Annotated in this window: 95 protein-coding genes (1 of these 95 only partly in view); 35 read left to right on the top strand and 60 right to left on the bottom strand. The window is 54.6% G+C overall.

The annotated features are described in order from the left end of the window. Together IAE30_RS19670 and IAE30_RS19665 are read right to left on the bottom strand one after the other, a co-directional pair. Positions 1-551, bottom strand: the 5' portion of a protein-coding gene (locus tag IAE30_RS19670) for a carbohydrate ABC transporter permease (RefSeq protein WP_038643559.1). It extends 322 nt beyond the left edge of the window; only the first 551 of its 873 coding nucleotides appear in the window; its start codon is at positions 549-551; its stop codon lies off the left edge, out of view. Between the two features lie 58 nt (positions 552-609). Beyond that, entirely contained in the window at positions 610-1953 is a 1344-nt protein-coding gene (locus IAE30_RS19665) for an extracellular solute-binding protein (protein WP_156102769.1), read from the bottom strand. A gap of 528 nt (positions 1954-2481) precedes the next feature. Here IAE30_RS19665 and IAE30_RS19660 point away from each other — a divergent pair. Next, positions 2482-3081 carry a GNAT family N-acetyltransferase gene (locus IAE30_RS19660; RefSeq protein WP_200680776.1) on the top strand — a complete coding sequence of 200 codons (600 nt, stop codon included), beginning with the start codon at positions 2482-2484 and terminating at the stop codon, positions 3079-3081. A gap of 13 nt (positions 3082-3094) precedes the next feature. Beyond that, complete coding sequence (locus IAE30_RS19655) at positions 3095-4186, top strand: ABC transporter ATP-binding protein (RefSeq protein ID WP_200680775.1); 1092 nt, start codon at positions 3095-3097, stop codon at positions 4184-4186. Positions 4187-4284: 98 nt separating this feature from the next. On the opposite strand, the gene IAE30_RS19650 is transcribed toward IAE30_RS19655, so the two are convergent. Both IAE30_RS19650 and IAE30_RS19645 read right to left on the bottom strand, forming a co-directional pair. Further along, a complete protein-coding gene (locus IAE30_RS19650) occupies positions 4285-5406 on the bottom strand; it encodes an ROK family transcriptional regulator (protein WP_038643563.1) in 1122 nt (373 codons plus the stop codon). Between the two features lie 26 nt (positions 5407-5432). Next, entirely contained in the window at positions 5433-6308 is an 876-nt protein-coding gene (locus IAE30_RS19645; RefSeq protein WP_200680773.1) for a BadF/BadG/BcrA/BcrD ATPase family protein, read from the bottom strand. Between the two features lie 267 nt (positions 6309-6575). Here IAE30_RS19645 and IAE30_RS19640 point away from each other — a divergent pair, with 267 nt between their 5' ends. Continuing rightward, positions 6576-7736 carry a Gfo/Idh/MocA family protein gene (locus IAE30_RS19640; RefSeq protein WP_200680771.1) on the top strand — a complete coding sequence of 387 codons (1161 nt, stop codon included), beginning with the start codon at positions 6576-6578 and terminating at the stop codon, positions 7734-7736. 101 nt (positions 7737-7837) lie between these two features. Here IAE30_RS19640 and IAE30_RS19635 read toward each other — a convergent pair whose 3' ends face one another. After that, entirely contained in the window at positions 7838-9076 is a 1239-nt protein-coding gene (locus IAE30_RS19635) for an MFS transporter (RefSeq protein ID WP_200680769.1), read from the bottom strand. A gap of 417 nt (positions 9077-9493) precedes the next feature. On the opposite strand from IAE30_RS19635, the gene IAE30_RS19630 reads away from it, so the two are divergent. Further along, positions 9494-10093, top strand: a complete 600-nt coding sequence (locus IAE30_RS19630; protein WP_038643567.1) for a hypothetical protein — start codon at positions 9494-9496, stop codon at positions 10091-10093. Positions 10094-10376: 283 nt separating this feature from the next. Then, the gene (locus IAE30_RS19625) at positions 10377-12767 is read left to right on the top strand and encodes a glucose/quinate/shikimate family membrane-bound PQQ-dependent dehydrogenase (protein ID WP_038649714.1); all 2391 of its coding nucleotides are present in this window, start codon (positions 10377-10379) and stop codon (positions 12765-12767) included. A gap of 138 nt (positions 12768-12905) precedes the next feature. Here IAE30_RS19625 and IAE30_RS19620 read toward each other — a convergent pair whose 3' ends face one another. The 3 genes from IAE30_RS19620 to IAE30_RS19610 form a co-directional block, all read right to left on the bottom strand. Next, entirely contained in the window at positions 12906-14117 is a 1212-nt protein-coding gene (locus IAE30_RS19620) for an MFS transporter (RefSeq protein ID WP_200538028.1), read from the bottom strand. Positions 14118-14228: 111 nt separating this feature from the next. Further along, positions 14229-15119, bottom strand: a complete 891-nt coding sequence (locus tag IAE30_RS19615; protein WP_200680767.1) for a LysR family transcriptional regulator — start codon at positions 15117-15119, stop codon at positions 14229-14231. Positions 15120-15298: 179 nt separating this feature from the next. Continuing rightward, a complete protein-coding gene (locus tag IAE30_RS19610) occupies positions 15299-15667 on the bottom strand; it encodes a helix-turn-helix domain-containing protein (protein ID WP_034826803.1) in 369 nt (122 codons plus the stop codon). Positions 15668-15957: 290 nt separating this feature from the next. Here IAE30_RS19610 and IAE30_RS19605 point away from each other — a divergent pair, with 290 nt between their 5' ends. The 3 genes from IAE30_RS19605 to IAE30_RS19595 all read left to right on the top strand — a co-directional run bounded on the left by IAE30_RS19605 (position 15958) and on the right by IAE30_RS19595 (position 19404). Next, a complete protein-coding gene (locus IAE30_RS19605; RefSeq protein ID WP_045815982.1) occupies positions 15958-16617 on the top strand; it encodes a response regulator in 660 nt (219 codons plus the stop codon). Continuing rightward, on the top strand, positions 16614-17972 hold the full coding sequence (locus tag IAE30_RS19600; protein WP_045815981.1) for a HAMP domain-containing sensor histidine kinase: 1359 nt from the start codon (positions 16614-16616) through the stop codon (positions 17970-17972). The genes IAE30_RS19605 and IAE30_RS19600 overlap by 4 nt, the downstream gene beginning before the upstream one ends. 565 nt (positions 17973-18537) lie before the next feature. Further along, positions 18538-19404 (top strand): nucleoside-specific channel-forming protein Tsx, encoded by an 867-nt coding sequence (locus IAE30_RS19595; protein WP_034826809.1) that lies wholly within the window; start codon positions 18538-18540, stop codon positions 19402-19404. A gap of 114 nt (positions 19405-19518) precedes the next feature. Here the strand turns inward: IAE30_RS19595 and yjdN are convergent, their stop codons facing one another. Both yjdN and IAE30_RS19585 read right to left on the bottom strand, forming a co-directional pair. Beyond that, positions 19519-19950 (bottom strand): VOC family metalloprotein YjdN, encoded by a 432-nt coding sequence (gene yjdN, locus IAE30_RS19590; RefSeq protein WP_200538027.1) that lies wholly within the window; start codon positions 19948-19950, stop codon positions 19519-19521. A gap of 78 nt (positions 19951-20028) precedes the next feature. Next, complete coding sequence (locus tag IAE30_RS19585; protein WP_200538026.1) at positions 20029-20931, bottom strand: LysR family transcriptional regulator; 903 nt, start codon at positions 20929-20931, stop codon at positions 20029-20031. A 114-nt stretch (positions 20932-21045) separates the two neighbouring features. On the opposite strand from IAE30_RS19585, the gene IAE30_RS19580 reads away from it, so the two are divergent. The 4 genes from IAE30_RS19580 (at position 21046) to IAE30_RS19565 (ending at position 27120) form a co-directional block, all read left to right on the top strand. After that, positions 21046-22359, top strand: a complete 1314-nt coding sequence (locus IAE30_RS19580; RefSeq protein ID WP_200538025.1) for an amidohydrolase — start codon at positions 21046-21048, stop codon at positions 22357-22359. Continuing rightward, positions 22356-23801, top strand: coding sequence for a M20 family metallopeptidase (locus IAE30_RS19575; protein WP_038643579.1), 1446 nt, complete (start codon positions 22356-22358; stop codon positions 23799-23801). The genes IAE30_RS19580 and IAE30_RS19575 overlap by 4 nt, the downstream gene beginning before the upstream one ends. A gap of 200 nt (positions 23802-24001) precedes the next feature. Further along, complete coding sequence (gene abgT / locus IAE30_RS19570) at positions 24002-25522, top strand: p-aminobenzoyl-glutamate transporter (protein ID WP_038643580.1); 1521 nt, start codon at positions 24002-24004, stop codon at positions 25520-25522. Between the two features lie 188 nt (positions 25523-25710). Further along, positions 25711-27120 (top strand): MFS transporter, encoded by a 1410-nt coding sequence (locus IAE30_RS19565; protein WP_038643581.1) that lies wholly within the window; start codon positions 25711-25713, stop codon positions 27118-27120. A 198-nt stretch (positions 27121-27318) separates the two neighbouring features. Here the strand turns inward: IAE30_RS19565 and IAE30_RS19560 are convergent, their stop codons facing one another. From IAE30_RS19560 to IAE30_RS19550, 3 genes are read right to left on the bottom strand one after another with little or no spacing between them, the layout of a single operon-like run. Next, positions 27319-28638, bottom strand: coding sequence for a cytochrome c (locus tag IAE30_RS19560; protein WP_038643583.1), 1320 nt, complete (start codon positions 28636-28638; stop codon positions 27319-27321). 11 nt (positions 28639-28649) lie between these two features. Then, on the bottom strand, positions 28650-30434 hold the full coding sequence (locus IAE30_RS19555) for a GMC family oxidoreductase (protein WP_038643584.1): 1785 nt from the start codon (positions 30432-30434) through the stop codon (positions 28650-28652). A gap of 2 nt (positions 30435-30436) precedes the next feature. Beyond that, the gene (locus tag IAE30_RS19550) at positions 30437-31171 is read right to left on the bottom strand and encodes a gluconate 2-dehydrogenase subunit 3 family protein (protein ID WP_038643585.1); all 735 of its coding nucleotides are present in this window, start codon (positions 31169-31171) and stop codon (positions 30437-30439) included. 295 nt (positions 31172-31466) lie between these two features. Between IAE30_RS19550 and sbmA the strand changes: the two genes are divergently transcribed. Beyond that, a complete protein-coding gene (sbmA, locus tag IAE30_RS19545; RefSeq protein ID WP_045815970.1) occupies positions 31467-32702 on the top strand; it encodes a peptide antibiotic transporter SbmA in 1236 nt (411 codons plus the stop codon). Positions 32703-32910: 208 nt separating this feature from the next. On the opposite strand, the gene IAE30_RS19540 is transcribed toward sbmA, so the two are convergent. The 4 genes from IAE30_RS19540 to IAE30_RS19525 all read right to left on the bottom strand — a co-directional run bounded on the left by IAE30_RS19540 (position 32911) and on the right by IAE30_RS19525 (position 37625). Continuing rightward, positions 32911-34551 (bottom strand): dihydroxyacetone kinase subunit DhaK, encoded by a 1641-nt coding sequence (locus tag IAE30_RS19540; protein ID WP_200538023.1) that lies wholly within the window; start codon positions 34549-34551, stop codon positions 32911-32913. A 120-nt stretch (positions 34552-34671) separates the two neighbouring features. Next, positions 34672-35721: a YncE family protein gene (locus IAE30_RS19535; protein ID WP_038643589.1), complete on the bottom strand. Its 1050-nt coding sequence runs from the start codon at positions 35719-35721 to the stop codon at positions 34672-34674. Positions 35722-35936: 215 nt separating this feature from the next. After that, positions 35937-36146, bottom strand: a complete 210-nt coding sequence (locus IAE30_RS19530; RefSeq protein WP_200680765.1) for a DUF1471 domain-containing protein — start codon at positions 36144-36146, stop codon at positions 35937-35939. Between the two features lie 291 nt (positions 36147-36437). Next, positions 36438-37625, bottom strand: a complete 1188-nt coding sequence (locus IAE30_RS19525; RefSeq protein ID WP_200680763.1) for an MFS transporter — start codon at positions 37623-37625, stop codon at positions 36438-36440. A 103-nt stretch (positions 37626-37728) separates the two neighbouring features. Between IAE30_RS19525 and IAE30_RS19520 the strand changes: the two genes are divergently transcribed. Then, complete coding sequence (locus IAE30_RS19520) at positions 37729-38679, top strand: AraC family transcriptional regulator (RefSeq protein WP_038643594.1); 951 nt, start codon at positions 37729-37731, stop codon at positions 38677-38679. A 74-nt stretch (positions 38680-38753) separates the two neighbouring features. On the opposite strand, the gene IAE30_RS19515 is transcribed toward IAE30_RS19520, so the two are convergent. The 5 genes from IAE30_RS19515 to gltP form a co-directional block, all read right to left on the bottom strand. Continuing rightward, a complete protein-coding gene (locus IAE30_RS19515; RefSeq protein WP_200680761.1) occupies positions 38754-40298 on the bottom strand; it encodes a PAS domain-containing methyl-accepting chemotaxis protein in 1545 nt (514 codons plus the stop codon). A 371-nt stretch (positions 40299-40669) separates the two neighbouring features. After that, entirely contained in the window at positions 40670-46753 is a 6084-nt protein-coding gene (locus IAE30_RS19510; protein ID WP_200680759.1) for an autotransporter outer membrane beta-barrel domain-containing protein, read from the bottom strand. Positions 46754-47322: 569 nt separating this feature from the next. Then, a complete protein-coding gene (gene murP, locus IAE30_RS19505; RefSeq protein ID WP_200680757.1) occupies positions 47323-48762 on the bottom strand; it encodes a PTS N-acetylmuramic acid transporter subunit IIBC in 1440 nt (479 codons plus the stop codon). Further along, positions 48762-49673 carry an N-acetylmuramic acid 6-phosphate etherase gene (murQ, locus tag IAE30_RS19500; RefSeq protein ID WP_038643599.1) on the bottom strand — a complete coding sequence of 304 codons (912 nt, stop codon included), beginning with the start codon at positions 49671-49673 and terminating at the stop codon, positions 48762-48764. Before murQ ends, murP begins: the two co-directional genes overlap by 1 nt. A 188-nt stretch (positions 49674-49861) precedes the next feature. Continuing rightward, positions 49862-51163, bottom strand: a complete 1302-nt coding sequence (gene gltP / locus IAE30_RS19495; RefSeq protein WP_045815806.1) for a glutamate/aspartate:proton symporter GltP — start codon at positions 51161-51163, stop codon at positions 49862-49864. A 581-nt stretch (positions 51164-51744) separates the two neighbouring features. On the opposite strand from gltP, the gene acs reads away from it, so the two are divergent. From acs to IAE30_RS19480, 3 genes are all read left to right on the top strand, one after another. Further along, a complete protein-coding gene (gene acs, locus IAE30_RS19490) occupies positions 51745-53700 on the top strand; it encodes an acetate--CoA ligase (protein ID WP_200680755.1) in 1956 nt (651 codons plus the stop codon). Positions 53701-53997: 297 nt separating this feature from the next. Continuing rightward, positions 53998-54327, top strand: a complete 330-nt coding sequence (locus IAE30_RS19485) for a DUF485 domain-containing protein (protein WP_045815804.1) — start codon at positions 53998-54000, stop codon at positions 54325-54327. Continuing rightward, positions 54324-55976 (top strand): cation acetate symporter, encoded by a 1653-nt coding sequence (locus tag IAE30_RS19480; RefSeq protein ID WP_200680753.1) that lies wholly within the window; start codon positions 54324-54326, stop codon positions 55974-55976. Before IAE30_RS19485 ends, IAE30_RS19480 begins: the two co-directional genes overlap by 4 nt. A gap of 83 nt (positions 55977-56059) precedes the next feature. Here IAE30_RS19480 and IAE30_RS19475 read toward each other — a convergent pair whose 3' ends face one another. The 3 genes from IAE30_RS19475 to IAE30_RS19465 form a co-directional block, all read right to left on the bottom strand. After that, positions 56060-56605 (bottom strand): YfaZ family outer membrane protein, encoded by a 546-nt coding sequence (locus IAE30_RS19475; RefSeq protein WP_034826879.1) that lies wholly within the window; start codon positions 56603-56605, stop codon positions 56060-56062. A gap of 120 nt (positions 56606-56725) precedes the next feature. Then, positions 56726-57421, bottom strand: a complete 696-nt coding sequence (locus IAE30_RS19470; RefSeq protein WP_034826881.1) for an LrgB family protein — start codon at positions 57419-57421, stop codon at positions 56726-56728. After that, complete coding sequence (locus tag IAE30_RS19465) at positions 57414-57839, bottom strand: CidA/LrgA family protein (protein ID WP_034826883.1); 426 nt, start codon at positions 57837-57839, stop codon at positions 57414-57416. The genes IAE30_RS19470 and IAE30_RS19465 overlap by 8 nt, the downstream gene beginning before the upstream one ends. A 104-nt stretch (positions 57840-57943) precedes the next feature. On the opposite strand from IAE30_RS19465, the gene IAE30_RS19460 reads away from it, so the two are divergent. Next, positions 57944-58846, top strand: a complete 903-nt coding sequence (locus tag IAE30_RS19460; protein ID WP_200680751.1) for a LysR family transcriptional regulator — start codon at positions 57944-57946, stop codon at positions 58844-58846. 362 nt (positions 58847-59208) lie between these two features. On the opposite strand, the gene IAE30_RS19455 is transcribed toward IAE30_RS19460, so the two are convergent. The 4 genes from IAE30_RS19455 to soxR form a co-directional block, all read right to left on the bottom strand. Beyond that, positions 59209-60858: a Na+/H+ antiporter gene (locus IAE30_RS19455; RefSeq protein WP_038643606.1), complete on the bottom strand. Its 1650-nt coding sequence runs from the start codon at positions 60856-60858 to the stop codon at positions 59209-59211. Between the two features lie 139 nt (positions 60859-60997). Beyond that, positions 60998-62347, bottom strand: coding sequence for an NCS2 family permease (locus IAE30_RS19450; protein WP_200538019.1), 1350 nt, complete (start codon positions 62345-62347; stop codon positions 60998-61000). A 657-nt stretch (positions 62348-63004) separates the two neighbouring features. After that, entirely contained in the window at positions 63005-63667 is a 663-nt protein-coding gene (locus IAE30_RS19445; protein WP_038643611.1) for a glutathione S-transferase family protein, read from the bottom strand. 44 nt (positions 63668-63711) lie between these two features. Next, positions 63712-64188, bottom strand: coding sequence for a redox-sensitive transcriptional activator SoxR (soxR, locus tag IAE30_RS19440; RefSeq protein ID WP_038643612.1), 477 nt, complete (start codon positions 64186-64188; stop codon positions 63712-63714). A gap of 97 nt (positions 64189-64285) precedes the next feature. On the opposite strand from soxR, the gene soxS reads away from it, so the two are divergent. Next, a complete protein-coding gene (gene soxS, locus IAE30_RS19435) occupies positions 64286-64714 on the top strand; it encodes a superoxide response transcriptional regulator SoxS (RefSeq protein ID WP_034826899.1) in 429 nt (142 codons plus the stop codon). Between the two features lie 252 nt (positions 64715-64966). After that, a complete protein-coding gene (locus IAE30_RS19430) occupies positions 64967-65248 on the top strand; it encodes a YjcB family protein (protein ID WP_034826901.1) in 282 nt (93 codons plus the stop codon). Positions 65249-65303: 55 nt separating this feature from the next. Here IAE30_RS19430 and IAE30_RS19425 read toward each other — a convergent pair whose 3' ends face one another. Beyond that, positions 65304-66254 (bottom strand): ATP-grasp fold amidoligase family protein, encoded by a 951-nt coding sequence (locus tag IAE30_RS19425; RefSeq protein ID WP_200538017.1) that lies wholly within the window; start codon positions 66252-66254, stop codon positions 65304-65306. Positions 66255-66262: 8 nt separating this feature from the next. After that, positions 66263-67519: a polysaccharide biosynthesis C-terminal domain-containing protein gene (locus IAE30_RS19420; RefSeq protein ID WP_045815798.1), complete on the bottom strand. Its 1257-nt coding sequence runs from the start codon at positions 67517-67519 to the stop codon at positions 66263-66265. Positions 67520-68046: 527 nt separating this feature from the next. Between IAE30_RS19420 and IAE30_RS19415 the strand changes: the two genes are divergently transcribed. Next, on the top strand, positions 68047-68442 hold the full coding sequence (locus IAE30_RS19415; protein ID WP_038643615.1) for a transposase: 396 nt from the start codon (positions 68047-68049) through the stop codon (positions 68440-68442). Positions 68443-69344: 902 nt separating this feature from the next. Here the strand turns inward: IAE30_RS19415 and IAE30_RS19410 are convergent. Next, positions 69345-70298: a DMT family transporter gene (locus tag IAE30_RS19410; RefSeq protein ID WP_200680750.1), complete on the bottom strand. Its 954-nt coding sequence runs from the start codon at positions 70296-70298 to the stop codon at positions 69345-69347. Positions 70299-70370: 72 nt separating this feature from the next. Then, positions 70371-71201, bottom strand: a complete 831-nt coding sequence (locus tag IAE30_RS19405; protein ID WP_200680749.1) for an AraC family transcriptional regulator — start codon at positions 71199-71201, stop codon at positions 70371-70373. A gap of 124 nt (positions 71202-71325) precedes the next feature. On the opposite strand from IAE30_RS19405, the gene IAE30_RS19400 reads away from it, so the two are divergent. After that, positions 71326-71853, top strand: a complete 528-nt coding sequence (locus IAE30_RS19400; protein ID WP_045832377.1) for an isochorismatase family protein — start codon at positions 71326-71328, stop codon at positions 71851-71853. A gap of 54 nt (positions 71854-71907) precedes the next feature. On the opposite strand, the gene IAE30_RS19395 is transcribed toward IAE30_RS19400, so the two are convergent. The 3 genes from IAE30_RS19395 to ssb1 all read right to left on the bottom strand — a co-directional run bounded on the left by IAE30_RS19395 (position 71908) and on the right by ssb1 (position 75899). Further along, complete coding sequence (locus IAE30_RS19395) at positions 71908-73137, bottom strand: DNA-processing protein DprA (RefSeq protein WP_200680748.1); 1230 nt, start codon at positions 73135-73137, stop codon at positions 71908-71910. Further along, positions 73134-75233: a RecQ family ATP-dependent DNA helicase gene (locus IAE30_RS19390; protein WP_200680747.1), complete on the bottom strand. Its 2100-nt coding sequence runs from the start codon at positions 75231-75233 to the stop codon at positions 73134-73136. The genes IAE30_RS19395 and IAE30_RS19390 overlap by 4 nt, the downstream gene beginning before the upstream one ends. 114 nt (positions 75234-75347) lie before the next feature. Further along, positions 75348-75899: a single-stranded DNA-binding protein SSB1 gene (gene ssb1, locus IAE30_RS19385; protein ID WP_034826920.1), complete on the bottom strand. Its 552-nt coding sequence runs from the start codon at positions 75897-75899 to the stop codon at positions 75348-75350. A 222-nt stretch (positions 75900-76121) separates the two neighbouring features. On the opposite strand from ssb1, the gene uvrA reads away from it, so the two are divergent. Then, a complete protein-coding gene (gene uvrA, locus IAE30_RS19380) occupies positions 76122-78953 on the top strand; it encodes an excinuclease ABC subunit UvrA (protein WP_045815793.1) in 2832 nt (943 codons plus the stop codon). Between the two features lie 290 nt (positions 78954-79243). Then, positions 79244-80308: an NAD(P)-dependent alcohol dehydrogenase gene (locus tag IAE30_RS19375; protein WP_038643626.1), complete on the top strand. Its 1065-nt coding sequence runs from the start codon at positions 79244-79246 to the stop codon at positions 80306-80308. Here IAE30_RS19375 and IAE30_RS19370 read toward each other — a convergent pair whose 3' ends face one another. The 5 genes from IAE30_RS19370 to dnaB all read right to left on the bottom strand — a co-directional run bounded on the left by IAE30_RS19370 (position 80309) and on the right by dnaB (position 84967). Next, positions 80309-80665: an MmcQ/YjbR family DNA-binding protein gene (locus IAE30_RS19370; RefSeq protein WP_200680746.1), complete on the bottom strand. Its 357-nt coding sequence runs from the start codon at positions 80663-80665 to the stop codon at positions 80309-80311. Between the two features lie 188 nt (positions 80666-80853). Then, positions 80854-82047: an amino acid aminotransferase gene (locus IAE30_RS19365; protein WP_155288004.1), complete on the bottom strand. Its 1194-nt coding sequence runs from the start codon at positions 82045-82047 to the stop codon at positions 80854-80856. 48 nt (positions 82048-82095) lie between these two features. Further along, complete coding sequence (locus IAE30_RS19360) at positions 82096-82710, bottom strand: YitT family protein (protein WP_038643629.1); 615 nt, start codon at positions 82708-82710, stop codon at positions 82096-82098. A 230-nt stretch (positions 82711-82940) separates the two neighbouring features. Further along, the gene (locus tag IAE30_RS19355) at positions 82941-83432 is read right to left on the bottom strand and encodes an Lrp/AsnC family transcriptional regulator (protein ID WP_034826932.1); all 492 of its coding nucleotides are present in this window, start codon (positions 83430-83432) and stop codon (positions 82941-82943) included. Between the two features lie 128 nt (positions 83433-83560). Next, positions 83561-84967 carry a replicative DNA helicase gene (gene dnaB, locus IAE30_RS19350; protein WP_034826934.1) on the bottom strand — a complete coding sequence of 469 codons (1407 nt, stop codon included), beginning with the start codon at positions 84965-84967 and terminating at the stop codon, positions 83561-83563. A 73-nt stretch (positions 84968-85040) separates the two neighbouring features. Here dnaB and IAE30_RS19345 point away from each other — a divergent pair, with 73 nt between their 5' ends. Continuing rightward, entirely contained in the window at positions 85041-86024 is a 984-nt protein-coding gene (locus tag IAE30_RS19345) for a quinone oxidoreductase (RefSeq protein ID WP_038643631.1), read from the top strand. 185 nt (positions 86025-86209) lie between these two features. Here IAE30_RS19345 and pspG read toward each other — a convergent pair whose 3' ends face one another. From pspG to IAE30_RS19315, 6 genes are all read right to left on the bottom strand, one after another. Next, positions 86210-86476: an envelope stress response protein PspG gene (gene pspG / locus IAE30_RS19340; RefSeq protein ID WP_034826939.1), complete on the bottom strand. Its 267-nt coding sequence runs from the start codon at positions 86474-86476 to the stop codon at positions 86210-86212. A 375-nt stretch (positions 86477-86851) separates the two neighbouring features. After that, positions 86852-87847, bottom strand: a complete 996-nt coding sequence (gene dusA / locus IAE30_RS19335) for a tRNA dihydrouridine(20/20a) synthase DusA (RefSeq protein WP_038643632.1) — start codon at positions 87845-87847, stop codon at positions 86852-86854. Between the two features lie 92 nt (positions 87848-87939). Then, a complete protein-coding gene (locus IAE30_RS19330; protein ID WP_200680745.1) occupies positions 87940-89265 on the bottom strand; it encodes an MFS transporter in 1326 nt (441 codons plus the stop codon). A 48-nt stretch (positions 89266-89313) separates the two neighbouring features. Beyond that, positions 89314-90171, bottom strand: a complete 858-nt coding sequence (locus IAE30_RS19325) for an NAD(P)-dependent oxidoreductase (RefSeq protein WP_200680744.1) — start codon at positions 90169-90171, stop codon at positions 89314-89316. A 20-nt stretch (positions 90172-90191) separates the two neighbouring features. Beyond that, positions 90192-91196 (bottom strand): transketolase family protein, encoded by a 1005-nt coding sequence (locus IAE30_RS19320; RefSeq protein ID WP_200680742.1) that lies wholly within the window; start codon positions 91194-91196, stop codon positions 90192-90194. After that, the gene (locus IAE30_RS19315) at positions 91193-92053 is read right to left on the bottom strand and encodes a transketolase (RefSeq protein ID WP_045815786.1); all 861 of its coding nucleotides are present in this window, start codon (positions 92051-92053) and stop codon (positions 91193-91195) included. Before IAE30_RS19315 ends, IAE30_RS19320 begins: the two co-directional genes overlap by 4 nt. A 183-nt stretch (positions 92054-92236) precedes the next feature. Here IAE30_RS19315 and IAE30_RS19310 point away from each other — a divergent pair, with 183 nt between their 5' ends. Next, the gene (locus IAE30_RS19310) at positions 92237-93130 is read left to right on the top strand and encodes a LysR substrate-binding domain-containing protein (protein ID WP_038643637.1); all 894 of its coding nucleotides are present in this window, start codon (positions 92237-92239) and stop codon (positions 93128-93130) included. A 119-nt stretch (positions 93131-93249) separates the two neighbouring features. On the opposite strand, the gene traF is transcribed toward IAE30_RS19310, so the two are convergent. After that, positions 93250-94500: a conjugal transfer protein TraF gene (gene traF, locus IAE30_RS19305; protein WP_038643638.1), complete on the bottom strand. Its 1251-nt coding sequence runs from the start codon at positions 94498-94500 to the stop codon at positions 93250-93252. A 452-nt stretch (positions 94501-94952) separates the two neighbouring features. Here traF and zur point away from each other — a divergent pair, with 452 nt between their 5' ends. Further along, entirely contained in the window at positions 94953-95474 is a 522-nt protein-coding gene (gene zur / locus IAE30_RS19300) for a zinc uptake transcriptional repressor Zur (RefSeq protein ID WP_034826958.1), read from the top strand. A 65-nt stretch (positions 95475-95539) separates the two neighbouring features. Here the strand turns inward: zur and IAE30_RS19295 are convergent, their stop codons facing one another. The 4 genes from IAE30_RS19295 to IAE30_RS19280 all read right to left on the bottom strand — a co-directional run bounded on the left by IAE30_RS19295 (position 95540) and on the right by IAE30_RS19280 (position 98453). Further along, complete coding sequence (locus IAE30_RS19295; RefSeq protein WP_034826959.1) at positions 95540-95752, bottom strand: CsbD family protein; 213 nt, start codon at positions 95750-95752, stop codon at positions 95540-95542. A gap of 163 nt (positions 95753-95915) precedes the next feature. After that, positions 95916-97238 carry an MATE family efflux transporter DinF gene (gene dinF, locus IAE30_RS19290; RefSeq protein WP_200680740.1) on the bottom strand — a complete coding sequence of 441 codons (1323 nt, stop codon included), beginning with the start codon at positions 97236-97238 and terminating at the stop codon, positions 95916-95918. A 126-nt stretch (positions 97239-97364) separates the two neighbouring features. Then, positions 97365-97979, bottom strand: coding sequence for a transcriptional repressor LexA (lexA, locus tag IAE30_RS19285; RefSeq protein WP_034826962.1), 615 nt, complete (start codon positions 97977-97979; stop codon positions 97365-97367). Between the two features lie 105 nt (positions 97980-98084). Further along, complete coding sequence (locus IAE30_RS19280; RefSeq protein WP_200680738.1) at positions 98085-98453, bottom strand: diacylglycerol kinase; 369 nt, start codon at positions 98451-98453, stop codon at positions 98085-98087. 127 nt (positions 98454-98580) lie between these two features. Between IAE30_RS19280 and plsB the strand changes: the two genes are divergently transcribed. Then, the gene (gene plsB / locus IAE30_RS19275; RefSeq protein WP_200538006.1) at positions 98581-101004 is read left to right on the top strand and encodes a glycerol-3-phosphate 1-O-acyltransferase PlsB; all 2424 of its coding nucleotides are present in this window, start codon (positions 98581-98583) and stop codon (positions 101002-101004) included. A gap of 63 nt (positions 101005-101067) precedes the next feature. On the opposite strand, the gene ubiA is transcribed toward plsB, so the two are convergent. From ubiA to IAE30_RS19255, 4 genes are all read right to left on the bottom strand, one after another. Continuing rightward, on the bottom strand, positions 101068-101934 hold the full coding sequence (gene ubiA / locus IAE30_RS19270) for a 4-hydroxybenzoate octaprenyltransferase (protein WP_200538060.1): 867 nt from the start codon (positions 101932-101934) through the stop codon (positions 101068-101070). A gap of 24 nt (positions 101935-101958) precedes the next feature. Beyond that, positions 101959-102477 (bottom strand): chorismate lyase, encoded by a 519-nt coding sequence (gene ubiC, locus IAE30_RS19265; RefSeq protein ID WP_038643645.1) that lies wholly within the window; start codon positions 102475-102477, stop codon positions 101959-101961. 90 nt (positions 102478-102567) lie between these two features. Beyond that, complete coding sequence (gene psiE, locus IAE30_RS19260; protein WP_034826969.1) at positions 102568-102978, bottom strand: phosphate-starvation-inducible protein PsiE; 411 nt, start codon at positions 102976-102978, stop codon at positions 102568-102570. A 70-nt stretch (positions 102979-103048) separates the two neighbouring features. Next, entirely contained in the window at positions 103049-103747 is a 699-nt protein-coding gene (locus IAE30_RS19255; protein WP_038643648.1) for a UTRA domain-containing protein, read from the bottom strand. 223 nt (positions 103748-103970) lie between these two features. Here IAE30_RS19255 and IAE30_RS19250 point away from each other — a divergent pair, with 223 nt between their 5' ends. The 6 genes from IAE30_RS19250 to IAE30_RS19225 all read left to right on the top strand — a co-directional run bounded on the left by IAE30_RS19250 (position 103971) and on the right by IAE30_RS19225 (position 110404). Then, positions 103971-105032, top strand: a complete 1062-nt coding sequence (locus tag IAE30_RS19250; RefSeq protein WP_045832392.1) for an ABC transporter substrate-binding protein — start codon at positions 103971-103973, stop codon at positions 105030-105032. Between the two features lie 124 nt (positions 105033-105156). Continuing rightward, positions 105157-105966 (top strand): alkaline phosphatase family protein, encoded by an 810-nt coding sequence (locus IAE30_RS19245; protein WP_200538002.1) that lies wholly within the window; start codon positions 105157-105159, stop codon positions 105964-105966. Continuing rightward, the gene (locus IAE30_RS19240) at positions 105966-106814 is read left to right on the top strand and encodes an ABC transporter permease subunit (protein WP_038643654.1); all 849 of its coding nucleotides are present in this window, start codon (positions 105966-105968) and stop codon (positions 106812-106814) included. Before IAE30_RS19245 ends, IAE30_RS19240 begins: the two co-directional genes overlap by 1 nt. Before the next feature lie 3 nt (positions 106815-106817). After that, on the top strand, positions 106818-107603 hold the full coding sequence (locus IAE30_RS19235) for an ABC transporter permease (protein ID WP_038643656.1): 786 nt from the start codon (positions 106818-106820) through the stop codon (positions 107601-107603). 2 nt (positions 107604-107605) lie between these two features. Further along, positions 107606-108598 (top strand): ABC transporter ATP-binding protein, encoded by a 993-nt coding sequence (locus IAE30_RS19230; protein ID WP_034826982.1) that lies wholly within the window; start codon positions 107606-107608, stop codon positions 108596-108598. Positions 108599-108778: 180 nt separating this feature from the next. Then, on the top strand, positions 108779-110404 hold the full coding sequence (locus IAE30_RS19225) for a Na/Pi cotransporter family protein (RefSeq protein ID WP_038643660.1): 1626 nt from the start codon (positions 108779-108781) through the stop codon (positions 110402-110404). 168 nt (positions 110405-110572) lie between these two features. Here the strand turns inward: IAE30_RS19225 and gntU are convergent, their stop codons facing one another. The 4 genes from gntU to IAE30_RS19205 all read right to left on the bottom strand — a co-directional run bounded on the left by gntU (position 110573) and on the right by IAE30_RS19205 (position 114464). Beyond that, complete coding sequence (gntU, locus tag IAE30_RS19220; protein WP_200680737.1) at positions 110573-111913, bottom strand: gluconate transporter; 1341 nt, start codon at positions 111911-111913, stop codon at positions 110573-110575. A 2-nt stretch (positions 111914-111915) separates the two neighbouring features. Next, entirely contained in the window at positions 111916-112452 is a 537-nt protein-coding gene (gene gntK / locus IAE30_RS19215) for a gluconokinase (protein ID WP_038649722.1), read from the bottom strand. A gap of 140 nt (positions 112453-112592) precedes the next feature. Then, positions 112593-113588, bottom strand: coding sequence for a gluconate operon transcriptional repressor GntR (gntR, locus tag IAE30_RS19210; protein ID WP_038643664.1), 996 nt, complete (start codon positions 113586-113588; stop codon positions 112593-112595). Positions 113589-113768: 180 nt separating this feature from the next. Next, positions 113769-114464, bottom strand: a complete 696-nt coding sequence (locus tag IAE30_RS19205; RefSeq protein ID WP_038643666.1) for a pirin family protein — start codon at positions 114462-114464, stop codon at positions 113769-113771. A gap of 364 nt (positions 114465-114828) precedes the next feature. Between IAE30_RS19205 and IAE30_RS19200 the strand changes: the two genes are divergently transcribed. Further along, entirely contained in the window at positions 114829-115320 is a 492-nt protein-coding gene (locus IAE30_RS19200; RefSeq protein ID WP_200680736.1) for a GNAT family N-acetyltransferase, read from the top strand. Positions 115321-115343: the final 23 nt, after the last annotated feature.

The raw sequence follows: 115343 nt of genomic DNA, 5'->3' as shown, positions 1-115343 counted from the left end.
TCCATGCGCTGCAAACCGGCCATAAACAGCACCAGACAGAATCCGAAGAAATACCAGGTGGCAACAAAACCCACAGCCGGTAACGCCCAGGTGAAATCCCCCAGCCACGACAACGCCAACTGCGGTAAACCGATGGCGCGCAGGAACTGATCGATAGGACCAAACGCCGGGTTATACAACCAACGCCACACTACGCCCAAAACCGCCATCGGCATGATATACGGCAGGAAAAACAGAATACGCAGCACGCTGCGCTCTTTGCCGTTACGCGTTTCATACAGGAAGCTGCACAGCAGCAAACCGACACCAATCGGCAGCAAGGTATAAAACAACATCAGCAGCGCATTGTTGCCGAGCGCCACCCAGAACACCGGATCCTGGAACATACGCACGTAGTTGCTGATACCGGTGAAAATCGGCAGGGAAGTACCATCCCACTCGGTGAAGCTGATGCCGAGTGAGGCCAGCAGCGGCAGGAGTAGAAACACCGCATAGACCAGTACGGCGGGCAGAAGATAGAGCGCGTTGCGCCAGGCAGATTTGTTCAGCATAACCTTACTCGCTTGCAGGCTAATTCACGGCCCGGCATCGTCGCCGGGCCGGACGTCATCAGTGCTTCAGGGTTTTCAGGTAGCGTTGATAGTTGTTGTCGAAATTAGTGACCATCTGCTCCGGCGTCTGTCGTCCTGCCAGTAACAGCTGCACGTTCTGATTCAGCTCAGCATTCATGGTCGGCGTGGCCCAATCCAGATAATGGCCGAGGCCATCATGCTCGTTGAGGGTCACCCATACCTGATACGCCTCCGCCAGCAACGGGTTATCCGCTGGGATTTGTGCATTCTTGCTGGTGCCCGCCGGCAGGAAGCCGACTTTCAACCAGCGGTTCGCCATCTCGTCGGAAACGATGTAGTCGATAAATTTAGCCGCCGCATCCTGCTGCTCTTTGGTTTTTGCCGTGTTGGTGATCGAGAACGCCAGATCGGTGCCACCCACCATCAAAGCATGCTGCACGCCCTCACCCATCGGCATCGCTGTAAAGTGCACATCTTTATTATCTTTGAACTGGCCGAGATACCAGGTGCCACTCACCAGGAACGCGGCCTGCCCATTCTGGAACAGGGTGGCCGCATCATCATGACCAATGCCTTCAAAGCCGGGGAAGAAGTAGCCTTTGTCTTTCCAGCTCTTCATCATGCTCGCCGCTTTCACCAGCTTGTCGTCTTTGAAGGTGCCACCCACGTCGTAAATCAGATCATCGAGGGCTTTGCGATCTTTGCTCTCAATCTGTGCTTCCCATACGGTACTCAGCAGCTGTTGGCCCATATTTCCGTCAAGCAGGCCGAGCATCATGGGTGGCGTCCCCGCCGCTTTCAGCTTCTCCATTGCCGCTTCGAGTTCAGGCAGGGTTTTCGGTACGGCAACACCCGCCTTGTCCAGCAAAGCCTTGTTGTAATACAGCCCCACCATTTCACCGAGGCTGGCGACACCGTAAAGCTGACCGCTGCCAAAGTCCTGCTTATCTGACCAGCGGTTACGCTTGAGGATCGAGTCCGGGAAGCGCGTGGTCCAGCCATAGGTTTTGGCGTAGTCGTCCAGCGGCCACAGCAGTTTGTCTTTCACCAGCGAACCCATATCGCCACCGCCCTGATTGACCTGAGCGATTTGCGGGCCATCACCGGCGGTCAGCGCCAGCTTCAGTGGAATACGCGTATCTTCAAAAGAGTGCACCGAGCGCTGAATGGTAATGCCCGGATTCTTTTGCTGGAACGCTTTCACCGCTTCATCCACCGCCTCGGTCTGCTGTGGATAGTTATAAATATCCCATTCGTTCAGCGTCACCGCTTGCGCCGTCGCCAGGGTTGCACCGAGCAAGATCCCGGCTGAAACCAGACGCGATACCACGCGCAGTGAGCTTTTCATACGGGACGGACGTTTGGTTGAATCACACATCATGCTCGGTTTCTCCAACAGATGACTGGCATCCCTTCATTGCGACACCTGCAAGTCCTGGCAGGTTGATTCAGCAGCAATAACGACGTTAATTCATACTTACTTTATGAACAAAAGAAAGTCAAACACCCTCACTGCGGAATTTTTGCTCTGTGATACAGTGCAAATTGTGAGAAGAAAAGCGGACTACACAGCAGAGAATCCTGTCTGCCAGACACAAAAGCGTACACCTGAAGATGCCTGACGGCTGCTGCCAGCACAATTCACTCACGCTAATCACCAGCATTAACCTACTGACAGACCATATGAAAATTCTATAGTTAATGTGATGTTCGACAGGCTGCGACGGTAAATCAGCGCTAAATGCAGGCGGCATAGGCTCTGCGTCGCTATAGGCAGACATTTGCGTGATAGCTCACTACCAGTGATTTACCTCCGTGTTGTACGGTCGCGCAATTATTACACCTTGAAAACTAAGTCAGCTTTATTTACCGTAAAATCTGTTCATCTCATGACCACAGAGGCTCCACCATGACGGCTAAAGGTGTTATTCGCCGAACCCGCGAGAGCGATTTTCCAGCCCTGTCGCGCATCTGCTTAGAAACGGCCAATGCGGGAACTGACGCCACCGCGCTCTATTCTGACCCGGCGCTGCCAGGCCTGCGTTTTGTCATTCCTTACGCACGCTTTGCACCCGAATTTTCCTATGCACTTGAAATAAATGGGGAAGTGATGGGCTATGCGGTGGCGGTGGCAGATACACGCGCCTTCGAAGCAGAACTGAATGCGCAGTGGTGGCCGCCACTGCAACAGCAATATCGCGATTACACGCCGCGCGCGCCACTCGACAGTAAAGTCCTGGATGCCATCCTTCAGCCGGATGCCGCTGCAGAGCAACTGGTGGCGCAATGGCCCGCGCATCTGCATATCAATCTGCTGCCGCCAGCGCAACAGGGCGGCTGGGGAAGAAAACTGATTGAGCAGCTGTTACAAGATCTGCGCGCCGCTGGCGTGCCTGGTGTTTATCTGGGCGTGAGTCTGCAAAACGAGAAGGTGTGCGGCTTTTATCAACGTCTCGGTTTCACGCCGATTATGCGCAGCAACGCCATCTACATGGGTCAACTACTCTGATTGAGGCCTCACCATGACCAGCCTGCACCTGCAAAGCGTTAAAAAGTCCTACGACCATGTGAATGTGATCCACGGTATCGATCTCACTATTAACAGCGGCGAATTTGTGGTGTTTGTCGGCCCTTCCGGCTGCGGTAAATCGACGCTGCTGCGCATGATTGCCGGGCTGGAGGAGATCAGTGACGGCAAGTTACTGATCGAGGGCGCAGACATGACTCATCAGCCCGCCACCGAGCGCGGCATTGCCATGGTATTCCAGTCTTATGCGCTCTATCCGAATATGACGGTGCGCGGCAATCTGGCTTACCCGCTGGAAGTGATGAAGAAATCCAAAGCAGAAATCGAGAAAGCGATTAACCAGACGGCCGCGCGCCTGCATCTGACAGAACTGCTGGATCGCCTGCCACGTGCGCTCTCCGGCGGCCAGCGTCAGCGTGTGGCCATCGGCCGCGCCATTATCCGCCATCCACGCATTTTCCTGTTTGATGAACCGCTCTCCAATCTGGATGCTGAGCTGCGGCTACAGATGCGCATTGAGATCGCTCGCCTGCATGCCTCTCTGGGCAACACCATGATTTATGTCACGCACGACCAGCTGGAGGCGATGACGCTGGCCGACCGCATCGTGGTACTTCGTCAGGGCAAAATTGAGCAGGTGGGTGCACCGATGGCGCTGTATCATGATCCCGACAATCTGTTTGTCGCTGGGTTTATCGGTTCACCGAAGATGAACTTCCTGCAGGCGGAAATTGCCACGGTCGCGCCAGGTGCCGTGCAGCTGCGCGTGCCTGCCTTAGGCATTCACACGCTGACCATGAAGATAGAGGCAGCCTGCCATGAAGGACAAAAAGTCACGCTGGGGATTCGCCCCGAACATTTCTCTCCGGCGCAGCAGGAAAGCGATACGCTGAGCTTCAGCGCCGATTTGTCATTCAGTGAGATGCTGGGGCACACCAACTATCTTTATCTGGATATCGGTGAGGAGAAGTTGCTGGTGATTGAGGAACGCAACGCGGCAGAGCATGAGATTGGCGACCGCGTCAGTTATCAGATCAATGCCGAACGCGGGATGTTGTTTGATGAGCAGGGATTGCGTCTGCGTTAAGCGCCTCAACTAAGCAAGCGCCGTGGTTTTGCTACGGCGCCCTCTCTGAACAAATGGTTAGCTTCGATTCAGTGCGCGCCACAGCTCAAATTGCCGTTTTAAGGCACCGTCTCTTCATCGGCCTGCGCCGCCAGCAAATCTAACAGCTTATTCACCGCAAAGCCTGCCGCCCCTTGTGCCCACATACGATTCGACTCGGTGAGGAACTGCAGCGGCGTCATCTGCGGCGTGATCTTCAGCCGGTAGGTCTGGAAACTCTGCGTGATGTGGTCGAGCAATATGCGCGATGCCATCTGCGGCTCCATCGCCAGATACACCACGTCAGGATCATAAGCCACCGACAGATTCGCCAGCGACATGCCCAGGTGCTGTCCGGCTTCCGCCAGTGCACTGAGCACTTCAGGCGTGGGCTGGCTATCCAGATCGCGTAATGTCTGCGGCAGCGCCTCTTTCAGGGAAACCGCCACGCGCTGCAAAATTGCCTGTGACGAGGCCACATCTTCCAGCAATCGCTCAGAACCATCACCGAGCAATGACACACCAATCTCTCCGGCTTTACCATGACGGCCACGATAGAGCTGGCGGTCCAGCAGAATTCCCGCCCCAATACCTTTGCCAAAAGTGGCGATCACCGCGGATTGCGCATGGCCCAGTTGACCAAACACCAGTGCGGCCATGGCTAACGCATTGGCATCATTTTCGATAAAGACCGGCAGCGAAAAACGCTCTTCCAGCAGGCGCGCAATCGGCACGTTGTTCCAGCCCAGCGCGCGTGACAATACGCAAACGCCGTTGCTGGCATCCACCAGACCTGAAAGCGCCAGCCCAATGGCACCGACTTTCTTTCCTTCCACGCCACGCAAAAATTTCGCCAGCGCGTCACCCAGTTGTTTAGGAGTCATCGCGCCGGACGGGATCTGCTGCTCGCCGATGATGTTGCCGCTCAGGTCGGTTAAGACAATCAGGTTGCGTTCGGCATTAAGTTGAATGCCGACCACGCTGGCGTGATCCGGATTGAGGCCGAGCAGTGTTTTCGGTCGTCCCATTGAGACACGACGCAGCCCCAGCTCCTGCACAATACCACCGGACAGCAAACGATTAGTGGCCTGCGATACCGTAGACATACTCAGGCCGCTACGAACTTTAAGATCAGACTGGCTGATTGGCGCATTTTCGACAATCAGGCGCAAAATGCGTGCAGTTACGTTGGGAGCGCTCATGGATCTCTTTTTTAAGTTGGAAGAGGCTAAGCCGGTTGCTGGCTGAACTGGCTGGCAAGGCGCAGTGCACCGCTTAAGGCATCACCCTGCGGCGGGACAAGCTGCGCGGCAATATCGGCGGGTAACCAGGGCTGAATCGGCACCGCGAGTCCCCCCATCAGGGCCAATTTGCCGTGACTGCGCGCCAGCAAGGGCTGCACCATCTGCACGATATCGGCAGCGGCCTGCTGCACCAGCGCAATACCATGAGGATCGCCCTGCTGCGCGGCGGTAAAGACCTCAGGCACCACATTGCCCCATTCGGCGGGTGTTGCCTGCTGTGACCAGAGTAACATCTGTTCCGGACTGTGTTGATGCAGCGCCATGATGCGTTCAGTCAGCGCCGAAGCAGGCACGATAGCTTCGTGCGCCAGCAGCGCTAAGCGGCGTGCCCGGCGCCCAAGGATGGCGCCTGAACCGGCATCTGACAGGGCAAAACCCCAGCCGCCCAGCAGGGTAAACTGCGCGCCGTCCCAGGCTGCGCCCTGACTGCCCGTCCCGACAATCAACACCGCGCCGGGTGCACCATCGTGCGCACCCGCACAGGCGATTTCGACATCGGTAAACAGATAACGCGCCTGACAACGAGGCTGCCAGCTTTGCAGCCGGGAATGCACCGATGCCACATTGGCACCCGCTAAACCCGCCACCAGCAGGGTGCGGTCACGCGCATCAGCGGCAAGCACCGCTTGTTGAAATAGCGTGTCGATGACCGATTCAATGGCGTTGATGGCGGCATCATACTGCGACCAGACATTGGCGGGCCCGCCCGTCGCTTCTGCCAGCACGTGGCCAGCGTGATCCGTCAGGCGCCCGCGACAGTGCGTACCACCGCCATCAATACCCAGCAAAAGTGATTGCACGCGCTTCCTCCTGCCTGCCACCAACGGCATGATGCTTATAGATGTGCGAAAGATAGGGGAAAAAAACTTAAATCGCAATCACAAATAAATACGCATTCCGTATAGTTAATTAATATTCATTTAAAACATAAAGATAATAAAAAATTCCAATTTGGGATCGGCGTTACGGATTGACATTAGTTTTTCTGCCGTAATAAGTTAACGGTCAGATTATCAGCAGCCTGATGGGTCGGGCAGCTAACCAGCAACGGGCTTCAGGGGTACAACATGAAAGTGGGCATTATTGGTCTGGGCTTTCGTCTTTCTCATGTCGTGAAAGAGTTCAACAAAGCTGACGCAGAGTTCTCCGTGGTGGGTTACGTCGATCCGGCTCCCGCTGGCTTGCCGAATCTCCACACCTTCAGCATTGATGCCGGGAAGGCGTTCGACAACGTGGATGCGCTACTCCAGCACGGTGGGTTCGATCTGCTGCTGGTCGGGTCACCCAACTTTATGCACCTTGAGCATATTCGCCAGGGGCTGGCCGCCGGTTACACCGTGTTCACCGAGAAACCGGTGGTGATCAATGAAGAACAGACGATGGCGATGGCACAACTGGTGCAGCAATATGGGCATGAGCGTATTCTGGTCGGCTTAGTTTTACGCTACTCACCGCTTTATCACGATCTCTTAAACGCGCGTGACGAACATCGCCTGGGCGAGATCACCTCAATCGAAGCCACGGAACACATCAAGCCTTACCATGGGGCCTTCTTCCAGCGCGACTGGCGACGTCTGGAAAAATACGCCGGACCTTACATTCTGGAAAAATGCTGCCACGATATCGATCTCTATCAAGGATTAGTCGGTGAACGCCCGATGCGCGTCGCCAGCTTTGGTGGGCGTAAAAACTTCACGCCGCAACATGCACCCACCGGGGCTGTCACACCGCAATCTGAGGTGTATCACGTTAAACCCAGCGGCTGGTCAAGCACGGATGCGGTGTTTGATGGCGATGCCGACATCGTCGACTACCAGACGGCGCTGATCGAATACGCCAATGGCGCAACGCTCGCCTTCCACGCCAACCTTAACGTGCCGGATGAATTTCGGCGTTTCTGCGTGATGGGCACCGATGGCATGGCTGAGGGTGACTTTGTGCGTAACTACTTCCGCGTGCACAACGCCCGCACCGGCGAGCGCGAAGTCGATACCACTTACAGCGGCAATGCCTATGACGGTCACTATGGTGCCGATGCGTTGATGGCTGAAGAGATCGTCAAACACATTAAACAGGGAACGCCACTGAAAGTCTCCGTGGTGGATGCACTGGAAGCGGGCCTGACCGCGATTAAAATCGATGAAGCACGAAAATCGAAAACCGTGGTGGATATGACAGACAGCTGGAAACAATTTGATGCCAGCCTGGGGAAAACCGCGACCGTTTAAGGTCAACCTCCCCGCGCAGGTCCCCCTTTGCGCGGGGCTTTTCATGGCAGTGCAGAGTGGTGACATCATTAACCGGCTCGCGAGCCGGTTTTTGTTGGCGCTTATCCTGCGTGTTCGTTCTCCAGCTTCTGCCGTTTGCGCAGATGCGGGAAAATCGTCATCCAGACCGCCACCACCACCAGCGTGCCGATACCGCCAAGCGCTGCGGCAGGCACCGCCCCCATCCACGCTGCCAGCATGCCTGACTCAAACTCACCAAGCTGATTTGAGGTGTTAATAAAGATGGCGTTGACCGCATTCACGCGACCGCGCATGTCATCCGGCGTATCCAGCTGCACCAGCGCGCCGCGAATCACCATGCTCACCATATCGAACCCGCCCAGCGCGGCCAGCGCCAGCAGAGACAGCCATAATTGCGTGGAGAGCGCGAACACCAGCGTAGCCACACCAAAGCCCGCGACAGAACCAAACATAATCATGCCGACGTGCTTTTCCAGCTTGTGGCGACTCAGCCACACGCCAACAATGAGCGCCCCCACAGAAGGCGCTCCACGCAGCATGCCTAATCCCCAGGGGCCGGTATGCAGAATATCCTTCGCGAAGATCGGCAACAGCGCGGTGGCGCCCCCCAGTAGCACGGCGAACAGATCGAGAGAGATCACACCCAGCACATCTTTGCGCTCACGAATAAAACGCACGCCCGCAAACATGGTCGTAAGATTCATCGGCATACGCGTTTGAGGTGGACGTTCATAGCGGAGGCGGCTGACCAACACCAGCGAGAAGAGATAAAACAGGGCTGAAACGCCGTAAACCACCTCGGGGCCAGCCACATACAGCAGACCCCCTAAGGTTGGGCCGACAATCACCGCAGCCTGACCGCCCACTGAACTCGCCGCCATGGCACGCGCGAGAATCGGTGGAGGAACCAGCGCAGGGAGCATAGAGGTGATCGACGGCCACTCCAGCGCTTTAGCAACCGAGATCAGAAACACCAGTCCCCAAATTTCAATTTTATCCGCCCAGTGCATCAGCGTCAGTGCCACCAGGCCAAGCAGGGCTAGCCATTCAATCAATTGCCCGACCAGCACAATGCGGCGGCGATCAAACTGGTCGGCGAGATGGCCGGCCGGCAGAGCCAGTAACACCGAAGGCAGGAACTGCATCAGGCCAATCATCCCTAACGCCATCGCGCTGTGGGTAAGGGCGTAGATTTGCCAGCTCACCGCCACGGAGAACATCTGGAAACCAAACGATGAACAGGTGCGTGCCAACCAGAAGGCGACAAACGACCTGTGCCGCAACAGAGAGTCTTCTGCTGCGGATAACGGTGAAGCCATATTTTATCCCATCCTAAATCATCATCCGGCCAGCATCATTGCACCAGCCTGGTGAAAAGCCGTTTACCGACTCTCATTATCATTTTGCGGTCACAGAGTGCGACATCTGACGCTGGCAAGCAATGGCTAGCCGTGCGCTTTAAAAACAGTTGCTTATCTAAAATTTAACTAAGCATAGAGTTCTGAATATTAGCAGACTGATTGTTTTCAACTGAAAATATCTGAATCATTCCAGAAATTCCAATAACTCAATATTAAATACATCTTTTAACCGCCATATCTCTCTATCAGAGACAGCTAAAAAAGGTGACCTTAACAAACAATTCGATCTATATTGGAAGCGTAAAGATCACAGCAACCTTGCCGTCCTTATAATAATTAAGACGTTCCAGTTAATTAATTTATTCATAGAGATAAATGGAAAACAGTTCATACAATCCTTATGTTACTGAGCGTATCCGTCGCCTCGACGGCGCACTGATGGGCGCGTGTTATTCAGCCCCCTTTATGCATTGTGAACAGGAAAGCACAGCGTTACTTAACGGAAGCAACATAATTTCACTGCACAATCAGTTGCCCGATACGCCCGAGCGAATAATTATCCCTTTAGTGGGAAATAGTCTTGCGCGCTTTTTACAGGCGCCGGAAAATTATCCCAGCCTGCAATTGAAAAATGTGTCCCTTGCCATCAATTATGCCAGTTTAGTTAAGGATGAAGCGGCATTGCGAGAGGCCGCTCAGCATCACGCATTCTGGCTTTATGATTTGGCTCCGCCAGGAACATGCTGGAAGAATATTGCGTCTTTCCCCTTTAGGGGAATTGTTCTGAACGATAATTTCTTCAATGATAATTATCTCAAGTTCAGCTTTCCCTTTTTGCTCGGCTCTTGTCGGGAAAGAGAAGCAGAGGTGATATTACGTACTCCGCAATTAGCTCTGCCGTTGTCTGTCTATGAAGACCTGCAACTTTCTGGCTGGCAGGAACAACGCACCAGCAGCACCCTGTTTGAAGTGTAAACGCTTACACAAAGTTCCGTCCCTTGCCGTTATGTCCCGATCTCTTCGGGCATAACGCTAGAATATCCTCATAAAATGTCGCACTACTACCATTCCACAAGCGCAAAGCACTAAAAAAATCAAACCCGTTAACGTTTTTAAGATAAAATTTAACGCAAAGGGATCATCTGGCGTAACGGAAGCGCTGCGATCGAACATGTTAAGTCACTTCGTACTCTATGTCGGGAAACAACCCAATGCGTTGTTTCCTTTTAAGTTTATGGCAAAGAAAGAGGTTAATATTATGGGGAAAGCTTCCTCATCTTTTGGCGTGATTCGCTTTTTGACAGTGCTGTTCGCACTGCTCACGGGCGCATTTATGCTGGTAGGCGGTGTATGGCTAGCCGCAATTGGTGGTTCCTGGTACTACGTTATTGGCGGTGTGATTATGTTGATCACCGCTATCCTGCTGTGGCGTCGTAGCGGCGCAGCGATCATGCTGTATGCACTGTTGCTGTTGGCAACGCTGGTGTGGGGTGTTTGGGAAGTCGGTTTCGACTTCTGGGCGCTGGCACCACGTACCGATGTGCTGGTGATCTTCGGCATCTGGTTGATTCTGCCGTTTGTATATCGCGGTCTGAATCACGCAGGTAAAGGCGCACTGGGTCTGATGGCCGTTGCGCTGATTGCCAGCGTGCTGGTGCTGGCGTGGGCAGTGTTCCACGATCCACAAGAGCTGAACGGTGAAATTCCTGCTGCGGCAGATAATGCCCCGCAAGCGCAGCCGCTAAGCAACATCAAGGATGCTGACTGGCCTGCTTATGCCCGCGATCAGCAAGGCACGCGCTTCTCTCCACTGAAGCAAATCAACACCGGTAATGTGAAAGAGTTGCAGGTTGCCTGGCAGTTCCAGACGGGCGATCTGAAAACCCCGAACGACCCAGGTGAAATCACCGACGAAGTGACGCCGATTAAAATCCGCGACACCTTGTATCTCTGCTCGCCGCACCAGATTCTGTTTGCGCTGGATGCGAAAACCGGCAAGCAGAAGTGGAAGTTTGATCCGGGCCTCAAACCGAATCCAACCTTCCAGCACGTGACATGCCGTGGTGTTTCGTATCATGAAATGCCTGCTGCTGCCGATGCATCTAATACCCAACCTGCGCTGTGCTCGCGCCGTATTTACCTGCCGGTAAACGATGGTCGCCTGTTCGCGCTGGATGCGGAAACGGGTGAACGTTGTGCCGCGTTTGGTAACAACGGTGAGCTGGATCTGCAGCACAAACAGCCCGTACTGACCCCAGGCCAGTATGAGCCGACTTCACCACCGATCATCACGGATACCACTATCGTGATCGCGGGTGCCGTCACCGATAACTACTCAACCCGTGAACCGTCTGGCGCCATTCGTGGCTTTGACGTCAACACCGGTAAACTGCTGTGGGTGTTCGATCCGGGCGCGAAAGATCCTAACGCGATTCCAGATGATGAACACACCTTCACCATGAACTCGCCGAACTCCTGGGCACCGGCGGTCTACGATCCAAAACTGGATACCGTATTCCTGCCAATGGGCGTGACCACACCAGACATCTGGGGCGGTAACCGCACGCCTGACCAGGAACGTTTCGCAAGCAGCGTGCTGGCCCTGAACGCCACCACCGGTAAGCTGGTGTGGTCGTATCAGACCGTGCATCACGATCTGTGGGATATGGACCTGCCGTCACAACCGACGCTGGCCGATATCACTGACAAAGATGGCAACACCGTTCCGGTGATTTATGCCCCGGCCAAAACCGGTAACATCTTTGTATTGGATCGCCGTACTGGTAAGCCAGTTGTCCCCGCGCCGGAAACCCCAGTGCCTCAGGGCGCTGCGAAAGGTGATCACGTATCCCCTACTCAGCCGTACTCCGAACTGACCTTCCGTCCGAAGAACAACCTGACGGACAAGGACATGTGGGGCGCAACCATGTTCGACCAGCTGGTGTGCCGCGTGATCTTCAAGCGTCTGCGCTACGAAGGTCCGTTCACCCCGCCGTCTGAGCAAGGTACGCTGGTGTTCCCTGGTAACCTCGGTATGTTCGAATGGGGCGGTATCGCGGTAGATCCACATCGTCAGATCGCGATTGCTAACCCAATGGCGCTGCCGTTTGTCTCTAAACTGGTGCCACGCGGTCCGGGTAACCCGATCGAGCCACCAGCCGATGACAAAGGTGGTTCAGGTACCGAAACCGGTATCCAGCCGCAGTACGGTGTTCCGTACGGCGTGGAACTGAATCCGTTCCTGTCTCCGTTGGGTCTGCCATGTAAACAACCGGCATGGGGCTATGTCTCAGCGGTTGACCTGAAAACCAACGAAACCGTGTGGAAAAAACGTATCGGTACCGTTCGCGACAGCGCGCCGGTTCCGGTACCGTTCAAAATGGGTATGCCAATGCTGGGCGGCCCAATTACCACTGCTGGTAACGTGTTCTTCATTGGTGCGACGGCGGATAACTACCTGCGCGCATTCGACACCAACACCGGGGAAATGCTGTGGCAGGCACGTCTGCCAGCCGGTGGCCAGGCAACACCGATGACTTATGAAGTGGATGGCAAGCAGTACGTTGTCATTGCTGCGGGTGGTCACGGTTCGTTTGGCACCAAGCTGGGCGATTACGTCATTGCCTACGCACTGCCAGATGCTAAATAAGTTTCTGGTTTGATGTGACAAAGGCGGGCTGCAAAGCCCGCCTTTTTTATTGTCTTACGGTCTGCATCTCCAGCCGCAACCCAGCCTAAGGCGTGTCCAGAAAGACGTTTTATAAGCTGTTCAAAATGTAGTGCCTCGCTACCGCTTTTTTAACACCCGCGCATTTAACAGCGCACACAGCGTCATGATCACACAGGTCGCCAGAAATACCGGGCGCATACCGAAAGCACCGCCGACAAACCCGCCAAATAAGGGACCTGAGACCTGGCCGACGTATTGTGCCGAGGTCGAATACCCCAGCATTTTCCCCACCTGCCCCTGCGGCACATTGTGGCGAATCAGCGCCGTCACGCACGGCATCAAACCACCCAGCGCCATGCCCATCAGAAAACGCAGCACCACCAGTTGCCAGGCTTGGGTGATAAATGCCTGTGGGATCAACAACAGGGCACAAACAACCAGGCCGTAAACCAGCACACGCCCATGCCCTACCCGATCCGCCAGGCGTCCTAAACGCGGGGCCGAGAGAATACTGCCCAGCGCAGCCGCCGCCATCACCACGCCAGCCGTCACCGTGATCGCATGATCGCCCTGCACGAATTGACCGATATACAGCGTGATAATCGGTTCAATCGACATATTAGCGAAAATCAGCAACATACCGGACAGCCACATCAATCGCACCAGCGGCAGATTGACCGGTGTTTCGCTCTCATTGTGGGTTTGCGCCACTTTTTTACCCGGCTTACGCGGTGCTTCTTTTAATAAAAAAGTCGTAGCAAGGAAGGCGAGGAAAATCACGGCACCAGTCAGCCAGAAAGTGTGGCGAATCCCTATCAGCGGTGGCAATACCCCGCCCAGCAGTGGCCCCACCACGTTGCCCGCCATAATGCCGGAGGACAACACACCCAGCGCCCAACCCGTCTGCTCTTTTGGTGTTTGCGCCGCGACCATGATAGTTGAACCTGATGCGTAGCCCCCCAACAATCCCGCCAGCAAACGCAAAGCAACCAGTTGCCACGGCGCCGTCGCCATACCAATCAGCGACATGGCAATCGCCATCCCGAGGCTGGCACGGATCAACATCAGTTTGCGGCCATAGCGATCCGCCAGTTTGCCCCACAACGGCGCGGTTAACGCGGCGCTGAGGAAAGTGGCGCCATACGCAGCACCCGACCAGCGCGCAATCGCGGCAGGTTCCTGCACGCCAAGTTGCTGCACATAAAGTGGCAGAAATGGCAGCAGCAACGTCATCGCCACAATGGTGCTGAACGAACCCAGCACGCAGACAAACAAATTACGCTTCCAGTGTTGCTGCTCAGGCGCTAACACGGTTGATGATTGCGACATAGTGATTCCCTGTTTTTTGTTTTTTTAGCAGGCTAACAGGGGATCACCACATAAAACAGAGCGAGAGGGATATTTGCCAACCAGCGCAGTATTGTTGCCAGTAAACAACAATCAGTTGCCGCTGAGTGCCGTGATCAATGCATCACACAGTAGCGTCACGGGGGATGAGGGTTGCGGCTGCTCTTTAAGCAGCAAATAACTGTGTAAGCGGTCCATTTGCCATTCGGGCAGTACCTGTTGGATTTCACCCCGCCGCAGGGCGTCCTGCGTCATATACGCAGGCAGATAAGCAATGCCGGTGCCCGCCAGCGCCGCATTTAGCAGCGCCATACTGTTGTTGGCACGAAAACGGCTGTGCACATCCAGCGCCAGCCGCTGTTTTTCACGACGAAACGGCAGTGCGGCCGTGTGCGCGGGGCCGTGAAACAGCAACAAATCATGCCGCGTCAGGCGTTCAGGATGGTCGATAGCAGGATGCGCCGCCAGATAATACGGTGTGGCATAGAGTCCCCATTCGATGGTGCTCAGCTCGCGATAATTGGCCACTTCCGGCGCACGAGCGCGAATCACTATCGCCACATCTGCGCTGGGCTGCGGATCGTCGCTGGTGGTCAATTCGAGATCGACGTTGATATGAATGTGGCGGCGGATAAAGTCATTCAGAGTGGGAACGACGCACTGACAGCCAAAGGTAATCGGTGCCTGCAAGCGCACATTACCCGCGGGCAGTTGATGAACCTGCTGCACAAACGCATCGGCGCGGTGCATCTCTTCCAGCATGCGGGTACAAAACGGATAGTAAGCCTGACCCAACTCGGTCAATGCGACTTTACGCGTGGTGCGCTGCAACAATTTGATGCCGAGCCGCACTTCCAGCCGCGCGATTTCGCGACTGACATGCGACTTAGAGACGCCTAAGGTGCGCGCGGCTTCGCTAAAGCTTTGCCGCTCAACGACGCGCGCAAACAGCATCATGGCGGTGAGATTATCGCTGTTGTCCATGTTCTCTGGTGGGTAACAAACGGAGAACAGCAGCTTAAAAGTAAAAGCCGCAATAAGCACCGAATTTAATCAGCGAACGTGGTGGAGCGGCGTAATTTATCGCGCAATCCCTTTGCGATTTACTGCGCAATAAATTGCGCCGCTACGTCTTCTGTACAGATCAATCTCAGCGTCATCGATCAACTGGCCACCGCCAGCGGGAACAACAGACGTTCCTGTTCAACGCGGCGCTGACGACGCAATTGACCCGGCGTGACGCTGAAGTAGTTCTTAAAGGTGCGGGTATACGCCTGCTGCGTATCAAATCCGTAGCTCATCGCCACTTGCAAAATCGCTTCGTCGCTGTTGATCAGCGTGAGCGCTGACTCAGTTAACCGACGCTGACGGATGTACTCTGCCAGAGAAAAACCGGTGTGCTGACGGAATAGACGCTGCAGATGCCAGCGGGAGTATCCCGAGCGGCGTGCTACTTCATCCAGATGCAAATCGTGACCTAAGTTGTCTTCAATCCAGTCCAGCAAACTACGGATAAATTCGCGCTGATTCATGGGAACCTCCTGCTTCGACAAAATGTCCAGTGCAGTCACTGTAGCGCGTTAAATTTATCCCTTAATTAGCAGAAAATTAGCGCAGAATTAGCAAGGGGGAAAACGCGTACTCCGTCTAAATCACTCCAGCGGCAGAAAGGCAGTAAAAGTAGGAATCCTCGGGAGCTTGCCTAAGTCAGTCTCGGGATAAGCGCTCACCGCTCACACATCTGTAGCGGGAAGTATGACGGAGGGTAATTCTGGCCTAATTATCTGGCGTTACACTGCGTCCATCAGTTTGGGAGAACACTATGCGTGTGCTGCTGGTAGAAGATGATGAAATGATTGGCGCCAACTTGCAGCAGGCGTTAGAAGCGGCAGGCTGGTCAGTGGACTGGGTGCGTGATGGCGTCTATGCCTCCAATGCCTGGGCCGACGGCGGCTACACCTGCGTGCTGCTCGATCTCGGCTTACCGCGTGAAGACGGTATTCACGTGCTGAAGCGCGCACGCACGCGAGGCGACATGACGCCCGTGCTGGTGCTGACTGCGCGTGACACGGTGCAACAACGTATTCAGGGTCTCGACAGCGGCGCCGATGACTATTTGCTTAAACCCTTTGATCTGCAAGAGGTACTGGCGCGCATGCGTGCAATCACCCGACGTCGTCACGGAGCGGCGGATTCCCTGTTAGGCAGTGGCGATGTGCAGCTGGATATGATGACGCGCGAAGTGCTGTACAAAGGCCAACGCGAACAGCTAACCGCCCGCGAATATGCCCTGCTCTACGCCCTGCTGGAGCGACCGGGCGCGATTCTGTCACGCGAACAATTAGAGAACCGCATTTATGGCTGGGGTGAAGAAGTCACCAGTAACGCTGTTGATGTGCTGATCCACGGTATGCGCCGCAAGCTCGATAACGAAGTAATTCGCAACGTGCGCGGTTTAGGCTGGCGGGTACCGGCAATATGAAACCTTTCACCTTTATGCGATCCCTGCGTAACAAACTGCTCGCCACGCTGGTGCTGCTGCATCTGGCGATGATCGGCGGCGTGACCTGGTATTTCTACCACTGTTATGGCGACATGATGGGCACCATGAAGGACGATCAGCTCGCCAAGATCGCCGATGCCTGGTCCTCCAGTCAACGCATGCCCGCGTTAATGCCCATGGTGATGCAGCAAGAGAAGCTGAAAAGCACTTATATCGTTCAGCTGTGGGACACCAACAATCATCTGCGTGCCAGCTCATGGCCTGCCTTACAGGCCCCGCTGCAGGCAAAAAAAGGCTGGTCCGACTTAAAAGTTGGCGACTGTGGCGATGACTGTGACTGGCGCGTGTATACCCGCCCCGGCGAGCTGGGCAGTGAAATCGGAAACATTCAGGTACTGCACAACATCGGTTACATGAAAAGTCTGATGGTGAAACGCGTGTTGTCCGCCATCATTCCATTGATACTGATGATGCCGCTGTCACTGCTGGTGATCTGGTTGGTGGTCCGCGCCATCACGCGGGATTTACGCGTCGCCTCGCGGCAAATTGCCGCGCAAGAGACGATGCATCCGCACTCGGTGTCGCCGGATGGCTTACCGGATGAAGTACTGCCGCTGGTGGCGGCCTACAACTCATTGCTGGATAAACTGCGTGCGGCATGGTCATCACAGCGCCAGTTCCTTGAAGATGCCGCCCATGAACTGCGCACACCGGTCACCGCGGTCACCTTACAGCTGGAAAATCTGCGTCAGCACATTCAGCCGGGTGAAGCCAGCCGTCAGTTTGATCAGCTGGAAGCGGGCGTCACGCGAACGCGCCATCTGGTGACGCAGTTGCTGAATATCTCGCGCCAGGAAGACCAGTCGGTAGTGGCCACGGTGGAAACCATCCAGCTCGATGATCTGCTGAAAGAGAGCATTGAGCAATTGATGGTCGTCGCCGATAAACGCGGTATTGATATCGGTTTTAATGGCACCACGCACTATCGCCTGCACGCCAGCCGTTCCGATTTGCGTAGCCTGTTTGATAACCTGATCGGCAACGCGATGTTGCACACCCCGGAAGGCAGCCTGGTGGATGTGCTACTGCATCGCGTGGGTAATCACACGGTGGTGGATATCGTTGATAACGGACCGGGCATGCCGGAATCCTTTATCGAACGCGCTTTTGATCGCTTCACTCGTTCGCCAGATGTGCAGGCGCAAGGCAGCGGTTTAGGTCTGTCGATTGTGCGCAGCGTGGCGCAGAAGCATCAGATGCAGGTCGCGCTGTCTAACTGCCATAACGCCCAGGGGCAGATTTCCGGCCTGCAGGTACGCGTTACCTTGCCATGACCAACGTGTCGCTACCGCCTTGAATATCAGGCGCGGTAGCGGCTATTGAGCATTGAGCATTGGGCTTTGAGCTTTGGGCTTTGGGCTTTGGACTTTGGGCCTTGAGCCTTGAGCTTTGAGCCTTGAGCCTTGAGCCTTGAGCCTTGAGCCTTGAGCCTTGAGCCTTGGGTCATTTTCCACATCCTAAAACTCCCTCGGCACGCGATAAATCACACATTTTTCCACTATTAAATCCCAAAAACACACGATGTATCGTGCCGCCCTATCCTCTATCCGCATCTGACCTCTTTGCCACCGTACGCGACAACGTAAACGGTTGCGGGGTTCCGTTCGCCACACAGCATTTATGTGATCATAGTCACATATTCAGTGAATCAAAATGCAACACATTTTGACAAACGTGATCAAAATCTATTTCCTATCGCTCTGTTACAGGCACATTACGCACATTTGAAAATTCGGCGATTCAGACCGGATAAAAACAACACACGGCCCATCCCCTGGGATCGATTTCACTCGATTGCGGCGCAACCGCAGCAATCACTAGCATGTGGTTAATAAAATAATGAAATTTAAAGCATTGATAGCAGGGGCCTTACTGGCCAGCAGCTGGACCGGCGCGGCACAAGCGGCAGACAGCGATCCGCAGTATCTTTCAGACTGGTGGCACCAGAGCGTTAATGTGGTGGGTAGCACCCACACCCGCTTCGGACCGCAGTTCAACAATGACGTGTATCTCGAATACGAAGCCTTTGCTAAAAAAGACTGGTTCGATTTCTACGGCTATGCGGATTTGACCAACTTCTTTGGCGTGGGTAACAGCAACGCTAACGGCATTTTCGACCACGGTTCGCCGCTGTTCATGGAAATTGAGCCACGTTTCTCAATTGATAAACTGACCGGCACCAGCCTGGCATTTGGTCCGTTTAAAGAGTGGTACTTCGCGAACAACTATATCTATGACATGGGTCGCAACGCTTCACAGCGTCAGAACACCTGGTACATGGGTCTGGGTACCGACATCGATACCCATAGCGATATCGGCCTGTCTCTGAACGTTTATGCTAAATACCAGTGGCAGAACTACGGTGCAGCGAACGAAAATAGCTGGGATGGATATCGCTTCAAAGTGAAATACTTTGTGCCGATTACCGATCTGTGGGGCGGCAAGCTGAGCTACATCGGCTTCACCAATTTCGACTGGGGTTCAGACCTGCGCGATGAGACCGGTCCATCACGTACCAGCAACTCGATCGCGTCCAGCCACATTTTGTCGCTGAACTACGATCACTGGCACGTTTCTACCGTGGCACGTTATTTCCACAATGGCGGCCAGTGGGCGGATGGACAGGAGCTGAACTTCGGCAACGGTCCGTTTGAAGTGAAATCGACGGGCTGGGGTTACTACCTGGTCGTGGGTTACAACTTCTAATACACTGATGCTGTAGCGGCGCAATTTTCGCGTGTTTCTGAAGCCTTAATATCGCTTTAGAAGTGCATTAAATTGCGCCGCAACGTTGCTGACGGGCTGTAAAAACCCGGGCCGTCAAATTTGCGGTTTATAAGCATTCACCATCCAGGGCACCCCGAATTTATCGGTAAATATGCCAAAACCGTGCGCCCAAAACGTCGGTTCCCACTTTTTCGTCACTTCCCCACCCGCTGACAACGCGTCAAACCAGCGTTTACCCTGCGCTTCATCTGGCGTGGATAGGCTCACGGAAAATCCGGCGTAGTCTGTTTGTTGTGCACCATCGCTCATCATCAATTCACCCTGTCCGATACGCAAATGGGCATGCATGATTTGTTCTGGCGAGAAGGTCGCGCCAGAGGGGCAGCCTTCATCCTCAACAGGGGTTTCATCCGGCATATCACCGAAGGTCATTTTGAACAGCAATTCGCCGTCAGTGGCCGCAAGATAAAAGGCGATCGCCTCTTCACAGCGGCCGTTGTAAAACACATAAGGTGTAATTTGCATGGTCAGTTCTCCACAATTGGGACGTCCAGTGCAAGTGTAGTGGGCAATAAGTAATCAGCTGCGAGCCAGGCCGCACTCTTACCTTTGTTGACAATAGCGGCGGAACAGCTGAGCCATGTATGCACTCATTGGCGTCAGCGCGGTGTCTTTTCGCTGGATCAAATAGAAAGTCGCTTTCGGCAGCGGATCGTCAAGATCGAGGGCAATGAGCTGGCCACCGTGCGTGGGATCTTCGATGACATCACGCGAGATAATGCTGACAAAGTCACTTTTCGCGACCAGGCTGGTGCAGGCCATAAAGGTTTCGCAGGTCACTACGATCTTTGGTGCCATACCGCGTTCGCCAAACAGATCGTGCAGCAAGCGGTAATAGCTGCCCTGCGGCGTCGGCATGGTCCAGTCGCAGTGCTGCAATTCCGCTAACGAGCGGGCATGCGCCATCGGGTGCCCTTTGCGCATCACCACCTGATAGTCGCGCTGCATCAGTCTTTCAAAGATCAGCTCCTGATCCAGGTGATGCTGATCGTAGGTATTAATGGTGAAATCCAGCGCGCCCTGCCGCAATTCATGCACCATCGACACCAGTTGCCCCTCAACAATGCGCACCTTCACCAGCGGATATTCACGATGAAACTGAGTGATCACCTGCGGCATGATGGTACGCGCAATGCTGCCGCCCACGCCGATATTCACTCTTCCACCCGCCAATCCCAATCGCTGCTGAATATCTTCCTGCGCCACACGTAGCTCTTCCAGCACCAGACTGGCGTGACGGAAAAAGTTATCACCGATATCCGTCAGCGTGACGCCCTGCTGACGACGTTCGAATAAACGCGTGCCAAGTGCCAGTTCCAGTTCCTGAATCGCTTTGGTCAGCGCAGGCTGTGAAAGTCCCGATAAACGGCTGGCAGCGCGAATACTGCCCTGGCGAGCGACATCGACAAAGGCGCGCAGCTGATGAAGTTTAAGGTTGGCAGGCATAATTTTTGTGATAACCGTTGTTTATCAGTGACAAGATATTCGCATCTTATGCGCACCAATACCATTGTGTAGATTCGGGATAATGCATAAAAAACCAACACAAAGGATATGCCGATGAAAACCCTCTCCGACCTCGTCAACGCGCGGATTCCACAGATGCAAAGCTGGCGTCGCGATCTGCACCATTTTGCCGAATCGGGCTGGCTGGAGTTCCGTACCGCAACGATAGTGGCAGAAGAGCTGCATCGTCTTGGTTATCAGCTTAAGCTGGGCCGTGAAGTGATCGATGCCGATGCGCGCATGGGACTGCCTTCTGATGAAGTGCTGGCGCAGCAGGAAGATCGTGCACTGGAGCAAGGCGCCCTGCCACAGTGGATTTCACACTTCTCGGGCGGTTTCTGCGGCGTGGTCGCCACGCTGGAGACCGGCCGTCCCGGCCCGGTGATGGGTTTTCGTGTCGATATGGATGCGCTGGACCAGAACGAAAGCCGCGATCCTGACCACATCCCCACTCGCGAAGGTTTTGCCTCCTGCAATTCCGGCATGATGCACGCCTGCGGCCACGACGGCCATACCACTATCGGCCTGGCGCTGGCGGGCGTGTTGATGGAGATGAAAGATCAGCTCAGCGGCACGATTAAAATTATCTTTCAGCCAGCGGAAGAAGGTGTGCGCGGTGCAAAAGCCATGGTCGCTGCGGGCGTGGTGGATGATGTGGATCTGTTTACCGCTATCCATCTCGGCACAGGCGTGCCCGCAGGCGAAATCGTTTGCGGCAGCGATAGCTTCCTGGCCACCACCAAACTGGATGTCAATTTCACCGGCGTAGGTGCCCATGCGGGCGGTAAACCAGAAGAGGGTCGTAACGCCTTGCTGGCCGCCGCGCAAGCCACACTGGCGTTACACAACCTGCCACAACACAGCGGCGGTGTAGCACGCGTCAACGTGGGTGTGTTGCAGGCGGGATCCGGACGCAACGTGGTACCCGATTATGCCCTGATGAAAGTGGAGACCCGTGGCGTCAGCAATCAGGTCAATGACGACATCTATCAGCAGGCCCTGCGCGTGATTTCCGGTGCGGCAGCGATGTATGGCGTTGAGTACGACATCAAACTGATGGGCGGCGCGCGCAGCTGCACCCCTAGTCAGCCGTGGGTCGACTTTATTCATCAGCAGGCCGATGCCATGGGGATTTTCAGCTCGGTGGTGGATACCAAAAAGCAGGCGGCGGGTTCGGAAGATGCCACTTACATGCTGGAGCGCGTACAGCAGCGCGGCGGCCAGTCATCGTATGTGATCTTCGGCTGCGACCTGGCAGCGGGCCACCACAACGCGAAGTTCGATTTTGACGAAGCGATCATGGCCACCGCAGTGCAAACGCTCGCCACCTTAGCGCTGAATCAGGCGCAGTTTGGAGGCCAGCGATGAGCCATCACGACTTTATCGATCATTACATCAACGAAAACCAGCCGCGCTTTACTGCCCTCAGCGATGCGATCTGGGATGTACCCGAAACGCGCTTTGAAGAGACGCAATCCGCGGCGATTCTGGCCGATGCGCTGGAGCAGGAAGGCTTTACCGTTGAACGTGGTGTGGGCAACATCGACACCGCCTTTATCGCCAGCATCGGCAGCGGTAAGCCGGTGATTGCCATCCTTGGTGAGTTTGATGCGTTGGCCGGTTTGAGCCAGCAATCGGGCTGTGCCACACCGCAAGCGCTGGTGGAAAACGGCAATGGGCACGGCTGCGGCCATAATCTGCTGGGCACCGCCGGACTGGCCGCTGCCTTTGCCATCAAGGCATGGTGGGCCGAAAACGGCCAACGCGGCACACTGCGCTTTTACGGCTGTCCGGGCGAGGAAGGCGGTTCCGGCAAAACCTTTATGGTGCGCGAAGGCCTGTTTGATGATGTCGACGCGGCAGTGACCTGGCATCCCGAAGGTTTCAGCGGCATGTTCAATCTCAGCACTCTCGCTAATATCCAGGCCGCTTTTCACTTCAAAGGAGTGGCTGCACACGCGGCTAACTCACCGCATCTGGGACGCAGTGCGCTGGATGCCGTGACGCTGATGAACACCGGTGCCAACTTCCTGCGCGAGCACATTGTGCAGGAAGCGCGCGTGCACTACGCCGTGACCAATACCGGCGGCGTCTCCCCCAATGTAGTGCAAGCCGATGCTGAAGTGCTGTATCTGATTCGCGCGCCAGAACTCGATCAGGCACAGGATATCTATCAGCGGGTAATCAACATCGCCAAAGGCGCGGCCCTGATGACCGACACCACCATGACGGTACGCTTCGACAAAGCCTGCTCCAACTATGTGCCGAATCGTGCGCTGGAAGCGGTGATGGAGCGCAACTTGCATCAGTTTGGCTTGCCCGAGTACAGCGCGGAGGAGCAGCAGTTCGCCGCCGAGATTCGTGCCACGCTAACAAAGGACGATCTGCGCAATGCGCGTTTGAACGCAGCGCGCACTGGCGGTGAAGCCGGTATCGCCTGGACCGAGGCGCTGGGCGACAAAATTTTGATGGACGAAGTGGCACCCTACGCCGTGACGCGTGAGTTGCTGTATGGCTCAACCGATGTCGGCGATGTGAGTTGGGTGACGCCAACCGCGCAGTGCTTTGCGCCCTGCTTCGCCTTTGGTACGCCGTTGCACACCTGGCAACTGGTGGCGCAGGGCCGCACCTCGCTGGGCCACAAAGGCATGTGCCTGGCTGCCAAAGTCATGGCCGCCACCGCGCTGACCTTGTTACAGGATGAAGAAGCACTGGCACGCTGCACAGAAGAGTTCCGTCGCGTACGCAGCGAACAGCCTTACAGCTGCCCAATTCCGGCGGATGTGACGCCATCGAAGTTGTCATCCTGAGATAAACGCGGTGCTCAGATTCAGTGCGCAGAAATGCGCACACTGCGGGACTTGGGCGCAGTTGTAAGGTTTACCGAAGTTGGAAGGTTTACCGCAGTTGTAGTGGGCGCATTTTTGCGCCCAGAAATAGCCAAAACACTATAAAAAATACAGCCCCAACGCGGGCATGCAAATACAACAGACATGACGAGGAAATACCGATGGAAGTGACCACGGAGAACCGCAGCCCAGGGAAGCTGTTTAGCTGGATTGAGCGGGTCGGCAATAAAGTGCCCAACCCGTTCTTACTGTTTGTCTATTTGATCGTGGTATTGATGGTCGCCACCGCGATCATCAGCTATTTCGATCTGGCAGTGAAAAATCCCACCAATGGCGAATTGGTGCGGGTCAACAATCTGCTGAGCGTGGCAGGGATTCAATGGATTCTTCCTAACATCATCAAAAACTTCAGCGGCTTTACCCCACTGGGCTCGATTCTGGCGCTGGTGATTGGTGCGGGCCTGGCGGAGAAAGTCGGCCTGCTGCAATCGCTGATGGTGAAGATGGCCTCACGCGTGAGCCGCCGCTACGCCAGCTATATGGTGCTGTTTATCGCCTTCTTCAGCCATATCTCATCCGATGCCGCGCTGGTGGTGATGCCACCGCTGGGCGCGCTGATCTTCCTTGCCGTGGGTCGTCATCCGGTGGCGGGTTTACTGGCGGCTATCGCGGGCGTGGCTTCCGGCTTTACCGCCAACCTGCTGATCGTTACCACCGACGTGCTGCTCTCCGGCATCAGTACCGAAGCGGCGAAAGCGGTGAGCGATACCGTGCACGTGAGTGTGATCGATAACTGGTTCTTTATGGCCAGCTCGGTGATTGTGCTAACGATTGCCGGTGCCATCCTTACTGATAAATTCGTCGAGCCACGCCTGCCCGCATGGAATGGCGGCAACAACGATCGCCTGCCGCCGCTGACCGCACTGGAGAACCGTGGCCTGAAAGCCGCAGGGATTGCCGCACTGGTATTTATCGCGCTGATGGCTCTGCTGGTGGTGCCGGAACATGCACCGCTGCGTAACCCAAAAACTGGCGGTATCATCCCTTCGCCGTTTATTCAGGGCATTGTGCCGATCATCATCCTGTTCTTCTTTGTGGTGGCGATTGCTTACGGCGCGGTGACAAAGCAGATTCGACGGGCTGATGACATTCCACAGCTGCTGGTGGATCCGATGAAGAGCATGGCAGGCTTTATTGTGATGGTGTTCCCGCTGTCACAGTTTGTCGCCTTCTTTAACTGGAGCAACATGGGCAAATTCATGGCGATCGGTCTGACCGATATGCTGGAAAGTGCCGGCATCAGTGGTGCGCCCGCGTTCCTCGGTTTGATGTTCCTGTCGGCATTTCTGTGCATGTTTATCGCCAGCGGCTCGGCCATCTGGTCGATTCTGGCGCCGGTATTCGTGCCGATGTTTATGCTGCTCGGCTTCCATCCGGCATTTGCCCAGATGATTTTCCGCATCGCGGATTCTGCCGTATTGCCACTGGCGCCAATGTCGCCGTTCCTGCCACTGTTCCTTGGATTCCTGCAGCGATACCAAAAAGATGCGCAACTTGGTACCTATTATGTGCTGATCTTCCCGTATCCTGTGGTGTTCTTTATCAGCTGGATCGTGCTGCTGCTGGCATGGTACGCACTGGGTTTACCGATTGGTCCAGGCGTCTACCCGAGCCTGCACTAAATGCATCGCCATGGACGGCGATCACACTTCTGTGAACTGCAACGTAGATTGCGAAAATGTCACCGTTGCCCCTCTCGGCAACCCGCGATGAATTGATTATCCTGCTATTCCTTCGCTTGCTAACGGTTAATTATTTTTAAAACCCATAAAACCGTGCGAGTTCTGCAAACACCGAGGTTTATCCAATAATGACAACAATCACTTCGACAGGGATGGCGAACGATCACATCGCAGCGGATCGCCGCACCTTAGCCGGGCGCATCGATGCGCTGCCCTCATCCGCAGGCTTATGGCGTTTTATTACGCTGCTGGCACTGGGTGGTTTTTTTGAACTCTACGATCTGTTTGAAACCGGCTATATCAGCTCTGGTCTACTGGCTGCTGGCGTGTTTCATACCGGCTCGGAAGGGGTCTTCGGCATTGCTGACCAGGCTGCCTTTGCTTCTGCCACTTTCCTCGGCCTGTTCGTCGGTGCCAGCCTGTTAGCACCCTATGCCGACCGCTTTGGTCGTCGTCTAACCTTTATGTGCGCACTGGCATGGTACGGCGTGTTCTCGCTGTTGATGGCGTTCCAGCAGAGCGCTGAAATGATCATCCTGTTCCGCTTCCTGGTCGGTATTGGCCTCGGCGTTGAGCTGGTGACCATCGATACCTATCTGTCTGAATGGGTGCCTGCTCATCTCCGCAGCCGCGCTTTTGCCTACTCTTTCTTTATCCAGTTCCTGTCCGTACCCGCGGTGGCGCTGATGTCATGGTGGCTGGTGCCACAAACCATCCTGAGCCTTGAAGGCTGGCGCTGGGTGGTGATCGCTGGCGCTGTCTGTTCACTGGTAATCTGGCTGATTCGTAAAAACCTGCCGGAATCGGCACGCTGGCTGGCACAGCAGGGCCGTCATCAGGAAGCGCATAAGGTGCTGAGTGAAATGGAGAAACGCTGCGGTATTGCGCCGGTCGCAGATTTCTCTGACAGCGATGCCTCCGCAGCGTTGCCGAAAAAAGGTCGCTTCAGCGAGATTTGGTCACCGGCTTACCGCAAGCGTACGCTGATGCTGGTGGTGATGAATTTCTTCCAGGCGATTGGCTTCTTCGGCTTCGGTAACTGGCTGCCTGCGTTGCTGTCCGGTAAAGGTGCGACCGTGACGCACAGCTTGCTGTATGCCTTTTTCATTACTCTCGCCTATCCGCTGGGCTCACTGATTTGCAGCCGCTACGCCGATAAACTCGAGAACAAATGGCAAATCGTTTTCTCCTCCCTGATGACGGTGGTGTTCGGTACGCTGTTTGCGCTGGCAACCAATCCGGTGCTGATGATCATCTGTGGCTTCCTGATCACCTATAGCAACGCGTGGCTGACCTTTAGCTATCACGCTTACCAGACCGAGATTTTCCCTACGCATATTCGCGCTCGCGCGGTGGGTTTCTGCTACTCGTTCAGCCGCCTGTCGACGGTGTTCAGCAGTATTTTGATTGGCCTTATTTTGCAGTACGCCGGCAGTCAGGGCGTGATCGCCTTTATCGTGCTGAGCATGCTGATGGTCATGCTGTCAGTGGGGATTTACGGTCCGAAGACGCGTGGGCTGGATTTGGAGAATATTTAACAAGACGGAAGGTGTCTTGATATCCAGCGGTAGGTAACGGGTGATAACGCAGTCCGGAGCCGCTTAGGTCTGACGTCCTCGCGACGCAGAAGTGCATCAGCCCGCGCTCACGCACATAATAAAAGGCCGCCAATGATGATAATGGCGGCCTTATCGGGTTAAAGCGGTATGCAAACTTGCACCCCGCTTTATGTTACTTTACTGCCCTTCCAGCACCTTAATATCCGCACTGCCTTGCTTCGACTCGACCGCTTCATCCTTACGCAGCTTCGCCACATCCTTCGCCGTTACCGTCGACTTCGCGCCGTTACCCCAGCTGCCGCGGATGAAGTTCACTACATCAGCGACCTGGTTGTCGTTCAGACGCCAGCCGAACGCCGGCATGGTGATGGCTGACGGTGCACCCTGCACGCCAGGCAAGGTGCCGCCCACCAGCACGATATGGATCAGCGAGGTGGGATCCTCGGCCATCACCACCGGATTGCCACGCAGCGCCGGGTAGAAGCGCTGATAGCCGCTGCCGTCGGTTTTATGACAGGCCGCACAGCTATCGACATACACTGATGCGCCTGGCTGGCTGTCATCGCCCTTCCACAATGCTTTGGCAACGGCATCGTCCTGCGTAAACACTGTCTGGCTGGCATCCTTCGCACCCAGCGATTTCAGATACTTAGCAATGGCGCTGATATCTTCGTCGTTCAAATACTGCAGGCTGTGCTGTACCACGTCGGTCATGCCACCAAACACAGCGGTGTGATCGTTGCGGCCATAGCGCAGGAACTGTTTCAGGTCACCTTCGCTCCAGCGGCCTAAACCATCACGGTTGTCACCACGCAGATTGCTGGCGGTCCAGCCGTCAATCGGTGCGCTGCTGCCTGACAGGTAATCATTGCCTTCACCGTTGGTCAGCGCTTTTTCCTGCATGGTGATGCTGCGTGGCGTATGGCAGGCACCGCAGTGACCCAATCCTTCCACCAGATAACGACCACGCGCCAGCGCCGGATCTTCCTGCGCGGCTGGCTGGAACGCTTTCACGTCTGGTGCAAACATGCCGCGCCAGATGGAGAGCGGCCAGCGCATCGACAGCGGCCAGGGAATATCGCTGTCTTTGTTAGCCTGCGACACCGGCTGTACGCCATGCATAAAGTAGGCATACAACGCCTGCATGTCGTCATCGCTGACCACCGCGTAAGACGGATAAGGCATCGCTGGATAGAGCGTATCGCCATTTTTCGCCACGCCGTGACGCACCGCTTTCTGGAAATCGTCGTAGCTGTAGTCACCGATACCGGTGGTTTTATCCGGCGTGATGTTGGTGGAGTAAATGGTGCCAATGGGCGTCGCCATCGGTAAGCCACCTGCAAACGGCTTGCCGCCTGCAGTGCTGTGACAGGCCACGCAGTCGCCCGCGCGCGCCAGATACTCACCGCGCTTTACCAGTGCGTCCGAACCTGCTTCGTCCGCCACTGCGGCGAACGTCATCGTGCCCAGAAACAGGGCCAAAATGCTTTTGATCATCGCCGTGTTCCTTATGCCTGAACCAGTGGGCCGGGGTTTTTCAGATACTGCTCGCGGATAGCTTTGGCTGACCAGTAGCTCAGCGCCGCCACCATGCCGGTTGGGTTGTAGCCGAGGCCCTGCGGGAACGCAGACGCACCAGGGACAAACACGTTTGGCACATCCCAGCTCTGCAGATAGCGGTTTACCGCACTGGTTTTCGGATCTTCACCCATGATCGCACCGCCGCTCATGTGCGTGGTCTGGTACACGGTAGTATCGAAGTGCGTGCCTGGTCCTTTGGCGCCGCCGATGATCATTTTTGGGTTCATCGCTTCGGTGATTTTGCGCATCTTGCCGACCATAAACTGCGCCATCTTGATGTCGTTATCCTGCCAGTCAAAAGTCATGCGCAGCAGCGGCTGACCATAGACATCTTTGTAGTTCGGATCGAGATCGAGATAGTTAGCGCGATACGACTGGTGCGCACCGTGCGCATCCATCGAAATGTGATGGTTGTAAGTATCGGCGACAGCAGCTTTCCACTGGCTGCCCCAGTTTGGCGTGCCTTTTGGCGTTGGCAGACCGGAGATCGGCTTGGTACCCGCCTGATTCACCCAGAACGGTGAGCCGCCGACAAAACCGTGTGGACCGTGGTCGAAGTTATCCGCGTTGAAGTCATCCACCGCGACGCCCGCACCGCCTGCCCCGATAAACGGGTTGGTGGTGGTGTTCTTGTCGAACAGCGCTTTCAGGGTCGAGATGTTCTGATAGGCAAAGTTACGGCCTACTACACCTTCGTTGCTGATCGGGTTATACGGTTTGCCGATGCCTGACAGCAACATCAGATGCACGTTATGGAACTGGAACGCCGACAGAATAACCAGATCTGCAGGCTGCACCACTTCACGGCCCTGGCCATCCAGATAGGTCACGCCAGTGGCACGCTTCTTGTCATCCGTCAGATTCACACGCAACACGTAGGAGTTGTTACGCAGTTCGAACTTCGGCTCCTGACGTAGTGCAGGCAGGATATTTACGTTCGGCGACGCTTTGGAGTACATGTAGCAGGCATAACCGCTGCAGTAACCGCAGAAGTTACACGGCCCCATCTGTGCGCCGTAGGTGTTGGTGTACGGGCCTGAGGTGTTTGCCGACGGCATATCGTAAGGGTGATAACCCACTGATTCAGCGGCCTGTGCAAACAACTGTGCAGAATAAGTGCGTTTCTGTGCAGGCAGTGGGAAAGCACTGGAACGATCCGGCGCGTAAGGGTTACCGCCTTTCTCTTTGCCCTGCAGCTGGCCTTTGATCGACCAGGCGCTGCCGGACGTACCAAATACTTTTTCAGCCTGATCAAAGAACGGCTCCAGCTCATCATAGCTGACGCCAAAGTCCTGAATCGTCATACCTTCCGGGATGAAGTTTTTACCGTAGCGTTGCTCGTAGTGGCTGCGCAGGTTCAGCTCCACCGGATCGACACGAAAATGTACGCCGGACCAGTGCAGACCCGCACCGCCGGTGCCGGTGCCCGGCAAAAATGCCGCCAGCTGGCGATAAGGCACCGCCGTTTGTGAAGCATCGTGACGGATAGTGACGGTGCTTTTTGACAGATCCTGGAACAGCTTTTTGCGGATGTTATACGTCAGTTCATCAATCGACTGCGGGTAAGAACCATCAGGATAGGTATCACGATGCGGACCGCGCTCCAGTGCGACCACCGTCAGACCGGCCTCGGTGAGTTCTTTCGCCATGATCGCGCCAGCCCAGCCGAAACCCACGACCACTGCATCTACTTTTTTCAATTCATTTGCCACGGTTACGCCCTCTCCCCGCGAATATCCACTGACGGGAACGGATAACGTTCACCGCGCTCTACCCAATCCATAAAGTCGGCGCGTGCGCCTGGGAAGCCAATCAGCTTCCAGCCCACCATGCCCTGGTTTCCACCATGGATTGGATCGCTGAAGTAACCCTCGCGGGTGTTCTGCAGCAGGAAGGAGAAGAAGGTCTTAGCTGCCAGCTGCGGAAATTCCGCCTGGCCGCTTTCAAACGCAGTGAGCAGTGCGTCTTGCTGTTCACCGGTTAACTCGGCAAACACTTTGCCATGCTGTTTTTTGCTCCAGCCATCCGCATCAGCGAGGCCGAGGCGATAAATTTGCTGCGGCACCAGCGGAGACTGATAGCCCAGCTCTTTGGGCAAATCGGGATTGAAAGGTCCCTGCATGTACCAGTTGCTGCCGGTGGCGTAAGGCGTGTTCATTTGACGATCGATAAACTCCGGCACGCCAGCTTCCAGTGCGCCAGGGCCGCGTTCGTCATTGGGGATCAGGCGCGCCACTGCCGCAGTGATAAAGGCAAACTCTTCCGCCGTAAACCAGGTGGGCTGATAAGCGCGTGCTTGCTGAGGTGCGACGGGTTGCTCTGCTGCTCCTGCGGCCATTGGTACCACCAACGCGCCCATCGCCGAACCGCCAACGGCCATGGCTGGCGCCAGGGTGATGGTTCTCAGCAGAAAATCCCTGCGACTGTGGCCATTTTTTTGTTCTGACATGACATTGCCTCATTACCACATGAATGCGGTATGAAAGTTAACTCGTTGCGTTGTATTGTTTTTTTAGTTGTGGCTTAAGGGATACAGCGTCACTGTTACCGGTAACAGTGCGCATAGTGTAACACTACAAACAGTATTAATTTAGTTTCTAGAAACAAATGCGCACAAATTACTTAACAACTCGCAGCACTGCTTTACATAACTGCGCCGATGCTGTCATCGTCAGATACAACCCACAACAGACAAAACACTGTCTGACGCGGTATAAAAGAGTACACACAACAGCGGAGTGCCTATGTTTAAGTCCTATTTTCCGCGGCCAGCGCTGTTTTTCAGCTCGGCCGCGATTTGGAGTTTGATTGCGATTTTCGCCTGGTTTGGTTTTGCCAATGATTTGCCTGCTCTGTGGCCTTCGCTGCATGCGGCGATGCAACAGCCGCTGCCCACCAATGCCAGCCGTTTTATTCACGCCAGCCAGTTATGGTTCTATGCCTATTACTGGATTGTTGCGGCGATTTTCGCCCTTGCCTGGAAGGTGATTGATAACCATCCGTGGCAGCGCTGGTCAGTGTGGGGCGCAGCCTTAATCATCTTTGTCACCTGGTTTGGTGTGCAGGTCGGCGTAGCGGTTAATGCCTGGTATGGTCCATTCTATGATTTGATTCAAAAGGCCTTAACCAAAGCTGGATCGGTGCAGATTGCTGAATTTTACCAGCAGGTTCTCGCCTTTTTAGGTATCGCATTGATTGCGGTAGTGATTGGCGTGATGAACTCATTCTTTATCAGCCACTGGGTGTTCCGCTGGCGCACCGCGATGAACAACTATTACATGCATAACTGGCAGCGCCTGCGCCATGTTGAAGGTGCCGCACAGCGTGTTCAGGAAGACACCATGCGCTTTGCCAGCACGCTGGAAGATTGGGGCGTGAGCTTTATTCAGGCGATTATGACTCTGGTGGCGTTCCTGCCGGTGCTGATCACCCTGTCACACCACGTCAAAGATATCCCGCTGCTAGGCAACATTCCGTATGCGCTAGTGATTGCGGCGGTGCTGTGGTCGGTGTTTGGTACCGGACTGCTGGCGATCGTCGGGATTAAATTACCGGGGCTGGAGTTCCGCAATCAGCGAGTTGAAGCTGCCTATCGTAAAGAGTTGGTGTATGGCGAAGACAACGCCGATCGCGCGTCACCGCCGACGGTGAATGAGCTGTTTAGCCGCGTGCGCTTTAACTATTTCCGTCTCTATTTCCACTATCTCTATTTCAACATCACCCGCATTCTCTATCTACAGGTCGATAACGTGTTCGGGCTGTTCCTGCTGTTCCCGTCGATTGTGGCCGGGACCATTACGCTCGGTTTGCTCAACCAGATAACCAATGTGTTTGATCAGGTACGATCGTCGTTCCAGTATCTGATCTCATCGTGGTCAACGCTGGTAGAACTGATGTCGATCTACAAACGTCTGCGCAGCTTCGAGCAAATTCTGGCGGATATCCCGCATCAAGAGATGATGCGCGAGTCGGCTGAGTAAGGTTGCGTTTTAGCGGCGTAATTGATGAAGTGAACCCCGAAAGTCGGGCACCACTCCAACGAGTAGGGGAACGACAATGAACAGTCGTAAGCAGTAACATCGCTTCAGGTGCGCGTGATACATCGCGCCGCTACCATTATGCGTAGGGGGAGCCTTCAGGCTGCTCCCCTAAAATGCATGAAGTTGAATGCTATTAGAACAGCAACAATTAACCAGCCAGCACCGCAAACACCTTCTCAACGGCGTAAGCACCCGGATCTTTCACCCCATCCAGATTCTGCTGATTCAGATACGCTGAACGTCCCGCTTTGGCACTCTGCATTTTTGCCGTGGCATCCGCGCCTTGCTGAGCGGCTTTCGCCGCAGCGGCCAGTGACTCACCCGCCACTAACGCCTCCAGCGCCGGTTGCAGCGCATCCACTAACGTACGATGTCCCGGCTGCGCACCACCGTAATGCTTCATACGTTCCAGACCGTGCATCAACGCCTGCGGCAAAGCGCTGCCCTCTTCAAGCTGTTGGCCGGCGCTGGTGAACAGAATCGACATCAGCACGCCACTTGAGCCGCCCATCACCGTGGCCAGTTGTTCACCGATCAGCGCCATCAGGGTTGGCAGCTCATCCAGCGGCAGCTGCTTGTCACGCAGACCGCGCTGAATCTTCTTTGCACCTGCCGCAAAGGTTGAGCCGGTATCACCGTCGCCAACTTTGGCATCCAGCGCGTTGAGTTCGCTTTCCAGATCGATCAACGTCTGCGTCACGCGGTCCACCAACTCAGCTACCTGAGCATTCTCGGACGGATCGAAATCCAGCACGCTGCCAACCTTTTCAGCACTCTGCAAACTGATCGGGGCGAAGTCATAGACCGGCACCCAACCCAGCACTTGCACTGGCGCATTCAGCGCCTCCAGGAACGGTTCCTCCAGCGCCAGCAATGACAGTGAGAACCCTTTCATATCCAACGCGCTGACCAGGGTTGCCGGGCCGATCAGATGGGTAACCCGCGCCGCCAGTGGCGACTGCAACACTTCACGCGTCAACACCGCCAGCTCCAGTTGGGAGAAGCCACCAAGGTTATTAATCAACAGCAGCGCCTGTTTGCCGTCTGGCAAGGACTGCGCCAGTTTATCGGTCATAATACTGCTGATTTTTCGGCTGTTTTGGGTATCCAGCGTCACCACGCCCGGCTCACCGTGGATGCCCATGCCCAGTTCGCTATGGCCTGCTTCGACGCGTTCATCACGCTTTTCGCCAGGAATATGGCAGGTCGCGAACGCCAGACCAATCGATGAGGTGGCATCAATCGCGCGTTGTGCCAGCGCTTTGACCTCATCCAGTGATTGCCCCTGCTCGGCGGCAAAACCGGCGATCTTATGCACCAGCACCGTCCCGGCAATGCCGCGTGGCTGTGGATTTTCCGGCAGCGCAATGTCGTCCTGCACCATCACCAACTCGACGTTGTAGCCGAGATTTTTCGCTTTCTCCGCCGCCAGCCCGAAGTTCAGTCTGTCGCCGGTGTAGTTCTTCACAATCAGCAGGCAACCGGCATCGCCGGTGACATTGATGATGGCATTGAGCACCGCATCGACGCTCGGTGAGGCAAAAATGTCTCCGCACACCGCCGCCGTGAGCATGCCTTTGCCGACAAAACCGGCATGCGCCGGTTCATGCCCCGATCCGCCGCCGGAGATCAGCGCCACTTTGCTCTTATCCCAATCCGTACGCACCAGCACGCGGATCTCATCACCGAGATCGAGACGGCTCAGGTTATGCCATGGCGTGCTCAGCAAAACCCCTTCGATGGCTTCGTTCACCAGATCGTTTTTCTCATGCATAAAAAACTGGCTCATTGCTTCCTCTCCATTGGTGTTGTCGAGGTAAAGGTAGCGTATATCGCGGGGGGATCGGGAAAGGAAAGTGCGGAAATGCAAAGGGCGGCACGCGCCGCCCTTTAATTAGGAAAACTACGATCAGAGATCGATTTTCAAAACGCTATCCGGATTTTTTGGCGGCTCTTTACGCGTGCCCGGCTGCTTGATGCTGACAAACAGCGCTTTACCGTCTGCTGACAGCGCCAGGCTGTTCGGCAGGCCAGGTGCTTTCACCGTGCGTTTCACTTTATAGCTGCTCGCGTCGATGATACTGATCTCACCCGCTTTGCGATGCGTGACGTACAGCTCGTTGCGATCGGCATTGAACAGTACCGCCAGAGATTCTGGCACATCAATCTTGTGAATCACCTGCTGAGTGCGGGAATCCAGCACCAGCACCTGAGGCTGTTTCGAGTCGCTCAGGAAGATGCGATGGCCCTGGGTATCCAGCGCGATATTCAGGAAGAAGTGATCTTTATCACCATCTATTTTCTGGCGTTTTTCAATCGCGTTGAGGCGCGTGTTGATGGTCACCAGTTCGCCATCGGCGTTGGTCACATACAATTTCTGCGCCGCAGAATCGATAGCCAAACCGGTGCCCATCTTACCGGTGTTTGGGACGGTGCTGACCAGCTTCAGGGTTTTGCCATCCACCACCCACACCACGCTCTGCTCACCGAGACCAGTGACATACACGCGGTCAGTTGCCGCATCGGCGACCACTTCACGCGGCTGCAGTGGACGGACATTTTCGCTGCGTTGACGCGCATCCAGCACCAGCGAGTTCAGCACTTTACCACTGCTGGCATCCACCGAGGTCAGCGCCGCGTCACGCGTGTTACCAAAGAACAGCGTGTTGGTTTTCTGGTTGATGGCAGCGCCAAAGGTGGGCAGATCGGTGCTGATGGTCTGCTTCACCGACAGATCCTGCGGGTCGAGACGGTAGACGGTGCCACCTTTGCCGCTGGCGTTTTGCGCCGTAGCAAGGAACAGCGCGTTATCGCTGTTGCTGAACGCCAGTTCGTAGGCCCCTTTGGAAATCACCTGGTTCAGCGGCTGAGACTCCGCAGCCAGCACCGCAGAGGAAGATAACAGCGCCGTTGCCAGCAGCAATGGACGCAGCGCCCATGTTGTTTTAATCGCTTTCATAACTTCTCCATAGCAAATCCACCGCCTCATGGCAGTGAAGTGAAAGCTCGACAGTGCAACCAATTTCAAAAAGACAGCCCGAGGCGAGCTGACGAAGGATGATTTTTTTTGAGAATAGTAATCATTTAGAGAGGAAAGCGACAGGTTTTTATCAGGTGACCAACGCCGCCAGGGCGCCCTAAGGCACCCTGTCAGCACAGAACGTTAACGCAGACTTATTTGGTCAGTTCGGCAGTCATGTGCACGCCGTTATTGAAGTTGGCTTCAGTCACTTTATAGGAAGCACCAACTTTATGCGCCTGAGCAGCGATTTGCGCTTCTGCACCATCGATGGTGGTATCCGTCGCGGTGATGCTTTGCGCAAAGCTAGCGAATGGCAGAACAGTCAGGGCAACAACAGCAGCAAAAGTTTTGATAGATTTCATGGTCAATTCCTCGTTGAATGTTTTATCAGGTAAGGCGTCATCGCCTTGTTGAGATAAATAATAGGCGTGAAATTGATCACAAAAAAGCGGAGAGATTTGGCATTGTCATTCTATTAATTTGAACAATAAAAGCACGTTTGGATTAACATCTGTGCAAAGGGTTAAAAATCCATGTTTTGATTGAAAGGCAGGATTTATGGCTGTGATAGAGAGAATAAAAAAAGGTCACCCTAAGGGTGACCTTCCGGTCCAGTGCATCTTCGCTTGAGCAGCATTGATACCGCCCAAGCCTTAACCGTGATGCCTGACGCGCGTGAAAATAGTGATCGCCGCCAGCAGCATCAGCACGCCACTGGCGAGGAACACACCGCCCGCACCGTTAAGATCAAACATCCAGCCACCTGCCGCGGCACCCGCAGTGATGGCCAGCTGAATGGTTGCCACCAGCAAACCACCGCCGGATTCGGCATCATCCGGCACCGCACGGGAGATCCAGGTTGACCAGCCCGTTGGCATCGAACCAAACGCAAGGCCCCACATGGCGACGCCCGCACCGACCAGCCACGGCAGATTGCCAAAACTCACCAGCACCACCGCCGTCACGCTCATCACCAGCGCCATGACGGTCAGCGTCAGAGAGACGCTACGCGTCACCAGGAAGCCCGCCAGCGAAGTACCGAAGAAATTCGCCACACCAAACGCCAGCAGCACCAGCGACAGCTGATTGATGTTGAGCTGTGCGCTACTTTCCAGGAACGGACGCAGATAGGTAAAGAAGGCAAAGTGTCCGGTGAACATCATGATCACCGCCAGCATGCCCCAGCGCATCAGGCTGTTGCGCAGCAGATCCAGCACGCCGCCGCTGCGCGCTTTATTCTCTGGCGGCATCGCAGGCAGCGTGAAGAACTGCCAGAACAGCGCCAGCACACCCAATACACCGGTCAGCAGGAAAATGTTACGCCAGCCAATCAGGCCCCCCAGATAGCTTCCCAACGGGGCGGCAATAATGGTCGCCAGTGAAATACCGCTGAACACTATCGAGAGCGCCTTCGGCACCTGATCGCTCGGTACCAGCCGCATGGTAATCGCGGTCGAGAGCGTCCAGAAGCCACCAATCGCCATGCCGAGCAGCACGCGCGCCAGCAGGATCATCGGCAGGTTCTCTGCAAATGCCACCAGCAGCGCCGAGGCAATCAGCAGCAGCGTGAAGGCCAGCATCACGAGGCGACGATCAAGACGGCGCGTAATGTTACCGATCACCAGGCTGGTGAGCAGCGCCACCAGCGCGGTCACGGTCACCGTTTGTCCCGCTTGCCCTTCGCTCACTTGCAGCGAGTCGGCAATCGGTGTCAGCAAGCTCACCGGCAGAAATTCGGCAGTTATCAGACCGAACACGCCAAAAGCCATGGCAAACACCGCGCCCCATGCGGGTTTATCCACCGCTATACTTGTTTCGACTACTTCAGTATCCAGACTCATTTGCGATCCCCATCACAAAAATTCAGGTTGTAAGCATAGTGAGACGACGCAAGACGATCTATGATACAAAAACTTTGTTTTTTGATAATTCGTCTGGATTCGTATGAGCCGCTATGAAGATCTGACCAGTGAACTGCTGATGGGCATGCGCCTGTATGGCGTGAAATACCAGCGTATCGCCTTACATACCCCTTTTGGTTTGCAATACGATGACGCACCGGGCAAGGCACAATTACACTTTGTCGGCCGTGGATCGTTAATGATCCGCTCAGCGTCTGGCGTGATCTATCCGTTGCAGGCGGGTGATGCACTGTTAATCCCGCATGGCAAAGCGCACGCGCTGATCTCCAGCGAGGATGCCATCTGTGAACCGATCGACACCTTCAACAGCAAACCGATCTGTGACAGCGTCTGTGACATTGGTGACAGCAGCGAAGGCTGCCCGGACGACAGCGATGTGATTCTGTTTAGCGCCTGCATGGCGTTTGAACTCGGCGGTATGCAGCCGCTGGTACACACCATGCCGGATGTCATGCTGGTGAGTACCTTGCTGGCGCAGTACCCTGAAATCCAGCCGATTCTTGATGCGATGGAGCGCGAAACCCGCGACCGCAAAGCCGGTTTCGCTGGCATTCTTTCCCGTCTGGCAGATGTGGTGGCAGCGCAGATTGTGCGCGGCTGGGTTGAGAACGGCTGCGGTAAGGGCAGCGGATTAGTGCAGGCGCTGCGCGACCCGCGTCTGAGCCAGGCGATGGCGGCCATGCATCGTGCGCCGGGCGAAAACTGGACGGTGGAACGTCTGGCGAGAGAATCGGGCAGTTCACGCTCGGTGTTTGCTGCCCGCTTTCAAACGGCCACCGGCATGACGCCGTTACGCTATCTCACCGAGTTGCGCATGCGGTTGGCGGTAGAGCGGATCGTCAATGAGGGTGAAGCGGTGGAAAGCGTCGCCTTCCACCTTGGTTACGGCTCGCTGGCGGCGTTTAGCCGGGCGTTTAAACGCATTGTCGGCTCACCACCCGGCGCGTTACGTGCAGCGCGCGAGACGCTTTAGCGAAACACGCCGATCGCTTCAAGCACGCGATTCGGCTGACGCTTTGGCGCGTTTCGCGCAGCGTGCGAGTTCCTTTAACGGAATACGCTAATCGCTTCCACCAGGCGATTCGCCTGACGCGTCATGCGCCCGGACGCTTCGGCGCTTTCCGCCACGCGAGCGGCATTCTGGTGCGTGATATCGTCGAGATCTTCCACTGCAGTACTCACTTCACTTAACGCGATGGACTGTTCCGCCGTGGCAGAACTGATCTGGGCAATCAATGCCGTGACGTTTTGCACCTGGTCGACAATATCCTGCATGGTGCGCCCGGCCGCATCAGCGTGATGACTACCCGACTGCACGCGACCCGCGCTGGTTTCCACCAGCGTTTTGATTTCACTGGCGGCTTTGGCGCTACGCTGCGCCAGGCTGCGCACCTCACCCGCGACCACTGCAAACCCTTTGCCCTGCTCACCAGCACGCGCCGCTTCCACCGCGGCGTTTAACGCCAGAATGTTGGTCTGGAAAGCGATACCGTCAATCACGCTGGTAATATTGGCGATGCGTTTCGAGCTGTCGGCGATATCCGCCATCATCCCCACCATCTCCTGCATCACTTCACCGCCTTTCAGCGCGGCGTGGCTGGTATTTTCTGACAGCTTATTCACTTCATTAGCCGTATCGGTGTTGCTTTTCACCGTGGCGGTCATTTCATTCATGGTGGCGGCGGTCTGCTGCACGTTGGCCGCTGCCTGCTCAGTGCGACGGCTCAATTCGTCGTTACTGCGCGCTATCGCACCGCTGGCACTGAGTACATTGATCGCCTGGCCGCTGACATCATCCACCAGCCAGCGGAACATCAGTCCGAGCTGTCCGATCGCACGCAGCGTGATCCCGATTTCATCCACACGATCTAACTGATCCACCTTATGACTGGCGCCAGTCGCGACGCTCAATGCCTGGCGGCAGATACGCTCCATTGGACGGGAAATCTGCTGCTCCAGCCACAGACTCGCCAACAGCAACAAACCGGCCATGCCAGCGGCAAAACCGCCCAGCGCCATCGGTGCGACTCCCAGCAGCCAGACGCCGATCACGGACAACGGCAGCACGGCGATCAAGGTGGATCGAATGCGCCAGCGCAGCGGCAGGGTTTTCAGCAGTGAGCCGAGACGACGCCAGCCGGTGCCGACCAGCAGCCCTTTATGGAAACGACGGCCTTTAGCACGCCCTTCACGGAAATCACGGTACAGCGCTTCGGTCTGACGGATCTCTTCGGCGGAAGGTTTGGTGCGCACCGACATGAAGCCCTGCACCTTTCCTTCGCGCACCACCGGAATCGCATTGGCTCGCACCCAATAGTGATCACCGTTCTTACGACGATTTTTCACCAGCGCAGTCCAGGGTTCGCCCTGTTTCAGGGTGGCCCACATGTCGGCAAACGCTTCCGGCGGCATATCCGGGTGACGCACCATGTTATGCGGTTGCCCAATGACCTCCTCCGGCTCGAAACCGCTGACCTCAATAAAGGCGTCGTTGGCATAGGTGATATGGCTGTTAAGGTCGGTGGTCGACATCAGCGTGGCGTCATCGTCAAAAATGAATTCACGCTGAGTGATAGGCTGGTTGTTCCGCATGTGTGTTGTCCTTGCAAGATGCAGGCTAAAGGAAAAAATCAATTACACTTTTTTACCTTTTCGGCAGCGCAGGGAGCGGTCTTTAGCGATGAGAATTAATTTTTATCCTGAATTAAAGCCACAGTGAATAATATCCCTGTTTTTTATGGCAGAAATCGATCGATAAAATTTTATTTAGAGTATATGAAATCAAGGTTTGCCGGGGCGCAAGATGAGCAAGGTGCACATCAATGTGTACCTAAGCCCATCCCACAATTGATGGCGACAAGGCCGAACACCGCATCCGCTTATTGACGCCATTTATCGCGACTTGTCCAAATACCGCAGTCCATTGACGACGGTATTTAAGGCGACTCTTGCAATGTCTTCACTTAAAACTGCCACCTTACGCCCACGTTATAGCGCCACCCTTTGGCACCGTTGCCGCTGATCTCTTTGCGATAATCCGCCTCCGCATACAGTGAAACATCTTTCTGCAACGTGGCGGTTCCGCCTGCGCCCACTTCCCACATCTGCCCAAAGTGGCCGCTGGTGAAAGTGGCGCTCAATGCAGGGTTTTCCACCGAAGAGACGTTGGTGTCCACCGTGCCGCCCCAACCTTTGTAGTAATTGGCGCGCAGGTAAGGGGTGTACTGGCGGTTGCTGTCATCCGTCCAGGTGCGATCCAGCCTTGCGCCTAAACGTCCGATGGTCTGGTTGTAGTCGCCGTAGCGCACCTTGTTACCGTCTTCATCGGTAAAGTCGTTCATGTTCAGCTTCATGTACATCAACTGCGCCTGCGGCTCCAGTTTGTAGCCATCGCCAAGATCAAATGGATAACCGCTCTCCATTGAGGCCGTCCAGCCATGACCTTTTAGCTTCGCCTCTTGTTTTTGCCGTGCGATATCGGTTTCACCACGATGCCAGTCGAACGACAGCACGCCATCCAGATAGAACCCGTTTTGACGCTGCCAGGTGCCGTAAAAGGCCAGGCTGTCGCTGTCGAAGGTGGTGCTGCTGTAGCCGTCGGCGGCATCCGGTCGAATCCGCGTATTACCGCGCGTGTAGGCTAAGCCACCGCGCAGGCTGTCTTTGTCACCGTCGAGGCGCAGAACGTTGCCACCTAGCTGCACCGCGCTGTAATCCAGATCGAAGTCGTAACCGTAATCACGGAAGCTCTGGTCACTTTTGTACTTCAGGTTGGAGCCGATGTAGCGCAGGAACATCTCGCCGCCCTCACCTTCCGGCCGTGTCTGCTCATGACGCAATTCGCCGAGACGCTTATGCAAATCGTCGATAATCGCGGAGGTGTAATACGCCAGCCCAACCGGTGCGGAGATGTAGGAGGGTACCTGCGGCACCACTGCGGGACGCGTATTGTAGGAGTGCTCAGAACCAAATGCATCGGTGATAAAGGTCGATGGGCAACTGGCGCCATCTTCACACACGTAATAATTCGCCAGCCGGTAATCCCAATAATTGTTGCCACTGCCGCTAACCAAACGCTGGCTGGGATCGGTACTGCCCGGTGCGAAAGTGTAGAGGCGGTATTGCCACGGCCCCGCAGCGAGATAGCCGTCTTTCAGGGCAAAACTATCAGGGCCAGCGTTACCCGCGACCTGTGCCAGTGAAATCCCCTCGTTACCCTCAATGCCGCCATTGCGATTTAAGTCCGTTAATCCGCCGGTGCTGCTGTCGGTCAGTTTGACGTTGATCAGCGTGGTGCCGGTGGCATTACCCGTGACATTGAGATGGTCGGTGAACTGGTTGCTCAGCGCGCCACCTGCGTTAAGATCAGTGATCAGATTAAGCTGACCGCCGCTGGAAGCCAGCGAACCATTGATATTCAAGGTGTTGCCCGGCGATCCTGCGCCGTTAGTCAGGTCGAGAATACCGGCGTTATTCACCGTAAGTGAATCCGCCGTGCCGCCCGCTAACGTCGGATGCACATTGTTACCCGCATACAGCGTTGAATTTTCATCGATATTAATGGTGCTGTGCGCCAGTTTGAGGTTATCCGTGAGCGTCCATTGGGTATCGGTAAAGTTAATGGTGCTCCAACCGCTGCCCAGGTTTACCCCTTTATTGAGATCGTCAGCGCCCAGGCTGCCACCACGAGAATCGATCTGATTAAACGTCAGCGTGTTTCCGGTTCCGCTGCCGCTGGTGAGGTGATAGGTGGTGCCGAGATCCACCTTACTGACCTCCGCGTTATTGTTATTGTCATTGCCCATGGTCAGGCTGCCGTTAAGCGATCCGCCCGTCCAGCGGAACACATCGGACCCGCCGCCGGGGTTGATATCGCCACGCACTTCCCCTTCGGTCAGCAGGATTTCATCATTAGCATTGCTGCCTGCCACCGCCACGGTTTGTGGATTGACGGTGATGATGTTGCCGAAGTTTTCGAAGAGGGTTTTGCCGCCGCGCAAATCCACCACCGGCGCGGTCAGACTGTTGGAGGTGAACGTCCCGGTGTTGACGATAGTGCCCGCCGTGCTGGAGATCAGTGCCGATCCGCCCGCCGGATTATCGATCGTGACATCTGCGGCGGTGGTGACATTGCCGGTGGTGTTGGCGCGAATACCGGTGCCACCCGCGCCGGTGACATTAAATTGATAGCCCGAGCCCAGCGTTAAATCGCCACGGGTAGTCGTTCCATCCGCATTGGCGATGTTCAAGCCGGTGCCGCTGCCTGACACATTGGTGGTCACCGTTGAGTCAGGATCAAACGGCACTGCGGTGCGGATACCGTTGCCATTCGCCACATTAAGCGTGAGGTTGCTCAAGCTAACATTGCTGAGTTCGGCGCCGTTTTCGATGCCGTTGCCGCTCCCTAATACATTCACTGTGGCATCGCTGGCACTGAGCGCGCTGGCACCGTTATCGACCAGGATGCCGTGCGCACTGCCACGCGTGGTGATCACGGTATCGCTGCCGGTTAATGCCAGCTGTGCGCCGTCACTGATGCGCACGCCCGCCACACCATTATCGACATTGATCACGCCGCCTTTGGCCAGCGTGCTGCCACTGCCAGACACATCCAATCCCGTGCCGTTCGCCACATTGACCGTACCGTTATTGGTCAGCGTGCTGCCCGCGCGCGAGCGGATACCGATATTGTTGCTGCCGGTGAGGTCTACCGTGCCGTTATTGACCACCATGGCACCGTTGGTGACATCAAAGCCGATGGCATTACTGCCTGCACCACTGAGATTGGCATTGCTGGTAACGATAGTGGCTGCTGACGTGCCATCCAGCGCGTTGCTCAGATCGGTGCGCAGATTATTGACCAGCACACCGACGGCACGATTGCCGCTCAGGTTAATGCTGCTGCCGCTATCAAGTGTGGTCGCGCCGCCGCCTTCGGTACGGATCGCGGTGCTGCCCTGGCCGCTGGCGGTAAGATTGACATTCGCCGTGTTCAGCGTGCTGCCACGGCCAGAGACGATCACGCCGGTGCTGTTGGCAGCGCTGGCGGTGAGCGTCGCTGGGTTGCTGAAGCTCAGCCCTGCGCCATCATCAATACGGTATCCGCTGGAATTCAGCGTATTCACGTCCAGCGCGTTGGCGGCAGAGTTGATACGTGAACCACTGCCCGCCGCGTGATAAGCAATCTGATCGCTGCTGTTGAAGTTAGGCGCCGAGCCAGCCGCGATATTCACCAATGCGCCGTTGAGTGCTTCCGCGCCTATCGCACCAGTACCGTTAAGATTCAAGTTGCCACTGTTGAGGTTAGCAATCGCCCGGTTACCGCTGGCGCTTACGCCCCTGCTGCGGTTGGTGGCACTGCCGCCGTTGACATTGATATTGCCGCTGTTGTTAGCCGTGGTATTGGCCGTGCTGCCGCTGCTGTTGAGCGCAATGCCGGTTCCGCCGTCATTAATATTGATGTTACCGCTGTTGGTGCCAGTCGCACCGCTCTCCACGCGTATGCCGGTGGCATTCGCGCCGCTGAAAGTAATGTCGCCGGTGTTATTGAGCTGGGCCCGATTGCGTGCCAGATAGCCGATCAACCCGCTTTGCGACGAATTGAGTGCCGCTGCAGAACTCAACGTGGTGCTGGCCACGGGCGCCCCGCTGTTGCTGCCCGCCAGCGTATGTTTCTGCCCATCGACAATCGCGCCAATGGCGTTATTGCCGGTGAGGTTGATAGTGGTGTCATTGTCGATGGTGCCTGTTGCGCCGCCTTCGATGTTGACGCCGGTCGCCCCCGCACCACTGACGTTCAGCGTGGCATTGCGGGTGTTCACTTCGGTACCGCCGGTGCCGCTGCCGTTTACCGCCACAGAACCCGCACCTGATGCCGTGAGCGACAGATCCGTGCCATCAAAATCTGCGCCCTGCTCAACGCGGAACAGTGTCGAATTGGACGTCGTGACATTGAAGGGATTATTGCCCGCCACGTTGATGCGCGCATTCGGGCCATAGGCGAAGAAAGCGATTTGATTGCTGCCGTTGCTGAACGTCGGTATCGCGTTGGCATCAACTTCCACTGTGGCATTGCCGCGCGCGTGCACGCCAATCGCGCCCGTGCCGCTCAGGTTCACCGGGCCGTTGACGTCCGCGCTCGCCTGCCCGGAGCCCTGACCCTCCACCCACACACCAAAGTTACGTGTGCCGCTGGCCGGATCGGCCCCCCCGGCCACGTTGATGCTCCCCGTTGAGCTGGCAGACGCGGTATTGCCATTGGTGGCAACCACCTTCACACCCGTACCGTTGACGCCGTTAAGGTTGATGGTGCCACTGTTATCGATGGTGCCGCTGCTGTTGGTCACCAGCATCCCCACGTTCTCACGCGGCACGCTCGCGGCAGCACCATTCACATCAATAGTGCCGTTATTGACCATGGTGACGCCGCTGGCTCCCGTTGCAGACATACCTGCCGCGTTCTGCACCTTTGAGCCAATCACGATATTGCCGTTGTTGATCGCTCTGCCGTGGGCCACCAGCGCAATCCCGCTGGTGAGTCCACTTTGATTCATCGCGGTATCCGCTACGCTGTCGGTCAGACTATTTTGCGGGCCACGGCCAATATAAATTTGCCCATCGGCATTGTTGGTGAAGAGGGAGGTCGGTGCTGTCAGCAGCACACCAGAGGCGGTGCCGCGTGCGCTGGAACCATTTACGCCAACGTTGATATTGCCGCTGTTGCTGGATGTCGCCTCATCTTCCAGCCGAATCCCCGCCACGCCATACTGCGAGTTACTGCCGATGGTAGCGAGATTCACGATGCCGTTGTTGTTAAACGCGCTGCCGCTCTGCACCAGCACACCGTTGGCACCATAACCGGTGGAGCCGATGCCGGTGCCATCCTGACGATTGAGGAACCCGCCATTAATGACGCCAGTGGTGCTGGTGCTGCCACTGCTCTGGTCAGAGAGCACCAGTGCCGTGCCGTTATTGGCGAGGGTGCCGCGGCTGGCGAGCTTGCCATCAATCACCGCCTGCGCGCCGTTGGAGGCTTTAATCGCCCCGCCTGTCGAACCCACGACTTCCAGTGTGTTGCCCGCCGCGAGATTGACACGAGCGTCTGGGCCATCGGCATTGACCACGATGCGGTTGCCAATCGGCTGCGTGACCTCATCCGGCGGCGTGGCGCTGACGTCGTACACAATATTGCCATTGGTGACGGTAACCGCTTTGTTGAACTCGGTCAGGTAGTTGGCTTTATCCAGATTGCCCGTCTGCAACTGACCAATCAGCCAGTTATTGTAAGTCTGCAATTCGCTGGCGCTGGTGACGGTGAAGGTGTGTGTGACGCCATCCAGCGTTTGCACATTCACGCTGCCGTTGTAGGTCGCAAGGTTCTGCACCTGAAAGGATTGCGTGGCGCCTGCACCATCCGGTGTCGCGGCAGTGCCGAAGAAGCTGATGCGATTGTTGGAATTCCAGTTCAGCGTGCTGTTGCTGCCCACCTGAAACAGCGTGGTTTGCTTCGCTGCCATGCTCCAGCTGTTGGTGCTGGCGCTGCTGGCGGCATTCGCTTGCCCAATATTCACATCAAGCAGGCCACCGTTGGAAACATCCGCGATGCGCGTGTTGATGTATTGATCGCCGTTAACGTTGACCACGTCCGGCACGGCGGTATCGGAAGTCACTGGCGTTTGTGCCACCAGGCTGGCGGAGTTGTAGACCTGGAAGGTGGTGTTACCGCCCGTGGTCGGATCGGGTACGGTGATGGCGAAGTTCTGCGGACCGGGATCAAGACGCGTCTGATTCAGAAACTGCGCACCCGATGTAATATTCACCTGCCCCAGGCTCGAACTCACTGAACCATCCGTTCCCGGGGCAAAATCTGGATTGCCGGTTAGCGTTTCATTGCTGCCGTTGACGTTAATATTCTGCTCGCCAAAAAGGTTGTCATTCACCTGCGGTGAATAGCTTCCCAACGTAATGGCTTGCGCGCTTATTGCCGGATAAAACAGCGCTTGCGCGGCTAATATTCCGAACGCAATCGGATTTAATGTGAACTTCATACTTCCTCCAGTGGGCGTGCAGCGTCCACGCTGTTATTGCAACAGCGTTAAATTCATCGCGAGGGGATAAAGCGGCAGGAATAACACCAACCCCGATGTGCAATTCATTTCAGAGAACCACTGTGTGAAGAAAGTCTGGTGCAGCGAATAAAGATTTAATTCTGTTTTTATAGATTAATTGGTTTTAGGTATAGACTTTTCTGCCATCGGACGCAAAAGGTAATTCGGGATAACCCGTTGTCATCATGGCGAAATATTTGTGAGGCGGGAAATACTTTGGGCGATAATTGAGTCCAGAAGTTTACAATCATTAGCTTGCTATCTTATTAATAATTTCTTTATTTTTCCTTAGCAGTTTACTTACGAATGGCACGGCATTATTGGCAGCATTAGCACCAGGCTAAGCGATACGGTGAAATGCAAAAAACGTGACAAAGATCACATTTTCGAGCGCACGATATCGAGGGGGACACCGGCTTTTCCCCACTGCTGCGGGCGATATCAGACTCACTTTCCGGTCCACCGCAGCGACACAATACGTTGCGCCACTACGGTGAACAGCGACGATGTCAGCTTAAATCGACGCCTTTGGTCCCGCCCCACCAGGTGAAGGCAAATCCGCCGACCCACGCGACAATTAACCCCGCGAGATAGACTGCCATACCGGCAAAGATCCCCTGTGAAGAGGTCATCAGCGGCAGCGTAACCAATCCGGAAGGCCCAAACACCGTATTCATCCCCACCGGCAGACCGAGCCAGGCCACCAAGCCAATGAAGAATCCACCCAACGCACCGCCACAACAGGCAGTAATAAATGGCTTCAGGCGCGGCAGCGTAACGCCATAAATTAAAGGTTCGCCCACGCCCAACAGGCCCGGCACGATTGCGCCTTTGATTTGCGTACGCAGCAGAGAATGCTTTTCGGCCTTGCACCACAGCGCCAATGACGCGCCCACCTGGCCTGCGCCCGCCATCGCCAGAATCGGGAATAGCGAGTTGAATCCCTGAGTTTCCATCAACGCGAAATAGACCGGGATAAAGCCCTGATGAATCCCGAACATCACCGCAATCAAAAACAGACCGGCCAAAATAGCGCAGCCAAAGGGATTGTTATTGAGATGAATAAACAACCACGACATGCCTTTAAATAACTCACCGCCAATCGGCATAATCACCATAAAGGTAATGGCACCGGTAATTAATAACGTGAGTAACGATGTCAAAATCATGTCGAGATTATCGGGGATAATTTTACGCAGTTGTTTCTCAATCCACGCACCGAATATCGCCGCCAATAATACGCCGATAATATTGCCGCGCGGGTCAATCGCCATGCCAAAGAAATCTGACATTCCGCTGTAATAACCCACCGTGGCTTTTGGCATATAACCCAGCACAAACAGCGAGGCGATAATGGCACCGTTCACTCCAGTGCCACCAAAGGCTTTCTGCGCGTTATAGCCAATCAGGATACTGAGGAAGGTAAACAGCCCCTTGCCGAACACTTTCGTGTAGGCCACGGTATCCAGCAGCCACTGCGCATGGTCGCCGGGCTGGTTGAGGTGGAAAATCTGCTCAATCAGCGTGGCAAATCCCAGCAGCAAACCGGCACCGATAAAACCGGGGATCAGGGGGGTGAAGATGGTGGCAAAACAGGAAAGAAAACGGTGCAGTGCGCTTGTTTGCTTCGCTTTCATCTGCTGCTTTTGAGCGGCGGCAAGGGTGCTGAGATCCTGCGGCTTTTCCGCTTCATCGTTATTCAGTAATCCCTGCATTTTCTCTGCGGCAGTTTGCGCTTTGCCGGGACCAAGAACGATTTGCAGTTGCGCATCGCTGTCGATCACCCCCAGTACGCCGGGCAGCGTTTTCAACCTGGCGTGATCCACCAGAGCGGCATCCGCGAGCGTGAGGCGCAGGCGCGTCATGCAGTTACCGCACTGCACGATGTTATGCGCGCCTCCTACCGCTTGCAGGATATCGCGCAGCAGTCCTTCGGTGATGGCGGCCATTATTGCGCTCCTGCGTCACGCAATGCGTTACGGATAAAGCCGCTGTTTTGCTTCAGCAGCGCTTTGGCTTCGTTGGCATCCAATCCTGCCAGCACCATCACAATGGCGGTTTTGCAGTGCCCATGACACGCGTTCAGCGCCTGCTGCGCGGTGGCTTCGTCGCAGTCAGTGGCCTGTTTCACGATATTGATTTGGCGCTGCACCAGCTTTTGGTTGGTGGCTTCAACATCGACCATCAGGTTGCCATACACCTTGCCACTGCGGATCATGGCACCAGTCGTCAGCATATTGAGCACCAGCTTTTGCGCTGTACCCGCTTTCATGCGCGAGGAACCGGTGACGACTTCTGGCCCCACCACCGGGGTGAGCGCCACATCGGCGGCTTGCGACATGGGGCTGTTGGGATTGCAAGTTAATGCCGCGCTGAAAGCACCCTGCTGTTTCGCATAGGCTAACGCGCCCAATACATAGGGCGTACGGCCACTGGCAGCAATCCCCACCAGTACATCATTAGCGTTGAAATCGATGTCCTTTAAATCCTGTGCGCCCTGTTCGACGTTATCTTCCGCGTTCTCCACCGCCTGCAAAATCGCGGTGTGGCCGCCAGCAATTAAACCGACGACCTGCGAGCGCGGCGTGCCGAAAGTTGGTGGACACTCACTGGCATCGAGAATACCGAGACGGCCCGACGTGCCCGCTCCGCAATAAATGAGGCGTCCGCCTTTGCTGAAGGCTGCGGTAATCGCATCCACCACCTGTGCGATCTGCGGCACAATTGCCTCCACCGCCAGCGCCACTTTTTTGTCTTCATCATTGATGACGCGCAGCATCGCTTCGGTGGATAGCTCATCAATGTTTTGGCTCGCCGGGTTACGGCCTTCGGTGATCATCTGGCTGAGGTCAATCTGCATCACGCACTCCTGTGAAAGAATAATTTATTCAAAAAACTATAACCCATTTTGAATTGTTAATTCCTGCCTGGCGGTCAAGTTTTTGTACTTTTTAATGAAGCAGACGAAAAAAACCCGCCAGATGGCGGGTTTAAGAAACAGAACGATGTCTGAGGTTCCGAAGTCGCCATTAAAGCGACCGTTATGCCTTAACTGGCTTTCTGCGTGCGCAGTTCCAGCTCGTAGGCTTCGGCTTGTTGGGTGTCGAACTGGTTTTCCCAGCGAGCAATGACCAGCACTGCCAGCGCATTACCGATCACGTTCAATGCGGTACGCGCCATATCCATGATGCGGTCCACACCGGCGATAAACGCCAGACCTTCCAGTGGAATGCCCACGCTGCCCAGCGTTGCCAGTAGCACCACGAAGGACACGCCCGGCACGCCAGCAATCCCTTTCGAGGTCACCATCAGCGTCAACACCAGAATGATTTCATCGGTCAGCGACAGATCGATTCCATAGAGCTGTGCGATAAAGATCGCCGCGATGCTCTGATACAGCGTTGAACCATCGAGATTGAATGAGTAACCGGTCGGCACCACGAAGCTGGTGATGGCTTTCGGCGCACCGTAGGCTTCCATCTTCTGCATAATGCGTGGCAGCACGGTTTCTGAACTGGAAGTGGAATAGGCCAGAATCAGCTCATCTTTCAGGATGCGCATCAGCGTGGTAATACGCAGTTTACACATGCGCGCGACCGTTCCCAGCACCACGAAGGCAAAGAACAGAATCGCCACGTACACCAGCAGCACCAGCTTGGCCAGCGGATAAAGCGAGGCAAAACCAAAGTTAGCGATAGTGACCGCAATCAGCGCGAACACGCCGACTGGCGCATAACGCATGATCATGTGCGTCACTTTAAACATGGTTTCAGACACGGAACGGAACACGGTCACCAGCGGATCACGATGTTCTGAAGGCAGCGCTGACAAGCCCATACCAAACAGCACCGAGAAGAAGATGATTGGCAGCATATCGCCCTTCACCAGCGATGCGAAAATGTTCTGCGGGATCAGCGACAGAATGGTGGTCACCAGACCGTGAGGGGCACCCTGCACCGCTTCCGTAGTGGCTTCGTATTTAGAGATGTCCACCGTTACCAGCGTCGACATATCAATGCCACTACCGGGCTGGAATACGTTGGCCAGCGTAATGCCGACCACAATGGCAATGGTGGTGATCACTTCAAAATAGACGATGGTTTTGACACCAATACGTCCCAGCTTTTTCGCATCGCCGACGCCAGCAATGCCGACGATCAGAGATGAAATCACAATCGGCACCACAATCATCTTGATCAGATGAATAAAGATGTCGCCTGCAGGGGTAAGAATGTTAGTGATTAACCATTCACGATCGTCTGGCTGATTATGCAGCACGGTCCCGACGATAACGCCGAGAATCAGGGCAATTAAAATTTGCCAGGCAAGGGTGAGCTTAAAACCTTTCATAACGCGTTATTTTCCTCAGTAAAAACCCCTTTGCTCCGCTGCGAAGGTGCAGGAGACATGACACACAGGGAAGTGAGCAAAAGCCCGATAAAATAGAGGGTTATAGTGGACTGCATCAAACACGACTGCGTAAGCATTTTGCGCCTGCGCGATGATGTAGCCTGAGTAGATACCTGCTGAACAGGGCCGAGATAAGTACCATTTTCACTACGGTAATTGCAAGCCCTGGGGGGTTAGCTTAAATCCTGCGCAGGTTAGTAGCATAAAATGCTGACATTTACGTTTAGTCATAACTCGCTGTTATGAAAAGTGTTAATTCGATAATTTTCCGCATAGCTATTCAATATCGGGCAAAAAACCGCCTGGCGCGTTTGCTGATTATTTAACCAGCGACAACGTCTGATTCCGCGAAAAACCTCAGATTGGGTCTCATTGGTTTCGGTGATGAACAGTATGAATTCGGGCGCTTTTCAGGCATACAAAAGGTCGTGATCCAGACTACAAAACAGAAACAAAGCCCAGTCACGCACTTCAATTAACCTTTGATTGACATATGATTAACATCTTCAAGGAGGTCAGCCATGAGCCAAATACATAAGCATCCTGTACCCGCTGCCGTCGCAGCGAATGCCCTGATTAATGCCGACCAGTATGCGGCGCTGTATCAACAATCGGTTGACGATCCCGACGCCTTTTGGGGTGAGCAAGGTAAAATCCTCGACTGGATCAAGCCTTACAGCAAGGTGAAAAACACCTCCTTTGCCCCCGGCAATATTTCGATTCGCTGGTATGAAGACGGTGCGCTGAATCTCGCCGCCAACTGCCTTGACCGTCATTTGCAGACGCGGGGCGATCACCCGGCGATTATCTGGGAAGGCGATGACGCCAGCGAAAGTAAAACCATTACGTTCCATGAACTGCATAGCGACGTGTGCCGCTTTGCCAACGTGCTGCTGAGCCTCGGCGTGAAGAAAGGCGATGTCGTCGCCATCTATATGCCGATGGTGCCGGAAGCAGCCGTGGCGATGCTGGCCTGTGCGCGTATTGGCGCAGTGCACTCCGTCATTTTCGGCGGTTTCTCACCGGAAGCGGTGGCCGGTCGCGTCGTGGATTCCAACGCTAAACTGGTGATCACCGCAGATGAAGGGGTGCGCGCCGGACGCAGCATTCCGCTGAAGAAAAACGTCGATGATGCACTGAATAACCCGAGCGTCACCAGCGTGAAAAACGTGGTGGTGTTCAAGCGCACCGGTAAAGACACCGGCTGGCGCGAAGGCCGCGATCTTTGGTGGCACGAGTTGGTGGCGAAGGCCAGCGATCAGCACGAACCGGTCGCGGTTGAAGCCGAGCATCCACTGTTTATCCTTTATACCTCCGGCTCCACCGGCAAACCGAAAGGCGTGCTGCACACCACCGGCGGTTATCTGGTGTATGCCGCCAGCACCTTCAAATATGTGTTTGATTACCATCCGGATGATGTCTACTGGTGCACCGCCGATGTGGGCTGGATCACCGGACACAGCTATCTGATTTACGGCCCACTGGCCTGCGGTGCCACCACCCTGATGTTCGAAGGCGTGCCGAACTGGCCGAAGCCGAGCCGAATGGCAGAAGTGGTCGATAAGCATAAGGTGACGCTGTTGTATACCGCGCCAACCGCCATCCGCGCCCTGATGGCCGAAGGCGACAAGGCCATTGAAGGTACCCGCCGCAGCAGCCTGCGCATCATGGGATCTGTCGGCGAGCCAATCAACCCGGAAGCCTGGGAGTGGTATTACAAAAAGATTGGCGACAGCCGCTGCCCGATTGTGGATACCTGGTGGCAGACCGAAACCGGTGGTTTCATGATTACGCCGCTGCCAGGCGCGATTGAGCTAAAAGCCGGATCGGCGACCAAGCCGTTCTTTGGCGTGCAGCCCGCATTGGTGGATAACGAAGGCAATGCGCTGGAAGGGGCGACCGAAGGCAACCTGGTGATCAACGATTCGTGGCCAGGCCAGGCGCGTACGCTGTTCGGCGATCATGACCGCTTCGAGCAAACCTACTTCTCCACCTTCAAAAACCGCTATTTCAGCGGTGACGGCGCACGCCGTGATGAAGATGGCTACTACTGGATTACCGGCCGCGTCGATGACGTGTTGAACGTCTCGGGCCATCGCCTCGGCACCGCAGAGATTGAATCGGCGCTGGTGTCGCATCCGAAGATTGCGGAAGCGGCCGTTGTGGGGATTCCTCACAGCATTAAAGGCCAGGCAATCTATGCTTATATCACGCTGAACCACGGCGAAGAGCCATCGCCAGAGTTGTATACCGAAGTGCGCAACTGGGTACGTAAAGAGATCGGCCCGATTGCCACGCCGGATGTGCTGCACTGGACCGACTCGCTGCCAAAAACCCGCTCCGGCAAGATTATGCGTCGTATTCTGCGCAAAATCGCGGCGGGCGATACCAGTAATCTCGGCGATACCTCTACCCTGGCCGATCCGGGCGTGGTAGAGAAATTGCTGGAGGAGAAGCAGTCCATCACCATGCCGTAATCGGCATCGACGCGACGGAGAGTGTCAGCTTGTTCACGGCAGGCTACTTTCCGTCATCCCCACCTTACGCCGTACGCTTTTCACCATCGCATAACCTATACCCAAAATAATTTGAGCTGCAGGAAGGCGGCAAGAATGAGAATTCCAGGAGCTTACTGAAGTAAGTGACTGGGATGAACATACGCGGCCAACGCACCTGCTGCTCGAAAGATGAAGGGTATATATAACTAGAATATTCAGCAGTTTAAATCATTTAATCGTGAGATATCTGCCTGCCTTTCCTCTGGAGAAACTGTGATGAACGAAGCCCTAAATCAACAGGAAGCAGTCTGGCAACAAATCGAGAGTAACCCGCGTTTTCAGGAACTGGTGCACAAGCGCCAGGCCTTTGCGCTATTGCTCAGTATCATCATGCTGGTGTTGTACGTCGGCTTTATCTTGCTGATTGCCTTTGCCCCTGGCTGGCTCGGTACGCCGCTGCATGAAGGCACCAATGTCACACGCGGCATACCCATCGGCGTTGGCCTCATTGTGGTGTCGTTTCTGCTCACTGGCGTCTATGTCTGGCGCGCTAACGGCGAGTTTGATCGCCTGACCAAACAGATCCTGAGCGAGGTGAAATCATGAAGCGCCTGTTCTCAGCCTTGTTAGCGGTAGTGCCCGCCAGCGTGTTTGCCGCCGACGCCATTACCGGCGCGGTGCAAAAACAGGCCACCAACTTCGAAGCCATCATAATGTTTGTGGTGTTTGTGGCGGCGACGCTCGGCATCACCTATTGGGCCTCCAAACGCACCCGTTCACGTAGCGATTACTACACGGCGGGCGGCAATATTACCGGCTTCCAGAACGGTCTGGCGATGGCGGGAGACTTTATGTCTGCGGCCTCGTTCCTCGGTATCTCGGCGCTGGTTTACACCTCGGGCTACGATGGGTTGATCTACTCGCTCGGCTTCCTGGTGGGCTGGCCGATGATTCTGTTCCTCATTGCGGAGCGCTTACGTAACCTCGGGCGCTATACCTTTGCCGATGTGGCGTCATATCGCCTGCAGCAAAAACCGATTCGTACCCTGTCGGCCTGTGGCTCGCTTGTCGTTGTGGCGCTGTATTTGATTGCGCAAATGGTGGGTGCGGGCAAACTCATCCAGCTACTGTTTGGCCTCGATTATCATATCGCCGTGGTACTGGTGGGGATTTTGATGGTGATGTATGTGCTGTTTGGCGGCATGTTAGCCACCACATGGGTACAGATCATCAAAGCCGTGCTGCTGCTGTTTGGGGCCAGCTTTATGGCAATTATGGTCATGAAAGCCACCGGCTTCAGCTTCAACACGCTGTTTACCGAAGCGATGGCAGTCCATCCGAAAGGTGCTGCGATCATGCAACCGGGCGGTCTGGTGAAAGATCCGATATCGGCACTCTCTCTTGGCCTTGGATTGATGTTCGGCACCGCGGGCTTACCGCATATTCTGATGCGCTTCTTTACCGTGGCGGATGCACGTGAAGCGCGTAAGAGCGTGTTCTGGGCCACCGGCTTTATGGGCTATTTCTACTTCCTCACCTTTATCATTGGTTTTGGCGCGATTCTGCTGGTCGGCGCAAATCCAGCCTTCAAAGATGCTTCTGGCGCTCTGATTGGTGGCACCAATATGGCGGCGGTGCATCTGGCGAATGCGGTCGGCGGCAGCCTGTTCCTTGGCTTTATCTCGGCGGTGGCTTTCGCCACCATTCTGGCGGTGGTTGCCGGACTGACGCTGGCCGGGGCTTCTGCGGTATCACATGACCTGTATGCCAGCGTGATCCGTAAAGGTCAGGCGACCGAACGTGATGAGCTGCGCGTCTCGAAAATTACCGTGCTAATTCTGGGTGTGGTGGCGATTGTGCTGGGTATCGCGTTTGAGAAACAGAACATCGCCTTTATGGTCGGTCTGGCGTTCTCGATTGCGGCCAGCTGTAACTTCCCGATTATTTTGCTCTCAATGTACTGGTCGAAGCTGACCACGCGCGGCGCGATGATTGGCGGCTGGCTGGGATTGATTACGGCGGTGGTGTTGATGATCCTCGGGCCGACTATCTGGGTGCAGGTGTTGGGGCATGCCACGCCGGTCTATCCGTATGAGTATCCGGCGCTGTTCTCAATGGCGGCGGCGTTTATCGGTACCTGGCTGTTCTCGATTACCGATCACTCCAGACAGGGTGCTGAAGAGCGGGCTAAATTCCGCGGTCAGTTTATTCGTTCACAAACTGGCGTAGGGATTTCGCAGGGTAAAGCGCACTAAACAAAAAATGCCGCCCAAATGGGCGGCATTCCTTATACGTAATAATGAATCCGCTGCGCCATCAGGTGCATCGGATGTCATCATCAGAAACGCAGTGACGCACCCACATACGGGCCATCGACCAGCACGTTGTCTTTGCGGTCGCCTTTGTTGTTCAGCTCGATGTACTGATAACCCACACGCAGGTTGAGCAGTGAGATCGGCGTGAAGCTCAGGCCACCAGACGCTTCTTTATAGCTGTCCAGACGATCGGAGAACGCTTCTGGCGCATAGTAGTATTCGCCGTACAGGCCCCACATGCTGTTGAAGTTATATTGCGCACCAGCACCAACGGCCACAGTGAAGCCATCACGACCATCTTCTGGGTGGGTAAACAGCGCTTTGGCGGTAGGGGCAATGCGGAAGTCGCCAAAATCGATGTTGTAGCCCGCGCCCAGACCGTAGGTGCTGCCATCGTGATCGCTACGCAGCCAGTTGCCTTTCAGGAACAGGCCAGGAGAGGTGGTGCCGAGGCCAAGGTTCAGGTTGGTGCTATGCTCACCCACGTCAACACTGCCCTCAATCGCCTGCGCGCCGCTGCTCAGCAGTGCCAGACCCAATACGCTTCCAGTAACAAGTTGCTTAAACATATGATTCCACTCCATGAAGGACAAATAAGTCGGCGCAAAGGGTAACAGCCTGGCAGCAGGAGACAACTTTATTTGGAAACCTTTACGTAAAAATCGATGACAGTGCGCAAAAAGCGACCATCAGGCCGCCCACAACAAGTGGCTCAATAGGGGGGCTAAAATCACCGTCACCACGCCTGACAGCATCATCACCAGGCTCGATACCACGCCCTCTTGCTGACCTAATTGATAAGCGCGAGCCGTGCCCGCACCGTGTGAAGCGGCACCAAAACCCGCGCCTTTTGCCACGCCCTGCTTGATGGCAATCCGCAGAAACAGCACATCGCCCACCGCCATGCCAAACACCCCGGTGATCACCACAAACAGCGCCACCAAATCCGGCTGACCGCCAATCGGCAGCGCGGCTGCGAGGGCAAACGGCGTGGTAATCGAACGCACTGCGAGGCTGCGCTGGATGGTTTCCGGCAGCATCAGCAGTCGCGCCAGCCATACCGAACTGCACACCGCCACCAGCGTGGCGGTTAACACGCCGACACTCAACGACAGCCAGTGGCGCTTGATGATCTCCAGGTTTTCATACACCGGCACGGCAAACGCCAGCGTTGCCGGGCCCAGCAGCCAGATCAGCCAATGACTCTCGGCAATGTAATCTTTCCAACTGACGTGCGTCAGTAATAGCAGCGCCACCAGCACCACCGGCGTCATCACCAGTGGCATCAGCAACAGTGTTTGTTTGCGACGATAAAGGCGTTTATTGACGTAATAGACCAGCAGCGTGAGAGCCAGACACAGCAGACTAATGATGAAATCAGCCATGATGTGCCTGCTTACGCGCCGCACGCGCCAGTTCGAAGCGGTACAGACGATCCACCACCAGCGAGGTCGCCGCCAGCACTAACAAAGTACTGACCGCAATCACCACACAGATACGCCAGCCTTCACTGCGCAGCAAATCGCTATAATTGACCACCGCCACCACCGCAGGAATAAAGAACAGCAGCATTTCTGCCAGCAGCCAGTTGGCCCCGGCTTTCACCCAACGCAGCGGCACCACGCGCGTCATGATCAATAGCAACAGCAGCACCATTCCCACCACATTGGCGGGCAGCGGCAAATGCAGCCAGCTCACCAGTTTGTCACTGGCCATAAACAGGCCGATATACAGCACCAACTGCAATGGCACAAAAACACGTTGCAGGATGTCCGTTCTGCGCGGACTCAATGCAAGCGCCATTTTCTTTCTCCCCAGAATTAAATGTTGGGCTTAGTATAAATCCGCGCCAAACTGTGAAAGAAATGAATTAAAATTATTCAAACTATGCCAAAAAGGAATGCTTGATGGACGTCCGCGCCCTACGCTATTTCACCGAGGTGGTACGCCAGCAAAGTTTCACCCGTGCCGCTGAGAAGCTGTTTGTCACGCAGCCTACCATCAGCAAAATGCTGCGCCAGTTAGAGGAAGAACTCGGCTGCACGCTGCTGCTGCGTGAGGGACGCAAGCTGCATCTCACCGACAGCGGTCAGGCGGTGTATCAGCGCGGGCTGGCGATTCTGCAGGAGTTTCATCAACTGGAAGCGCAGATTGGCGATATCAATGAATTGAAAACCGGTGAACTGCGGCTGGGCATCCCGCCGATGGTCGGGATGCAGATCGCCGGTTCGATCTCCGCGTTTCGCCGCCGCTATCCGGGTGTGCAATTGAAGATTGTCGAATCCGGCGGCTTAACCGTGCAGCAGGCCGTGCTGAACGGCGGACTGGATATTGCGCTCACCGCGCTGCCTGTTGATGCCGATTTGCCGCTAAATACACTGGAACTGATGCGTCATCCTTTGTGCGTGCTGCTGCCGCGCAGCGCGCAGTGGCTCAATCGCAGCAGCCTGGGTCTCAAGGAACTGGCGGCTCATCCACTGCTGATCCTGAATGAAGAGTTCTCGCTTAATCGTCAGTTGATGAAAGCATTTCAGCGTCAGGGGCTGACGCCGGAGATTGCGGTGCGCAGCGCGCAGTGGGATTTCCTGGCAGCAATGGTACAAGCCGAAATGGGACTGGCAATTTTACCCGAGCCGATTTGCCAGCGGCTGGATAAGCAATCGCTGCTGTGGCTGCCTCTGGAATCGGAGTTGCAGTGGAGCCTGGGCTTGATCTGGCGTGAAGGCAGCTATCTGTCGCGCAGTGCGCAGGCGTGGATCGAGTGCTGCCGCGAGCATTGGCCGGACGCGCCGCCACGGTTGTCGGTGTAGCAATCCCGGAGCACATTAAAATTCCCCATAGAGGCGCAATGATTGTCAGCAAAGCTGACGGATGATAACGCAGTCTGGTGTCGTTCAGGGGCTGGCTGCTCTGAAGCTTCAGTGCGTGTTGTTAAAAAGTGCAGGATAGTAGAGGCCAGGGCGCCTCTGCTGCTGCAAGGGCTATCCGCAGCGCTGAGGCTTTTACGTTGGGCCAGGAGCCTGGCGCAGGGAGGCGACTGGCATTTCGGGTTGGCCAAGGCGGCCTTACCCGAACAGTCCTTCGGCACGACGTGGAAGCCGAAGGTAACGCGTCAGCGGCGCGAGGAAGGCCCGGCAGCAGCAACGGTGCTCAGGCCCGCACGCCGCCTGCGTTACTCCTCTTTCTCGATCAGCAACGCTTCCAGCAAATCGAGATCGCGCAGCAGTTTCTGCATTGTCTCATTCGAAATCTCTTGAGTAGCACGCAGATGGTAAACCTCGGCACGTTCAGCACGCAGCGCAGTCAGGCGGAAGCGACGCTCAAGGTTTTCGGCAAACAACGCCTGATCAACCTCGTCTTTACCCACCACGCGACGGCGCAGATTGCCGATCACGCGTAAGCTCACCTCTTTTAACAGCTCAGGATCGATATTCTCTTCGGTATCGTTCTCCAGTCGCTGCTCCATCTTGTGCAAGCTCTCGATCGCCACATTGGCCATCGCCGCACGCGCATGCTGCACTTCCCGCCGGTGCCCGGACTTGTCATGGCTTTCCATACCGCGCAGCAGTATCGGCAACAGAATCACCCCGACAAATAGCGAGAACAGAATCACGCCGGTGGCGATAAACACCAGTTCATAACGCGCCGGGAACGGTTCGCCATTGCTGAGGAACAGCGGAATCGACAGCACACCGGCCAGCGTAATTGCACCGCGCACACCGGCAAAAGAAGCGATGAGCAACTCACGGAAAGAGTAGTTGGAGAACTCCAGCGGTTTCTTTTTCAGAAAGCGCAGGCTGGCACGTTGCATCATCCACAGCCAGCCAAAGCGCACAATCATCAAGGCGACATACACCAGCGCAACATCGGTGAACAACATCCACAGCTCAACGTTAGGATCGGCATTGGCCTGCGCGACGGAGGTTTCCAGAATGTCCGGCAGTTGCAGGCCCAGCATCAGGAACACCATGCCGTTAAAGACGAACTCCAGCATCTGCCACACGCTATTCGCACGTAAACGCATCGCCAGCGGTGCCTGACGGATAATGCCAGAGCGCGTGATGGTCATACCCGCCGCAACTGCCGCGAGGATACCTGACACGCCCAGATGCTCAGCAATCAGATAAGAGGCGAAAGGCAGCAGCAGCAACAGCACAGTTTGCGTCGCCGGATCGTCACCGCTCCAGCGGCTCAGCAGACGCAACGAGCGGCCATACAGCCAGCATACCGCCACGCCAGCGACCAGACCGCCGACCGCCACTTTGAGGAACTCCACGCTGGCACCACCCCAGGTAAACACCATGGTGCCCATCGCCACCGCGACCGCAAACTTCAATGAAACCAGGCCAGATGCGTCGTTCATCAGGGCTTCACCCTGCACAATCGACATGATCTTTTTCGGGATACGCCCTTCCCCGACGATGCCGGAAAGCGCCACGGCATCGGTAGGTGACAGCACCGCAGCGAGCGCGAAGGCAGGGATCAGTGGAATACCCGGCACCAGCCAGTAAATCAGATAACCAATTCCGACCACGGTAATCAGCACCAGCACCAGCGCCAGGCCCATGATCTCGCGTCCGTGGTGCAAGAATTCGTTAATCGGCGTTTTCCAGCCATCGGCAAACAGCAGCGGCGGAATGAACAGCACGAGGAACAGTTCGGGGTCAAAATCGACATGCAAGCCAAAGCTCGGCACGGCCAGCAATGCACCAGCGGCAATCTGCACCAACGGCAGGGGAATTTGGAACGGCAATATGCGCGCTGCCACGCCGGAGAGTGATACCACCAGCGTCATAATGAGAATGGTAAAGAAGATTTCCATGCTTTCCTTAGGCGAATCGTATTTATTCAAGCGATGTTGTTGCGAAGGAAAGTGTAAAACAAAACGCCGCCCGAAGGGGCAACCCTGCGTGCGGCGTGGACCAGAAAGAGACTTATCTGGAAATCAGTGGTTATAAAAGTTAAATAGCCCAGCCACCGGCATAGAAAGTCACCAGCGCAATCGCAATCACTACGGTCCCGACATTCAGTTTGCGCCACTCACCCGCAAACACCCGACCGATCACCAACGAACCAAAGCCCAGCATAATGCCGGTCACGATATTACACGTCAGGACGATGAACACCGCAGTGACCAAACCCGACATCGCATCGACAAAGTCATTGAAGTCAATCTTCGCCACGTTGCTCAGCATCAGCAGGCCAACGTACATCAACGCTGGTGCCGTCGCGTAGGCCGGAACCAGATAGGCCAGCGGAGACATAAACAAAATCAACAGGAACAACAGACCGACGACAATCGCCGTCAGTCCGGTTTTGCCGCCTGCGGCTGTGCCCGCAGCCGATTCGATATACACCGCCGCAGGCGAAGCGCCGACCAAACCGGCGAACAGGCTGCTGACGGAGTCGGTGGTCAACGCGCGACCGCCGTTAATGATCTGACCGTCTTTATCCAGCAGATTCGCCTGGCCCGCCACGGCACGGATGGTGCCGGTGGCATCAAATACCGCGGTCATCACCAGCGCCAGAACGCTTGGTAAAACCACTGGCTGCAACGCGCCCATAATATCAAGGCTGAACATAGCCGATTGGCCGTTGGCATCCTTCAGGCTCGGCATAGCGAACAGCCCCTGATAGGTCACCGCCGGATCAAAGATCAGACCCACCACTGAAATCGCTACGATGGTCAGCAAAATCCCGCCTGGCACACGACGTTTTTCCAGACCAAAGATGGCCGCCAGCCCGATCAGCGCCATAATCACCGGGAACGAGGTGAAGTGGCCGAGTGCCACCGGCAAGCCCGGCGCAGGGTTCTTCACAACCAGGCCAATGCCATCGGCCGCAATCAGCAGCAGGAACAGGCCAATACCCACTCCCGTGCCGTGCGCCACGCCCATCGGCAGGTTACGCAAAATCCAGGCGCGAATCCCGGTGACCGAAATCAACGTGAACAGCAAGCCCATCAGGAATACCGCGCCAAGGGCAACCGGGACGCTAATGTGCTGGCCCAGCACCAGGCTAAACGCGGTGAAGGCGGTCAGGGAAATCGCACAGCCGATCGCCATGGGCAGGTTGGCCCACAATCCCATGATGATCGAACCAAAGCTGGCGACCAGGCAGGTCGCTACAAACACGGCAGTCGGCGAGAAGCCGGCTTTACCCAGCATACCCGGAACGACAATGACGGAGTAAACCATGGCTAAAAAGGTGGTTAGCCCCGCCAAAATTTCCTGACGCACGCTGCTGCCGCGTGCCGAGATGTTAAACCAGGTGTCCAGTTTTCCACTGGCCGGGCGTGAATCGCCAGACATAGTAAATCCTCTGCGTTTTTTAAGATGTAATGAGCCCCACGGCCCGCGTTTGCGCATCATCCTGGTGAAGGTATCTCAGTGAGAAAAGAGGCAAACGTTTACGTAGCCGCGTATTCCAGGTCGTAAAAGGGGACACGGAAAAAGGCAAACGATTATCTGGCGTTTGCTATGGGGTTTTCAACTACTAATCGATTATCAGGCAGGATAAAGCGCAGACTGATGCGGATTAACAATGTGGTTACACTGCTTTAGGCGAAATTTAAGAGAGTGGAACTGGCTGGAAAATATCGATATTTTTCATTTATCGCATAATTGTCTCTATCCAGCTGCACAGGGGGTAAGAAGTGGCCGCCCTTTGAAGCGATGACCAAGTTGAAGCGCAGAAAAGCGTCCGCGAGACGAATGGATGGATGGAAAATCGTGGCCTGTGCTATTTATCGCATAGTTATCTCTATCCAGCCGCACAAGGGGTAAGAAGTGGCCGCCCTTTGAAGCGATGATCAACTTGAGGCCCAGCAAAGGCCCGCCCGAAGAGCAAAGCGTCCGCGCCATGGACGGCGCGGCCGATCTGCATGGATGCGTTATTCCTTTGCGATCGGGCGGGCCTTTGTTGGGCATGGCACCCAACCCACAGCGATCCGCGCTAACCTTAGTGCATTAATTGAACGTGATTGCCCCGCCCTGCTCAATCGCACGTTGCCACGCAGCACGCTGCTGCATCGCTTCCAGCCAACGCGCGGTGGCGGGCATCTCTTGCAACGATCCCCGCATCTGCAGCGCCAGCAGCGGGAAACTCATCTGCACATCGGCGAGGCTAAACCGAGAACCGGCGAAATAACGATGCTGACTAAGATGCTGCTCAATCACACCACCGTGCAGCTTCAGCTGCTTATTGAGCCACGCCTTCTGAATCCCTTTGCTCAACGCCATGCCTGCCGGACGTAAAATCCATGGCACCGGCTTTTTCCCGAGTTGCCCAAACACCAGCTTCATCACCAGCAACGGCATCAGCGACCCTTCCGCGTAATGCAGCCAGTAACGCGCCTGAATCTGCTCATCCTCATCCGTGATAGCAAACAAGTGCTCGCGGTCATATTTTTGCAGCAGATATTCCAGAATCGCCCCTGACTCGGCGATCACGCGATTGCCATCGGTCATCACCGGCGACTTCCCCAGCGGATGAATTTTCTTTAATGACTCTGGCGCCAGCAGCGTGTCCTCGCGCTGATAACGCTTAATTTGATACGGCACCGACAGCTCTTCCAGCAGCCACAACACGCGATGCGAACGGGAATTTTCCAGATGGTGAACGGTAATCATGCGGTTTTCCTTGCCGGTCAAAGTCTCCCGGCAAGTATAGCGGATTAACCTTTGTGCTCGTCTTGCTCTGGATCGAGTAACACCGCCCCCGAACCTTGCTCTGCCAGACGGTCACCGGGATTGCGCAGTGGACAATCACGCATCGATAAGCAGCCACAGCCAATACACCCATCCAAATCGTTGCGCAGCCGCGTCAGGGTTTCGATACGCTTATCCAGCTCTTCACGCCAGTGCTGCGTCAGCGCATCCCACTCCTGCGTCGACATACGCTTGTTGGCCGGCACGTGCATCAAACTGTCGCTGACAGTCGCCAGCGGAATGCCGATGCGCTGCGCAATCTTGATAATCGCTACACGGCGCAGCACATCGCGGCTGTAACGCCGTTGATTGCCGCCATTGCGCGAACTAAAAATTAAACCTTTGGTTTCATAAAAGTGCAGCGCGGAAACGGCCACGCCGCTACGTTTCGCCACTTCACCCGGCGTTAACACCGGTTTTGGGTAATTGCGTTCTTTTTTCATTTAGGGCCTTTACCTCAAGTTAACTTGAGGAATTATACTCGCACCCCATCAAAACTTCGAATTTCAAACCCGATAAACCTTTCAGAAGGATGAGGCTATGATGCAACAGGAAATCATTCATTCACTGACACACTGGATCGATGAAAATCTGGATAAGGCCCTGTCGATCGACGAAGTGGCAGCAAAATCCGGCTACTCAAAATGGCACCTGCAGCGTATGTTCCGTACCGTGACGAAACAAACGCTGGGTGGCTATATTCGTGAGCGCCGCCTGACTCTGGCCGCTGAAGCGTTACGCCAGACCCAGCGTCCAGTGTTCGATATCGCGATGCAATACGGTTACGATTCACAGCAAACTTTTTCGCGCGTATTCCGCCGTCAGTTTTCTCAGACGCCGACCGCCTATCGTCACACCATGCGCCGTCAGGCGATGATTCAGCGTCCGCGCCTGCTGAGTTTCGATTGCAGTGAAAACATGAACAGCTTTGCCCAGCGCACAACCGGCGAGTGCTGCCCGGTTCAGTGACATTCTGCGCGCCCTTCACGGGCGCACCTTCCCGCTTTGCCTCTGCCATCTCCCCCGCTTCGATAAAAATCTTTCTACCATACCAGGTATAAATTTTGTTCAAACTTTCAAATCGAGTGATATAATGTGACCCAAGTCACAGATTTACCCCCGCGTAAGACGGCCAGAAGGGCCTCCCTGACCCTCCTTCTTTGCCGCCAGTGATGTCCAATCAATGTCAGGGATATTACTGATTTGAAGAGGTTTTTGCAGATGGCTACGTTAACCACCAGTTTAATCGTCATGCGTTGGGAGCTGCTCAGCGCCATCATGATGTTCTTTGCCAGCACCATGAAAATTAAACTGCGTCAGAACAGTCACCACGTGATGGCACTGATGTGCGGCGGTATTGGTGTAGGCATGTCATGCTGGTTTGTCACCGGCCTGCTCGGCATTACCCTGAGCATGGAAAATCTGCACAATTTCATGGAAATCTCCAAAAACGCCTTCGTTGAAGTGATGAGTCAGACGCCTGCTGATTGGCCGATGCCTTAATCGCAGCCAATAAAAAACCCCGCTTAGCGGGGTTTTTTATTTTGCTGTGTGATACTCAAATTTTCTTCAATACGGCTGGAATAGCGACTTCCGGCACCGTCACACCCGGTATCTGCGTACCGCGGCGGTCTTGAATCCACATATCACCCATCATCTGGTTTAATCCACGGTCCAACCCGGTCACCAACCCGGCACCTGGCGTAAACGTCAGCTCGCCAAAATAAATCCGATCACCATCGATGTACCAGTCCACACGCACATAATCAAAATCACTCGCCAGCGTTTTGCTCAGCGCTAATGCGTGCTGTAACTGCGCCATAATCGGAGACACATCCAGCCCGGTATCGCGGATTTTGTGGTAAGCCTCATTGAGGTTGTTCACATAAAAATTCATCGACAGTAACGGGTTACATCGGTTGTAAATCACCTGCAGCACATATTCAAAGCTGCCATTACGCTTGTTGAACATGTGAAACTTGTAATCAATCGGCGCGGTTTTGCCATCACCAATGTACTGCTCCACCAGGATACGCGGCTTGATGTAGCGATAGTGAATCTCACGCGCTTCATTGGCAAAGTCGGTCTTCAACCAGCGATGGCAGTCACTGATAATTTTCTGCTTCTTCAGCGCATCCGGCTCTTCCAGCAGGATTTCCACCATATTGGAGCCGTGATTGGGCTTAATCACCGTGTTCTTCCAGCTCGGCAACGTATGCAGCGAGTGCGGGTCGCTGGTCTCATACACCAGTGGGATCAGGTATTCGCTGCCCACTTTCTCGGCGATGTATTCGCGCACCGAATACTTATCCGACAGGCGGCCATAGATTTGGTAATCGCCAAAAACGAATTTCCGATACAGCACCTTCTCATTAAACACTTTCGGTTGACGCAAATTAGGCAGTTTGCGGAATTTATGAAAGTAATAGATGCGGTCCTGGTAAGCCCAGGGCATCTTCTTGATGAAGTACTGGACACTTCTTCTGAGTTCATCTTTCAACTTGAGCATATCGGACCTCATTTGTAGGTTTTGTAGTTGAGTGAGGAAACTTGAATCTTCTGAATGACGCCGTTATTGAAGAAGTAATTCATTACGGTGAGGGACAGAAGTTCAGAGATGAAGACGCTCCAGGCGGCACCCATGATGCCGTAGCCCTGGATCAGCCACCACGACAGCGGCAGACTGATCACCATCAGGCAGATAATCTTCTTCAGCAGATAGTTAAATCCGCCCTCTTTCACCATGTAGCGATACGCTACGGTCCCCATTGCCGAAAAGCAGGTCGCTAACGACAGTAACGTAATGAGACTCCCTGACTGTGTGTACTCGTGACCATACAAAGCGATGATGATTTGCTCGCCATACAGCGCGATCACCGCTAACAACAACAATGAAACACCCATGACATAGCCGTTCAGCCGCGCAGTGAGCTTGATGGCGGCTGCTCCGCGCTCCCGGAAGATCTCCGAAAAGCAGGAAGTGATGATGGCAACCGGAATGAATATCCAGGACGCCGAAATGGTATTGGCGGCAGCAAACAGACCGAGATCGCGAGCGGAGGCAATACCCGCCAGAAACATCTGAGCGGCCTTAACCTGCACGGAAATGAAGATGCTGGAAATTGCCAACGGTAAACCGGCGTACAGCAGATAACGCAGGTAGGTATTGCGCTTCTCCTGCGGTGGCGCCATGTCCTGATTTTCGCGGTAAAAGTTAGACCGTTTAATGACGTACGGCACCAGCGTGACCAGCACAATCGACAGCGTCAGCCACAAGGGATTGAGATGCAGCCAGGCAATGGTGAAACTCAGGGTAAAGCCCAATAGCAGACCCACCGAGTTAGCCACCGTGTTAAGTCGGGAAGCCAGACGCGCGTTGTTATAGACGCTGAACGTATCCTGCGTCACAAATACGGAGGAGATAAATGAGGCCAGGGCAAATGCGAGGAAATTTTCCTGCATGTTGTACCACACCCAAATCAACACCGGGATGGAGGTCAACAGCAATAAGACCAACCGCAAGGTGCGCGCCACCGCCATCAACCGCAGGCCTTTCGGCGCGCTCTTGCTGATGCGTTTGAACAGGATGGTTTCGGTACCGAAAATCGCTACGGTCTGCACCATCGAAAACAACGAGGTTGAAAACGCCATCTGACCGAAGATGGTCGGACCAAATGACTTAGCCACGTAGGAGGTCACAAATATGACGCCGAACACCGAGACGATCTTCTCAGACATCATCCAGGCGGCATTAGACATTACGCTCAATTTCATCGACTGATCCTTAGTATTACTTACAGCAACTGCCTTTCGCTAAAACGTCCTTGAAATGAATTAACAAGCGCTCAGTGGGCCTGACTTAAATTAATAACTTCAAACCAAACTGGTCCGAAAAATGAGACTCCCGTCAGGATTCTTTGAATGAATTCAGGAAAATTCCGATTAAATCTGGTGCGAAACTCTGCGGATGTAAACGATTTCAGCCTAAATTCGAAGCAAAGGTTTACTGGCACACCCTGTGATTTTCATAAACAGGTTATGCCGTATTTCCAATGATTGTAGTATTTTTCTGCATTTGGGATGAAATGAATCTATATCAAAAACCCAAAGCCAGGAAGGCGTTCAATGGCATTCAGAATAAAATAAGATTTATCCCATGATGATATTTATTCCAAATAACTTAATTTAGACCTCGCAATTCTAATCGCGCACTTTAATACTGCATTAATACTCTTTTTGCAGTACCAGATATTAATACAGTAATTCTCATCCATTAATTGATAAGAAAGGTAAGAGCATTTATGAGAAAGTCACGATATAGCGAAGAGCAAATCACAAATGCCATTAAAGCTTCTGAAACGGGAGTGAAAGTCAGGGAGATTTGTGAAGAGCTTGGCATTTCCGAGGCCACCTTCTATAGCTGGAAGAAAAAGTTTTCTGGGCTTTCTTCAGAAGAAGGTAGAAAAATCAAAGAGTTGGAGGATAAACTACAAAACCTTACCCGTGAACTGCAGTCACTGAGTTCCGACAAAGAGATGCTGCAAAGCGTGCTGAAAAACTTCTTCACTACAAATGAGAAGCGGCAAGCTGTTAACTTCCTGCAAACCACCTTCGACATTGGAACGCGTCGCAGCTGCCGCTTGCTGGATATTAGCCGCAGTGTTTACCACTATCCTTCAGGCTCCGATAATCGCTAACACCATTAAGACCGTTGTTATTTGACTTAATGCTGAGATTTGTTCTTACCAGAAGAGATGAAGATCATTTAATTCGGCGTTCGTAACATAACAATTCGCACCATTTTTTCCTGATGAATATCATCGCGGATTTGCTTCCTTTTTTGCGGTAAAATTGATTCACATCAGCAAAAGTCTCGCTATTCAAGCCTTTCATACGCAGCCCAATCTCATTACGGTGAGATTGGCGCTTCGTTTTATTACTTAATTGATATTAATGATCAGGACTGAATACAGATAAATCTGTTAAGCAATCATGAACAACGACATGTAATCGCTCGCACAGTGACTCTTATTTTTATTGGACCTATCACTTTAGGTGACGATCACGGATTGCCATCTGGCCATGGCGATACGTTGATCACTGCACCAGGATTACTCCTGATTAGAAACGTTATCACGCCTAAACAATAACAGTAAAAAATGGCGACTTATGGGAAATATCGCCAGGTAATTCATCGCTGTGTTTAATCATTTTTTTATGCAGATTCAGCGGATGTTTCTCAACACCGGAGCAGCATCTTGAGAAAATCGTGGCTTGAAGCGGTGATTTTCAGTGCCAAATCGCAATAAAAATGCAGATAGAACACCTTTTTAACCCTCCCACCGCCGGTTTTTTTACCCTTCCCGGCGGGTTATCAACCCCTTTCCACCCGCTTGAGTGACCGGAGTCCCCCCAAAATGCAACATGGGTTATGACAAAGTGGGGTAAAAACAGGCAAGGATAAGCGAGGGAAAGTTATATCGCGGTGGTGTCTGAAGATAAAAATGGCGAAGAGGAGCGCAAGAGAGAGGCGGCAAATTCCTAAAAAAACTGAAGAAAGGGCTGCTGAGCCCTTCTACTCAGCAGCCAGAAATTCATGTTAAAGCGCGCTGACTTCCGGCTGCGGTTTAATACGCATGGCGTAGATCACGCCGACGATGAGAAAGCCAATCCCGATCCCAGTGAGCAGCGGCGGCCAGCTCTGTCGCCAGAGGAAGGTCCACAGCAGACCAGCCAGCGTTTCGAATACAATCAGCGGCCCCATGATGACCGTTGGCACACGCTGACTAGCCGCATTCCAGCATAGCGTGCCTAACCATGAACATATCAGCCCAATCGCCAGCATGATGAGGAGAAAACGCGTGGGCTGCGGGCCAAATGGCAGAGCGAACTCAGGCTGCTGCCAGTAAAGCTGACCGCAGACTAATAAATAGAACACCAACGCCAGCGGTAAGGTCACCAACCCTTGTGCCGTTGCCCAGCTACCGGCTTTATGCTGGGGATGCGCGCGCAGCCAGATGCCATTACGCAGCGGATACCAGGTCCAGCAGGCGACCGCTAAAATCGCCAGTAATAGCCCTGTCAGGTAGCGCGACCAGTCAAAATCCGGCCCCTGCATCTGCATCTCCGCAGCATTCACGCAGCCCAGGCCAGCAGCAATAATCAGTAGCGCCGGAAAGAGTTTACGCCAGGAAAGTCGCCCTTCAAGATGGCCGTAGCAGAGGTTGGCCGTCACGGTGATGACCACCGGCAAGGTGCCAATGATCATGGTCGAGATCGGCGCACCGGTGCGCTGTATAGCACTGGCAAGGCAGGCGTAATAGAGCAGATTACCGACCAGCGACAATTTCAGCGCTTCCAGCCAATCTTTACGTGCCAGCTGTTTCAGACGGCGGCGATCCAGCCATGCCAGCGGTAATACCACCAGCCCAAAAGCCACGTAGCGTCCGGCCGATTGTAAGGTACCCGGATAGTCAGGTATCAGCAGTGGCCCCACAAAAATGAGCCCCCACATCAATCCTGCGGCAAGTGCAAACACGATTCCTGCAAACATTCTCTTTTCCTTTATCACTTTTCCGTCGCAGTGTGGCGTAACCGGATAATAAAGGCTTGTAGCAGATTGCGGTTAACGTGAGGGGAAAACTTGCTTTTGATAACGCCCAGGGGTGATGCCATAGCGATGGGCAAAAGTGCGCGTGAGGTGCGCCTGATCGGTCAATCCAACGGCGGCCGCCACCGAAGCCGCGCTTTCCCCCATCCCCAAACGTTGCTTGGCATCGAACAGACGAAAGGCCATCAGCATCTGATGTGGCGTGACATGAAAGTGGTGTTTAAAACTGCGGAGAAAATGCCACGGCGACAACGACGCCAGGGCAGCCAGCTCATCAAGACGAATCGGCTCCGCCAGGTTTTCACGCAGATAGGTTTTTACCGCATCAAAGCGATGGGCACCCTCTTCGGGTCGCGATTTTCCCTGATGAGCCAGCGGACGTAATAGCTCCAGCAGTTCCAGCAACAGACTCTCGCGTTCCAGCGCGCTAGTGGCCTGCCACATCTGCGCCAGCCGCTGGGAAAACGGCTGTGCCAGACGGGCGTCTGTACGCAGCGCTTCACTAAACCACCAGTGACGATCGCCGGTAAGCCGCTCCATCTCCTGCGGATCAATATAGATCATGCGATAACGCCAGCCCTCATCACAGGCCGATTCCCCGGTGTGCAATTCATCAGGGTTCATCATCACCAGTGAATGCTGCGGTGCCGTATAGTGCGTGCCGCGGTAGCGAAAACGCTGTGCACCCGATTCAATGGTGCCGATACCGAAAGCTTCATGGGTATGCGGCTCAAAGGCGTAACGCGAGATGTGCGCCTGATACAGCTCGATACCCGGCAGTTCAGCAAAATGCTGGAACTGCGCTTGATCGCACTTATCAGGAAAGATTTCCGGAACCACCTTCACATCACACCTCCTAAAAACAGGCTAATTAGCATGCGCGGCGGCGAGCTGAAATGCAAAACAGATTTGCTTTACCTGCATGCGTAACAATCGCAATACTGTCATCCACTATATAAAGGAGGCGATGATGGCTAATCGGGTGGTAGTGGTAGTGGATATGCAAAATGGCGTGCTGGCTTCACCACGTTTTGATCGTGACGGACGTTGTCAGCGCATCAATCAACTGACGGCAGCGGCCGATCAGGTGATTTTTATCCAGCACGTTGAGCCAGGCCTCGAAGTGAACAGCGAAGGCTGGCAGATCGTGCCGGAATTGGATCAGCCAGCCAACGCGATCTACGTTAACAAGACCGCTTGCGACAGTTTCTGGCAAACCGACCTGGCGGCTCAGCTTGATCAACATGGCATTGAGAGCTTTGTAATTTGCGGTTGTGCGACCGATTACTGTGTCGATACTACCATCAAGGTGGGTGCCAGCCTGGGCTATCGCATCACTGTTGCCGCCGATGCGCATACCACGGCCGATCGGACTTACGTTTCCGCACAGCAGCAGATCAATCAGCATAATGAAGTCTGGGCGGATTTGATTATGCCGGGCAACCCGGTGTTAGTGCGTGATACTGAGGTGCTTTTGCGGGAGTGGCGGCCGCATTAGAAGCGATGAAGCCGGACGGATTTGTCCGGCTTCATGATGGAAGACGCACAGCAGCTACATTTTCCGCTTCCATTGATAACAGTTTGTTCCTGTCGGCTGTTCAATCACTCCCTCATGCACCGCGCGCTGCAACCATTCAGTCAGCTGAATCTGATGCAGGCCCGTCCGCGAGCCCAGATCCTCGATCGTAACGGGATGGGCGGCCAGTGCCGGCAATTGCGCCTGAAAAATTTGATAAAAATCGGATGGATGCCAGATTCCTTCTGGTTCCTGAGCCACATTAACCACAGCGGTCATGTCGGGCATCTTGTACCCTGCGCGGCTCAATAAATCCTCCTGCTGATGGGGCTGATGACAGGGAGGCGACATCCATTGCGCAACATCAATGTCATCGGGGTGAGCAGCGCACCATTGCCCCCCCTGTTTAACCAGTTCAGCGTTGCTGGCCTGTACATCGTCGGTAGGCTTAACCCACAACGGCACCCACTTCTTGCGCAGATTCTCTTCTGCACCGACCAGCGTCCCGCCCTTGTGACCCGCGTGCACCACCAGCGCACTCCTCGCCAGGCAATAAACGTATCGATTGCGCGCCATTGCATTACCCACAGTAAAGCCCGCTTCAGGATAGAACGGTGAAAGCAGCAGTAATTTACCCGCCATTAACCCCTTTCGCCATTTGGCGCTGGTCGCAGCGGTCAGCAGACTATCACTGAGGACACCCACGACGGTTCCGTTGTGTTGCAATGCGCCCAGCATAGCGGCTTCATCGATGCCTCGTGCGCCACCTGAAATCAGATTTACCCCCGCAGAGGCCACTTTTCCCGCAACCTGACGACTGAACGCTAAATCCAGCTCGCTGGCATTCCTCGATCCTACCACCGCAAGACCGGGTTGATTTAACAGAGCGATATCACCACAGCCGAACAGGACCGCTGGCGCGTTGGTGCGCAATTGTTGCTTAAGCAGCCTTGGGTAATCAGCATCAGAACGCGTTAGCACCCAAAGCCCCGCGCGCTGCCAACGTTCAATCGCTAACGCCAGGCTGTGCCCACGACTGAGTAGCGTTTCAATTCGCTCGCGTGTGATATGGGGTTCTACCCAGGTGGCTAACATGACATCAGCACCAGAGCTGAGCAGATCAGCGGGTGAAGCGGATTGCTGTTTTAACCACAGGGCAAATCGTCCCCATTCCGCATTACTTAGCGGCTTCACCTCATCCTCGCTCTGGCGCGAGAAGTCACTGGTTAACAAAAGTGTTGCTTGTGCAACAGGAGATAAATTCATGACTCTTTCACCGTTGAGGTTGCCAGCGCCAGTGGGTAGACAATGCCGCTACCCGCCTGCTGAAGCAGAGCGGCAGCCACTGCCATTGTCCAACCTGAATCGACAATATCGTCTACCAGTAACACAGCCGTGGCAGGCAGATTAGCGCAGGTGGAAAACGCGCCATCCAGATTACGACATTGATGGAAGCGATTATTCTGCAGACGTTGTCGAGGGTTATCTTTCACTTTCTGAAGTGCATCTATAAAGGGTAAGTCGAGTCGCAGTGCCAATCGGCGGGCAAAATCCGCCACCAGTTGAGGTTGGCGCAACGACGGTACGCAACAAACCCACTTTGGCGCAGGCACTGGCTGCCAGCGCTGTTCAATCAATTCAGCCAGAGCAGAAACAAGTTCATCGCTGAAATGGCCTGCGGCTTTCTCGGCGACTACGCGAGATCCCCACCCGGCATCTCCCCAGCGCGAAAGCACCCGACCTTCCTGCGCACGCAGGGTAGCCGGTAAATTGCCGCGAAAACCGTATTCTTCAAATGCCTGAGCAGCCACCTGAATTTTGGGCGAAAGCACCGTTTCGGCGCGCTGTAGAAAAGTCGAAGCCTGATGAGCCAACATTGCATCCACCTTCGGGTCAATCAAGGGCCGGCCGAGGCAATATGCACATTTGCCACAGGATATCGGGTCGGCATCATCCAGCGATAATCGCAGAAACGTCATCAGGCAGCCGCGCTGTGAGATATAAGCCTGTACTTCCTGCCACTCTTGTTCGCGCTGCTGCGTAAGATGCACGATACGTTTGCGATCCAACTGATAGAAAACCGGCGTTCTCCGCCACTGGCTTTTTACTTTAATCACCGGGGCAGGATTTTCAACGCTCAGTAATTTCAGTACTTTTTCAATTTGCCCCTGACGCAGATTGGTTTGCTGCTCGATATCGCGAATCGACAAACCATCGCTCTCCTCCAGCACCTGCAAAATATCATGCACCTGTGCTTCTGCCGGAAAAGCTGACTGCCGGAAGAACTGATGAATATCACGATCTTCCCCCCCAGACATTAGCACGCCAACCGCATGATCGATGCCACGACCCGCGCGTCCTACCTGTTGGTAGTAAGCGACAATCGAAGCAGGCGCCTGATAGTGCAGCACAAAACTCAAATCAGGTTTGTCATATCCCATTCCCAGTGCGGTGGTCGCCACCAGGACTTTCAATTGGTTAGTCAGCAGCAAGTTCTCAAGATGTTGGCGATAGTCATTGCTGCTGTCGAAACCCGCGTCCTCAACGCTGCCATGATAGGCGCGCGCATCAATGTGCTGCGTGCGTAACCAGGCCGCTACCTGTTCGGCATCACGAACGGTAAGCGTGTAGACGATCCCGGTTCCCTCAAGAGTCGGAATGACTTGCGCCAGCCAGGCAAGACGTGACGCCTGATTCGGTAGAATGAGTGTTTGAAGCGCCAGACTCTTACGGATCAGCTCACCGCGTTGAATCACAATATCGCCCATCTGTTGCTGTATATCTGCAACAACACGATTATTGGCAGTAGCGGTGGTGCCAAGCACCGGCGTGTTTGCGGGTAATTGCCTTAGAATGCTGACGATACGGCGATAATCGGGACGGAAATCGTGCCCCCAATCGGAGATACAGTGCGCTTCGTCAATCACCATGAGCGCGATGCGGTTAGCAATCGGCTGCAGTACGGTTTCGATAAATTGATCATTCGCGAGACGTTCTGGAGAGATGAGTAAACAATCAACCTGATTATCCAGCACGCGCTGTGTCACCGACTGCCAGTCACTGCTGTTCGAAGAATTGAGGGTTTCAGCCACAATGCCTAATCGACGGGCAGACTCAATTTGGTTACGCATCAGCGCCAGTAGCGGTGAAACGATAATGGTTGGGCCCATACCGCGATCGCGAAAAATTTTGGCGCTGATGAAATAGACGGAGCTTTTACCCCAACCAGTCCGCTGCACCACCAATAATTTCTGCTGTTTATTCACTAGTGCATCTATCGCTTCCCACTGCCCACGACGAAACTGGGCATGATCATTTGCCAGTGCGACTTTTAATAATGCTTCTGCCTGTTGCTGTTTCATTATCACTCCTTGATGGGAAATGCGTCCCTTCTTTTGATTGAGAAACCTGAGAGTCAGATACAAAAAAGCCCCGTAAAACGAGGCCTTAGCGTGTAATTATGCGTGCGCGTGGTCTTAGAACGGGATGTCGTCGTCAAAGTCCATTGGCGGTTCGTTGTTCGCCGGTGCGCTCTGCTGCTGCGGACGCTGTTGTGCGCCGCCGCTGAACTGGTTGCCGCCCTGAGGCTGCTGCTGAGGTTGCTGTGGCTGGCCCCAGCCGTTGTTATTGCCGCCGCCCTGGCCGCCCATCGGTGCGCCACCTGCGTTCGCGCCCTGCTGACGTCCACCGAGCATCTGCATGGTGCCGCCAACGTTAACAACCACTTCGGTGGTGTATTTTTCCTGGCCGCTTTGATCCTGCCATTTACGGGTACGCAGCTGGCCTTCGATGTAAACCTGAGAGCCTTTACGCAGGTATTCACCCGCCACTTCAGCCAGTTTGCCGAACAGCACAACACGGTGCCATTCAGTAATCTCTTTGTTTTCACCGGTTTGCTTGTCGCGCCAGCTTTCCGACGTGGCCAGCGTAATGTTGGCTACCGCGCCACCATTTGGCATGTAGCGCACTTCCGGATCCTGACCCAGATTCCCGACAAGAATCACTTTGTTTACGCCACGACTGGCCATGTTGCTGTCTCCCGATGAGTTGATGCTAAAAGTCTAAGCCAAAAATTGTATCACGTCACAATGACGGTGCCCACTTCAGAGCAGGCTCGCAATTTTTATTTGGCACACAGAATAGCAAAAGCACTGGATATTTATTCAGTTTATTTTTTGTGCCATACTAACGCGTTTCTGCTGGTCGTGCTGGCAAGGCATGGCGAGTGTTGTTCAATCCGGGAAAGGTGAATGGATAAGATCGAAGTCCGCGGTGCTCGCACCCATAATTTGAAGAATATCAACCTGATCATCCCTCGCGATAAGCTGATTGTGGTCACCGGTCTGTCGGGTTCCGGTAAGTCTTCACTGGCGTTTGATACGTTGTATGCCGAAGGTCAGCGTCGCTATGTTGAATCGCTCTCGGCCTATGCGCGCCAGTTTCTTTCATTAATGGAGAAACCGGACGTGGACCATATTGAAGGTCTCTCGCCCGCCATTTCTATTGAGCAGAAATCCACATCGCATAACCCGCGCTCGACGGTCGGCACGATTACTGAAATCCATGACTATCTGCGTCTGCTGTTTGCCCGTGTGGGTGAACCTCGCTGCCCGGATCACGATGTTCCGCTGGCGGCACAGACCGTGAGCCAGATGGTGGATCAGGTGATGGCGCAGGAAGAAGGCCGTCGTCTGATGCTGCTGGCACCCGTGGTGAAAGATCGCAAAGGCGAGCACACCAAAACACTGGAAAACCTTGCGGCTCAAGGCTACATCCGCGCCCGTATTGATGGCGAAGTCTGTGATCTGTCAGATCCACCCAAGCTGGAACTGCAGAAAAAGCACACCATTGAAGTCGTCGTGGACCGCTTCCGCGTGCGCGATGACCTGGCGACGCGCTTAGCAGAATCCTTTGAAACCACCCTGGCGCTGAGTGGTGGTACCGCCATCGTCGCCGATATGGATGACAGCGAGGCCGAGGAGCTGCTGTTCTCCGCCAACTTTGCCTGCCCGATTTGTGGCTACAGCATGAGTGAGCTGGAACCGCGCCTGTTCTCGTTCAACAACCCGGCCGGTGCCTGCCCAACCTGCGATGGTCTGGGCGTGCAGCAGTATTTCGATCCCGATCGCGTGGTGCAAAACCCTGAGCTATCACTGGCTGGCGGTGCGATTCGTGGTTGGGATCGTCGCAACTTCTATTACTTCCAGATGTTGCGTTCGCTGGCAGAGCATCTGGATTTCGATGTCGAAGCGCCGTTTAACAGCCTGAGCGACAAAGCGCGCGAAGTGATTCTGTACGGTTCCGGCAAAGAGAATATCGAATTCAAATACATCAACGATCGCGGTGACACTTCGGTGCGTCGCCATCCATTTGAAGGTGTGCTGCACAACATGGAACGCCGTTATAAAGAGACGGAATCCAATGCGGTGCGTGAAGAGCTGGCGAAATTCATCAGTAATCGCTCCTGCAACAGCTGCGAAGGGACACGCCTGCGCCGTGAAGCACGCCATGTATTTGTTGAGAATACCAACCTGCCGACCATCTCTGAGATGAGCATCGGCCATGCCACCGACTTTTTCCGCAATCTGAAACTGAGCGGACAGCGCGCGCAGATCGCCGAAAAAATCCTGAAAGAGATCGGCGATCGTCTGAGCTTCCTGGTTAACGTCGGGTTGAATTATCTGTCGATGTCGCGTTCCGCAGAAACGCTCTCTGGCGGAGAAGCGCAGCGTATTCGTCTGGCAAGCCAGATCGGTGCGGGTCTGGTGGGCGTGATGTATGTGCTTGATGAGCCCTCAATTGGCCTGCATCAGCGCGATAACGAACGTCTGCTGGGCACCTTGATCCACCTGCGCGACCTCGGCAACACCGTAATTGTGGTCGAGCACGATGAAGATGCGATTCGCGCCGCTGACCACGTGATTGATATTGGTCCTGGCGCAGGCGTGCACGGTGGCCAGGTCGTGGCTGAGGGTGATGTGAATGCCATTATGGCTAACGAAGCTTCGCTGACCGGGCAATACCTGAGCGGCAAACGCGAAATTGCCATTCCGCAACAGCGCGTGAAGGGCGACCCGGCGAAAGTGCTGAAACTCACCGGCGCACGCGGTAACAACCTGAAGGATGTCACGCTGACGATTCCGGTTGGCCTGTTCACCTGTATCACCGGCGTTTCGGGTTCCGGTAAGTCTACGTTAATCAACGACACGCTGTTCCCGATTGCACAGCGGCAGTTGAACGGGGCCACCACGACGGAGGTTGCTCCCTATCGCGAGATCGCGGGTCTGGAGCATTTCGATAAAGTCATCGATATCGACCAGAGCCCCATCGGCCGCACGCCGCGCTCGAACCCGGCCACTTACACCGGTATTTTCACCCCGGTGCGTGAATTGTTTGCCGGTGTACCTGAAGCACGTTCCCGTGGCTACAATCCAGGGCGCTTCAGCTTTAACGTGCGCGGCGGACGTTGCGAAGCCTGCCAGGGTGATGGCGTAATTAAAGTCGAAATGCACTTCCTGCCGGATGTGTATGTGCCTTGCGATCAATGCAAAGGCAAACGCTATAACCGTGAAACGCTGGAGATTAAATACAAAGGCAAAGGGATTCACGAAGTGCTGGATATGACCATCGAAGAAGCGCGTGAGTTCTTTGATGCCGTACCCGCGCTGGCGCGTAAACTGCAAACGCTGATCGACGTGGGCCTGTCTTATATTCGCCTCGGTCAGTCTGCAACCACGCTGTCAGGCGGTGAAGCGCAACGTGTAAAACTGGCGCGCGAGCTGTCGAAACGTGGCACCGGGCAAACACTCTATATCCTTGATGAGCCAACCACGGGTCTGCACTTTGCTGATATTCAGCAGTTGCTGGAAGTGCTGCATCAGTTGCGCGATCAGGGCAATACCATCGTGGTGATTGAGCATAACCTCGACGTGATCAAAACGGCTGACTGGATTGTCGATTTGGGTCCGGAAGGCGGCAGCGGCGGCGGCGAAATCCTGATTTCAGGCACGCCAGAAACCGTGGCAGAGTGTGAAAAATCCCACACTGCCCGTTTCCTCAAGCCGATGCTGAAGAAGAAGTAAAATTGAAGGCCCGCACTGCGGGCCTTCTCATTTCTTTCAGTGCGCAAGCGCGACTCACGCGAGTTTAACAGCTTAATATTGCAGCTATTCGAGCCTGTTATCTGGCTGTCAGATTCCGCAGCAAAATGCAGAAACAGGCAAGAATCAGACAACTTCAGGCATATACGCATCTCATCTCGCTGACTATCCTTACACAGTTCCTTTTTGGCGTAGCTCGTTACGCCTTTGTCCCTTCAGATCGCTGAACGGGATCCCGCAATACACTCACGACACACCCGATTGGAGACACCATGAATATTACGCATGCCTATGCCGCACAGGACGCGAAATCCAAGCTCGCCCCGTTCGACTATAAGCCGCGCGAGCTTCGCGCTCATGATGTGCAGATTGAAGTGTTGTACTGTGGCGTTTGCCACTCTGACCTACACCAGGCGCGCAACGAATGGAAAAACACTATTTTCCCAGTGGTGCCTGGCCATGAAATCGTTGGCCGCGTCACTGCCGTTGGCGCACACACCCACAAATACAAAGTGGGTGACCTGGTCGGTGTCGGTTGTTTAGTTGATTCCTGCCGTAGCTGTCCAAGCTGCCAGAGAGGATTGGAGCAATATTGCGAAAACGGCTTTGTGGGCACCTATAACGGTGAAGACCGTGAAACCGGCGCCATCACTTACGGCGGGTACTCCACGGCGATGGTAGTGGATGAGAACTATGTGTTGCGCGTGCCGGAAAATCTCGATCTGGCTGGTGTGGCACCACTGCTGTGTGCGGGTATCACCACCTATTCCCCACTGCGTCACTGGAACGTTGGCCCAGGTAAAAAAGTGGGCATCGTCGGTCTTGGCGGCCTCGGCCACATGGGTGTGAAAATCGCGCATGCGATGGGCGCACATGTTGTGCTGTTCACCACTTCACCGTCAAAAATTGAAGATGGTAAACGCTTAGGTGCTGATGAAGTCGTCATTTCGAAAGATGCCGATCAAATGGCGCAGCATGCCAACAGCTTTGATTTCATCTTGAATACCGTTGCGGCTCAACACGATCTCAACCCGTTCATCACCCTGTTGAAGCTGGATGGCAATATGACGTTGGTGGGCGCGCCAGAGCACGATCACCCGGCCCCACAGGTGTTTAACCTGATCTTCAAACGTCGCAGCATCGCCGGTTCACTGATCGGTGGCATTGCTGAGACCCAGGAAATGCTGGATTTCTGTGGCAAGCACGGTATCACTTCCGATATCGAACTGATCGCCATGAACCAGATTAACGAAGCCTATGAACGTATGCTGAAAAGCGACGTGAAATACCGCTTCGTGATTGATATCAACACCCTGCGAGAAGAGTCAGCGGCTTAATTAGCGCGAGTCCTCATCATGGCTGACGCCCGCCGCGCGCGTGGCGTCAGCCTGTTGCCAGGAAGCGTCCACCAGATAATAAATCTGCGAATCCTTTAGGGATCCATCCAGCCACAGCGTGCTCCAGTGCGACTTATTGAGATGCTCGCTCGGGAATACGTCACTGTGCTCTTCGCGCAATAAATCAGTCAGCGCAGGCGAGGTTTTCAACGATAGCGCCGGACGCCCTTTCACCTCATGCACCATGGCAAACAGTACGCCTTCGCTTTTTACCTGTGTGGCATCCCATTCATTTTTATAGCTCTGCTCCGCACCCGATTTGCTCATGCAGTAGGTGAGGAGATCCGAAATGTTCATGCGGTATTCTCCTTGGTAGAGGCCGATTTGAGGCCCGATGACGCCTGCCATCGGCTTCATTACAGACGTCATTACATCGTTTAAGTGTGCAGCAAGTCAGCCAAAGGTAAAGGCGGTGGCACCAGATAACGCACATAAAAAAACCGCCAGCCCGGAGGCATGGCGGTTTTCTCGTGCTGCGAAGTGCGTTACATCACGGCAGCAAAGGCCTCGGCCACCTGATTAACGTTGCGGCTGTTGAGGCCAGCCACACACATACGGCCGCTGGCGATCAGATATACGCCGAACTCATCACGCAGGCGATCAACCTGCTGCGCGCTTAAACCGGTGTAACTGAACATGCCGCGCTGCTTCAGCAGGTAATCGAAGTTTTTACCCGGCAGCTTGGTGCTCAATACGTTGACCAGCGTCTGGCGCATTTCGATGATGCGCAGGCGCATGGCTTCCACCTCGGCCAGCCAGTTGTTCAGCAGCGCCTCATCGTTCAGTACGCAAGAAACCACCTGCGCGCCAAAGTTTGGTGGGCTGGAGTAGTTGCGACGGACGGTCGCTTTCAGCTGACCCAACACGCGAGCAGACTCTTCTGCGCTCTCACACACGATGGAGAGGCCACCAACACGCTCGCCATACAACGAGAAGATTTTCGAAAATGAGTTGCTGACCAGAGCCGGCAAGCCCGCAGCAGCAATCGCGCGAATCGCATAAGCATCCTGCTCCATGCCCGCACCAAAGCCCTGATAAGCGATATCGAGGAACGGAATCAGTTCCTGCGCTTTCAATACTTCGGTGGTTTCATCCCACTGCGCGTTCGTCAGATCCGCGCCAGTTGGGTTGTGGCAGCATGGGTGCAACAGCACGATAGATTGCTTCGGCAGCGTTTTCAGCTTGGCAATAAACGCATCAAACTTCACGCCGTTGGTCTCTTCGTCGTACCACGGATAAGTCTGTGCGTCGAAACCAGCACCGTTGAAAATCGCGATGTGGTTCTCCCAGGTCGGATCGCTCACCCAGACATTTGAGTGCGGGAAGTAACGCTTGAGGAAATCCGCCCCGACTTTCAGTGCACCGGAGCCACCCAGCGTCTGGATGGAAGCAATGCGACCGGCCTTTAACATCGGGTGTTCTTTGCCAAACAGCAGCGGTGCAATCGCATTACGGTATGGGCCCAGGCCTTCCATCGGCAGGTAAAGCGACGCCTGATGCGGCTGCGCCTGCAGGCGTTCTTCTGCCGCAGCCACGGCTTGCAGCTGAGGAATGATACCCGCCTCGTTGTAATAGAGGCCAATGCTCAGATTCACTTTATTGTCACGTGGGTCCTGTTTGAAGGTTTCCATCAGCGACAGAATTGGATCGCCAGCATAAGCATCAACGTTTTGAAACACGGTGCAGATCTCCATGATTGGTCATAAATAGTCGGTAAAGAGGCGTCATCAAACCATGTAGCGGCCGGGACGATGATTCATAGCGATGATGAGATTAAGGATCACCGCGCCCGCGATAGAGGCCAAAAGTATCGGCAGCGACACCACGAACAGCGATGCGAGTACCACGCAGGTATCCACCGCCATTTGCAGTTTGCCGGCACGCAGACCGATACGGTCCTGCAGCCAGAGCGCCAAAATGTTGATACCGCCGAGGCTGGCTTTGTGACGAAACAACACTATAAACCCAATCCCCATCACCACGTTACCGAACAATGTCGCATAAAACGGATTTAGCGCAGAAAAATGGATGAACATCGGATGCAAGTGCGTGAACAGTGAAACCAGCCCCACTGCGCAGAACGTTTTAACCGTGAATTCCCAGCCCATGCGGCGCACTGCCAGCCAGTAAAACGGCAGGTTAATCAGGAAAAATGCGGTACCAAAAGAGAGGTGCGTCAGATAGCTGATTAAAAACGCGATACCTGCAGTGCTGCCAGTCAGCGCGCCCGCCTGTTTCAGCATCATCACGCCAAAGGAAACCATTAAGGTGCCGAGCACTATCGCCAGCGCATCTTCAATACGTGAATGAGGAATTTTAGTGGGTTGAACAACGTTATCCATGGAGTCATCTCAGTGCAATTGATGCGGTTCAAATGCAAAAAACGCACCACATAGGCGGCGTTAAGTCGCCACCTATGGGGTGCCAGCGATTATCCAATTGATATCTAAGGCGCTTTTATTGCAGGTTTTTGTGCATCACCCCAAACTTTAACCGTTGATTCATGCACAAATCTGTTTTCTGGTGCGCGTTATTTGCATTTACTGTGCGTTAATTGCACCAGATTAGCACATCATGCACTTTTTTGGCGCGTTTTGTGCTCGGGGATAATCATCAAGCCGTTCTCTTTTAAACGGCTCAACACCACGGAGGTTTTCACATGGGCCACACTCTGATGGCCAGCCACCAGTTGACTGATCAACGCACTCAGCGAGGCTAAATCAGCCACGGCCACTTTCAGCAGATAATCAGCATCACCGGTGGTTTTGAAGGCATCAACAATCGCGTCCTCCTCTGCCACCATGCGATGGAAACTCTCTTCATAATCTGGCGTGTGATTCTTTAAACGCACTTCAATTAAGCCCACCATGCCGAGACCCACCGCATCCGGCGAGAGCCGTGCGTGATAGCCGAGGATGAGGTTTGCCTGTTCAAGATTGATGCGGCGGCGTGAACATTGAGACGCCGAAAGACCGACTAAATCACTGAGTTCCTGATTGGTAAGGCGGCCGTTAGATTGTAATAGTGTCAATATCTTAAGGTCGTAATCATCTACCTGAGTCATTCTGCTTCCACAGCGTTATAGGGTGCGCTTTGGTACAGATAACCTGATTAAAGCCGGGGTTGTCCAACACTATTTTCTGATGACGTGAAATGCATGCACAAATCGTGCATGCATCCAGCGGGAAAGGATTATTCGTCGTCGTAGGACGGGCCTGCGTAGTTATCAAAACGCGACCACTGGCCATTGAAGGTCAATCGTACTGTACCGATTGGGCCGTTACGCTGCTTACCGAGGATGATCTCCGCGATGCCTTTAAGATCGCTGTTTTCGTGATACACCTCATCGCGATAGATGAACATGATCAAGTCAGCATCCTGCTCGATCGATCCCGATTCACGCAGATCCGAGTTCACCGGACGTTTATCGGCGCGCTGCTCCAGTGAGCGGTTAAGCTGCGACAGCGCCACCACCGGCACATTGAGCTCTTTCGCCAGCGCTTTGAGCGAGCGCGAGATCTCCGCGATCTCCAGCGTACGGTTATCCGACAGCGCCGGCACGCGCATTAACTGGAGATAGTCGATCATGATCAGGCTTAAACCGCCATTCTCACGAAACACGCGGCGCGCGCGCGAACGCACTTCCGTTGGCGTCAGGCCAGAAGAATCATCGATGAACATGTTCTTCTTCTCCAGCAAGATGCCCATGGTGGCAGAGATGCGCGCCCAATCTTCATCTTCCAGCTGGCCGGTACGAATGCGCGTTTGATCCACGCGTGATAATGACGCCAGCATACGCATCATTAGCTGCTCGCTGGGCATCTCCAGACTGAATATCAGCACCGGTTTGTCTTGCAGCATCGCGGCGTTTTCACACAGGTTCATGGCGAAGGTGGTTTTACCCATCGACGGACGCGCCGCCACGATGATCAAATCTGAACCCTGCAAACCGGCGGTCTTTTTGTTCAGATCCTGATAGCCCGTATCCACTCCGGTGACACCATCGTGTGGGGTCGACACTAGCGCTTCAATACGCGAGACCGTGGCTTCCAGAATTTGCTCGATGTTCTGCGGGCCTTCCGCCTTATTGGCGCGCTGTTCAGCAATCTTGAAGACGTTGGATTCTGCGAAATCGAGCAAATCTTCACTGCTGCGCCCCTGCGGATCGTAACCGGCATCAGCAATTTGATTCGCCACCGAGATCATTTGACGCACAACGGCACGTTCACGCACGATATCCGCATAAGCGCCGATGTTCGCCGCACTTGGCGTGTTTTTCGCCAGCTCTGCCAGATAAGCAAAGCCACCGGCCATCTCCAGCTCGCCCAGTGTTTCCAGCGATTCAGACAGCGTAATGAGGTCAATCGGCTGGCCCATTTCCAGCAGACGCTGCATCTCAGAGAAGATCATGCGGTGCGAACGGTTGAAGAAATCATCCGCCACCACGCGCTCGGAGACGTTATCCCAGCGTTCGTTATCCAGCATCAACCCACCGAGCACCGACTGCTCCGCTTCAATAGAGTGCGGCGGCATTTTCACGCCTTCCAGCTGACGATCGCGGGGTTCGTTGGATTTGTTGGTGGGTTTATTTCCTGCCATAGTGAATGCATTACCGATCGTGAAAGGGACGCGCAAGTATACCGTCCCAGGATGAACAATCACAGGAGTCAGAATGGCAAAGCGTATTCAGTTCAACCAACACGGTGGCCCGGAGGTACTGCAATGGGTCGATTTTGAGCTGGCCGATCCCGCTGAACATGAGGTTCAGGTCGAAAACAAGGCGATTGGCATCAACTATATCGACACCTATGTGCGCAGCGGGCTCTATCCGGTGGCGGCTTTCCCGTCCGGGCTGGGCACAGAAGCCGCTGGCGTGGTGAAACGCGTTGGCTCAGGCGTGACGCGCTTTAAGCCCGGCGATCGCGTGGTCTATTGTCAGGCCGCGCTGGGTGCCTATAGCGAAATGCATAACGTGGCGGAAGAGCGTCTGGTGATCCTGCCGGAGAGCATCAGCTTTGAACAAGGTGCAGCCTCGTTTTTGAAAGGCTTAACCGTGCAGTATTTGCTGCGTCAGACCTACAAAGTGAAAGCCGATGAAATCTTCCTGTTCCATGCCGCAGCGGGCGGCGTGGGACTGATTGCCTGTCAGTGGGCTAAAGCGCTGGGCGCGCATCTGATTGGTACCGTGGGCTCCGCCGAAAAAGCGCAGATTGCAAAAAATGCCGGCGCCTGGGCAACCATTAACTATCGCGAAGAGAATATTGCACAGCGCGTCAGTGAATTGACTGACGGTGAAAAGGTCGCGGTGGTGTATGACTCGGTGGGGAAAGATACCTGGGAACCGTCTCTCGATAGCCTGCGTCGTCATGGCTTAATGGTGAGTTTTGGTAATGCCTCGGGCCCCGTCACCGGCGTCGATCTTGGGATTCTGAACAAGAAAGGTTCGCTGTTTGTCACACGCCCTTCGCTGTTTGGTTACATTACCAATCGTCAGGAACTGGATAACGCCAGCAACGAGTTGTTCTCGTTAATCGCCAGTCGTGCGATTCAGTTGAAGGTGCCAGAAGAGCAGAAGTTTGCCTTGAGCGATGCGGTGCGCGCGCATCAGGTTCTTGAGAGCCGCGCCACGCAAGGTTCCAGCTTGCTGATTCCCTAAAAAGTTAAGGGCTTCCCGAAGGAAGCCCTTTTTTCTTTCTTTTTATAGTTCGCGCTGGTGTAGGGTCAGCGGCGATGAATTCGTTTTGAATTACTTTACGCATCCTGACAGAAAACATAAGTAAAAAATATGTTTAATTGCAGATTCGTACTAAGCAATTACCGACTCTGTGATCGCTCCCGCATTTAGCGCCAACCACGCCGCTCTAACTTGCTGATTTTTCTTTTCAGTCTGTTCAATTTCACTTCACCGCTTGGTGTCGTAAAGGCGCGATAAAGCCACACGGCTACCACCGCCAACACCAGCCAAGGTAACAATTTGATAACAAGCGCGAATAACCCGCCGAGGAACATCACAACGGTGGCAACAACCAATGCAGCGATAACGCCCAGCAGTGAAACGCCAGTCAGCAACAGCATCAGAAAAAAGCCGATAACAAATAAAATTTCCACGAAGGCTCTCCTGTGTAAGTAACACAGAGTGCTTTACAAGATACGTGCCAATATAGTTAAACAGTTAATACACTGAAAAATAAGAGGTTATATTCAGAGGGGTATTTCAGCAGTGATGAAATTCACTAATTATTGGCGCATTTTAAACCGTATTAACGGCAGCGATGCTCCTCTGAAGGGGCAGAAAAGGCCCGCCAGAAAAGCAAAGCTTCCGCGCCAGAGATCAATACGCTGAGCGCGTTTTTCAGCCATGCGCAGCATCGGGCCGTTTCACAAAAATGGGGCGAATGTTCGCGCAGCAGATCGGCATTTTCCTTTGCGATCGGACTGCCCTTTTATGGCCGGGCACACCGGCCCACCGCGACTCACCTACAATCAGGCTTCCTGTGGAATCTTATCCGCGACCAGCGACAGTGCCGCTTCCAGCACTCGTACATCGGCACCCGGCTTATGGGCATTCTCACTTAAATAACGACGCCACTGGCGCGCGCCAGGAATGCCCTGGAACAGGCCCAGCATATGGCGTGTAACGTGTCCCAGATAGGTGCCTTTGCTCAGCTCCGCTTCGATGTACGGATACATCGCACGAACCACTGCGACCGGATCGACAGACGGCGTATCACGACCAAACAGTTCACGATCGACCTGTGCCAGAATGCCGGGATTTTGATACGCTTCGCGCCCCATCATCACGCCATCCATATGCTGCAAATGCACTTTCGCCTCTTCCAGCGTCTTGATGCCGCCGTTAATCGCCATGGTCAGCGCCGGAAAATCACGCTTCAGCTGATAGACACGCGGATAATCCAGCGGCGGAATCTCACGGTTCTCTTTCGGGCTTAAACCAGAAAGCCATGCCTTACGCGCATGGATAATAAAGGTATCGCAGTTGCCCTTATTGGCCACCGTACCAATGAAATCACACAGAAATGCGTAGCTGTCCTGCTCATCAATTCCGATACGGGTTTTCACCGTCACCGGAATACTGACCACATCGCGCATCGCTTTAATGCAATCTGCGACCAGCGCGGCGTCAGCCATCAGACAGGCACCAAAGCGCCCATTCTGCACGCGATCGGATGGGCAACCGACGTTAAGGTTAATCTCGTCGTAACCGCGCGCTTCCGCCAGCTTCGCACATTGCGCCAGAGCTGCCGGATCGCTACCGCCCAACTGCAGCGCCAGCGGATGCTCCTCTTCGCTGTAAGCCAGGTAATCGCCTTTGCCGTGAATGATGGCGCCCGTGGTCACCATTTCGGTATACAGCAGCGTATCGCCGCTCAGCTTACGGTGAAAATAACGGCAGTGGCGATCGGTCCAGTCCAGCATCGGAGCGATAGAAAAACGTTGCGAAGAGAAAGTATCGGTCATGAAACGCAGTAAATCCGGAGTTAGGTGAGTGACGAGAAACTGCGCAATGATACCACAGCAATAACGGGCGACACAGCCGCCCGTTGTTTCACTCACACCGTCGGGGCTGTTGAGGTTGATGAAGCCGGCAGAGAGGGCTCGCCCACTTTCACCGGCGCGGTTTCCCGTGTGTTGAAGGCGACCCAGGTTGAAATGACGCCCAGTAACGAGAACATCACCGCCGGTCCGATCCAGCCGACCATGCCATACACGCCTGTTGCGATGAACGGTAACAGCCCCGCCACCACGGAAGCGCCGTTGTAGCCCAATGAAATCCCCGAGGAACGGACGTTGGCCGGAAACTGTTCGGAGAACCAACTCGACTCTACGGCAAATATCGGGTCATGGCTGAAGAGCAGGGACAGGGCGACAGCGACAATCACCATCATCACTGCACCGGTATTGATCAGCATAAACATGGGGATGCCAAACAGAATGGTGAAGATGGCGCCAATCAGGAATATTGGGCGACGTCCCACCTTATCACTTAGCGCGCCATACAGCAGATGGCTGCCGAGCCCCAGCGCTGAACCAATCAGCGTGCCCCATAACACATGGCGCGTATCTGTGATTTCCGCCAGCACCACATAGGACAACATAAAACTGGTGGTGATGTAGTAGCCACCCGTCTCCGCCAGGCGTAGCCCCATAATTTTGACGATGGTACGCCAGTCGCGACGAATGACCTCCAGCGCGGGTTGTTGCACAATCTGCTTATCTGCTTTGGCTTTCTCGAATTCCGGCGATTCCGCGACCTGCATTCGAATAAAGATGCCGATGGCCACCATCACAAAAGAGATCAGGAACGGCATGCGCCAAACCCAATCACCTTCAAACAGTGCCGCAGAGAGCAGGAAAGAGCCATTCGCCAGCAGCAGGCCGAGCGGGATCCCGAGCTGCGGCACCGCGCCATAGAAACCGCGCTTTTTCACGGGCGCATGCTCAAATGCCATTAACACCGCGCCGCCCCACTCGGCACCGAATCCGATCCCCTGGATCATGCGTAATAAGATCAACAAGATCGGTGCCAGCACGCCAGCCTGCTCATAGGTTGGCAACGCACCGATCAGTACGGTGGCACCGCCCATTGCCAGTAATGACCAGAACAGTACGGTTTTTCGGCCATAGCGATCGCCGAAATGGCCGGCGAGGTAACCACCAAACGGGCGCATCAGGAAGCCGACCGCTAAGGTGGCGAATGCCGCCAGAATGCCGACGATGGGCTCTTGCGTGTGGAAAAAGATCTTACCGAACCAGGCTGCAGCGGCGGTGCCATAGATAAAGAAATCATAGCTCTCCACCGCTGAGCCAATCATTGAGGCGAAAGAGACTTTCGCCGCATTTTCGCGGGTGTTTGCAGGTACAGAAGTCGTGTTCATGTGTTACCCCGGTATTATCGTATTTTTCGGGCAGCAGTGGTGGAGCGGTTAATTTGCAGGTTTGCTCCAGGTCTCAATCACTCTGCTGTCATCACGTTGCCCCAATCCGGCTTCTGCTGCCGCCAGATAACGAGCATGAGCGACCTGTAACAGCGGAACCTCAGCGTGGCAGGCGGTCGCCGCCTCTGCCACTAACCCGCTATCTTTGACAAAGATGTTGATGGCGCTGGAGACCGAGACATCAGTCCCCTCCAGCATGCGCGGACCACGATCTGACAACATCCACGATCCCGCCGCGCCGCGCTCGACCAGCTTCAATACCTGAGCGGGTGATAACCCCAGCGACTGTGCCAGACTCAGCGCCTCCGCGGCTGCCACAATATGCACCGAGCAAAGGTGCTGATTGATCACTTTGATCCCCTGTCCCTCGCCAACCTCATCACCCACGATCGACACCGATCCCATGGATTTGAGTACTGGCTCAACAAAGGCAATGGCGGCAGGTGCGCCGGAAGCAAAAATCACTAACTCACCGGTGCTGGCGCGGGCGGTTCCGCCCGTGACCGGTGCATCCACGACCTGCGCACCGGCAGCAATCAGTGAAGAAGCCGCCTCACGCACCGCCTGCGGCCCAACAGTGGACATGATGACCCAGTGCTGACCAGCCACCTGCGGCAGCGCTTCCGCCACCAGCGCCTGCAGCTGCTGTGGTGTGGCGACCATCACCACGACCACATCCGCTTTAGGTGCTTCTGCAATGCGACTAACCGCCTCAATCCCCTGCGCCTGAGCACGCTGACGCGACGCTTCAAACACATCCACCCCAATTACCGCATGCCCTGCACGCTGAATCTGGCAAGCCATAGGAACGCCAATTGCCCCGGTGCCGACAAATATCACCTTCATGCTGTTCTCCTTTCGCGTCGTTATGCCAGCCAGACGCGAATCGCGCTGACCATCGCTTCTGTGGAAATGCCGTAGCGGTCGTGCAAAGTGGGCAGCGCGCCCGCATCCAGGAACTGATCTGGCAAGCCGATTTGACGAAACACGGGCATGACCTGCGCATGCATTAACGTGGTCGCCACCGCCTCACCTAAACCGCCAACCACGCTATGGTTCTCAACCACTACCACTAAACGCCCGGCACGCCTGCACTGGGTGATAATGGTTTCAGTGTCCAGAGGCTTAATGGTCGGCACGTGCAATACCGCAACATCGACGTTATCGGCTGCCAGCGCTTTTGCTGTTTCCAGTGCGCGCATTGTCATAATCCCACTGGAAATCAGCAGCACATCACGGCCATCACGCAGCAATTTGGCTTTGCCCAGTTCGAATTGATAATCGTATTCGTTCAGCACCAGCGGCACCTTGCCGCGCAACAGACGCATATAAACCGGCCCCTGATGATCGGCTATTGCGGCAACGGCTTGTTCCGTATCCAGCGCATCACAAGGATCAACAATGGTCATGCCCGGAATACCCCGCATCAGCGCGATATCTTCAGTGGCCTGATGGCTTGGGCCGTAGCCGGTGGTTAACCCCGGCAGCGCAGCGCAGATTTTCACATTCAGCTGCTCTTCCGCGATCACCTGATGCATAAAGTCGTAGGCACGACGCGTGGCAAACACCGCATAGGTGGTAGCAAATGGCGTCATGCCCTCCTTCGCCATGCCACCGGCTGCGCCCATCAACAGCTGCTCTGCCATGCCCATCTGGAAATGACGTTCTGGATAGGCCTGGGCGAAGATATGCAAATCGGTGTATTTTGACAGGTCGGCAGTCAACCCAACGATTGACGGCCGGGTCGCAGCGGCTTTGACCAGCGCATGACCAAAGGGCGCAGCAACCGTGGCTTGTCCTTCTGCGGCAATGGAGGCAATCATCGCCGACGTTGTCAGGCGTGGCTTTTTCTCTGTGGTGATGCTGCTCATTGCGTGGCCTCCTGAGCCTGATCGAGGATGGCGATGGCCTGTTGCCACTCGTCAGCATCCACACGAATAAAATGATTCTTTTCACGCGCTTCCAGGAATGGCACGCCTTTACCCATTAGCGTGTCCAGCAGAATGACGCGCGGCTTGGGTTCGTTTAACGCGCGTGCCCGATCAAATGCCTGCTTCACAGCAGCAATGTCATTGCCATCCACACGCTGTACATGCCAGCCAAACGCCTGCCACTTATCTGCCAGCGGTTCAAACCCCATGACCTTGCCAGAGGGGCCATCTGCCTGCTGCTGGTTGATATCCACCATGACGATCAAATTACTCAGTTGATGATGTGCCGCTCCCATCGCCGCTTCCCAGGTTGCCCCTTCATCCAGTTCGCCATCAGACATCGAGTTGTAAACAAAAGCCGGATTTCCTTTATGACGCAATGCCAATGCCATACCGACACCAATCGTCAGCCCCTGTCCGAGCGATCCACCTGAAATTTCCATGCCTGGCGTGTAGGTAGCCATGCCCGACATCGGTAAGCGACTATCATCAGATCCATACGTTTCCAACTCCTCCACAGGAATCACGCCCGCTTCAATCAGCGCCGCATATAGTGCAATCGCATAGTGGCCGTGGGACAGCAGGAAACGATCGCGGCCTTCCCATTCAGGTTCATCCGCGCGGTAATTCATCGCATGGCACCATGCAACAGCCAGCATATCAGCCAGTCCCAGAGCCTGGCCGATATAGCCTTGCCCCTGTACTTCGCCCATTTGCAACGCGTAGCGACGAATACGATAAGCGTGCTGTGACAGCCGCTGTGTAAGGCTCAATTCCGGTTCTGCAAGAGTCGTCATATCTGTTCCTGAAAGAAGAGAAAATCAGCAGAGTTGGCAAGCAGAAGAGCGATCTGTCATGGTGAAAGCTGCAGCGGATTCACGTGCCATTTTCACCTGCTTGCCGTTTAGCAGCAGATTACTCAGCCTTGACCTCTGCCGACAAAAGCAAAAAATGCATCAACTGTTGAATGGGATTCACAAATGACATTATTAAAAAAAGCCCCACTTTCGCTGTTGCGCGCGTTTGAAGCCGCAGGCCGTACAGGAGCATTTACCACCGCAGCGCAAGAGTTAGATTTGTCGCCTAGCGCCATTAGTCATGCGATTCGTAAGCTGGAGGAGACGCTCGACACGCGCCTGTTTCAGCGCAGTACTCGCGAAATCATGCTAACCAAAGAAGGGGCAATCTTGCTGGAACACATCCAGCGGGGATTTGATGAGATGCAGCGTGGGCTTTCGCTCGTCACCGCTGATGAATCGCGACCACTGCGTCTGCACACCGCGCCAAGCTTTGCCCATCAGTGGCTATTACCCCGTCTCGGAAGCTTTATTGCCGCGCATCCACATATTGATCTGCGTCTTTCAGCCAGCACCGAATATGCGCGCTTTGAGCAGGATGACTATGATTTAGATATTGTTTATGGCGAGCCGCGCCCCTCGCCTTACGAGAAAATCCCGCTGGCCGTGGAGGAGTTAACACCGCTTTGCTCACCAGAGATTGCCGCACGCATTCGCTGCCCGGAGGACCTCTATCACCAATCGTTGATTCAGTGCGATGTGCAACTCTACCAATGGAAGGGCTGGTTTGAAGCCAATCACCTGACGCCCCCGCGCCATTATGGTTTGCGCTTTGACCGCAGTTTTATGGCGATTGCCGCTGCCGTTGATGGTCTGGGGGTGGTGCTGGAATCCAAATTATTAGCAGAACGAGAGCTTGCCAGTGGGCGCTTAGTTTGTCCGCTGATTGAGACCACCCAGGAGATTCACTATATCGGCCATTACCTGGTGTTCCCACGGCATCAGCATCGCCACTTCGCGTTAGATAGCTTTAAAGATTGGCTACTTTCCCAGTTGAATCTGGCACAGCTTCGCTGATTGATTACGATCACAAATTCCGCGCCCAATAATGAAACAGGCCGCCAATGGCGACCTGTTTTTGTGAGCATGTTCACGCCATTTCAGGGTGAATGTTAGCGTGATGTGAAATGACGCAATTAGAAGTTAAATCCGAGCTGCAGCATGCCGCCCCAGGTATTATCGTCACCCACTGAACCAGCAAGATCCAGATGCACCGTGTTGTTAAACGGTGAAACGCCCAGACCTGCGGTAAACACATTGGCATCATTTGATTTCATATCCGCACGATAACCCGCGCGCAATGCTAACCAATCCAGCACGCGATACTCGGCACCCACTCCCGCATATTGGCTGCTTTCTTCCGATTTGAAACGTTTGGTTTGCGTCAAATCAACATCGCCTGCCAGGGTGAACGCGCCGTAGTTCCAGGCCAGACCTGACGTGACCAGCGGACGGATTTGATAGGTATCGCGATAGCCTTCCACTGTTTTGGTGTCGATGTCGCGTGAGATCAGGTTCTGCCCTGTCACACCCAACGTCCAATGCTCACCAAAGTCGGTCGCGATGCCTGCATCAATGTTGAAGCCGGTATCGGAACTGCGGTATTGGCTGTTGTTGATATCACTTTTATCAAAGTTATAAATACTGGCGGTGTAGTTATACAGCCAGGTTTTTTGCAGCTTTGGTGTCACGCCCACAGAAACCGGATGGCCAGCGACATCAAATTCATGTGCAACGGAGACGCCATAATCGGTGACTAACGCCGCAAGGCCATTGCCGCTCGAACGCAGGTTATCCTGATCGCCCGGCCTTGGCGTGATGCTCCCATCCGCGACACCACGCAGATAGGTGATGTCGCTATCAACCACATTGGCGCGCACATGTGCCGTGCCGTAGGCTTTAGTAATAAAGGCAAAGGGCAGCGTATCGTTTGGAACAGTGACGGCAAAAGCGACTCCCGCAGTGCCGTTAGCTTTATTACCTTTCAAATCTTGAAGCTGATTGGCCATATCGCCTGCCGCAGCCTTCAGCTCCGGGTAACCTCTGAGATAATCAGCAAAATCGAAATCATCTATCAGTTGTTTATAACGATCAACACTGTCCGTGATGTCATCAACTTTGTTAATTAATTTGTCTTTGTCGGTAACCTGTACACCGGCTGAAGGGAATATGACGCTGACGTTATCTTCAGGTTTGGCTTTGGTCATCAATGCCGGGTTAGCCAGCACCGCTGAACTCCAGGTTGACGAAGCGACGCCGGTGCCACCCATGGCATCGTTACGCGCATCATACCATGTACCTGCTGCCAGAGCTGAAGAAGAAAGAAATACTGCATTCAAACCAACAAGATAAGCTACTTTTTTGTGCCTGAATAATGTCTTCACCATGAGCCTGCCATCACCTTTGAAATGTCGCTGAATAACTCAGAAACGAAACAGTTTAGTTAGCCGCTATTCTGAACCCTGGCTAACGCATCATTGCTGTGAATTAAAAGGAAATAGCACTGCTGTTCGCAGAATTGGATACAACCACACCATTCTGCTGTTTAGTTATGCAGAAAAATGAACAAAGCCTAAATTGATGCCAGATATTACTTAAGACCTTTTGAACCTTAGACGCTAACCCGGTGAGTTGCAAAGCAAAAATAGCGTGATAATTACGCTATATGACTGATCTAATGGAGGGTCTGAAATGAGCGGTTTTATCAGCACAACAGGAAGGTTAAGTTAATTTATTGATTAACGAGATTTTTCCTGGACTTTAACCGGGTAAAAAGCAATCACAGCAGGGTAAAATTTTGTGTGATAAAATAACATCGCCTGCAACCTGGAGAACACTTATGTCAAACCTCACGCCCGCACAACTGCTTACTCAGGCAGAATCCCTTTGCCTTGACCGCGGCGTGCGCCTGACCACTCAACGCGCTGAAGTGCTGCGTTTAATGGCTGAGCAGAATGGTTCGATCAGTGCTTATGATCTGCTGGATCAACTCCGCATCAGCGAGCCACAGGCTAAACCTCCGACCATTTACCGCGCGTTGGATTTTCTGTTGGAGCAGGGTTTTATTCATCGTGTTGAATCGAATAACAGCTATGTGGTTTGCCACCATTTCGACGAGCCTGCGCATACTTCGGTGATGCTGGTGTGTGATGGTTGTGCGGCAGTCAGTGAAAAACACGCACACGGCGTAGAAAAGATTATTTCGGGACTGGCCGATCAGGCCGGATTCTCACTGCGCCACACGGTTATTGAAGCCCATGGTTTGTGCGAGAACTGCGCAGAAGTCGCAGCGTGCAATCATCACGATAGCTGCGATCACGATCATGAGATTGATACGAAAAAGAGAGTGAGAAAAGGGTGAGTGGCACTTCCTTGTGCCTTGCCGACGGGTGATCGGCGGGGTAGGAGCATCTTCCTTAATTTCGGTTACCAGCGGTAATCTTTATTGTGACTTTCCCAGTCTTTCACTTCACTTTCGGCCTGGTCTTTCGCATAGCCGTAGCGTTCCTGAATTTTACCCACAAGCTGATCGCGTTTACCTTCGATGACCGTCATATCGTCATCCGTCAGCTTGCCCCACTTCTCTTTCATTTTCCCTTTAAACTGCTTCCAGTTACCGCTCGCTTCGTCTTTGTTCATCATAATCCTCCACATCATCCTGAGTGAGATGCGATGATCTCCTAATAAATCAGGAAATCACCCACACAACGCGCTACTCAATTGCGCCGTTTGAGATAATTATAGTAGCCAGATGGGATTACGCAAAAAATACAGAATAATCTGTAGGTTACGCTTCGCTTATTCAAACAGTGAACCAGCTGTCGTGTCGCCAGTGACGTCGCCACATCCACCAGAGCGTCAAGCCACGCAAGGCAAGAAACACCGTCACCGCCAGCCATAAGCCGTGATTGCCGAGCCACGGGAGTGTCAGTAAGGCAAGCCCATAACCCACTGCCGCCATCACCATGCTGTTGCGCATTTCACGCCCACGCGTGGCGCCGATAAACATACCGTCCAGCAGATAACACCAGACACCGATCAGCGGCAGAATCACCTGCCAGCCAAGATAACGATCGGCCATCTCTCGCAGTGGCTCAAGCGAGGTGAGCAACGCCACAATTTTAGGGCCGGTTACCGCATAGATGGCGGCGAACGCCAGGGCAACGATACCGGCCTGACGGCAGGCAGCATGCCAAATCAGTAATAAGCGACTGCGATCTCGCGCTCCCACCGCTTCACCGGAGCAGGCCTCCACGGCATAGGCAAAACCATCCAGCGCATAGGCCGTAAACGTCAGGAACATCAGCAGTACGGCATTCACCGCAACAACATCTGGCCCTAAACGCGCGCCCAGCAAGGTGAGTGACGCGAAACAGATTTGCACCATAAGCGAACGCAGCATGATGTCGCGGTTGAGCCGGAACAGGCGTGCCGCATCACCACGCCAACTCTGTTTTAGCAGATTGAAAGAAATGCCACGCAACTTAAGCACACGTACCACCATCCATAACCCCACACCCAGCGTGACGTACTCTGCCACCGCCGTTGCCGCCGCCGCACCCGCAACGCCCCAGTGAAGCTTCAGCACAAACAGGAGATCGAGCAGGATATTCACCAGGTTACCGACAATGAGCAGCACCATCGGCGCTCGCGCATATTGCACGCCGAGCAACCAGCCTAAAATCACCAGATTGGCTAAGGTCGCCGGTGCGCTAAGCCAGCGAATGTTGATAAAAATTTGTGCCTGGTGCTGCACTTCCGGGCTGCCGCCCATTAATGAGGCTGCGACCAAACTGAAGGGCGCGCGCAGTAATAAAAACAGCACGCCCGCCACCAGAGCGATCAACAGAGGTTGCGTCAACGCCCGCGCCAGGGCGGTTTTATCGTTCGCGCCAAACGCCTGCGCAGTCAAACCCGTGGTGCTCATGCGCAGGAACAGCAACAACATAAAGATGAAACTGGTCGCCGTTGCACCTACCGCCACGCCACCAAGGTAAATGGGACTATCGAGATGGCCAATCACTGCAGTATCGACGACACCGAGCAGCGGAACGGTAATATTGGAGAGAATCATCGGCAGCGCCAGCCGCCACAATGCTTTATCTGAAGAGGAAAACAGCCGCATTCGCCCGTTCCATTGTTGCGCTGGCCAATCGGACCATTAACCGGCAATCAGCCTGAGGAGGAAAATCAGTGTATCAGACTGCGGTCAGTACAGTGACCAACCGCAGCGGGGGAATTCAACGAGAGATTAAAGCCATTCGCCGTTACGTACGATGCCCACAGCCAGACCTTCAACGGTCAGAGCCTGCTCACGGGTATCGACTACAATTGGCTGGAATTCGGTGTTTTCTGGCAGCAAATGCACAATGGCACCCTGCTTTTTCCAGCGCTTGACGGTCACTTCATCATCAATACGCGCCACCACAACCTGACCATTACGGACTTCCTGAGTTTTATGCACTGCAAGCAAGTCGCCATCCATAATCCCGATGTCTTTCATCGACATACCACTCACGCGCAGCAGGAAATCAGCGGTAGGTTTAAACAGATTGGCATCAACCTGATAGTGCGCTTCGATGTGCTCTTGCGCCAGCAGCGGCTCACCGGCGGCCACGCGACCGATCAGCGGTAACCCTTCGGAGACTTCTTCTTCCATTAGCAGGCGGATGCCGCGAGATGCGCCGGAGACAATCTCGATGACGCCTTTACGGGCCAGTGCTTTCAGGTGTTCTTCCGCAGCATTGGGCGAGCGAAAACCCAGTTGCGCAGCAATTTCCGCACGCGTTGGCGGCATGCCGGTCTGGTTAATGTGGTCGCGAATCAGATCATAGACCTGTTGCTGCCTGGTGGTTAACGCTTTCATCCCGCCCCCTGGTTGTTTATACAGTCGCTGTGAGTATATACAGGTATTGGCGAAATGAAAACCAAAACAGAGGGAAAAATCAGCGGTTTGAAGATTCTGGAATACCTATCGCAAATGCGACCAGAGCAGCGCGATCCAGACAAACAGAGCCAGTAAGATAGCCAGCAATACCGCCGCTGAGCCCATATCTTTTGCTCGTCCGGCTAAAGGATGGCGCTCTTGCCCAATGCGATCCACCACCGCTTCGATGGCGCTATTCAGGATTTCAACGATGATCACCAGCACCACGGAGCCAATCATCAGCACACGGGAAGTCGGATCAACATCCAGCCAGCAGGCCACCACAATCGCCACCAGTGCGGCAATGGCTTCCTGACGAAATGCGGCTTCATGTTGCCAGGCGGCGCGCAAGCCTTGCCAGGAATAACCGGCTGCATTCACTATTCTTTGAATACCGGTGACGTTATTTGCCATGCTTTGGAACCCTTGATGTGATTTGGCGTCAATATGTGGGCTGTCTGAGGTCGTGTAAGCCACAGATCTTCGTTGCACTTTCTGGTATGCTTGCCGCGCTTTGCTAACAAGAGGCTTTAAGTTGTCTATGTCAGGTTGGCGTAAACTTTATTACAAACTATTGAATTTACCACTCTCTTTTTTGGTAAAGAGTAAGGTCATTCCGACCGATCCTGTCTCAGAACACGGGATCGATCCGACGCGTCCAGTGATGTATGTTTTGCCATATGATTCAAAGGCTGACCTGCTCACTCTCCGGGCGCAGTGCCTGAAACATGATCTGCCCGATCCGCTGGCTCCGCTGGAGATCGACGGCACGCTATTGCCGCGTCACGTGTTTATTCACGATGGCCCACGCGTATTCCCCTATTTCGTTGCCAATCCTGAGTCGGTGAAGCTATTCCACGACTACCTCGATTTGCACCGCAGTAATCCGGATCTCGACGTCCAGATGTTACCGGTTGCGGTCATGTTTGGTCGCGCGCCGGGACGTGAAATTCAGGGTGAAGATACGCCGCATCTGCGCATCCTTAATGGTGTTGAGAAATTCTTCGCCATTTTGTGGCACGGACGTGACAGCTTTGTGCGCTTCTCGCCGACCGTTTCCCTGCGCCAGATGGCGACGGAGCACGGCACCGATAAGTCGATTGCCCAGAAGCTGGCACGCGTGGCACGCATTCACTTCGCGCGTCAGCGTCTGGCTGCAGTCGGGCCACGTCTGCCCGCACGTCAGGATCTGTTCAACAAGCTGCTGCAATCCAAAGCGATTGAAAAAGCGGTTGAAGATGAAGCGCGCAGCAAAAAAATCTCGCACGAGAAAGCCCAGCAGAATGCCGTTGAGATGATGGAAGAGGTCGCAGCGAACTTCTCGTATGAGGCCATTCGCGTCACAGACCGCGTGATGGGCTGGCTGTGGAGCCGTCTTTATCAGGGCATCAACGTCAACGGTGGCGAGCGTGTGCGTCAGCTGGCGCAAGATGGCCACGAAATTGTGTATGTGCCCTGCCATCGCAGTCACATGGACTATTTACTGCTCTCTTACGTGCTCTATCATCAGGGCCTGGTGCCGCCACACATCGCGGCTGGCATCAACCTGAACTTCTGGCCAGCAGGTCCGATTTTCCGTCGCCTGGGCGCTTTCTTTATCCGTCGTACCTTCAAGGGCAACAAGCTCTATTCCACGGTATTCCGCGAATATCTGGGCGAGTTGTTCAGCCGCGGATATTCAGTCGAGTATTTCGTTGAAGGCGGGCGCTCACGCACGGGCCGACTGCTGGATCCTAAAACCGGCACGCTGTCGATGACGTTGCAAGCCATGCTGCGTGGCGGTAGCCGCCCGATTACCTTCGTTCCAATCTACATCGGCTATGAACACGTCATGGAAGTGGGTACTTACGCCAAAGAGTTACGTGGTGCGGCCAAAGAGAAAGAGAGTTTCCTGCAGATGGTGCGCGGGTTACGTAAACTGCGCAATCTTGGCCAGGGCTACGTTAACTTCGGCGAACCCCTGCCGTTGATGAACTATCTGAACAAAAACGTGCCGGAATGGCGTGATGCGATCGATCCGATTGAACCGCAGCGTCCGGCATGGATGACGCCGACCGTGAATGATATTGCGGCACGTCTGATGGTGCGTATCAACGAAGCCGGTGCAGCCAACGCCATGAACCTGTGCGTCACCGCGTTGCTGGCTTCTCGTCAGCGTTCTCTGACGCGTGAGCAGTTGATTGAGCAACTGGAATGCTATACCCAGCTGCTGCGTAACGTGCCTTATTCGCCGGAAGCGACTGTGCCGGAGATGAGTGCTGAAGCGCTGCTTGATCACGCCATGGGCATGAACAAGTTCGAGACGGAACAAGACAACATTGGCGATATCATCATTCTGCCGCGCGAGCAGGCCGTCCTGATGACCTACTACCGCAACAACATCCACCACATGCTGGTCATGCCATCGCTGATTGCCGCTATTGTGCAGCAGCATCGTGAGATCAGTGAGGCGGAGTTGCTGCGTCAGGTGAGTCTGGTGTATCCGATGCTGAAGAGTGAGCTGTTCCTGCGCTGGGATAACGCAGAGCTGCCAGGCGTGCTGAATGCCCTCTGTGCTGAGATGGCGCGACAAGGCCTGATTACCGAGCATGATGGGCAGTTACGCATGAATCCTGTGCGTCACCGCTCGCTGCAACTGCTGGCTGCCGGTATCCGTGAAACGCTGCAGCGTTTTGCCATCACCTTCGCCATTCTGAGTGCCAAGCCGACGATTAACCGCGGCACGCTGGAGAAAGAGAGCCGCACGCTGGCGCAGCGTTTGTCTGTGTTGCATGGCATTAATGCGCCAGAGTTCTTCGACAAAGCGGTATTTACCGCGCTGGTGCTGTCACTGCGTGATGAAGGCTACATCAGTGATTCAGGCGATGCCGATGCGGAACGCACCCACATTATGTGGCAGATGCTGGCAGAGCTGGTGACCGGTGATGTCCGTTTGACTATTGAAAGCGCTTTAGCCCACGAATAACGTCGGGCATCAAAAACAGAAAGGCGACCCTCAACGGGTCGCCTTTTTTATGGCATTAACCACTTAAAACAGGTCAATAAATGGCTGAGTATTGAGAAGCACGCCGATAAACAGCACCAGCCCAACATAGTTATTATTCAGAAAGGCCTGGAAGCAAGGATCGCGTTCACGTTGAGCAATCAGCTTTTGTTGATACACAAAGAAGCCGCCCGCCACCAGCAGTGACCAGTAAAACGCACCGTTCAGATGCAACATCAATCCCACCAGCGCCATTAGCCCCAGCGTGGCCAACTGCAATAAGCCGATGATCAACTTATCGAAACGACCGAACAGAATCGCCGTGGATTTCACGCCAATCTTCAGGTCGTCATCACGATCAACCATCGCGTATTGCGTGTCGTAAGCCACCGTCCAGCAGATATTCGCGAAGAACACCAGCCAGCAAACAAGAGGTAAGGACTCACTAACTGCCGCCCAACCCATTGGAATCGCCCAGCCGAATGCCGCTCCCAATACCACCTGGGGTAAATGGGTGTAACGCTTCATAAACGGATAGACCCATGCCAGTGCCAGGCCACCAAATGACAGCAAAATCGTCATACGGTTCATGGTCAGCACGAGCGCAAATGCCAGCAACCCGAGCACGACAAACAGGATTTTGGCCTCTTTCTCCGTCACCGCGCCGCTCGCCAGCGGACGTGATGCGGTCCGTTTGACATGACCATCCACCTTACGGTCCGCATAATCATTGATCACGCAACCCGCGGCACGCATCACGATAACACCGAGCACAAATACCACCAGCACAGACAAAGGCGGCACCGCCATGCCTGATAACCACAGTGCCCACATTGTGGGCCACAGCAGCAACAGCGTGCCAATCGGTTTATCGATGCGCATCAGGCGCCGATAAGCCTGCCATTTGGTCATGGTTAAGGTTTTTTCCACAATCCTTTATCCTTGATTCAGCGCGCGGTACAACGGCGACGCTGGTAAAAACAGTTCAGTTAGCAGCAGCGGTTTGCCTGATAAACGCAGGCGCGAGCGACGTCCCCACAGATCATCCACCTGGCCGGGATCGATAAAATCGCGGCTCAGCGTCGAGGAGGCGAAAAGATAGCGCCCCAACGGACGGGTGCCAAGATTTTGCAGCATCTGCTCCGGGCCGTTCAACGTGCTTTCTGGCACCACGGTTCGCCCAATCAGCCAGGGTTCGCCATCGCCACACAGCACGATTTCACGTAACCAAAAGCGCTCATCGGCGGGCAGGAATTCCGCTTCTGGCGCCATCTCGTCAGCGGTAATAAAGCTTTCGCGGATCAGTTCCACCGTCACCTGCTGGCAATGCTGCTCGAAACGACGCGTCATGGAGTCTTCCTCCAGCAACCAGTCAAGCAGAGGGGGGGAAAGCAAGGGGGAAGTGGCTGGCAGCCAATGCAGTGCGAGTAACTGGCGCAGCGCGTGATGCGACATCAGGACATCTCCGGAGAAAAAGTTGCCCTAGTTTAACGCAGAGAATCGGGCGTGGCACTGCTGGTTGTGCCACACCCGACAGAAGGGGGATTATTCGCGCTTTAAGCGATTGCTATTGGCTAACCACAGCGTGACCACCAGAATTAAAATCGCCGCTGAATAATAAAGCGTGTCGAACGGGTTTTTGTGGTCAACGATTATCAGACGAATGATTGCGGTGATGCCGATATAGATGAAATAACGCAGCGGAAAGTGATAGCCGGACTGGAAGTACTTCACGATCAGCGCGATAAATTCAAAATAAAGAAAATAGATCACAATGCCTTCGATCAGCAGGTAGGACGACGCCTGCTCACCGGTGCTGAACAGCACATTGGCTAAATGGATTGTCTCTTTGCCAAGGAAGACCACCAGGATGACAGCCAGCGTCACCAAACCAATATTCAGAACCCATTGTAAAACTGAAGCAATAAGCTGCCCCATCGCTGATTTTGTTGTCATTTTTATGCGCCTCAAAGTACGGAAACTCTCTGAGGCTATCATGCTGTAGTGTGATCGAAATCACAATATGCTACACATCAACATCCACACAGAGCGCGTCATAACGCCAGTATTCACAGTCACAGTCGATCACCCGTTTATGTTGATCGCGGTTGATACGGGTAATCAGTAATCCGGGAGTGCCGCTGGCGACATTGAGTGCCGGTGCAGCGCGCGCCGGTAATGGGCCAGGAAGAATAGTAAAGCGTGCGCCGCCGTAACGAATGCCATAACGCTGATCGTAGAGATCGGTGAGCGAGCGGGTCAGGTCTTCTTCCAGCAGGCCAGGAAAAAAGGCCGGATTGAGGTAATGCTCGACATACAACACCGCGCGGCCATCGATACGTCGCAGGCGGCGAATGCGAAATACACTATCGCCTTCTAATAGCTGTAAATGTCGCGCAATCACCAGCTGTGCCGGGACCTCCCGCGCCTCAATCACTTCAGTAAGGGCGATACGGCCTTGTTCGGCCGCCATGGCATGAAAGTGGCTGTGATGGGCCGGGTTATACACCAGCCTTGGCGGTGCGAGAAACCAGCCTCGACGCAATTCACGGTAAATAATGCCCTGCGCTTCCAGCAAGCCCAGCGCCTCACGCAGGGTAATGCGCGTGGTGGAATAGAATTCACTCAAACTGCGTTCTGCCGGTAAACGCCCGCTGGCAAATTCACCGTTTTCAATGCGTTCACTCAGCGCCGTAGCAATCACATCCACCGTTTTTGACGACATTCTTTAGCCTCATTTTGGGGCAATTCTGCACTATGACAGTTCGATGACTACAATATGACAGGCATATCCCACGCTTTCGCGCGCTGTATCCGCATGTGGAGCTGCGCGTCACACCACATTTCACCACCATGGTCATAAAACCTTCATCTGATCGGGCTACATTGGCTCGGTTCTTGCTGGACTAGACCAAGACGTCCCACAACTTACACCCGGAGCAATCGAGATGAAAGCGTTTATCTCCTCTGTAGTAGCCAGTGCCGTACTGCTTGCGCTGCCCGCCGCGCACGCCGCCGATAACGACCTTGCCGCGCTGGAAAAAGCCGCGCGTGCTGAGGGCCAGGTCAACAGCGTCGGTATGCCAGACAGCTGGGCGAACTGGAAAGACACATGGAATGACATCAACAGCAAATATGGCCTGAAGCACAGCGATACCGATATGTCATCGGCGCAGGAGCTGGCTAAATTTGATGCAGAGAAAGAGAACGCCAGCGCCGATATCGGTGATGTGGGCGCCGCTTTCGGTCCGGTCGCTGTGACCAAAGGTCTGGCACAACCCTACAAACCGACGCATTGGGATCAGATTCCGAGCTGGGCAAAAGATAGCGAAGGCAACTGGATGCTGGCTTACACCGGCACCATCGCCTTCCTGATCGACAAACAGCAGGTGAAAGATGCGCCACACAGCTGGGCCGATCTGAAGAAAGGTAAGTATGTGGTCACTATCGGTGATGTCGGCGTGGCTGCTCAGGCTGCTAACGGCGTTCTGGCCGCGAACTACGCACTGGGTGGTGATGAGAAGAACCTGAAGCCAGCGTTGAACTTCTTTGGCGAACTGGCCAAAGAGGGCCGTCTGGGCGTGACCGATCCGGTGATTGCCAACATCGAGAAAGGCGAAATTCAGGTTGCCGTGGTATGGGACTTCAACGGTCTGAATTACCGCGATCAGATCGACAAAAACCGCTATGAAGTGGTGATTCCGTCTGATGGCTCCGTGATTTCAGGCTATACCACCATTATCAACAAATACGCTAAGCACCCGAACGCCGCCAAACTGACGCGCGAATACATCCTTTCTGATGAAGGTCAGATCAACCTGGCGAAAGGTTATGCGCGTCCAATTCGTGCTGAACATTTGACCCTGCCAGCTGACGTACAGGCCAAACTGCTGCCGCAGTCTGAATACAAAAATGCCCGCCCGATCAAAGATCAGGCTGCATGGGATAAGACGTCAAAAATGCTGCCGCGCCTGTGGCAAGAGAACGTGATTATCAATATGAAGCAGTAATTTGCACACACCCTGGCGGCGCGATGTCGCGCATCGATCTGCAGCGACAACGCTGCGCATCGATACGCAATACGTTGCGCCGCTATGCACAGTGCCCGCAATTTGAATGATGTAAGGAACGGGAATGAAGACAATCCTGGTGGTACTGGATGGCCTGAGCAATCAGGTGGCACAGCATGCGATGGGCTATCTGTTTGCCGAATGCAAGCAGGGTAATGGCCAATACTACACGCTCACCTGCGAGCTGCCTTCGCTATCGCGTCCGCTATACGAGTGCATTCTGACCGGTATTCCGCCGGTAGAGAGCGGCATTATACATAACGGCGTCAATCGCCTGAGCAATCAGCGTAGCATCTTCCATTACGCCCGCGCCGCCGGTTTAACCACGGCCGCTGCCGCCTATCACTGGGTCAGTGAGCTGTATAACCAATCCCCGTTCAACAATGCGCGTGATCGCCACACCGTCGCCCCCGATTTGCCGATCCAATACGGCCACTTTTACTGGGACGACAGTTATCCGGATTCCCACTTGTTTGAAGATGCTGAGAGCCTGCGTCTGAACCACGATCCGGACTTTTTACTGATCCACCCGATGAATATTGACGATGCCGGGCATAAACATGGCCTGTCATCGCCGCAATACCGCAACCGCGCACGAATGGCCGATGGCTATTTGTCACAGTGGATGCCCGGCTGGCTCGCCGCGGGCTATCAGGTGATCGTCACCGCCGACCACGGCATGAACGATGACCGTTCGCACGGCGGTATTTTACCGGAAGAGACGCAAGTGCCGCTGTTTGTGTTTGGTGCAGGCTTCTCACGTCAGCCCGATCTCGAACCGCAGCAGATCGAACTGTGCGGTATTGTCTGCACGCTGCTCGGCATTGAACACGACAAACCCGTGTGTCACGGTTTGCTGGCGGGGCCGCGTTAATGAAGGGCAAAACCCTCGCTACACTGTTACTGCTGCCGTTCGCCTTTTTCTGGGTCGCCTTCCAGCTCGCGCCGCTGTTGTGGATTGCCATTAACAGCTTCTGGAGCGACATGAACGAGCGCTGGGGTATCGACAATTACACCGATATCCTCACTTCGCCGTTTTATCTGCAGGCATTTCGCCTGTCGCTGGATATCTCCATCTGGTCGAGCATTTACGGCCTGCTGATTTCGCTGTTTGCCGGCTATTCCCTGCATCAGTTAGGCAGCGGTCGTTTTCAGCGCTTCCTGATGTCCTTCACCAACATGACCAGTAACTTCGCCGGCGTGCCGCTGGCGTTTGCCTTCGTGATTCTGCTGGGCATGAATGGCTGTCTGACGCTGCTGCTGCGCCACTTCGGCATGCTGGAAGGATTCAAACTGTTCTCGCGTGACGGCATGGTGCTGGTTTACACCTGGTTCCAGATCCCACTTGGCATTCTGCTGCTCTATCCGGCGTTTGATGGCTTACGCAAAGATTGGGAAGAGTCAGCCGCGCTGCTCGGTGCCAGCCGCTGGCGTTACTGGTGGCATATTGGTTTGCCCATCCTGTTCCCGGCGCTGTTAGGGACTTTCGTCATCCTGCTGGCCAATGCCCTGGGCGCTTACGCCACCATTTATGCGCTGACCACCGGTAACTTTAACGTGGTGCCAGTGCGAATTGCTGCGCTGGTATCGGGCGATATCTCGCTCGATCCGAATACCGGCGGTGCGCTGGCAATGTTGCTGGTGTTCATTATGGCGCTGATTACCGTGGTGCAGCAGTATCTGGTGCGCCGCAGTTATCTCAACGCGAAATCACAGGAGTAGAACGTGTCTCGCGCGGAAAAAATTTATCATCGCCTGATTATCTGGCTGCTGCTGATCATCCTCGCCGCCCCTCTGCTGGCGACACTGCTGTACGGCATATCCACCGACTGGAGTGACACTATTCTGCCGCAGGGCTTCACACTGAAGTGGCTTATCGCACTGTGGAGCGATCCGCGTTTCCTGACGGCGCTGGGCCATTCGCTGCTGATTTGCTTTGGTGCGCTGTTGTTCTCGCTGGTGCTGGTGCTGCCTGCGATGTTTGTAATCGCTTACTATTATCCGAAGCTGGATGCGGTGATGAACGTGCTGATTCTGATGCCGTTTGCCGTACCGCCGGTGGTGTCATCCGTTGGCCTGCTGCAGCTTTACTCGTCATCGCCGCTGATGATCACCGGCACGCCGTGGATTCTGGTCGGCTGTTATTTCACCATCGCGCTGCCGTTTATCTACCGCGCCATTGCCAACAATATGCAGGCGATCAACCTGAAAGAGCTGATCGATGCGTCTCATCTGCTGGGTGCCAGCACCTGGCAGGCAGCACTGTTTGTGGTGTTGCCCAACCTGCGCAAAGGCGTGTTTATCGCGGTGTTGCTCTCTTTCTCTTTCCTGATAGGTGAGTTTGTGTTCGCTAACCTGTTAGTTGGCACCCGCTATGAAACCTTACAGGTTTATCTCTACAATATGCGTAACGGCAGCGGCCACTTTACCAGTGCGCTGGTGATCTCCTATTTTGCTGTCGTCCTGCTGGTCACCTGGCTGGCGAATGCCCTCAATCCTGAACGAGGCTGACCATGAGTTATCTGAATGTCACCCAGCTGAACAAAAGCTATGGCCCCACCAGCATCTTTGAAAATATCGATTTCAGCGCCGATGAAGGCGAGTTTGTCACCCTGCTCGGCCCGAGCGGTTGCGGCAAATCGACGCTGCTGCGCTGCATCGCCGGTTTGACCGATGTCGATAGCGGCAAAATTCTGCTGCAGGGTCAGGATATCGTACCGCTGCCACCGCAGAAACGTACCATCGGCATGGTGTTTCAGAGCTACGCACTGTTCCCCAACATGACAGTGGAGAAGAACGTGGCGTTTGGCCTGAAAATGCAGAAACTGCCAGGCGGCGATATTCAGAAACGCGTAATGGAAGCGCTGGCACTGGTCGAACTGACCGATTTTGCCCGCCGTTATCCGCACCAGCTTTCTGGCGGACAATGCCAGCGTGTTGCCTTAGCGCGCTCCCTGGTGACGCGCCCTCGTTTGCTGTTGCTGGATGAGCCGCTCTCCGCACTGGATGCGCGTATCCGCCGCCATCTGCGTGAACAGATCCGCAATATCCAGCAGGAGCTAAAGCTCACCACGATTTTCGTCACCCACGATCAGGAAGAGGCGCTGACGCTGTCGGATCGCATCGTGCTGATGAACCGTGGCAAGATCGTGCAAAACGGTAACGCTGAAGCACTCTACACGCAGCCAGCCGACCTGTTTGCCGCCGGGTTTATCGGCAACTACAACCTGCTGAGTGCGGAACAGGCAACGCAGCTCACCGGCCAGACATTCACGGGTCAGGTAGCGATTCGACCTGAGTCGATCCGCTTGAGTGCACCGCAGGATGGCATTCCGGCCACTATTCTCAGTCACAGCCTGCTGGGTAATGTCATTCGCTATCGCGTAGTGGCGAATAGCGTGGAGTTATCCGTCGATGTGCTGAACCGCAGCGTGGCGGATTTGCACCCTGCTGGCATGCAAATTGGTCTACAGTTAGAGATGTCGACGTTGCGCCAGGTTGCTTAAATTTAACGAAAAATGGGCAAGGCAACGCGGCAGTGTTCAGCATTAATGCAGCCTGTTAATCGTTGTCGAGGCGGCCTTTAGGCTGCCTGTGGTCACGCTACGGTGCGCCCGCCACTTCGGTACTGACCCACAGGCTTGCAGTTGGTGCAATGAAAGTCTGAGGATAAGGAACCGCCCGACGTGTTGACCCTGCTCAATCTATTATCTGCTGTGGCCCTGCTGGTGTGGGGCACGCACATTGTGCGCACCGGCATCATGCGCGTGTATGGCGCCGATTTGCGGCGGGTGCTCAGCCGCAGCGTGGAAAAGAAGCCGATGGCGTTTCTCGCCGGGATTGGCGTCACCGCGCTGGTGCAGAGCAGCAATGCCACCACCCTGCTCGTCACCTCGTTTGTCGCACAGAATCTGGTGAGTCTGACGCCTGCGCTGGTGGTGGTGCTCGGTGCCGATGTCGGGACCGCCATCATGGCACGTATCCTGACCTTCGATCTCTCCTGGCTATCGCCGCTCTTCATCTTCTTTGGTGTGGTGTTCTTCCTCAGCCGTAAGCAGACGCGGGCCGGACAAATGGGGCGCGCCGCGATTGGTCTTGGATTGATTCTGCTGGCCTTGCAACTGATTGTCGCCGCCGCCAAACCCATCACTCAAGCGGCAGGTGTGCAGGTTTTATTCTCCACGCTGACTGGCGATGTCATGTTAGATGCACTGCTGGGTGCCGTATTCGCGATCATCAGCTACTCCAGTCTTGCTGCTGTACTGATCACCGCCACGCTCACGGCCACCGGGGTCATCTCGTTCAAAGTCGCGCTGTGCCTGGTGATTGGCGCCAATCTCGGCAGTGGTTTACTGGCGATGATCAATGCCAGCGGTTCCAATGCTGCAGGTAAACGCGTGGCACTCGGCAGCTTGCTGTTCAAATTGATCGGTAGCCTGGTTATTTTGCCTTTCGTCGATTTCATCGCTGATGTGCTCGATAAGTTGCCGGTGAATGACGAGGAGTTGGTGATCTTCTTCCACGTGTTTTATAACCTGCTTCGTTGTCTGGTGATGGTGCCATTTACCGGTCCCATGGCGAGCTTGTGCCGACGCATGATTGCCGATGACCCAGAAAACCAGGTTCACTTAAAGCCCAGACATCTTGATAGCAGCGCACTGGATACGCCGGCATTGGCACTGGCGAACGCATCGCGGGAAACGCTCCGTATAGGCGATGTGGTTGAACAGATGATGGAGTCTTTCAACAAAGTGGTTCACGGTGAGCTACGAGAAGAGCGTGTGGTGCGGCGGTTGGATGATGATGTTGACGTGCTGTATACCGCTATCAAACTCTATCTGGCACGCATGCCGAAAGAAGATTTGCCAGAAGAGGATTCACGTCGCTGGGCAGAGATTATTGAGATGGCGCTCAACCTGGAGCAAGCGGGCGATATCATCGAGCGCATGTGCGCAGATGTGGCCGATAAGTCATTGCAGGCCCGGCGCGCATTCTCCGCCGAAGGATTAGGAGAGTTAAATACTTTGCAGGAGCAGGTGCTGAATAATTTACGCCTGAGTCTGTCGGTGTTTTTGTCTAAAGACCTCACCAGCGCCAAACGCCTGCGCCGTTCCAAACACCGCTTCCGCATCCTGATTCGCCGCTTCTCTCATGCACACGTTGAGCGCTTACATCAACAGAATGTGCAGAGCATCGAAACCAGTTCCCTGCATTTAGGGTTGCTGGGGGATATGAAGCGTCTGAACTCGCTGTTCTGTGCAGTGGCGTATACGGTGCTGGATCAGCCGGATGATGAGCGGGATGAGGATTAACCAACAGCCTGGCATGACTGCGATGATCAACGGCTGCGGGATTCAGCCACATCGTCATACAGGCGCTACCAACCGGCGGTGCTATTCGGTCAGGTCGCCATCAATGGCAACCTGCCGTGCGGATAGGGGGATTTAATAGGGTGCGCATTGCGGCGCACCTGAAAAATCTTACGACAGCAAAGTGAACGCGATCATCCCGACAATGGCACCGGTGGTACCAAGAATGGTTTCCATCAGCGTCCAGGTTTTCAGCGTTTCACCTTCAGTGGCGCCGGTGAAGCGGCCAAACAGCCAGAAGCCGGCATCGTTGACGTGACTAATAATGATGGAGCCGCCCCCGATGCAGATCGACAGCGCCGCCAGCTGCGCGCCGCTGTAGTGCAGCGGTTCAATCACCGGCATGACCAGGCCCACAGTCGTCAGACAGGCCACGGTCGCCGAGCCCTGAATCACACGGATAGCACCAGAGAGGATAAAGCACGCCAGCGCAATCGGCATCCCGGCGCCAGTGAGCGCATGGCCCAATACCGGACCGACGCCAGAATCCACCAGCACCTGCTTGAACACACCGCCCGCACCGATCACCAGCAGAATAATGCCAGCCGGTTGCAGTGCGCTGCCGCACACTTGCATCACCTTCTCTTTGTCCATTCCCTGGCGATAGGCCAGTCCATAGATCGCCACCAGACACGCCAGCAGGATCGCCGTAAACGGATGGCCGATAAACTCCAGCCACTCGTAGAGACGTGAATCCGGGGTGGTGAAGCGCGCACCGATGGTTTTCAGACCCACCAGCAGCAGCGGGAACAGGATCAGCGACAGGCTGAAGCCAAACGATGGCAGTTTACCCTCTTCAATTTCAGGCTGATGGACTTCTGGCGGCGCACTGAAGCTGACGTGACGGGCAATAAAGTTACCAAACAGCGGACCCGCAATCAGCATACCGGGAATCGCCGCACACAGGCCCAGCAGGATCATCCAGCCAAAATCAGCGTGCATCTGGGAAGCCAGCAGCATCGGGGCCGGTCCCGGCAGCAGAAACGCCGCTGAGGCCGCCACGCCAGCAAACAGTGGAATGACCAACTTCACTAAGTTGCCATGGGTACGACGCGCCACGGCAAAAGCGATGCTAATCAGCAAGACCACCGCCACTTCAAAGAACAGCGGCAGCGCGCAGATCAGTCCGGCAATCCCCATCGCGTAATGCGCCCGGTTCTCACCAAAGGCTTTCAGCATGCGGATAGCGATTTGATCGACTGCGCCGGTTTCATGCAGGATTTTGCCGAACATCGCGCCCAATGCCACCACGATGGCCAGAAATCCGAGCGTTCCGCCCATGCCTTTTTGCATGGTGTCAGCAATTTTATCCAGCGGCATGCCAGAGAACAGACCGGCACCAATTGAGACTAACATCAGGGCGACAAAGGCGTGCATACGCGCTTTCATCACCAAAAACAGCAGCAGCAGGACGGAGCCTGCTGCAGTTAACACCAGCGTTGCGGTACTCATCACTAACCCTTGTTGATTGCTTCCTCGATGGTCGCAACCGTGGCCGCAACGACTTCATCCAGTGAATGATTAATATCAACCACCAGTACATCGGGCTCGTCAGCCCCAGGCTCTTGCAAGGTCTCAAACTGCGTCACCAGCATCTGCGGCTTAAAGAAGTGACCTTTACGTGCTTTCAGACGCGATTCGATGGTTTCGAAATCGCCCTTCAGATAGATGAATTTCAGGTTTTGGTTGCCCTGACGCAGGATGTCGCGGTAGGACTTTTTCAGCGCCGAGCAGACGATAATCGAAATAGCCTGGGTGCGCTGCATGGCGAACGCGGCATCATTCAGCGCCTGCAGCCACGGCTGGCGATCGTTATCATCCAGCGGATGACCGTCGGCCATTTTCATGATGTTGCTGCGCGGATGGAGGAAATCGCCATCCAGAAATGCCGTGCTCAACTGATGAGAAACCTGATTAGCGACGGCAGACTTTCCGCTGCCGGAAACGCCCATCAGGATAAAGACGTGGTGCGATGGAGATGGCGTGGTCATGGTTTTGCGCTCCGGCAGTTTGCCTGCCAATGTTACCGATAACAAATTTGATTATCATTGTCGGAGCCCACTGCGGGACTGGCAACCCTTGTTAGGTGGAAAAGCACGAAAGTGTGAACTGACTCAAATAATCGCCAAAATCAGATGCTGCCACCTTCAGCAATTTCAAACCCGACATCCAGCGGCTCGATCACGCTGCGATCACCACCGATACGCGCCAGCAGCATCGCGGCGGATTCACGTCCCATGCGCTCACGCGGCGTAAGCACTGTGGCCAGACGCGGCGTGACCACTTGCGTAATGTCGTGGCCGTGAAATCCGGCAATCGCCATCTGTGCGGGGACATGTAAGCCCTGACGCTGACACTCAAACATCGCGCCGACCGCCAGGTCATCGTTGGTACAAAACAGGCTGTCGGTTTCGGGATAGCGTTTCTGCGCCTCACGCAGCAGCTGCGCGCCGGCACTGAAGGAGGAAGCATCTTCCATCATCACACTGTGCGGGGTGAGCCCGGCTTCACGCATCGCCTTTTCGTAGCCCTGCTGTTTTTGCAGGGTACGCTCATCAAGACGCGCGCCAAGGTAAACGGTGTGGCGGTGGCCTTTTTTCAGAATAGCATGCGTCATCTGGCGCGCCGCTTCGACGTTATCGAAGCCCACCGCCATATCGAGGCACGGCGTCACCGAATCCATCATCTCAATCACCGGAATACCGGCCACTTCCAGCATGCGCAGCGTGCCGGGCGTGTGGGTGCGTTCGGTGAGAATGACGCCATCGATGTTCCAGCCGAGCAGCGATCGCAGCTGTAGCTCTTCTTTGTCCGCGTTATAGCCAAAGTGCGCCACCAACGTTTGATAACCGGCCTCATCCGTCACGGTTTCAATGCCGCGTAACACATCGGCGAATACCTGGTTGGTGAGCGAGGGCAACAGTACGCCGATGGCGCGACTGGTCGCATTAGAGAGCATATCGGGGGCACGATTGGGGATATAACCGAGTTCATCCAGTGCGACGGCGATCTTATCGCGCAGCGCCGCAGAGACCTGATCGGGGTTTCGCAGGTAGCGACTGACGGTCATTTTTGTGATGCCGACGCGATCGGCAACGTCCTGTAGTACCGGCCTTTTCTTCTTCATCGTATGCGCCTGAGGTCAGAGATACGATGAGTCTATCATTTTTTTGTCAATTTCAGGCTTTGCGGAAAACCATGAATACCCGCTCTGATTTTGTGCACATCGATACGCACCCAACGAAAAGTCGGCAAAAAATGCAAGGTCGCCATAGAGGGCAACCTTGCACGATTTATTGACAGGCTGTTACACCGGCGGCAGATCAAACAGCAGAATCTCTGCATCGCTGTCAGCGTTGATGGTCAGCGCGCTTTCATCCCAGATCGCCAGCGCATCACTGGTACCGACCTGTTCGCCATTCACGCTCACCAGACCTTTTACCACCTGAATCCACACACGACGACCCGCTTCGACAGTCACCGCGTCGGCTTCGCCCTTAGCAAACACCCAGCGCGACAGGGTCATGTCCTGGAACACTTTCAGCGATCCTTCACGCTCATCCGGTGACAGGACAAACTGGCGACCTTTCACATCCCCGAAACGGCGCTGCGCATAGCGTGGCTCAATGCCTTTGCGCTCTGGAATGATCCAGATCTGATACAGATGCAGCGGATCTTTATCACTGGCGTTGTACTCTGAATGGCGCACGCCAGTACCGGCGCTCATGATCTGGAACTCACCTGCTGGGATCTGCTCTTTGTTCCCCATGCTGTCCTGATGTTCCACGGTGCCAGACAACACATAGGTCAGGATTTCCATGTCTTTATGCGGATGGGTACCAAAACCCTGGCCGCCATCAATTACGTCTTCATTGATAACGCGTAAGGCCGAGAAGCCCATAAAGTTGGCATCGTAATAATCGGCGAAAGAAAAGGTGTGCCAGCTATCGAGCCAACCGTGATTGGCGTGACCGCGTTCTTCTGCTTTGCGTACGTAGATCATGTTCAATTCTCCTCAATGTTTTTGACAGTGTGTGCCTGAGGGAGATTGATTGATAGCTGAAAAACTTCACGCCTCTGTTCAAAAATGCTGAACGTTTTAAGGAGGATTGCACAGGAGAGATGAAGGAGGTAAATCGCAGGCAAAAAAAAAGCCAGCACCCGAGCTGGCTAAGAAACACTGGAAGCAATGTGAGCAATGTCGTGCTTACCCGGTAGTCAGGAGACGTTTCCGAGTCCGCATGACAATAATAATCATTATCATTCGCGTCTGTAAACCCTTTTTGCGAATTATTTTCCATTGACGGCTCGCGAGAATTCCTTGATGTTAAAGGGGATTTTATTCACTTTGCACAAGGAGTCGCTTTATGAGTCAGATCGTCATTCGCCACGTAATCCCTGAAGATGCTGCGGCACTAACACGTCTCTATAGCCAACCAGAGACGCAGGCGAACACGTTACAGCTACCACATCAATCGCCAAAGCTATGGCAGGAACGCCTTAGCAATCCGCGTCCGGGTGTGCATATGCTAGTGGCAATGATTGACGATCAACTGGCTGGGCAAATCACGCTAGAAGTGCAATCTGTCGCACGACGTCGCCACGCCGCTACCTTTGGCATGGGCGTCGATCCCGCCTTTCACCGTCGCGGCGTAGGCTCGGCGCTCATGGCCGCGATGATTGATCTGTGCGACAACTGGCTACAGGTGACGCGTATTGAGCTGACGGTGTTTGCCGATAACCATAAAGCGATTGGGCTGTATCAGAAGTTTGGCTTTGAGATTGAAGGCACCGCGAAACGTTTTGCGATGCGCGACGGCGAGATGATTGATACGCACTACATGGCGCGACTGAAATAACCGCTAATCAGTAGAAGCGCCCT

The sequence above is a fragment of the Pantoea sp. S61 genome (genome assembly GCF_016625145.1).
GTDB classification, from domain to species: domain Bacteria; phylum Pseudomonadota; class Gammaproteobacteria; order Enterobacterales; family Enterobacteriaceae; genus Pantoea; species Pantoea rwandensis_B.
The sequence above is the reverse complement of the archived record's forward strand: the minus strand, read 5'-3'. Positions and strand labels throughout refer to the sequence as shown.

What these genes read in the sequence shown, in the direction of transcription:
- IAE30_RS19665 (WP_156102769.1), bottom strand. Translation starts at nt 1,953, where the DNA reads ATGATGTGTGATTCAACCAAACGTCCGTCCCGTATGAAAAGCTCACTG.
- IAE30_RS19660 (WP_200680776.1), top strand. Translation starts at nt 2,482, where the DNA reads ATGACGGCTAAAGGTGTTATTCGCCGAACCCGCGAGAGCGATTTTCCA.
- IAE30_RS19655 (WP_200680775.1), top strand. Translation starts at nt 3,095, where the DNA reads ATGACCAGCCTGCACCTGCAAAGCGTTAAAAAGTCCTACGACCATGTG.
- IAE30_RS19650 (WP_038643563.1), bottom strand. Translation starts at nt 5,406, where the DNA reads ATGAGCGCTCCCAACGTAACTGCACGCATTTTGCGCCTGATTGTCGAA.
- IAE30_RS19640 (WP_200680771.1), top strand. Translation starts at nt 6,576, where the DNA reads ATGAAAGTGGGCATTATTGGTCTGGGCTTTCGTCTTTCTCATGTCGTG.
- IAE30_RS19635 (WP_200680769.1), bottom strand. Translation starts at nt 9,076, where the DNA reads ATGGCTTCACCGTTATCCGCAGCAGAAGACTCTCTGTTGCGGCACAGG.
- IAE30_RS19630 (WP_038643567.1), top strand. Translation starts at nt 9,494, where the DNA reads ATGGAAAACAGTTCATACAATCCTTATGTTACTGAGCGTATCCGTCGC.
- IAE30_RS19625 (WP_038649714.1), top strand. Translation starts at nt 10,377, where the DNA reads ATGGGGAAAGCTTCCTCATCTTTTGGCGTGATTCGCTTTTTGACAGTG.
- IAE30_RS19620 (WP_200538028.1), bottom strand. Translation starts at nt 14,117, where the DNA reads ATGTCGCAATCATCAACCGTGTTAGCGCCTGAGCAGCAACACTGGAAG.
- IAE30_RS19615 (WP_200680767.1), bottom strand. Translation starts at nt 15,119, where the DNA reads ATGGACAACAGCGATAATCTCACCGCCATGATGCTGTTTGCGCGCGTC.
- IAE30_RS19610 (WP_034826803.1), bottom strand. Translation starts at nt 15,667, where the DNA reads ATGAATCAGCGCGAATTTATCCGTAGTTTGCTGGACTGGATTGAAGAC.
- IAE30_RS19605 (WP_045815982.1), top strand. Translation starts at nt 15,958, where the DNA reads ATGCGTGTGCTGCTGGTAGAAGATGATGAAATGATTGGCGCCAACTTG.
- IAE30_RS19600 (WP_045815981.1), top strand. Translation starts at nt 16,614, where the DNA reads ATGAAACCTTTCACCTTTATGCGATCCCTGCGTAACAAACTGCTCGCC.
- IAE30_RS19595 (WP_034826809.1), top strand. Translation starts at nt 18,538, where the DNA reads ATGAAATTTAAAGCATTGATAGCAGGGGCCTTACTGGCCAGCAGCTGG.
- yjdN (WP_200538027.1), bottom strand. Translation starts at nt 19,950, where the DNA reads ATGCAAATTACACCTTATGTGTTTTACAACGGCCGCTGTGAAGAGGCG.
- IAE30_RS19585 (WP_200538026.1), bottom strand. Translation starts at nt 20,931, where the DNA reads ATGCCTGCCAACCTTAAACTTCATCAGCTGCGCGCCTTTGTCGATGTC.
- IAE30_RS19580 (WP_200538025.1), top strand. Translation starts at nt 21,046, where the DNA reads ATGAAAACCCTCTCCGACCTCGTCAACGCGCGGATTCCACAGATGCAA.
- IAE30_RS19575 (WP_038643579.1), top strand. Translation starts at nt 22,356, where the DNA reads ATGAGCCATCACGACTTTATCGATCATTACATCAACGAAAACCAGCCG.
- abgT (WP_038643580.1), top strand. Translation starts at nt 24,002, where the DNA reads ATGGAAGTGACCACGGAGAACCGCAGCCCAGGGAAGCTGTTTAGCTGG.
- IAE30_RS19565 (WP_038643581.1), top strand. Translation starts at nt 25,711, where the DNA reads ATGACAACAATCACTTCGACAGGGATGGCGAACGATCACATCGCAGCG.
- IAE30_RS19560 (WP_038643583.1), bottom strand. Translation starts at nt 28,638, where the DNA reads ATGATCAAAAGCATTTTGGCCCTGTTTCTGGGCACGATGACGTTCGCC.
- IAE30_RS19550 (WP_038643585.1), bottom strand. Translation starts at nt 31,171, where the DNA reads ATGTCAGAACAAAAAAATGGCCACAGTCGCAGGGATTTTCTGCTGAGA.
- sbmA (WP_045815970.1), top strand. Translation starts at nt 31,467, where the DNA reads ATGTTTAAGTCCTATTTTCCGCGGCCAGCGCTGTTTTTCAGCTCGGCC.
- IAE30_RS19540 (WP_200538023.1), bottom strand. Translation starts at nt 34,551, where the DNA reads ATGAGCCAGTTTTTTATGCATGAGAAAAACGATCTGGTGAACGAAGCC.
- IAE30_RS19535 (WP_038643589.1), bottom strand. Translation starts at nt 35,721, where the DNA reads ATGAAAGCGATTAAAACAACATGGGCGCTGCGTCCATTGCTGCTGGCA.
- IAE30_RS19530 (WP_200680765.1), bottom strand. Translation starts at nt 36,146, where the DNA reads ATGAAATCTATCAAAACTTTTGCTGCTGTTGTTGCCCTGACTGTTCTG.
- IAE30_RS19525 (WP_200680763.1), bottom strand. Translation starts at nt 37,625, where the DNA reads ATGAGTCTGGATACTGAAGTAGTCGAAACAAGTATAGCGGTGGATAAA.
- IAE30_RS19520 (WP_038643594.1), top strand. Translation starts at nt 37,729, where the DNA reads ATGAGCCGCTATGAAGATCTGACCAGTGAACTGCTGATGGGCATGCGC.
- IAE30_RS19515 (WP_200680761.1), bottom strand. Translation starts at nt 40,298, where the DNA reads ATGCGGAACAACCAGCCTATCACTCAGCGTGAATTCATTTTTGACGAT.
- IAE30_RS19510 (WP_200680759.1), bottom strand. Translation starts at nt 46,753, where the DNA reads ATGAAGTTCACATTAAATCCGATTGCGTTCGGAATATTAGCCGCGCAA.
- murP (WP_200680757.1), bottom strand. Translation starts at nt 48,762, where the DNA reads ATGGCCGCCATCACCGAAGGACTGCTGCGCGATATCCTGCAAGCGGTA.
- murQ (WP_038643599.1), bottom strand. Translation starts at nt 49,673, where the DNA reads ATGCAGATTGACCTCAGCCAGATGATCACCGAAGGCCGTAACCCGGCG.
- gltP (WP_045815806.1), bottom strand. Translation starts at nt 51,163, where the DNA reads ATGAAAGGTTTTAAGCTCACCCTTGCCTGGCAAATTTTAATTGCCCTG.
- acs (WP_200680755.1), top strand. Translation starts at nt 51,745, where the DNA reads ATGAGCCAAATACATAAGCATCCTGTACCCGCTGCCGTCGCAGCGAAT.
- IAE30_RS19485 (WP_045815804.1), top strand. Translation starts at nt 53,998, where the DNA reads ATGAACGAAGCCCTAAATCAACAGGAAGCAGTCTGGCAACAAATCGAG.
- IAE30_RS19480 (WP_200680753.1), top strand. Translation starts at nt 54,324, where the DNA reads ATGAAGCGCCTGTTCTCAGCCTTGTTAGCGGTAGTGCCCGCCAGCGTG.
- IAE30_RS19475 (WP_034826879.1), bottom strand. Translation starts at nt 56,605, where the DNA reads ATGTTTAAGCAACTTGTTACTGGAAGCGTATTGGGTCTGGCACTGCTG.
- IAE30_RS19470 (WP_034826881.1), bottom strand. Translation starts at nt 57,421, where the DNA reads ATGGCTGATTTCATCATTAGTCTGCTGTGTCTGGCTCTCACGCTGCTG.
- IAE30_RS19465 (WP_034826883.1), bottom strand. Translation starts at nt 57,839, where the DNA reads ATGGCGCTTGCATTGAGTCCGCGCAGAACGGACATCCTGCAACGTGTT.
- IAE30_RS19460 (WP_200680751.1), top strand. Translation starts at nt 57,944, where the DNA reads ATGGACGTCCGCGCCCTACGCTATTTCACCGAGGTGGTACGCCAGCAA.
- IAE30_RS19455 (WP_038643606.1), bottom strand. Translation starts at nt 60,858, where the DNA reads ATGGAAATCTTCTTTACCATTCTCATTATGACGCTGGTGGTATCACTC.
- IAE30_RS19450 (WP_200538019.1), bottom strand. Translation starts at nt 62,347, where the DNA reads ATGTCTGGCGATTCACGCCCGGCCAGTGGAAAACTGGACACCTGGTTT.
- IAE30_RS19445 (WP_038643611.1), bottom strand. Translation starts at nt 63,667, where the DNA reads ATGATTACCGTTCACCATCTGGAAAATTCCCGTTCGCATCGCGTGTTG.
- soxR (WP_038643612.1), bottom strand. Translation starts at nt 64,188, where the DNA reads ATGAAAAAAGAACGCAATTACCCAAAACCGGTGTTAACGCCGGGTGAA.
- soxS (WP_034826899.1), top strand. Translation starts at nt 64,286, where the DNA reads ATGATGCAACAGGAAATCATTCATTCACTGACACACTGGATCGATGAA.
- IAE30_RS19430 (WP_034826901.1), top strand. Translation starts at nt 64,967, where the DNA reads ATGGCTACGTTAACCACCAGTTTAATCGTCATGCGTTGGGAGCTGCTC.
- IAE30_RS19425 (WP_200538017.1), bottom strand. Translation starts at nt 66,254, where the DNA reads ATGCTCAAGTTGAAAGATGAACTCAGAAGAAGTGTCCAGTACTTCATC.
- IAE30_RS19420 (WP_045815798.1), bottom strand. Translation starts at nt 67,519, where the DNA reads ATGAAATTGAGCGTAATGTCTAATGCCGCCTGGATGATGTCTGAGAAG.
- IAE30_RS19415 (WP_038643615.1), top strand. Translation starts at nt 68,047, where the DNA reads ATGAGAAAGTCACGATATAGCGAAGAGCAAATCACAAATGCCATTAAA.
- IAE30_RS19410 (WP_200680750.1), bottom strand. Translation starts at nt 70,298, where the DNA reads ATGTTTGCAGGAATCGTGTTTGCACTTGCCGCAGGATTGATGTGGGGG.
- IAE30_RS19400 (WP_045832377.1), top strand. Translation starts at nt 71,326, where the DNA reads ATGGCTAATCGGGTGGTAGTGGTAGTGGATATGCAAAATGGCGTGCTG.
- IAE30_RS19395 (WP_200680748.1), bottom strand. Translation starts at nt 73,137, where the DNA reads ATGAATTTATCTCCTGTTGCACAAGCAACACTTTTGTTAACCAGTGAC.
- IAE30_RS19390 (WP_200680747.1), bottom strand. Translation starts at nt 75,233, where the DNA reads ATGAAACAGCAACAGGCAGAAGCATTATTAAAAGTCGCACTGGCAAAT.
- ssb1 (WP_034826920.1), bottom strand. Translation starts at nt 75,899, where the DNA reads ATGGCCAGTCGTGGCGTAAACAAAGTGATTCTTGTCGGGAATCTGGGT.
- uvrA (WP_045815793.1), top strand. Translation starts at nt 76,122, where the DNA reads ATGGATAAGATCGAAGTCCGCGGTGCTCGCACCCATAATTTGAAGAAT.
- IAE30_RS19375 (WP_038643626.1), top strand. Translation starts at nt 79,244, where the DNA reads ATGAATATTACGCATGCCTATGCCGCACAGGACGCGAAATCCAAGCTC.
- IAE30_RS19370 (WP_200680746.1), bottom strand. Translation starts at nt 80,665, where the DNA reads ATGAACATTTCGGATCTCCTCACCTACTGCATGAGCAAATCGGGTGCG.
- IAE30_RS19360 (WP_038643629.1), bottom strand. Translation starts at nt 82,710, where the DNA reads ATGGATAACGTTGTTCAACCCACTAAAATTCCTCATTCACGTATTGAA.
- IAE30_RS19355 (WP_034826932.1), bottom strand. Translation starts at nt 83,432, where the DNA reads ATGACTCAGGTAGATGATTACGACCTTAAGATATTGACACTATTACAA.
- dnaB (WP_034826934.1), bottom strand. Translation starts at nt 84,967, where the DNA reads ATGGCAGGAAATAAACCCACCAACAAATCCAACGAACCCCGCGATCGT.
- IAE30_RS19345 (WP_038643631.1), top strand. Translation starts at nt 85,041, where the DNA reads ATGGCAAAGCGTATTCAGTTCAACCAACACGGTGGCCCGGAGGTACTG.
- dusA (WP_038643632.1), bottom strand. Translation starts at nt 87,847, where the DNA reads ATGACCGATACTTTCTCTTCGCAACGTTTTTCTATCGCTCCGATGCTG.
- IAE30_RS19330 (WP_200680745.1), bottom strand. Translation starts at nt 89,265, where the DNA reads ATGAACACGACTTCTGTACCTGCAAACACCCGCGAAAATGCGGCGAAA.
- IAE30_RS19325 (WP_200680744.1), bottom strand. Translation starts at nt 90,171, where the DNA reads ATGAAGGTGATATTTGTCGGCACCGGGGCAATTGGCGTTCCTATGGCT.
- IAE30_RS19320 (WP_200680742.1), bottom strand. Translation starts at nt 91,196, where the DNA reads ATGAGCAGCATCACCACAGAGAAAAAGCCACGCCTGACAACGTCGGCG.
- IAE30_RS19315 (WP_045815786.1), bottom strand. Translation starts at nt 92,053, where the DNA reads ATGACGACTCTTGCAGAACCGGAATTGAGCCTTACACAGCGGCTGTCA.
- IAE30_RS19310 (WP_038643637.1), top strand. Translation starts at nt 92,237, where the DNA reads ATGACATTATTAAAAAAAGCCCCACTTTCGCTGTTGCGCGCGTTTGAA.
- traF (WP_038643638.1), bottom strand. Translation starts at nt 94,500, where the DNA reads ATGGTGAAGACATTATTCAGGCACAAAAAAGTAGCTTATCTTGTTGGT.
- zur (WP_034826958.1), top strand. Translation starts at nt 94,953, where the DNA reads ATGTCAAACCTCACGCCCGCACAACTGCTTACTCAGGCAGAATCCCTT.
- IAE30_RS19295 (WP_034826959.1), bottom strand. Translation starts at nt 95,752, where the DNA reads ATGAACAAAGACGAAGCGAGCGGTAACTGGAAGCAGTTTAAAGGGAAA.
- dinF (WP_200680740.1), bottom strand. Translation starts at nt 97,238, where the DNA reads ATGCGGCTGTTTTCCTCTTCAGATAAAGCATTGTGGCGGCTGGCGCTG.
- lexA (WP_034826962.1), bottom strand. Translation starts at nt 97,979, where the DNA reads ATGAAAGCGTTAACCACCAGGCAGCAACAGGTCTATGATCTGATTCGC.
- IAE30_RS19280 (WP_200680738.1), bottom strand. Translation starts at nt 98,453, where the DNA reads ATGGCAAATAACGTCACCGGTATTCAAAGAATAGTGAATGCAGCCGGT.
- plsB (WP_200538006.1), top strand. Translation starts at nt 98,581, where the DNA reads ATGTCAGGTTGGCGTAAACTTTATTACAAACTATTGAATTTACCACTC.
- ubiA (WP_200538060.1), bottom strand. Translation starts at nt 101,934, where the DNA reads ATGACCAAATGGCAGGCTTATCGGCGCCTGATGCGCATCGATAAACCG.
- ubiC (WP_038643645.1), bottom strand. Translation starts at nt 102,477, where the DNA reads ATGTCGCATCACGCGCTGCGCCAGTTACTCGCACTGCATTGGCTGCCA.
- psiE (WP_034826969.1), bottom strand. Translation starts at nt 102,978, where the DNA reads ATGACAACAAAATCAGCGATGGGGCAGCTTATTGCTTCAGTTTTACAA.
- IAE30_RS19255 (WP_038643648.1), bottom strand. Translation starts at nt 103,747, where the DNA reads ATGTCGTCAAAAACGGTGGATGTGATTGCTACGGCGCTGAGTGAACGC.
- IAE30_RS19250 (WP_045832392.1), top strand. Translation starts at nt 103,971, where the DNA reads ATGAAAGCGTTTATCTCCTCTGTAGTAGCCAGTGCCGTACTGCTTGCG.
- IAE30_RS19245 (WP_200538002.1), top strand. Translation starts at nt 105,157, where the DNA reads ATGAAGACAATCCTGGTGGTACTGGATGGCCTGAGCAATCAGGTGGCA.
- IAE30_RS19240 (WP_038643654.1), top strand. Translation starts at nt 105,966, where the DNA reads ATGAAGGGCAAAACCCTCGCTACACTGTTACTGCTGCCGTTCGCCTTT.
- IAE30_RS19230 (WP_034826982.1), top strand. Translation starts at nt 107,606, where the DNA reads ATGAGTTATCTGAATGTCACCCAGCTGAACAAAAGCTATGGCCCCACC.
- gntU (WP_200680737.1), bottom strand. Translation starts at nt 111,913, where the DNA reads ATGAGTACCGCAACGCTGGTGTTAACTGCAGCAGGCTCCGTCCTGCTG.
- gntK (WP_038649722.1), bottom strand. Translation starts at nt 112,452, where the DNA reads ATGACCACGCCATCTCCATCGCACCACGTCTTTATCCTGATGGGCGTT.
- gntR (WP_038643664.1), bottom strand. Translation starts at nt 113,588, where the DNA reads ATGAAGAAGAAAAGGCCGGTACTACAGGACGTTGCCGATCGCGTCGGC.
- IAE30_RS19205 (WP_038643666.1), bottom strand. Translation starts at nt 114,464, where the DNA reads ATGATCTACGTACGCAAAGCAGAAGAACGCGGTCACGCCAATCACGGT.
- IAE30_RS19200 (WP_200680736.1), top strand. Translation starts at nt 114,829, where the DNA reads ATGAGTCAGATCGTCATTCGCCACGTAATCCCTGAAGATGCTGCGGCA.